Source organism: Flavobacterium noncentrifugens, from assembly GCF_900100375.1.
GTDB classification, from domain to species: Bacteria; Bacteroidota; Bacteroidia; order Flavobacteriales; family Flavobacteriaceae; genus Flavobacterium; species Flavobacterium noncentrifugens.
Window position 1 is genome coordinate 450,565 of record NZ_FNEZ01000003.1, and the last position, 113,697, is coordinate 564,261.

General features: G+C 41.3%; 104 protein-coding genes, 1 tRNA gene and 1 rRNA gene (1 of these 106 only partly in view). 57 read left to right on the forward strand and 49 right to left on the reverse strand.

Annotation, left to right across the window (positions count from 1 at the left end; genetic code table 11):
• A protein-coding gene (locus BLS32_RS11580; protein ID WP_091395781.1) for a DUF1456 family protein crosses the window boundary here: on the forward strand, positions 1 to 78 show its 3' end. 357 nt of this gene lie to the left of the window's left edge; the window shows 78 of its 435 coding nt (coding positions 358-435); its start codon lies beyond the left edge, outside the window; it ends in the stop codon at positions 76 to 78.
• 45 nt (positions 79 to 123) lie between these two features.
• Here BLS32_RS11580 and BLS32_RS11585 read toward each other — a convergent pair whose 3' ends face one another.
• Positions 124 to 1,470, reverse strand: coding sequence for a glycosyltransferase family 39 protein (locus BLS32_RS11585; protein ID WP_091395784.1), 1,347 nt, complete (start codon positions 1,468 to 1,470; stop codon positions 124 to 126).
• A gap of 133 nt (positions 1,471 to 1,603) precedes the next feature.
• On the opposite strand from BLS32_RS11585, the gene BLS32_RS11590 reads away from it, so the two are divergent.
• The 4 genes from BLS32_RS11590 (at position 1,604) to BLS32_RS11605 (ending at position 3,785) form a co-directional block, all read left to right on the forward strand.
• The gene (locus BLS32_RS11590) at positions 1,604 to 2,047 is read left to right on the forward strand and encodes a VOC family protein (protein WP_091395786.1); all 444 of its coding nucleotides are present in this window, start codon (positions 1,604 to 1,606) and stop codon (positions 2,045 to 2,047) included.
• An 88-nt stretch (positions 2,048 to 2,135) separates the two neighbouring features.
• Positions 2,136 to 2,549 carry a VOC family protein gene (locus BLS32_RS11595; RefSeq protein ID WP_091395789.1) on the forward strand — a complete coding sequence of 138 codons (414 nt, stop codon included), beginning with the start codon at positions 2,136 to 2,138 and terminating at the stop codon, positions 2,547 to 2,549.
• 79 nt (positions 2,550 to 2,628) lie between these two features.
• Positions 2,629 to 3,309, forward strand: a complete 681-nt coding sequence (locus BLS32_RS11600) for an SGNH/GDSL hydrolase family protein (RefSeq protein ID WP_091395792.1) — start codon at positions 2,629 to 2,631, stop codon at positions 3,307 to 3,309.
• Positions 3,310 to 3,311: 2 nt separating this feature from the next.
• Positions 3,312 to 3,785 carry an OsmC family protein gene (locus BLS32_RS11605; protein WP_091395795.1) on the forward strand — a complete coding sequence of 158 codons (474 nt, stop codon included), beginning with the start codon at positions 3,312 to 3,314 and terminating at the stop codon, positions 3,783 to 3,785.
• A gap of 154 nt (positions 3,786 to 3,939) precedes the next feature.
• Here BLS32_RS11605 and sucC read toward each other — a convergent pair whose 3' ends face one another.
• Entirely contained in the window at positions 3,940 to 5,133 is a 1,194-nt protein-coding gene (gene sucC / locus BLS32_RS11610) for an ADP-forming succinate--CoA ligase subunit beta (RefSeq protein ID WP_091395798.1), read from the reverse strand.
• Positions 5,134 to 5,490: 357 nt separating this feature from the next.
• Between sucC and lysA the strand changes: the two genes are divergently transcribed.
• Positions 5,491 to 6,696 carry a diaminopimelate decarboxylase gene (gene lysA / locus BLS32_RS11615; RefSeq protein WP_091395801.1) on the forward strand — a complete coding sequence of 402 codons (1,206 nt, stop codon included), beginning with the start codon at positions 5,491 to 5,493 and terminating at the stop codon, positions 6,694 to 6,696.
• Between the two features lie 4 nt (positions 6,697 to 6,700).
• Here the strand turns inward: lysA and BLS32_RS11620 are convergent, their stop codons facing one another.
• Complete coding sequence (locus BLS32_RS11620; RefSeq protein WP_091395805.1) at positions 6,701 to 8,092, reverse strand: hypothetical protein; 1,392 nt, start codon at positions 8,090 to 8,092, stop codon at positions 6,701 to 6,703.
• Between the two features lie 3 nt (positions 8,093 to 8,095).
• Positions 8,096 to 8,566, reverse strand: coding sequence for a T9SS type A sorting domain-containing protein (locus BLS32_RS11625; protein ID WP_091395807.1), 471 nt, complete (start codon positions 8,564 to 8,566; stop codon positions 8,096 to 8,098).
• Between the two features lie 159 nt (positions 8,567 to 8,725).
• Here BLS32_RS11625 and BLS32_RS11630 point away from each other — a divergent pair, with 159 nt between their 5' ends.
• Positions 8,726 to 10,144: an alkaline phosphatase gene (locus BLS32_RS11630; protein ID WP_091395809.1), complete on the forward strand. Its 1,419-nt coding sequence runs from the start codon at positions 8,726 to 8,728 to the stop codon at positions 10,142 to 10,144.
• 129 nt (positions 10,145 to 10,273) lie between these two features.
• Here BLS32_RS11630 and BLS32_RS11635 read toward each other — a convergent pair whose 3' ends face one another.
• The 14 genes from BLS32_RS11635 to guaA all read right to left on the reverse strand — a co-directional run bounded on the left by BLS32_RS11635 (position 10,274) and on the right by guaA (position 33,428).
• Entirely contained in the window at positions 10,274 to 12,151 is a 1,878-nt protein-coding gene (locus tag BLS32_RS11635) for an OmpA family protein (RefSeq protein WP_091395812.1), read from the reverse strand.
• A gap of 11 nt (positions 12,152 to 12,162) precedes the next feature.
• Positions 12,163 to 13,110 (reverse strand): PorP/SprF family type IX secretion system membrane protein, encoded by a 948-nt coding sequence (locus BLS32_RS11640; protein ID WP_091395814.1) that lies wholly within the window; start codon positions 13,108 to 13,110, stop codon positions 12,163 to 12,165.
• Between the two features lie 5 nt (positions 13,111 to 13,115).
• Positions 13,116 to 19,508, reverse strand: a complete 6,393-nt coding sequence (locus BLS32_RS11645) for a T9SS type B sorting domain-containing protein (protein ID WP_170227563.1) — start codon at positions 19,506 to 19,508, stop codon at positions 13,116 to 13,118.
• A 381-nt stretch (positions 19,509 to 19,889) separates the two neighbouring features.
• Positions 19,890 to 20,315 carry a hypothetical protein gene (locus tag BLS32_RS11650; protein WP_091395820.1) on the reverse strand — a complete coding sequence of 142 codons (426 nt, stop codon included), beginning with the start codon at positions 20,313 to 20,315 and terminating at the stop codon, positions 19,890 to 19,892.
• A 17-nt stretch (positions 20,316 to 20,332) separates the two neighbouring features.
• Positions 20,333 to 21,277, reverse strand: a complete 945-nt coding sequence (locus BLS32_RS11655) for an NAD(P)H-dependent flavin oxidoreductase (RefSeq protein ID WP_091395823.1) — start codon at positions 21,275 to 21,277, stop codon at positions 20,333 to 20,335.
• 3 nt (positions 21,278 to 21,280) lie between these two features.
• On the reverse strand, positions 21,281 to 22,897 hold the full coding sequence (locus BLS32_RS11660) for a S8 family serine peptidase (protein ID WP_091395827.1): 1,617 nt from the start codon (positions 22,895 to 22,897) through the stop codon (positions 21,281 to 21,283).
• Between the two features lie 25 nt (positions 22,898 to 22,922).
• Positions 22,923 to 24,110, reverse strand: coding sequence for a tRNA 2-thiouridine(34) synthase MnmA (mnmA, locus tag BLS32_RS11665; RefSeq protein ID WP_091395830.1), 1,188 nt, complete (start codon positions 24,108 to 24,110; stop codon positions 22,923 to 22,925).
• 256 nt (positions 24,111 to 24,366) lie between these two features.
• Positions 24,367 to 25,086: a toxin-antitoxin system YwqK family antitoxin gene (locus tag BLS32_RS11670; RefSeq protein WP_091395832.1), complete on the reverse strand. Its 720-nt coding sequence runs from the start codon at positions 25,084 to 25,086 to the stop codon at positions 24,367 to 24,369.
• A gap of 107 nt (positions 25,087 to 25,193) precedes the next feature.
• Positions 25,194 to 27,098 carry a membrane protein insertase YidC gene (gene yidC / locus BLS32_RS11675; protein WP_091395835.1) on the reverse strand — a complete coding sequence of 635 codons (1,905 nt, stop codon included), beginning with the start codon at positions 27,096 to 27,098 and terminating at the stop codon, positions 25,194 to 25,196.
• Between the two features lie 36 nt (positions 27,099 to 27,134).
• A complete protein-coding gene (locus tag BLS32_RS11680) occupies positions 27,135 to 28,748 on the reverse strand; it encodes a CTP synthase (RefSeq protein ID WP_091396139.1) in 1,614 nt (537 codons plus the stop codon).
• A 159-nt stretch (positions 28,749 to 28,907) separates the two neighbouring features.
• The gene (locus BLS32_RS11685) at positions 28,908 to 29,141 is read right to left on the reverse strand and encodes a DUF3820 family protein (RefSeq protein WP_091395837.1); all 234 of its coding nucleotides are present in this window, start codon (positions 29,139 to 29,141) and stop codon (positions 28,908 to 28,910) included.
• A gap of 82 nt (positions 29,142 to 29,223) precedes the next feature.
• Positions 29,224 to 31,251, reverse strand: a complete 2,028-nt coding sequence (locus tag BLS32_RS11690) for a PBP1 and LysM peptidoglycan-binding domain-containing protein (RefSeq protein WP_091395839.1) — start codon at positions 31,249 to 31,251, stop codon at positions 29,224 to 29,226.
• 38 nt (positions 31,252 to 31,289) lie between these two features.
• Positions 31,290 to 31,880, reverse strand: coding sequence for a LysM peptidoglycan-binding domain-containing protein (locus BLS32_RS11695; RefSeq protein WP_091395842.1), 591 nt, complete (start codon positions 31,878 to 31,880; stop codon positions 31,290 to 31,292).
• 18 nt (positions 31,881 to 31,898) lie between these two features.
• Positions 31,899 to 33,428, reverse strand: coding sequence for a glutamine-hydrolyzing GMP synthase (gene guaA / locus BLS32_RS11700; RefSeq protein ID WP_091395845.1), 1,530 nt, complete (start codon positions 33,426 to 33,428; stop codon positions 31,899 to 31,901).
• A gap of 214 nt (positions 33,429 to 33,642) precedes the next feature.
• Between guaA and BLS32_RS11705 the strand changes: the two genes are divergently transcribed.
• The 8 genes from BLS32_RS11705 (at position 33,643) to BLS32_RS11740 (ending at position 40,277) form a co-directional block, all read left to right on the forward strand.
• On the forward strand, positions 33,643 to 34,509 hold the full coding sequence (locus BLS32_RS11705) for an alpha/beta hydrolase (protein WP_091396142.1): 867 nt from the start codon (positions 33,643 to 33,645) through the stop codon (positions 34,507 to 34,509).
• Between the two features lie 143 nt (positions 34,510 to 34,652).
• Entirely contained in the window at positions 34,653 to 35,375 is a 723-nt protein-coding gene (locus BLS32_RS11710; protein WP_091395848.1) for a MotA/TolQ/ExbB proton channel family protein, read from the forward strand.
• Complete coding sequence (locus tag BLS32_RS11715; protein WP_091395851.1) at positions 35,365 to 35,757, forward strand: ExbD/TolR family protein; 393 nt, start codon at positions 35,365 to 35,367, stop codon at positions 35,755 to 35,757. The genes BLS32_RS11710 and BLS32_RS11715 overlap by 11 nt, the downstream gene beginning before the upstream one ends.
• A gap of 6 nt (positions 35,758 to 35,763) precedes the next feature.
• A complete protein-coding gene (crcB, locus tag BLS32_RS11720) occupies positions 35,764 to 36,135 on the forward strand; it encodes a fluoride efflux transporter CrcB (protein WP_091395854.1) in 372 nt (123 codons plus the stop codon).
• A 51-nt stretch (positions 36,136 to 36,186) separates the two neighbouring features.
• Positions 36,187 to 37,191: a DHH family phosphoesterase gene (locus tag BLS32_RS11725; RefSeq protein ID WP_091395857.1), complete on the forward strand. Its 1,005-nt coding sequence runs from the start codon at positions 36,187 to 36,189 to the stop codon at positions 37,189 to 37,191.
• Positions 37,192 to 37,197: 6 nt separating this feature from the next.
• Complete coding sequence (gene gldI, locus BLS32_RS11730; RefSeq protein ID WP_091395859.1) at positions 37,198 to 37,761, forward strand: gliding motility-associated peptidyl-prolyl isomerase GldI; 564 nt, start codon at positions 37,198 to 37,200, stop codon at positions 37,759 to 37,761.
• A gap of 6 nt (positions 37,762 to 37,767) precedes the next feature.
• Complete coding sequence (locus BLS32_RS11735) at positions 37,768 to 38,886, forward strand: peptidylprolyl isomerase (RefSeq protein WP_091395862.1); 1,119 nt, start codon at positions 37,768 to 37,770, stop codon at positions 38,884 to 38,886.
• A gap of 137 nt (positions 38,887 to 39,023) precedes the next feature.
• Positions 39,024 to 40,277 (forward strand): peptidylprolyl isomerase, encoded by a 1,254-nt coding sequence (locus BLS32_RS11740; RefSeq protein WP_091395865.1) that lies wholly within the window; start codon positions 39,024 to 39,026, stop codon positions 40,275 to 40,277.
• Positions 40,278 to 40,329: 52 nt separating this feature from the next.
• Here the strand turns inward: BLS32_RS11740 and BLS32_RS11745 are convergent, their stop codons facing one another.
• Complete coding sequence (locus BLS32_RS11745) at positions 40,330 to 40,761, reverse strand: hypothetical protein (RefSeq protein ID WP_091396144.1); 432 nt, start codon at positions 40,759 to 40,761, stop codon at positions 40,330 to 40,332.
• Positions 40,762 to 40,912: 151 nt separating this feature from the next.
• Between BLS32_RS11745 and BLS32_RS11750 the strand changes: the two genes are divergently transcribed.
• Entirely contained in the window at positions 40,913 to 43,891 is a 2,979-nt protein-coding gene (locus tag BLS32_RS11750) for a beta strand repeat-containing protein (RefSeq protein ID WP_091395867.1), read from the forward strand.
• A gap of 54 nt (positions 43,892 to 43,945) precedes the next feature.
• On the opposite strand, the gene BLS32_RS11755 is transcribed toward BLS32_RS11750, so the two are convergent.
• Positions 43,946 to 44,539 (reverse strand): GNAT family N-acetyltransferase, encoded by a 594-nt coding sequence (locus tag BLS32_RS11755; RefSeq protein ID WP_217639570.1) that lies wholly within the window; start codon positions 44,537 to 44,539, stop codon positions 43,946 to 43,948.
• A gap of 7 nt (positions 44,540 to 44,546) precedes the next feature.
• The gene (locus BLS32_RS11760) at positions 44,547 to 45,725 is read right to left on the reverse strand and encodes an AIR synthase related protein (protein ID WP_091395871.1); all 1,179 of its coding nucleotides are present in this window, start codon (positions 45,723 to 45,725) and stop codon (positions 44,547 to 44,549) included.
• A 273-nt stretch (positions 45,726 to 45,998) separates the two neighbouring features.
• Between BLS32_RS11760 and BLS32_RS11770 the strand changes: the two genes are divergently transcribed.
• Both BLS32_RS11770 and BLS32_RS11775 read left to right on the forward strand, forming a co-directional pair.
• On the forward strand, positions 45,999 to 47,051 hold the full coding sequence (locus BLS32_RS11770; RefSeq protein WP_091395877.1) for an alkaline phosphatase D family protein: 1,053 nt from the start codon (positions 45,999 to 46,001) through the stop codon (positions 47,049 to 47,051).
• 3 nt (positions 47,052 to 47,054) lie between these two features.
• Complete coding sequence (locus BLS32_RS11775) at positions 47,055 to 47,624, forward strand: YdeI/OmpD-associated family protein (protein WP_091395880.1); 570 nt, start codon at positions 47,055 to 47,057, stop codon at positions 47,622 to 47,624.
• A 124-nt stretch (positions 47,625 to 47,748) separates the two neighbouring features.
• Here the strand turns inward: BLS32_RS11775 and BLS32_RS11780 are convergent, their stop codons facing one another.
• The 3 genes from BLS32_RS11780 to BLS32_RS11790 form a co-directional block, all read right to left on the reverse strand.
• Complete coding sequence (locus BLS32_RS11780) at positions 47,749 to 48,534, reverse strand: OmpA family protein (protein WP_091395883.1); 786 nt, start codon at positions 48,532 to 48,534, stop codon at positions 47,749 to 47,751.
• A gap of 10 nt (positions 48,535 to 48,544) precedes the next feature.
• Entirely contained in the window at positions 48,545 to 49,420 is an 876-nt protein-coding gene (locus BLS32_RS11785; protein ID WP_091395885.1) for an OmpA family protein, read from the reverse strand.
• 96 nt (positions 49,421 to 49,516) lie between these two features.
• On the reverse strand, positions 49,517 to 51,706 hold the full coding sequence (locus BLS32_RS11790) for a glutamine synthetase III family protein (protein ID WP_091395888.1): 2,190 nt from the start codon (positions 51,704 to 51,706) through the stop codon (positions 49,517 to 49,519).
• Between the two features lie 201 nt (positions 51,707 to 51,907).
• Between BLS32_RS11790 and BLS32_RS11795 the strand changes: the two genes are divergently transcribed.
• The 3 genes from BLS32_RS11795 to BLS32_RS11805 all read left to right on the forward strand — a co-directional run bounded on the left by BLS32_RS11795 (position 51,908) and on the right by BLS32_RS11805 (position 56,436).
• On the forward strand, positions 51,908 to 52,855 hold the full coding sequence (locus tag BLS32_RS11795) for a TerC family protein (RefSeq protein ID WP_091395891.1): 948 nt from the start codon (positions 51,908 to 51,910) through the stop codon (positions 52,853 to 52,855).
• A 163-nt stretch (positions 52,856 to 53,018) separates the two neighbouring features.
• Positions 53,019 to 54,032, forward strand: a complete 1,014-nt coding sequence (locus BLS32_RS11800) for a glycoside hydrolase family 130 protein (protein ID WP_091395893.1) — start codon at positions 53,019 to 53,021, stop codon at positions 54,030 to 54,032.
• A 19-nt stretch (positions 54,033 to 54,051) separates the two neighbouring features.
• On the forward strand, positions 54,052 to 56,436 hold the full coding sequence (locus BLS32_RS11805) for a glycosyltransferase (RefSeq protein ID WP_245699425.1): 2,385 nt from the start codon (positions 54,052 to 54,054) through the stop codon (positions 56,434 to 56,436).
• A 56-nt stretch (positions 56,437 to 56,492) separates the two neighbouring features.
• Here BLS32_RS11805 and BLS32_RS11810 read toward each other — a convergent pair whose 3' ends face one another.
• Positions 56,493 to 57,014: a hypothetical protein gene (locus BLS32_RS11810; protein ID WP_139171760.1), complete on the reverse strand. Its 522-nt coding sequence runs from the start codon at positions 57,012 to 57,014 to the stop codon at positions 56,493 to 56,495.
• A gap of 108 nt (positions 57,015 to 57,122) precedes the next feature.
• Here BLS32_RS11810 and BLS32_RS11815 point away from each other — a divergent pair, with 108 nt between their 5' ends.
• The 9 genes from BLS32_RS11815 (at position 57,123) to BLS32_RS11855 (ending at position 61,603) form a co-directional block, all read left to right on the forward strand.
• Positions 57,123 to 57,680, forward strand: a complete 558-nt coding sequence (locus BLS32_RS11815; protein ID WP_091396149.1) for a DUF1543 domain-containing protein — start codon at positions 57,123 to 57,125, stop codon at positions 57,678 to 57,680.
• A gap of 80 nt (positions 57,681 to 57,760) precedes the next feature.
• Positions 57,761 to 58,246 carry a low affinity iron permease family protein gene (locus BLS32_RS11820; RefSeq protein ID WP_091395898.1) on the forward strand — a complete coding sequence of 162 codons (486 nt, stop codon included), beginning with the start codon at positions 57,761 to 57,763 and terminating at the stop codon, positions 58,244 to 58,246.
• A 106-nt stretch (positions 58,247 to 58,352) separates the two neighbouring features.
• On the forward strand, positions 58,353 to 58,943 hold the full coding sequence (locus BLS32_RS11825) for a TetR/AcrR family transcriptional regulator (protein WP_091395901.1): 591 nt from the start codon (positions 58,353 to 58,355) through the stop codon (positions 58,941 to 58,943).
• Positions 58,944 to 58,946: 3 nt separating this feature from the next.
• Complete coding sequence (locus tag BLS32_RS11830) at positions 58,947 to 59,174, forward strand: hypothetical protein (protein WP_091395904.1); 228 nt, start codon at positions 58,947 to 58,949, stop codon at positions 59,172 to 59,174.
• 21 nt (positions 59,175 to 59,195) lie between these two features.
• Positions 59,196 to 60,452 (forward strand): MFS transporter, encoded by a 1,257-nt coding sequence (locus BLS32_RS11835; RefSeq protein ID WP_091395907.1) that lies wholly within the window; start codon positions 59,196 to 59,198, stop codon positions 60,450 to 60,452.
• 37 nt (positions 60,453 to 60,489) lie between these two features.
• Positions 60,490 to 60,639 carry a hypothetical protein gene (locus BLS32_RS18510; RefSeq protein ID WP_091395910.1) on the forward strand — a complete coding sequence of 50 codons (150 nt, stop codon included), beginning with the start codon at positions 60,490 to 60,492 and terminating at the stop codon, positions 60,637 to 60,639.
• A gap of 11 nt (positions 60,640 to 60,650) precedes the next feature.
• A complete protein-coding gene (locus tag BLS32_RS11845; protein WP_091395912.1) occupies positions 60,651 to 60,878 on the forward strand; it encodes a hypothetical protein in 228 nt (75 codons plus the stop codon).
• Between the two features lie 10 nt (positions 60,879 to 60,888).
• The gene (locus tag BLS32_RS11850) at positions 60,889 to 61,263 is read left to right on the forward strand and encodes a YchJ family protein (protein ID WP_091395915.1); all 375 of its coding nucleotides are present in this window, start codon (positions 60,889 to 60,891) and stop codon (positions 61,261 to 61,263) included.
• Positions 61,264 to 61,354: 91 nt separating this feature from the next.
• Positions 61,355 to 61,603: a hypothetical protein gene (locus BLS32_RS11855; protein ID WP_091395918.1), complete on the forward strand. Its 249-nt coding sequence runs from the start codon at positions 61,355 to 61,357 to the stop codon at positions 61,601 to 61,603.
• A 61-nt stretch (positions 61,604 to 61,664) separates the two neighbouring features.
• On the opposite strand, the gene BLS32_RS11860 is transcribed toward BLS32_RS11855, so the two are convergent.
• From BLS32_RS11860 to BLS32_RS11870, 3 genes are all read right to left on the reverse strand, one after another.
• Positions 61,665 to 61,874 carry a hypothetical protein gene (locus BLS32_RS11860; RefSeq protein ID WP_091395921.1) on the reverse strand — a complete coding sequence of 70 codons (210 nt, stop codon included), beginning with the start codon at positions 61,872 to 61,874 and terminating at the stop codon, positions 61,665 to 61,667.
• A 91-nt stretch (positions 61,875 to 61,965) separates the two neighbouring features.
• Positions 61,966 to 63,165: a sensor histidine kinase gene (locus BLS32_RS11865; RefSeq protein WP_091395924.1), complete on the reverse strand. Its 1,200-nt coding sequence runs from the start codon at positions 63,163 to 63,165 to the stop codon at positions 61,966 to 61,968.
• Between the two features lie 77 nt (positions 63,166 to 63,242).
• A complete protein-coding gene (locus BLS32_RS11870; protein ID WP_217639566.1) occupies positions 63,243 to 65,681 on the reverse strand; it encodes an AsmA family protein in 2,439 nt (812 codons plus the stop codon).
• Positions 65,682 to 65,828: 147 nt separating this feature from the next.
• On the opposite strand from BLS32_RS11870, the gene BLS32_RS11875 reads away from it, so the two are divergent.
• From BLS32_RS11875 to BLS32_RS11885, 3 genes are all read left to right on the forward strand, one after another.
• Positions 65,829 to 66,557 carry an endonuclease gene (locus tag BLS32_RS11875; RefSeq protein WP_091395927.1) on the forward strand — a complete coding sequence of 243 codons (729 nt, stop codon included), beginning with the start codon at positions 65,829 to 65,831 and terminating at the stop codon, positions 66,555 to 66,557.
• On the forward strand, positions 66,554 to 67,279 hold the full coding sequence (locus tag BLS32_RS11880; protein ID WP_091395929.1) for a DUF72 domain-containing protein: 726 nt from the start codon (positions 66,554 to 66,556) through the stop codon (positions 67,277 to 67,279). The genes BLS32_RS11875 and BLS32_RS11880 overlap by 4 nt, the downstream gene beginning before the upstream one ends.
• A 70-nt stretch (positions 67,280 to 67,349) precedes the next feature.
• On the forward strand, positions 67,350 to 68,366 hold the full coding sequence (locus BLS32_RS11885; RefSeq protein ID WP_091395932.1) for an LLM class flavin-dependent oxidoreductase: 1,017 nt from the start codon (positions 67,350 to 67,352) through the stop codon (positions 68,364 to 68,366).
• 35 nt (positions 68,367 to 68,401) lie between these two features.
• Here the strand turns inward: BLS32_RS11885 and BLS32_RS11890 are convergent.
• A tRNA-Val gene (locus tag BLS32_RS11890) sits at positions 68,402 to 68,476 on the reverse strand.
• A gap of 124 nt (positions 68,477 to 68,600) precedes the next feature.
• Between BLS32_RS11890 and BLS32_RS11895 the strand changes: the two genes are divergently transcribed.
• The 5 genes from BLS32_RS11895 to BLS32_RS11915 all read left to right on the forward strand — a co-directional run bounded on the left by BLS32_RS11895 (position 68,601) and on the right by BLS32_RS11915 (position 75,217).
• The gene (locus tag BLS32_RS11895; protein ID WP_217639567.1) at positions 68,601 to 70,064 is read left to right on the forward strand and encodes an alpha/beta hydrolase-fold protein; all 1,464 of its coding nucleotides are present in this window, start codon (positions 68,601 to 68,603) and stop codon (positions 70,062 to 70,064) included.
• Between the two features lie 52 nt (positions 70,065 to 70,116).
• Positions 70,117 to 70,491, forward strand: coding sequence for a response regulator (locus tag BLS32_RS11900; RefSeq protein ID WP_091395937.1), 375 nt, complete (start codon positions 70,117 to 70,119; stop codon positions 70,489 to 70,491).
• 2 nt (positions 70,492 to 70,493) lie between these two features.
• Complete coding sequence (locus tag BLS32_RS11905; protein WP_091395939.1) at positions 70,494 to 73,661, forward strand: PAS domain-containing protein; 3,168 nt, start codon at positions 70,494 to 70,496, stop codon at positions 73,659 to 73,661.
• Between the two features lie 517 nt (positions 73,662 to 74,178).
• Positions 74,179 to 74,748: an NUMOD4 domain-containing protein gene (locus BLS32_RS11910; protein ID WP_091396155.1), complete on the forward strand. Its 570-nt coding sequence runs from the start codon at positions 74,179 to 74,181 to the stop codon at positions 74,746 to 74,748.
• A gap of 61 nt (positions 74,749 to 74,809) precedes the next feature.
• Positions 74,810 to 75,217, forward strand: coding sequence for a hypothetical protein (locus BLS32_RS11915; RefSeq protein ID WP_091395942.1), 408 nt, complete (start codon positions 74,810 to 74,812; stop codon positions 75,215 to 75,217).
• Here the strand turns inward: BLS32_RS11915 and BLS32_RS11920 are convergent.
• The gene (locus BLS32_RS11920; protein WP_091395944.1) at positions 75,214 to 75,882 is read right to left on the reverse strand and encodes an NAD-dependent epimerase/dehydratase family protein; all 669 of its coding nucleotides are present in this window, start codon (positions 75,880 to 75,882) and stop codon (positions 75,214 to 75,216) included. The two genes, BLS32_RS11915 and BLS32_RS11920, sit on opposite strands and share 4 nt — an antisense overlap.
• Positions 75,883 to 76,038: 156 nt before the next feature.
• On the opposite strand from BLS32_RS11920, the gene BLS32_RS11925 reads away from it, so the two are divergent.
• Complete coding sequence (locus BLS32_RS11925) at positions 76,039 to 76,587, forward strand: type 1 glutamine amidotransferase domain-containing protein (RefSeq protein ID WP_091395946.1); 549 nt, start codon at positions 76,039 to 76,041, stop codon at positions 76,585 to 76,587.
• A gap of 67 nt (positions 76,588 to 76,654) precedes the next feature.
• Here BLS32_RS11925 and BLS32_RS11930 read toward each other — a convergent pair whose 3' ends face one another.
• Positions 76,655 to 77,254 carry an FMN-dependent NADH-azoreductase gene (locus tag BLS32_RS11930; protein WP_091395948.1) on the reverse strand — a complete coding sequence of 200 codons (600 nt, stop codon included), beginning with the start codon at positions 77,252 to 77,254 and terminating at the stop codon, positions 76,655 to 76,657.
• 107 nt (positions 77,255 to 77,361) lie between these two features.
• On the opposite strand from BLS32_RS11930, the gene BLS32_RS11935 reads away from it, so the two are divergent.
• A complete protein-coding gene (locus BLS32_RS11935; protein WP_091395951.1) occupies positions 77,362 to 77,709 on the forward strand; it encodes a winged helix-turn-helix transcriptional regulator in 348 nt (115 codons plus the stop codon).
• A 53-nt stretch (positions 77,710 to 77,762) separates the two neighbouring features.
• Here BLS32_RS11935 and BLS32_RS11940 read toward each other — a convergent pair whose 3' ends face one another.
• Entirely contained in the window at positions 77,763 to 79,046 is a 1,284-nt protein-coding gene (locus BLS32_RS11940; protein ID WP_091395953.1) for a PQQ-dependent sugar dehydrogenase, read from the reverse strand.
• 123 nt (positions 79,047 to 79,169) lie between these two features.
• Between BLS32_RS11940 and BLS32_RS11945 the strand changes: the two genes are divergently transcribed.
• Positions 79,170 to 79,730 carry a 2'-5' RNA ligase family protein gene (locus BLS32_RS11945; protein ID WP_091395955.1) on the forward strand — a complete coding sequence of 187 codons (561 nt, stop codon included), beginning with the start codon at positions 79,170 to 79,172 and terminating at the stop codon, positions 79,728 to 79,730.
• Between the two features lie 45 nt (positions 79,731 to 79,775).
• On the opposite strand, the gene BLS32_RS11950 is transcribed toward BLS32_RS11945, so the two are convergent.
• Both BLS32_RS11950 and BLS32_RS11955 read right to left on the reverse strand, forming a co-directional pair.
• Positions 79,776 to 83,204 (reverse strand): methylmalonyl-CoA mutase family protein, encoded by a 3,429-nt coding sequence (locus BLS32_RS11950; protein WP_091395958.1) that lies wholly within the window; start codon positions 83,202 to 83,204, stop codon positions 79,776 to 79,778.
• A 309-nt stretch (positions 83,205 to 83,513) separates the two neighbouring features.
• On the reverse strand, positions 83,514 to 84,998 hold the full coding sequence (locus BLS32_RS11955) for a catalase (RefSeq protein ID WP_091395961.1): 1,485 nt from the start codon (positions 84,996 to 84,998) through the stop codon (positions 83,514 to 83,516).
• A gap of 117 nt (positions 84,999 to 85,115) precedes the next feature.
• On the opposite strand from BLS32_RS11955, the gene BLS32_RS11960 reads away from it, so the two are divergent.
• The 8 genes from BLS32_RS11960 (at position 85,116) to BLS32_RS18515 (ending at position 92,037) form a co-directional block, all read left to right on the forward strand.
• Positions 85,116 to 85,853 (forward strand): DUF4197 domain-containing protein, encoded by a 738-nt coding sequence (locus tag BLS32_RS11960; RefSeq protein WP_091395963.1) that lies wholly within the window; start codon positions 85,116 to 85,118, stop codon positions 85,851 to 85,853.
• 1 nt (position 85,854) lies between these two features.
• On the forward strand, positions 85,855 to 86,568 hold the full coding sequence (locus tag BLS32_RS11965; RefSeq protein ID WP_091395966.1) for a DUF4197 domain-containing protein: 714 nt from the start codon (positions 85,855 to 85,857) through the stop codon (positions 86,566 to 86,568).
• Between the two features lie 254 nt (positions 86,569 to 86,822).
• Positions 86,823 to 88,160, forward strand: a complete 1,338-nt coding sequence (locus BLS32_RS11970; protein ID WP_091396158.1) for an HTTM domain-containing protein — start codon at positions 86,823 to 86,825, stop codon at positions 88,158 to 88,160.
• A 113-nt stretch (positions 88,161 to 88,273) separates the two neighbouring features.
• A complete protein-coding gene (locus BLS32_RS11975) occupies positions 88,274 to 88,705 on the forward strand; it encodes a thioredoxin family protein (RefSeq protein ID WP_091395969.1) in 432 nt (143 codons plus the stop codon).
• Positions 88,702 to 89,688, forward strand: coding sequence for an FAD:protein FMN transferase (locus tag BLS32_RS11980; RefSeq protein WP_091395972.1), 987 nt, complete (start codon positions 88,702 to 88,704; stop codon positions 89,686 to 89,688). The genes BLS32_RS11975 and BLS32_RS11980 overlap by 4 nt, the downstream gene beginning before the upstream one ends.
• A complete protein-coding gene (locus BLS32_RS11985; protein WP_091395975.1) occupies positions 89,685 to 89,891 on the forward strand; it encodes a DUF4266 domain-containing protein in 207 nt (68 codons plus the stop codon). Before BLS32_RS11980 ends, BLS32_RS11985 begins: the two co-directional genes overlap by 4 nt.
• A 22-nt stretch (positions 89,892 to 89,913) precedes the next feature.
• A complete protein-coding gene (locus BLS32_RS11990) occupies positions 89,914 to 91,380 on the forward strand; it encodes a DUF3570 domain-containing protein (RefSeq protein ID WP_245699426.1) in 1,467 nt (488 codons plus the stop codon).
• A 15-nt stretch (positions 91,381 to 91,395) separates the two neighbouring features.
• On the forward strand, positions 91,396 to 92,037 hold the full coding sequence (locus BLS32_RS18515) for a hypothetical protein (RefSeq protein ID WP_170227564.1): 642 nt from the start codon (positions 91,396 to 91,398) through the stop codon (positions 92,035 to 92,037).
• A 47-nt stretch (positions 92,038 to 92,084) separates the two neighbouring features.
• Here BLS32_RS18515 and BLS32_RS12000 read toward each other — a convergent pair whose 3' ends face one another.
• Positions 92,085 to 92,885 (reverse strand): ABC transporter substrate-binding protein, encoded by an 801-nt coding sequence (locus tag BLS32_RS12000; RefSeq protein ID WP_091395980.1) that lies wholly within the window; start codon positions 92,883 to 92,885, stop codon positions 92,085 to 92,087.
• An 80-nt stretch (positions 92,886 to 92,965) separates the two neighbouring features.
• Here BLS32_RS12000 and BLS32_RS12005 point away from each other — a divergent pair, with 80 nt between their 5' ends.
• Positions 92,966 to 94,048, forward strand: coding sequence for a lipase family protein (locus BLS32_RS12005; RefSeq protein WP_091395982.1), 1,083 nt, complete (start codon positions 92,966 to 92,968; stop codon positions 94,046 to 94,048).
• Here the strand turns inward: BLS32_RS12005 and pyrF are convergent.
• Positions 94,045 to 94,860, reverse strand: coding sequence for an orotidine-5'-phosphate decarboxylase (pyrF, locus tag BLS32_RS12010; protein WP_091395984.1), 816 nt, complete (start codon positions 94,858 to 94,860; stop codon positions 94,045 to 94,047). The two genes, BLS32_RS12005 and pyrF, sit on opposite strands and share 4 nt — an antisense overlap.
• 376 nt (positions 94,861 to 95,236) lie before the next feature.
• Positions 95,237 to 96,313: a peptide chain release factor 1 gene (gene prfA, locus BLS32_RS12015; protein WP_091395986.1), complete on the reverse strand. Its 1,077-nt coding sequence runs from the start codon at positions 96,311 to 96,313 to the stop codon at positions 95,237 to 95,239.
• A 115-nt stretch (positions 96,314 to 96,428) separates the two neighbouring features.
• On the opposite strand from prfA, the gene BLS32_RS12020 reads away from it, so the two are divergent.
• Positions 96,429 to 96,914, forward strand: coding sequence for a DUF6265 family protein (locus tag BLS32_RS12020; protein ID WP_091395989.1), 486 nt, complete (start codon positions 96,429 to 96,431; stop codon positions 96,912 to 96,914).
• Between the two features lie 264 nt (positions 96,915 to 97,178).
• Complete coding sequence (locus tag BLS32_RS12025; protein WP_091395991.1) at positions 97,179 to 97,724, forward strand: ExbD/TolR family protein; 546 nt, start codon at positions 97,179 to 97,181, stop codon at positions 97,722 to 97,724.
• A gap of 54 nt (positions 97,725 to 97,778) precedes the next feature.
• Here the strand turns inward: BLS32_RS12025 and BLS32_RS12030 are convergent, their stop codons facing one another.
• Both BLS32_RS12030 and BLS32_RS12035 read right to left on the reverse strand, forming a co-directional pair.
• A complete protein-coding gene (locus tag BLS32_RS12030; RefSeq protein ID WP_091395993.1) occupies positions 97,779 to 99,242 on the reverse strand; it encodes an aminoacyl-histidine dipeptidase in 1,464 nt (487 codons plus the stop codon).
• A 96-nt stretch (positions 99,243 to 99,338) separates the two neighbouring features.
• A complete protein-coding gene (locus BLS32_RS12035) occupies positions 99,339 to 99,596 on the reverse strand; it encodes a (2Fe-2S) ferredoxin domain-containing protein (RefSeq protein WP_091395996.1) in 258 nt (85 codons plus the stop codon).
• A 236-nt stretch (positions 99,597 to 99,832) separates the two neighbouring features.
• Here BLS32_RS12035 and BLS32_RS12040 point away from each other — a divergent pair, with 236 nt between their 5' ends.
• On the forward strand, positions 99,833 to 100,909 hold the full coding sequence (locus tag BLS32_RS12040) for a DUF3810 domain-containing protein (protein ID WP_091395997.1): 1,077 nt from the start codon (positions 99,833 to 99,835) through the stop codon (positions 100,907 to 100,909).
• Positions 100,910 to 100,969: 60 nt separating this feature from the next.
• Complete coding sequence (locus tag BLS32_RS12045) at positions 100,970 to 101,644, forward strand: hypothetical protein (protein ID WP_091396000.1); 675 nt, start codon at positions 100,970 to 100,972, stop codon at positions 101,642 to 101,644.
• Positions 101,645 to 101,710: 66 nt separating this feature from the next.
• On the opposite strand, the gene BLS32_RS12050 is transcribed toward BLS32_RS12045, so the two are convergent.
• A complete protein-coding gene (locus BLS32_RS12050; RefSeq protein WP_091396003.1) occupies positions 101,711 to 103,015 on the reverse strand; it encodes an NAD(P)/FAD-dependent oxidoreductase in 1,305 nt (434 codons plus the stop codon).
• 398 nt (positions 103,016 to 103,413) lie between these two features.
• On the opposite strand from BLS32_RS12050, the gene BLS32_RS12055 reads away from it, so the two are divergent.
• The gene (locus BLS32_RS12055) at positions 103,414 to 103,908 is read left to right on the forward strand and encodes an RNA polymerase sigma factor (RefSeq protein WP_091396005.1); all 495 of its coding nucleotides are present in this window, start codon (positions 103,414 to 103,416) and stop codon (positions 103,906 to 103,908) included.
• Positions 103,909 to 103,914: 6 nt separating this feature from the next.
• Positions 103,915 to 104,553 (forward strand): hypothetical protein, encoded by a 639-nt coding sequence (locus BLS32_RS12060; protein ID WP_091396008.1) that lies wholly within the window; start codon positions 103,915 to 103,917, stop codon positions 104,551 to 104,553.
• 83 nt (positions 104,554 to 104,636) lie between these two features.
• Here BLS32_RS12060 and BLS32_RS12065 read toward each other — a convergent pair whose 3' ends face one another.
• On the reverse strand, positions 104,637 to 105,440 hold the full coding sequence (locus tag BLS32_RS12065) for a lysophospholipid acyltransferase family protein (protein ID WP_091396012.1): 804 nt from the start codon (positions 105,438 to 105,440) through the stop codon (positions 104,637 to 104,639).
• Positions 105,441 to 105,486: 46 nt separating this feature from the next.
• Positions 105,487 to 106,125: an NUDIX hydrolase gene (locus tag BLS32_RS12070; protein ID WP_091396015.1), complete on the reverse strand. Its 639-nt coding sequence runs from the start codon at positions 106,123 to 106,125 to the stop codon at positions 105,487 to 105,489.
• Between the two features lie 65 nt (positions 106,126 to 106,190).
• Between BLS32_RS12070 and BLS32_RS12075 the strand changes: the two genes are divergently transcribed.
• A complete protein-coding gene (locus BLS32_RS12075) occupies positions 106,191 to 106,625 on the forward strand; it encodes a DUF4268 domain-containing protein (protein WP_091396018.1) in 435 nt (144 codons plus the stop codon).
• A 13-nt stretch (positions 106,626 to 106,638) separates the two neighbouring features.
• On the opposite strand, the gene BLS32_RS12080 is transcribed toward BLS32_RS12075, so the two are convergent.
• The 7 genes from BLS32_RS12080 to rrf form a co-directional block, all read right to left on the reverse strand.
• On the reverse strand, positions 106,639 to 107,187 hold the full coding sequence (locus BLS32_RS12080) for a hypothetical protein (protein ID WP_091396021.1): 549 nt from the start codon (positions 107,185 to 107,187) through the stop codon (positions 106,639 to 106,641).
• A gap of 25 nt (positions 107,188 to 107,212) precedes the next feature.
• A complete protein-coding gene (locus BLS32_RS12085) occupies positions 107,213 to 107,563 on the reverse strand; it encodes a leucine-rich repeat domain-containing protein (RefSeq protein WP_091396024.1) in 351 nt (116 codons plus the stop codon).
• A gap of 11 nt (positions 107,564 to 107,574) precedes the next feature.
• Positions 107,575 to 107,802 (reverse strand): hypothetical protein, encoded by a 228-nt coding sequence (locus tag BLS32_RS12090; protein ID WP_091396027.1) that lies wholly within the window; start codon positions 107,800 to 107,802, stop codon positions 107,575 to 107,577.
• 40 nt (positions 107,803 to 107,842) lie between these two features.
• Entirely contained in the window at positions 107,843 to 109,531 is a 1,689-nt protein-coding gene (locus BLS32_RS12095; protein ID WP_170227565.1) for a Kelch repeat-containing protein, read from the reverse strand.
• Positions 109,532 to 109,937: 406 nt separating this feature from the next.
• Positions 109,938 to 111,167, reverse strand: a complete 1,230-nt coding sequence (locus BLS32_RS18755) for a UvrD-helicase domain-containing protein (RefSeq protein WP_091396033.1) — start codon at positions 111,165 to 111,167, stop codon at positions 109,938 to 109,940.
• On the reverse strand, positions 111,100 to 112,611 hold the full coding sequence (locus BLS32_RS18760) for a UvrD-helicase domain-containing protein (RefSeq protein ID WP_091396037.1): 1,512 nt from the start codon (positions 112,609 to 112,611) through the stop codon (positions 111,100 to 111,102). Before BLS32_RS18760 ends, BLS32_RS18755 begins: the two co-directional genes overlap by 68 nt.
• Positions 112,612 to 113,478: 867 nt before the next feature.
• Positions 113,479 to 113,587: ribosomal RNA gene (rrf, locus tag BLS32_RS12115) — 5S ribosomal RNA — on the reverse strand.
• Positions 113,588 to 113,697: the final 110 nt, after the last annotated feature.

A 113,697-nucleotide genomic window follows, 5' to 3' on the forward strand; every position in this document is an offset into this window, starting at 1 on the left:
CAAGCGCCAAAAAAACCGGCACCAAAAATAGAAGTTGTCGAGCGAGTGAAATTCAACAACGGCAAAAACAAGAAATAAAAAATCCCGGCAATTGTCCGGGATTTTTTATAGTATCAAAATTGTTCAGGATTTAAAAAATAAACCCGAAAACTTATCGGTATACTTTCGGATGAATGCCAAGCGGTACAATCCTGCCGCACTCATAATGTACAGCGCTGCTTTCGTTGGAAAAATGTATCTCGGCTCCATGTAAATGAGTCCGTGGAAAATCAGCAAAGCAACAATAACACCCCAGAATACCCAGTAATTGATCAGGTTTTTCTGTTTGAAAAGAAAAATCGCAGCACCTATCATGATTAAAATATTGACCAGGTTAATGATCAGGATAAAGATGTAGAAACCCGTTGCCCCTTGTAGCGGGCCCATTTTGAACTTTTCAGGTCGCAGGCTGTTGATGTAGTACAAATGCCCATATACGCACTTTATGACAAATTGCCTGGCCAGCAAAAAAGGATGCTGCAGTGCATCATTAATAAGAAAATCCCTATATACTTCGTTATGCGAACGGCCTGTTGCCTTTGATTCTGCAGACAAATCGCGCGCGCTCTGAATCCAGTCCTGGTAATCTTTGCTATCCGACCTGATGTCGTTCTCCCAATACCTGATATCGGTTGGTTCGTTCCTGAACTGAAACCTTCCCTGATGCGCCACATAATAAAAATAATACTGTTGGTCAACGTCGGTTTTATTAGCGGTAATCGCTTTCGACATTTCCAAAACCCCAAAAGCAATCAGCCCGGTACAAAAAAAAGATACCAGCATTTGCTTTCCGTATTTTGCGAAAAATGCTTTGTTGCGAAACCACGCATAAAAAACGATCACTACGCCCAAAAGCAGAATCAACATCGCGTTTGGCCTGTTTAGGATCAGGAAGCCCATTCCTGCAATAAGCCACAACCAGCCGCTTTTTGATTCGGGTTTGTAAAACGCAACCGACCATCCGTACAACAGCATCGCCAGGGAGAAAAAAGCCGGCGGCTCGCCACTGATCCCGAGCGAGTAATAGCAATGCATCGGAAAGATAAAAAACAACAGCATGCTCAGCACGGCGATCTCCTTTGAAAAAAAAGCTGTAGCCGCCCTAAAAATAAGCAGCATGCTCAACGTAATGACGATCGAGGTAAAAATCACGCCGTAATTCCAAAGCTGGTCGTCGGTTGCATCCGAAGGTGCGAAAAGATAAACGGCTGCATAAAAAAATACCGGGCCGGGCGCTTTTGAAATCATGACTTCTTTATAAGGCATGTCACCTTTTAAATACAGCGCGAGGTTTTTCCCTTCTATATGAAATGTTGCATCTCCAAAAGGCTTTACTTTAAATGGCAGATTGGCTACTGCAAACATTAGCAAAGACGAAATCACTACAATAAAAAGGTCGATTCTTTTAAATGAGAGTGTGGTGGTATTCATAGGTCGGCGGGTGAAATTTGCCGCTAAAATAATCAAAATATAATGAACGCTGTTTTGCTTTTTATTTATATTTGACGGTCAAAACAATGCTTCAACTACAAATACACTTATTCCAAACTTCAAAAACAAAAATATGGCTACAATCAATCCTTACCTGACTTTTAACGGAAATTGCGAAAAAGCATTTCTTTTTTACCAATCGGTTTTCGGTGGCGAAATTCCGTATATGGGCCGTTTTATCGACATGCCGCCTATGGATGGTAAAACGATTAATCCTGAAGATGCCGAAAAGATCATGCATGTGAACCTTCCGATCAGCAAAGAAACGACACTTTATGGTAGCGATGCCACAACAGAATTCGGTGGAACCGTCACTGCCGGAAATAATTTTTCGATTACGGTAAATGTAGAAAGCAAGGAAGAAGCGGATAAAATTTTCAACGGACTTTCGGCTGGTGCCAATGTAAATATGCCGCTACACCAGTCTTTTTGGGGCGCTTATTTCGGAATGCTGACCGATCAGTTCGGAATCAACTGGATGGTAAATTATGACGCACCGGGAGAACATTTGTCGTAATCACCCACGAAAATTGTTTTCGTTACACTTCTAAATCCTGATCATTTGGGTTAACTTTATCACATACAAATCATTAAAAAATAAGATTATGATAAAGCAACTCTGGATTAATTTGCCTGTAAAAAATGTCAGTGCATCGAAAGTATTTTTTACCAAACTCGGATTCACATTCAATTCCGGGCACGGCGATTCTGAAACTTCTGCCTGCCTGATCATTGACGAAAAGAAAACCGCCATCATGCTTTTTGAAGAAAGCCAATTAAAGGAATTTCTGATGAATGCCGTGACCGACACCAAAACCAGCAACGAAGTCATGATTTCTTTTAGCGCGGAAAGCAAAGAGCAAATTGATGAAATGGCCAAGAAAGCCGAAGATGCCGGTGCGAGCGTATTCTCAAAACCAGCCGACATACAGGGCTGGATGTACGGATTTGCTTTCGCAGATCTCGATGGCCACCGCTGGAACATGCTGTATATGGACATGGCGAAAATGCCGAAATAATTAATAATGAACAATTGACAATGCTATTACGGCAATCTGCATCATTATCAATTATCCATTGTCAATTAATACATTTCTTATGAAAATAAAAATAGCCCTCACTGCTTTCCTGTTGATTATGGCAAAAAACGCAACTGCTCAAGATTGGGCAAACCTGAATCGTTTTAAAAACGAAAACACTGAATTGGCAGCTAAAGGCGTTGTGAAAAAAGGCGTCGTATTCATGGGTAACTCGATTACGGAAGGCTGGCTCAAAGCCGATCCTGATTTTTTCAGGTCAAATGCATACGTCAATCGCGGCATCGGCGGACAAACTACTCCGCAAATGCTGTTGCGCTTTCGCGCTGATGTGATCAATCTAAAACCCACAGCAGTCGTCATTTTAGCGGGAACGAATGATATTGCCGGGAATACCGGGCCATCAACGCTCGAAATGATCACGGACAATATCGCCTCTATGGCAGAACTGGCTCAGGCCAATGGCATCAAAGTCATTTTATGTGCCGTGCTTCCCGCATTCAATTATCCGTGGAAACCCGGCCTTGAACCTGCACAAAAAATTGTCAGTTTAAATGAGATGATCAAAAGTTACGCAAAGCAACATCGTCTGCAATACATCGATTATCATTCGGCGATGAAAGACGAACGCAACGGACTCAAAAAAGAATTATCAGAAGACGGCGTACATCCGAACAAAACCGGATATGGCATCATGAAACCATTGGCTGAAAAAGCGATCGCAGCAACACTCAAGCAATAATTATGTCGGCACATTCTTATTCTTTAGAGATGAAATGGACGGGAAACCTCGGAACCGGAACTTCTCATTACCGCGCATACGAACGCAACCATACGATTTCATTCGAAAACAAACCCGATCTTCAGGCTTCTGCCGATCCTACTTTTCGCGGCGACCCGACAAAATACAATCCCGAAGAATTGCTGCTCGCAGCGTTATCCGGCTGCCACATGATGAGTTTTCTGCATGTTTGTGTGAATGCAGGCGTGATTGTGACCGCGTATGAAGACCACGCCACCGGATCGATGACTGTAAATCCTGACGGAAGCGGGCATTTCACAGAAGTCATTTTGAATCCGCGTGTAACGGTCGCCGAAGAATCAATGCGGCAAAATCTTGATAAATTGCATTCCAAAGCGAACAAACTCTGCTTCATTGCAAATTCCTGTAATTTTCCAATATTGCACAAGGCAACATCCAAAACAGAAACAATATAAAACAAAAAAATCCCGGTCGCTAAACCGGGATTTTTTACTCAATAAGTATCAGAAATAATTTTGAACACTATAACCAATACATTTTTATATTTTAATGAATTCGATAAGTTTCCACAACGAATGTCATTATTAATTATTCATTGTCAATTGTTAATTAACTCAAAGCTGCCTTCACCTGATCTGCCGCTTCCTGAAATTGTGTTGCAGATAAAATCGGCATTCCAGAGTTGTCGATCAGTTCTTTTGCAATTTCGGCATTCGTTCCCTGCAAACGAACGATGATCGGCACTTTAATGGCGTCGCCCATGTTTTTATAAGCATCAACAACACCTTGGGCCACTCTGTCGCAACGAACGATTCCTCCAAAAATATTGATCAGGATCGCTTTTACATTCGGGTCTTTCAAAATGATGCGGAAAGCCAGTTCCACACGTTTGGCATCAGCAGTTCCTCCTACGTCCAGGAAGTTTGCCGGCTCAAAACCTGCATATTTGATCAAATCCATCGTCGCCATCGCAAGTCCGGCACCGTTTACCATACAACCTACCGTTCCGTCAAGATCCACATAATTCAAACCAGCCGCTTTCGCTTCTACTTCAATTGGATTTTCTTCACGGATGTCGCGCATTTCTGCATATTTCGGGTGTCTGTACAAAGCGTTGTCATCCAAATTTACTTTGGCATCCACGGCGATAATTTTGTTGTCAGACGTCTTCAAAACCGGGTTGATCTCAAACATCGAAGCATCGCAACCAACGTAAGCATTGTACAAAGCCGGAACGAAAGCCGTCATTTCTTTAAACGCAGCGCCCGAAAGCCCTAAGTTAAAAGCAATTCTTCTTACCTGGAAAGCCTGCAAACCTGCGGCAGGATCGATTTCTTCCGTAAAGATTAAATGAGGTGTGTGCTCAGCAACTTCCTCGATATCCATTCCACCTTCAGTAGAATACATGATCATGTTGCGTCCTTTTCCACGGTTCAGTAAAACCGACATATAAAATTCAGATGTTTCGCTTTCCCCAGGATAATAAACATCCTCAGCAACCAAAACTTTGTGTACTTTTTTACCTTCAGCCGAAGTTTGTGGCGTGATCAACTGCATTCCAATGATCTGTTCTGCAATTTCTTCAACCTGTTGCAGGTTTTTCGCAAGCTTTACACCGCCGCCTTTTCCGCGTCCTCCGGCGTGAACCTGTGCTTTGATCACATGCCATCCTGTTCCGGTTTCAGCTGTTAATTGTTTAGCAGCAGCAACCGCTTCCTGTGGATTATTTGCCACATAGCCGCGCTGTACTTTTACGCCATAACTGGCCAATATCTCTTTTCCCTGGTATTCGTGTATATCCATAATGAAGTATTTGACTTTTTAAAAGTGCCACAAAAGTAACGAATTCGGATTAATCCATAAAGAGAAAATCGCATTAATTTCAGGCAAGTATTTTGATTTTTCAGGAGCTGGTTCCTGCTGTCTGCTGTATCTTTTGTTCCATTGCATTCCACAAAAGGATGCCGCTTCCATCAGGGCTATGGCATCATGTTTCAAAATGGAATTTGATCTAACGACAATATTTAAACTTCAACCTGGAAATTATTAAATATTCAATCTCCTTTAAAAATTTTGTCAAATCGATATAAATCACAAATTCTTATGAATTGTTTTGGAAGTGCGCCTTTCGAATAATAGTTTTGTGTAAAATCTTAAAAAATGCAACCCAAAGAATTAGTCCAGTTAGCAGAGCAGTTTGGCAGTCCTTTATACGTTTACGACGCCGACAAAATCAAATTCCAGTACAACCGTTTAACAAGCGCTTTCTCAAAGGTGAAGCAACTGCGCGTGAATTATGCGGTCAAGGCATTGTCGAATGTAGCGGTTCTGCAATTGCTAAAATCAATGGGCTCGGGTTTGGACACGGTTTCGATCCAGGAAGTCCAGCTTGGCTTGCACGCAGGTTTTCCACTTGAAAAAATCATTTATACACCAAACGGAGTGTCTTTTGAAGAAATTGAAGAAGTCGCCACACTCGGCGTTCAGATCAATATTGACAACCTTTCGGTACTCGAGCATTTCGGCACCAAACACCCGAAAGTGCCGGTTTGCATCCGCATCAATCCGCACGTCATGGCAGGTGGGAATACGAATATTTCTGTTGGCCACATCGACAGCAAATTCGGGATTTCGATCCATCAGTTGCCGCATCTGCTCCGGATTGTTGAAAATACAGGCATGCACATCAACGGCATCCACATGCATACAGGTTCTGATATTCTGGATATTGAAGTCTTTTTATACGCAGCAGAAATCCTTTTCGACACCGCAAAACATTTCAAAGAACTGGATTTTCTGGATTTTGGAAGCGGATTTAAAGTACCCTACAAAAAAGACGACATCGAAACCGACATTGAAGAACTCGGTAAAAAACTTTCTAAACGTTTTAATGCGTTTGAAAAAGAATACGGCCGCGAACTCACATTGGCCTTTGAGCCCGGAAAATTCCTCGTCAGCGAATCCGGATTTTTCCTTGCAAAAGTCAATGTTGTGAAGCAAACGACCTCAACCGTTTTTGCCGGGATCGACAGCGGTTTCAACCATTTGATCCGCCCCATGTTTTACGGTTCGCAGCACCATATAGAAAATATTTCGAACCCAAAGGGTAAAGAACGTTTTTACTCGGTTGTAGGTTATATCTGTGAAACCGATACCTTTGCAAACAACCGCAAAATTGCCGAAATAAAAGAAGGTGATTTGTTGTGTTTCAGGAACGCCGGTGCGTATTGTTTTTCGATGGCGTCAAATTACAATTCGCGTTACAAACCCGCAGAAGTGCTGTGGATTGACGGAAAAGGCATACTCATCCGCGAACGCGAAACGTTTGAAGATTTATTGAAGAATCAGGTAATGATAGAATTGTGATTGTTTAATCTGTCCAAATTGTATTTCCGTTATTGATCAAAGTTTGCTTGTCAATAATTCCCTGGCCTGTAGGCGGTGCTGGTGTACTTTGGGTAATAGACAAACGATTCCCTGAAGTTACCTGAAGGTGTAACATCTTGTCTAGCAAATAATTCACCTGCGAACTTGGAAAAAGATTGCCATAGACATCTATGTTATTTACAGTGTTAAGATACCCTGTATAAAGAGGAATTGACAGATTGGTCAAACTGATATTCCCTACAATAAAAAAAGAGCTTACACTTTTAAATTTAGGAAAATTAATTAATGTGAGTACACTGTTACTATCTATGGACAGCTGTCCTGAGATTTCAAACTCTGGTAAATTTAAGTTTTGCAATCCGGTGTCGGATATCCTGAAACTACCACAATTTTTGAAAGCCTGGAGTGACAAAGTGACAAGATTTGGGCTTCCTAATATATCAAAATTTCCAATATCTCTCACTACAGGCATTTCAATGAATACCAAAGATGCGTTATATGAAATGGAAACAGTGCCGTTTCCTGAAGCCAATCCGTAAACTGCTTGCTCGTAAACCGGCATCGAAACTGATTGTAAGGAGTTATTGGTCCTGATGGAAATTGTCGAAGAGGTTTTCAGTGACGGAAACGTGAGATGCTGCAAGGACCCATTATTCATTAAGATTGTAGTATCATATACTTTTTGCAAAGCATCAAAGTTTAAAGTATTCAACGATGCATTTCCTGAAATTTCAATGTCTTTGTAAACAAATTTCAATTGTCCTAAATTTAGAGTATTTAATGCCCCATTGTTAATTACTTTTAGCGTAAGTAAGTTATCTATCGTACTCAAATCCAACGTGGTCAATTCAGTCGTATTCAAAACATAAATATTTTCTGTATTTGGGCCAAATTCTTTTGACAATCGTTCCCTCGCCTGCGTGTCAGTAATGTCTCCTGTAAGGTAAATTGTAGACTTTCCTTGTGGCTTACTATTTTCTGCATACAGCGCAAATGGTACACTCAACAACTCGCTTGTTCCCGCGATTGAATAATTTGAACCGCCATTCGGATCGGTTTCTGTCTTTACGAAAAAGGGAGCATTTGCCCAATTGATCGCATTAAATGCGCCGGTTTGAGGAGATCCGCCTCCAATTTCAATTGACATCAATCCATTGACATTCGTAGTAACCAGATGCGTTTCTGCATATACGACCGCACCCGAAACCGATCCACTAAGGATACTGATGCGCACGCCAACAGGCACGTTTGCCACTAAGCTTCCCGACGCATTTCTGACAACTGCCTGATAGCTCATTTTTTGTGGTGCTTGTGCAAAGGCATTGGCAAATGCGAAAAACATCAGTACTAAAGCGAGCTTAAAGATTTTTTTCATGCGTTATTTTTTTAGGATTTTAAAAGTTTTTATGGTGCTTTTCTGATCTGAAATGGCCAGCAGGTAAATTCCCGGCTGTAAATTTTCCATTGGAACAGCTGTTTGCAAACTGTTTATTATGGATTTTTTAATAATGATCCGACCATTGATATCATACAATTCGAATTGTAAATCTTCTCTTAGAGATGCCATTTCAATCTGCAATTGACCGGCGGTCGGATTTGGATATGCGGTGATTGCAATCGCAGCAGGAACAAAATCTTCAAATCCCAAAACCATAATTTCAAAAGGCTGCTGCAATCCTTCGATAATGTTTTTATCCGAGCTGTCCAATTGATGGTAGCCGATCTGCCCGATCGAATAAGCCACTGACCCGCTCCCGCCAACAGCATTTCCACCAGCAGCGACAACATTTTCCTGTGCTTGGATCACAATTGAAACAAATGAAAGCAATATTGATAGTTTGTATTTCATGCGCTTAAAATTAATCAAAATCCGTGTAAATGAAAGTTTTAAAGCACCAAAGAAAAAATAAAACTAAATCTTGTTAGGCATTTTAAAATAATAAACTCTTAACACATTTCCTTCGGATGTTTTTTATCTTTGAATTCCTTTTAAAAACTTAAATTTCAAATGAACAGAAGAAAGTTTTTCCGCAACGGCTCACTCGCAGCCCTTGGTTCAGCCCTCATCAACCCTTTAGACGTTTTTGGAAAATCGCAGGATTTTGATCTGTCTGGCAGAAATAAAAAAGCCAAGAACATCATTTTCCTCGTCAGCGACGGCATGAGCACCGGAACATTGAATATGGCCGATTTGTTCCTGAACCGAAAATTCGGAAAAGGCAGCAACTGGATCCAATTGTATAAAGACAACCGCGTCTCGCGTGCTTTGATGGACACGGCTTCTGCAAGCTCGATCGTCACCGATTCGTCGGCAGGAAGCTCTTCGTGGGGCGGCGGCGTTCGTGTTCCGAATGGTTCGCTGAACGTTGGTGCCAACGGAGAAACGTATCTTCCGATTCTGCAAAAATTTAAAAAAGCCGGAAAAATGGCGGGTTGCGTGACGACCGTTCCGATCACACATGCCACTCCGGCCGGATTCTGCGTCAACAGCAAAAGCCGAAACAGCCAGGAAGACATCGCGGCGCAATACCTCGATTTGGGTTTTGACATCATGATGGGCGGCGGAAACCAGTATTTTGCTTCGGATAAACGAAAAGACAAAAAAGACATGTATGCGGCCTATGCTTCTAAAGGCTATCAGGTAGTGAAAACGCGCGCAGAAATGATGGCAGCATCATTGGACAAACCTGTGATTGGTGTTTTTGCAGACGATGCTTTGCCGTATTATGTGGACAGAAACAACGATGCAGATTTAAAAAACAGCGTGCCTTCTCTTGCCGAAATGGCACAGAAAGCGATCGATCGGATGAAAAACAACCCCAAAGGATTTGTCCTTCAAATTGAAAGCGGAAAAGTCGACTGGGCGGCGCATGCAAATGACATCGGCGGATTGATCAACGACCAGATCGAGTTTGACGAAGCTATTAAAATCGCGATTGAATTTGCCGAAAAAGACAAAGAGACTTTGGTCATCATCACTACCGATCACGGAAACGCAAATCCGGGCATCATTTATGGAAAAGAGGCGAATGCGAATTTCGACAGCATCCAGAAATACACCAGAACAAACGAATGGATTTTAAATGCGATTCACGCCGATTCGTCGGTGGCACAGGTTCGTGAAATTATTGATGCTGCGAACGGCGGAACGATTTCAGAAGATGATGCAAGAGCGGTATTGTCCTATTATGACGGATTGCACAAAGAAGATGGCGGCTTGTACAATTACAAAAAACTGCCGTTTAAAGCATTTTCAGAGATGCAGAAAAAATCAAACTCAGTAGGCTGGATCAGCATGGACCATTCGGCTGATTATGTCGAATTGGCGATGTTTGGCCCAGGAAGTGAATTGTTGAAGCCTTTTGTAAAGAATACAGATTTGCATTACCTGATGTTGCAGGCTGCGGAAGTGGAGAATAAGTTTTGAGTTTTTTGAGTTCCAAAGTAGCAAAGTGAAATAAAAAAAAGCGTCCAACATACATTGAACGCTTTTTTTTATACATGATCTGAAAAACTTTATAACTCTGCTACTTTGCTACTTTGCTACTTCGCAACTCTATTTCAAAATAATGAATTCACAACGCCTGTTGATCGAATGCTCCTGCTCTGTACACGGTTTGGCATCACCACATTTGATTAGCGGCATTTCCTCGCCATAGCCTTTGGATTGCAGTCTTTTGCGTTGGATGCCGTTTTTAACAAGATAATCCAGTGTGGCGGCAGCCCTTTTATTGGACAAAATCATGTTGTACATATTCGATGCTCTCGAATCGGTATGCGCGCCAAGTTCGACTTCCATTTCAGGGTATTTTTTCAGCAGGTCTAGCAATACATTTAAAACGCTGGCGGCTTCGGGTTTGATATCCCATTTATTCAAATCGAAATAGATGTTTTCGAGGACGATTTGTACTTTTCCATCTTGTCGTCTGGTGATGATTTCTTCGGCATCGTCATAACATTCCATGAAGAGTTCGATCGTGTAACGCATTTTTCCGTCTTCATTCGTTGTAAATTCCTCGCTATGCGGAATGTAGAAATCGCGTGCCGCTTCGATGCGGTATTTCTTGTTTGGTTCGGTGTTAAAGGTATAATCGGCTGTGGCGCCAACAATCATCTGCCCTACAAGTTTGTCGTTTTCATCATATAAAGTAACCTGTGTTCCCGGCAGTAAAGCCTGTGTATTCTTATCTTTCACATCACCTTCAACGATGTATCGGTCTTCGTTTTCTTTGCGTGTAAAACTATACAGGTTATCGCCTCCTTTTCGGTTGGAGGCCAAATAACCGGTGTTCTTTTTTTCATCAACAACATACCCAAAATCGTCCATGTTGCTGTTGATCGTTTCACCAAGATTCAACGGTTTGGCAAAAACACCGCTGTAGGATTTGCTCATGAAAATATCAAGTCCGCCCATGCCTTGATGGCCGTCGGAAGCGAAATATAAAATCGTTCCGTCATCAGAAATAAAAGGGAATTGCTCGCGATGAATCGTATTGATCGTATTGCCCATGTTTTGCGGCGTTCCGAAAGTTCCGTCTTCATTCACATCCACAACATAAATATCAAATGACCCGATAGAACCGGGCATATCACTTGAAAAATACAGTTTTTTTCCGTCTTTGCTCAAAACCGGATGCTCTGTAGAATAAGTGTCGCTGCTGAAAGGAACAACGCTTACATTTTCCCATTTGCCATCTTTGAATTCGGCTTTAAAAATCTTGACACTGGCAAATTTGTCTTCTCCTACCGCAACTTTTTTATCACCTGTACGGTTAAAATACATGATCTTTCCGTCGCTGCTAAACGTCGCATTGCTTTCGTGTGTTTTGGTATTGATTTCTTTCGGAAATGGCTCGACTTTGACCAATTGCCCTTTGCTGTCGACTTCACCGCTGAACAAATCCAGATATGGCCTGTCGTTCCATCCATAAGCTTTGCTTTCACCATTCCGCAACGATGCAAATGCCACTTTATCTCCGTAAAATGAAATCCCGAAATCGCCATTTGAAGTATTTTTCGCCATCGGCTGGATGACATAATTATAAGGCACATTCGTATTTAAATTGGCTATGAATTTCACCGTGTTAACATTGTATTTCAAATACTGCCCCATGTAATCATCCGCCTTAGCGTAATCTGCGATGCCTAATAGTGCATGTGCATAACGGAAATACACTTCGGGTTTCAGGCTGTCTTTATACGTCAGGAACAGTTTTCCGTACACGCGCGTCGCGTCGATCATCTGCGAATTGTTGTAATAGGAATCGCCCAGGTTTTGCAGCACATTCTGGTTTTCCTTGACTTCTTCATACATTTTTGCCGCAGCGACATATTCCCTTTTTTCGAACAATGAATTCGCCTTTTTTTCACTGGCTTTCTGTCCGGACGCGACTCCGAAACAAAATATAAACAAGAGGTAAAAGCAATGTTTCATTTTCGTTTGTATTAAAAGAACCTTGGCGATTTGTCGTAGCCTTTTGATTTTAATCCTGAGAAATCAATATCGAACAGTAAAAATATTTCGTGTGTTCCGGAGTTGTATTTTCCGAGGTTTGACAGCGTATAATCGTAAGCGTATCCAATCCTTAAGCTTGGCGTTACATAAATATTGACCAATCCGCTGACAGAATCATCAAAACGATACCCAATCCCGCCTTCAATAAAATTATTGACCAGTACGTTTGCCGTAAGATCGAGCGCAATCGGAGCACCCGAAACGCCTTTGGCCATGAATGCCGGTTTGAATTTTAAGTTCGGATTCAGGTCGAATACATAACCTGCGGTCAGGAAATAATGCACATCTTCAACGCCGGTGGTCTGCAAGCCGTCTTTGCGGTCGAGGTGTTTTGTTTTCAACAGATTTGGTGCCGACAATCCGATGTAATAATGGTCGCTGAAGAAATACGTTCCAACGCCTACATTCGGAAAAGTCTTTGAAATATTCTGTGCGAATGCCGGATCGGCCGTTTCATCGGTATATTTAAATCCGCTGAAATCGGTGTTGAAAAGCGTTACGCCGCCTTTTAATCCGAAAGATATTTTTGTAGTTGGCGAAACCGGAACGACATACGCAAAATCGGCATAAATATTATTTTCATTGACGACATCCCCGATCGCATCGTTGACGAATGAAAGTCCGGCCTCAACCCTTTTCGCAATCGGCATGTGCGCGAAAACAGTCGCCGTTTTTGGCGCACCGACTGCTCCAACCCATTGCGTTCGGTACAAACCACCAACATTTAAAATGCCTTCATTGTCTGTTGCATAGCCAGGGTTGATCACGCTCATATTGTACATATAATGCGTAAACTGCGGATCCTGCTGTGCTTTTACCGATGAAAACAGTAAAAAGGCAGCGATAAAAAGTAAATATTTGGGATCTATTTTTTTCATTTCACTTATCTGCTTAAATAGATTCTGCCTTGTTTCGGATTCTTAATGCCGTCATTGAATTCGAGTATGTAAAAATACACTCCCGGCGGCAATGTTTTATCACCCATTTTCAGGCCGCCTTCGTTCGACGTTCCATCCCAATTTGGCGTATTTTTATTGCCTTTATATAATATATTTCCGTAGCGGTTGTAAATTTCGAGTTTAAAATTCGGATACAATTCAAACAACGCATTGATCACAAACTGGTCGTTGATGCCGTCGCCATTTGGAGAGAATCCGTCCGGGATAATCAAATCGTCACATTTGGTGAGATCTACTTCCACACGCAAACGCACGCTGCTTTCACAGCCAGAAGCCGTGTTGGAGGACGCATAATAAATGCCTCCGTTTACAAGCAGATCAGTATCGTTGTAAGCGGTTCCGTTCTCGGCAGCATTGTACCAGATTACCGGGTCCGGGCTTGAAATGTTCGCTGACAGATCGGCAACCGTCGGATTGTCTCTTAAACAGAATTCACCGCCGTCGCTGATGATGGTTGGCGTACCAGCCTCAGAAATCGTAAAAATTAAAGGATTAAAAGCAGTTCCTGTCGCGCCACACAATCCGTTGACAGAAGTCAGTTGAGCAATAATTAAAGTTTGCGTTCCGGGATTTGCAAATTCAGTTGCCGGAATCGTAAAACTTCCCGAACCGGATACAATAGTTACAGATACCGTTCCAGCTGATGCGTTTGCCCCTGACAATTGATAATTGATATTATAAACGCCATCTGCAAGTCCGGATGCGTTGGTAATAAATACTTCGTTGGAGAAATTCGCGCACGAAGCAGCTGCTGTTGCGGTTGCTCCGGTTGTATTCGGAACCGGGAATATTTGAAAAGAAGCGGTCGCATTTTCAGTCGCATTGCTGCAACCGGTAAGGCTGTTAATTCCTGAAATTGTCAAAGCATAAATACCAGCAGTCGGAAAAAATGAAGCCGGAAGCGTAAAACTTCCTACACCGCCGAGAATGTTTACTGCAGAAGTTACGGCGGTTGGCGGCGTTGCCGTTGGGAGGCTGATGTTGAAAATATAACTTCCGTCTGCCAGGCCCGTAGCGTTTGAAATGGCAACGGTTGTACTGCTTCCGAGGCATACATTGGCAATACTGAGATTTGTATTTTCAAGATTCGAAATTGGGAGTATCCTGAAATCTGCTGAAACATTGGTTAGTGCCATTACACAGGTTGTTGTGATATTTCCGATATTTGTAAATGCAATGGTGGTAAGCCCTAAATTCGGAATGTCGGCAGCGTTGATCACAAAAGTTCCCGTTCCTGAGGCTATGGTGATATTGATTGCTTCTTCGGCTAAAATATTTGTCCCTGATAAAATATAAGTCAATACATAGTCTGCGTCAGGCAATCCATTAAAAGTCACGATTGCATCGGATCCCGCACAAACCGGCATATTCACGGTAATATTTGCAGAAGTCAAGACCGGATTTGCCCTGACGGTGAAATTCACGATTTCAGAATCCGTTCCACAGGCATTTGTAATCTGGTATGTGAAAGTATAATTACCCGGAATCAGTGTATTCAGATTAACGATATTGTTCACGACAAGTCCGGCAGTATCAACCCAGTCGCCTCCTGTTTGGTAACTTCTGATCAAATTGAACAAATCGAGTGTACCCGATGCATTACAGAAATTTTGTGGCAAACCGATAAAAGCTCCCGCATCTGGAACTGAGCTAACAATCACCCTGACAACTGCCCTATCCGATTCACATGGAGAAACGCCACCTGTAACAGTATAAGTAAATTCATAAGTTCCTGCGCCAATGGTTGCATTGAAAATATTGCTGACTACATTACCGGTCGCATTGTTTGTCCAGATTCCACCCGCATCCTGAGTGCCATTCAATCCTGAAAATAAATTTACCGCATTGTTGGTGATACAGGCATTGATCAGAAGCGGCGCATTGAGTCCGCCTGCATTTGGCGAACGTGTGACATTGACGGTAACTGTTGCCGAATCCCTTTGGCAAAGCTCGCTTCCAACGGTATACGTATAAATTCCAGGCGCATCAATTTGCGGATTAAAAATACCTGAATTGCTTGCAAGTGTTGGTGTCCAGATGCCTCCGGTTTGTGGTGTTCCGTTTAAGAATGTGAATAAATCCACAGCGGGAAAATTGCTGCACAAAGCTGGTGCTATGCCTGGTTCTCCTGCATCCGGAATCGGGTTGATGGTTACCGTCACTGTTGCCGTATCATCGTCGCATGGTTGGCTCCCCGCGAAAGTATAAGTGTATATTCCGGCAGCATCTACAGCAGGATTGAAAACACCGGTTCCGCTGGCAAGTGCCGGTGACCAGGTTCCGCCAATTTGCGGTGTACCGTTTAAGTTTAAAAACAAATCCGCCGGAGCGCTATTGACACAGAAAGCGGCATTTCCGGGCAAACCTGCATCGGGACCTGGTGTAATTGAAATCGCCACCTGAGCTTGATCGTTCGGACATGGAAAAGTTCCTAAAACCGTATATGTGTAAATCTGAGCCACATCAACAGCAGGATTAAAAAAGCCAGTTCCGCTTGATAAAGCAGGCGACCAGGTTCCACCGGTTTGGGCATCCGGACCCAAAAGTACAAACAAATCGACTGGATCCTGATTCGAACAAAGTGTACGAATGACATCATTCCCGGCATTCGCCTGTGGTTTGATCGTAACGTTTACAATCGCTACAGCATTCGGGCAAGGTGCCGTTCCAAGTACAATGTATTGGTATTGTCCGGCCGGATCAATCGCAGGATTGAATATCCCGGTGCCACTTGCAAGCGCAGGCAGCCAGCTTCCACCGGTTTGTGCCGCAGTTCCTAAAAGCGAGAATAAATTAATCGGGTTGCTGTTGCTGCACATTTCAATACTCGTACTGTTTCCGGCAATTGGAGGCTGGGAAACCGTAATGGTTCTTGTTTCTGATAATGTCTGGCTGCAATTTAACGGAGCCGGCAGGGCGACATTGGTCAGAATAAAAGTGGTGTTCTCTGTATAACTTCCATCAATAAAATAGATTCCGGAAGCATTTAATGTTACCGTATGGGAGGTGCCATTTTGTGTATAAGTTACAATCGCGCCGGGTGTTCCGCTAATGGTTGCCCTTACGCTGCTTCCTGCACAAATTGATCCTGTCGGAATGAATAATGAAGCAGTCGGCAACGGAATTACATTTAAATCTGCAGGAATATTTAAAACATTAATACATGACGGCGTTCCTGTTGTAGTAACACTAATCAAAACGAAATGTACGGCTGTGGTAAAAGTTCCCGGAATATTAAAAATCCCGGAAGCATTTAAAGTCACTGTTTCTACTATGCTGTTTTGCGAATAAGTCACGATAGCATTTGGCGTTCCTGTGATCCTGACCGTTGCCGTTCCGCCGGAGCAAATCGTCGCTGGATCAATCACGATCGATGCAATTGGCAATGGAATAACCGTCAGATCTGCATTGCCAAAAATAGGCTGATTGCAACCTGGAGAACCTGTCGTGGCAGCACTTACCAATTCAAACCTAGTTGAAACCGTATATGGAATGGTGGTTGATCCATGACCTTCTCCGTCAAGCGGAATGGTCAGCGTATTGCCATTGGCAGTATAAGTAATTATGGCGTTTGGCGTACCGTTAAAAGTCAACGTCGCATTTTCATTGGCACAAATTACTAAAGGCAAAACAGACATCGTTGCTGTTGGCAAAGGCAATACCGTGATTGTAATTCTTTGCGTTAAAAGCTGTATGCAAACCGGAGTTGGAGGCGTTGAAATGCTTACAAGTACAAACTCGGTATCTTCTGTGTACGCTGCAGTTGGAACCGTATAAGTTCCGGTTGGGCTAAGCGTAATGGTGCGTGTGCTTCCGTTAACCGTATAAACGACCGTAGCATTTGGCGTTCCGGTAATGGTTACGGTTACATTTTGCCCTGAACAAATGGTATCTGCTGTTGCAGAAATACTCGCGGTTGGCAGCGGAATAACAGTTATCGTTGCAGACAATCCGGTTACCGGCTGTGAACATCCTGGACTGCCTGATGTAGTTACACTTATTGGAATGAATACCGTTGTGATTGCAAATGCCTGTGTAATCTCTGCAAAACCTGATGCATTTATTGTAATGGTATGGGAAACCCCATTTTCAGTATAGGTGACAATTGCTCCGGGCGTTCCGGTGATTCTGACCGTAGCTGTTGTTCCTGCGCAAATAGGGCTGGCGTCTGGGACGATACTAGTTACTGTTGGCAATGGCACCACATTCAATATCACGTGCTGGTCAATATTATTGGTGCAAAATGGAGCTAATGTAGAAGTGACGCTGACCACTATAAATTCAGTTTGGACCGTATAATTTGCAGCTGGCAATTGGTACACGCCATTTCCGTCCAGCCTGATGGTATGTGAAATTCCATTTTCGGTGTAAACTACATCGGCATTTGGCGTGCCTGTAATGTGTACAACCGAAGTTCCACCGGCACAAATGGTGTCTGCACTTAAAGAAATCGCCGCCGTTGGCAGTGTGCGTACATTAATATTTACCTGACGCCCGGTTAAAAGCTGTGTACAAGCCGGCAGTCCCGCTGTTGTCACACTGACAAGTACAAATACTGTATTTTCTGTATAAGACGCCGGCGGAACAATGTAAATTCCAGCGGCATTCAGCACTATCGTGCGCGAACTTCCGTTTATGGTGTAAACTACTGTTGCATTTGGTGTTCCGGTAATGGTTACAATGGCATTGCTTCCGAGGCAAATATCTGCAGCAACTACCGAAATATTTGCTATTGGGGGCGGAATCACAGTAACCGTAGCATTTTGCCCTATGATGGGTTGTGTACACGATGGCGGCCCAGCACTTGTTACACTTACAATAGCATAAGTGGTTGTGATTGTCGGATTGATATCAATAAATGCCGTTCCTGATGCATTTAAAACAATGGTGCGAATCGTCCCGTTTTCAGTATAAGTAACCGTTGCTCCGGGAGTTCCCGTAAATGTTACCTTTGTACTCCCGGCAGAACAAATCAATGGAATGCTGATCGAAACCGTAGCAGTCGGTAAAGGAAGTACATTGATTGTAAATGACTGTGTTAATATCTGGCTGCAGCTTGGCGTTCCCGTTGTTGCTACGCTGACCAATTTAATTTCAGTCACTGTTGTGTAAGTTCCAGGAATTGTTATTGATCCGCTGGCAGGAATTGTGACCATTCTGATCACGCCACCTACCGTATAAGTCACAATGGCATTTGGCGTTCCTGTGATAATAATATTTGAGTTTTCACCCGAGCAGATGTTCAGGTTCGAAATACTAAGAGCCGCCACCGGCAAAGGCAGGATGTTGATGGTAACCGTCGAAGTTACAGTCGGGCATACGCCAGAAGTAACAGTATAAGTAAAAACATACGGACTTCCAGCAGTGGTTAATGAGGCAATATTTACGGTTCCGAGATGTCCGTTTGTTGTAGCCAATGGGCCAGTCCATGTTCCAATCGTATGCGGAGTTCCGCCAAGCAGGTTAAACAAATTGAACGGTGGCGTTGACGGAACATCCGAAATACAAAGATTTCTCTGCCCATTTATCCCTGCATTATTTGGCTGTGTAAAAGCCACTGAAACACCAAGCCTGGTGGCACTTTCGCAAAGGTCATCCGAAGTAGCAGCGTAATAGGTTTGCCCTTCGATTAAAAGCGTTGTCGGACTTAATTCTACTCCCGAACTCGGACTCAAATACCAACGGATGTTACTCCCATTGGCAGTAAGATTGGCTACAGTCGGCGGCGGTTGAGCACAAAATTGCTGTGCCGTGTTTCCTGTTGGCGCAGGTAAAATCCTGACCAATACCAAAACAGAGCGCCTCGATGTTTCACAACCCGTAACCGGATTGATCTGGCTGGCATAATAAAGCGTATTATCGGTTAAAACCGTGGCCGGACTCAATGGCGAACCTCCGGTAGCAGCTGCATACCAACGTACCATATTCCCCACAACCTGTATGTCTGCAATCGTAGAACGGGCGCAAAATCCCTGTGTTCTTGGCTGCACGACAGGCGCAGAAACCACGCTGACGACAACTCTTTGGCGAATGCCGCAAGTTCCCGTATTGTCATCTGCAAAGTAATCTTCGCCATCAATGAGCGCAATCGAGTTTGACAAGGCCGTTGTTGAAGTGGCCGTATCATACCAAACGATACCGCTACCGTTATTGGTCGCAACAAGGCTCGCAATGGTCGGATAAGGGTTGTCACAGAAAGATTGTGTGGGATTTGAAACCGTTGGGCACTGCGCATGCGAAAATGTCAGGCACAGAAGAAAAGCCAGACAAAAAAAAGAGTGAAATATATTTTTTTTACTAAGAGTAATAATTCTCATACGCATCCCGAATTGACCAATTTAGAAATTTACAATCCCAACATCGTTAGGCATTTACAATAAAATTTCGACGTCATTTGCAACGATAATATTAACCAAATTAAATATGTTAATTTTTATGTTAACTTAATATTATGAACAAAATCATTAACAATTTTCAGCATTGCTATTTTGGGAAGAAAACATAAAAATCTGCAAATCAAACCTTAGAACCATAGATCACGAAAGTAGGGGTAACATGAAATACAAATGCACGGAAAATTGCTTTTTCGTGCAGTAAAAATAAAGAATTTTCTTCTAAAACAGTAGAAATTACAGGCAATTATTTATATCGGCAGGGCTTTGCTTTTTATGTGTGTGTATTAAACCCTAAAGCACAGCTTATTTCATATTTTTATCGACGTAATTGATAATGTTATAAACTACGATCACATCTTTCTGGTTGATGTAGAACTGCTTTCGGTTGTCCTGTTTTTTTCTGGTAATGATCGAGATTGTAAACGGAACGCCATTGTCATCTTTACAGCTAAACGGATAAATCAGATCATCGTCATTTTCAGTCTTGTCCTGATATTCCACAATATCATACAATTGCACTTCCTGCGAATATATGACAATCCTATTCTTATTGGTATCTAGTGAAATGACCATCGAACTGGGCTGCAATTCAGACCATTTTCCCCAATTTCCTTTTGCATCTTTTTCCAGTACGCTAAAGCCTGTAGTAAGAAATTTGTATGATTGAGAATATCCTTGCTGCAGGCCAAAAACCATCAGGAAAAGGAAAAACAATGTTCTAAGTTTCATATATGATGCGGTTTTAATTATATTTTGATGTTTGAAAGTTCGTTTTGGGCCAATTTAAATTCAGATATCACCGTATCGATAATTTCCTTAACGGATTTTACGTCATTGATTAATCCAGAAATTTGCCCGATCTCAAGTTCCCCTTCGATCAGATCACCTTCGAACATGCCGCGTTTGGCCCTTGCCCTTCCGAGCAAAATTTTCAGATCATCTGCCGACGGCGATTTCGTATACAATTCGATAATATCGTGGTAGAATTTATTTTTGATCAAACGCACCGGCGCAAGTTCTTTTAAGGTCACATGTGTCTCGCCTTCCTGCAAATCAACGATCGCCTGCTTGAAAGTATCGTGTGCCGAAGATTCTTCTGATGCTGCAAAACGACTGCCCATTTGCACGCCGTCTGCACCTAAAGCCATTGCTGCGAGCATGCCGCGCCCGGTTGCAATTCCGCCTGCGGCAATCAACGGAATGCTGATTTTTTCGCGAACCATCGGAATCAGCGTTAGTGTTGTCGTTTCTTCGCGCCCGTTGTGTCCGCCGGCTTCAAATCCTTCAGCAACAACAGCATCTACTCCGGCTTCCTGCGCTTTCAGGGCAAATTTGGAACTGCTCACAACATGAACGACCGTGATGCCGTTTTCTTTCAGATAAGCCGTCCACGTTTTCGGGTTTCCAGCTGAAGTAAAGACGATTTTTACGCTTTCTTCGACAATGATCCTCATAATCTCCTCGATGTTCGGATACAGCATTGGCACATTCACGCCGAAAGGCTTAGCAGTGGCATTTTTGCATTTTCGGATGTGGTCGCGCAACACTTCGGGATACATAGATCCGGCTCCGATAAGTCCCAAACCGCCGGCATTGCTGACCGCGCTTGCCAGTTTGTAGCCGCTGTTCCAGATCATTCCGCCCTGCACGATCGGATATTGGATATTAAAAAGCTGGGTGATTTTATTCATGAATTATTTCCTGATCAGTTTTCCTTTTTGAGTCGTTCCGTTGGATTCAATCTGGTATAAATAAATCCCGGATTTTAAATTTTCAACCCCTATTTCAGAAGATTGTGAAGTGATGTTTTTTTGTAAGATTTCCTGTCCCAAGGTGTTGTACAAGGTGATTTTTACGTTATCAAAACCCAACGGAAATGCAATACTTATCACACTTGCTACCGGATTCGGATAAACCAAAAATTGCCCTTCTGCAAATGACTGAATACCTAAGGTACTTTGCAAAGCGTCATAAAAATCCGGAATTCCGTATCCAATCTGATCGTTCGGACTGTTGTAAATACTAGCCGATTCTTTAACCAACTGCATGATTTCTTCATTGGTTTTTCCAGGCAATGCCTGCCACAAACTCGCAATCATTCCGGCCATAATCGGTCCTGAAAATGAAGTTCCGCTCGCTGTAGTAATATTCCCTGCAAGATTTGAAAGTACCGAAGCCTGGCCTTGAGCCGAAACATCAGGCTTTACCCGTCCGTCAGATGATGGGCCATACGAACTAAATGAAGCATAATTTCCCTGTGCATTTACCGCACCAATGGCAAGCGCATGCAAAGCATCTGCAGGCGTTGTGATGTAATGCCAAGGTTTGCTGCCTTCATTTCCTGCCGAAACCACGCAAATCATTCCGCGGCTGTATGCAATATCAAGTCCGCGTGCGATAAACGTAGTGGTTCCGTTCATATCGGCATACGTATGGCTGTAAGCGGTATTGTCAAAAACTGAATATCCCAGTGAGGTCGTAATAATATCAACACCCAAACGGTCTGCTTCTTCAGCGGCTTCTACCCAAAGCGATTCCTCAAGTGGGCCTTCATTATTGCCGTCTTCAGTGATAAACAAATAATAAGAAGCATCGGGTGCCGTTCCTACAAGCTGGCCTTCTACATAACCGCCCATTGTAGAAAGCACCATCGTTCCGTGGCTTAAACCAGCGTAGAAATTTTCATTTCTGTTGACATAATCGTATCCGCCAAGAATCTGGTTGTTGTCACGTAATCTGGCAAATGGAGCGACGGTGTTCACTGCCGGAAATCCGCCGTCCATCACGGCAATAATTTTTCCGGATCCGGTATAATTTTGCTGGTGCAACTGCACACCGTTGAGCATTTGGATCTGGTTTAACGAATTTCCGTAGTTAAAATCAGAAGCCGTTTCCATTGTTTTATTGACTTTATTGATGGTTTGCAGGGTGCGGTTTTTGGATGGTCCGTTGAGCGTTTTATCTGCAAAATCAACTTTTGTAACAAATGATAATGCCGCTAGTGCATTAATTTGGGATTGCGTTCCGCGGATGTGCAGCGCGTTCAGCCATTTGGATTTGGCCATGACCGAAATGCCGTCGGCTGCTTCAATCTGGTCGATGTAAGTTTGATAAACCGGGACATCTTTAAAGTCCAATGCGATATTTTGCGTGGCACGCCGATCCAATGACCTTTGTGTAAGCATCGTCAGCGGATTGTTTAAATATTGTTGGGAATCGGGTTTCGCATTTAAGTAAACCCACGCATCTTCGACTTGTGCAAATGTTGCGAATTGGATAAAAAACAGTGCAAGAAACGCAAGCTTTTTCATAATGAATAATTTACAGATTGTAAATCTATGAAATTACGCCCGAACCAACTAATTCATCATTCAAATACCAGGCAACAAATTGTCCTTCGGTAATGGCAGATTGCGGATTTTCAAATGCGACATACATGCCGTTTTCAAATTGGTGCAAAGTGGCTTTTTGCAATTCCTGGCGGTAACGGATTCTGGCCATGACTTTCATGGTTTCACCGCTTTTCAAAGTCATATCTGTACGAATCCAATGTACTTCAGACTTTTCTACAAACAATGCTTTTTTAAACAATCCCGGATGGCTGCTGCCTTGCCCGGTATAAATCGTATTGGTTTCGACATCGGTGGCAATGACAAATAGCGCTTCAGGTGTGCCGCCAACGTTTAATCCTTTTCGTTGCCCAACAGTAAAATAATGCGCGCCCTGGTGTTTCCCGACTTGTTTTCCCATTTCTGGCTTGTAGCCAATCGCCGACGCTTCAAAAGCCAAAGCTTCTTCGACAGAATCGTACGTTGGTTTCTCAGAATGGTAGATTTCCTGGGTTGAATTGATCTCGAAAATGAGGCCATCTTTGGGTTGCAATTTTTGCTGTAAAAATTCGGGCAGACGCACTTTCCCGATGAAACACAAGCCTTGCGAATCTTTTTTATCTGCAGTGACCAGTTCCATTTCTGCGGCAATCGCGCGCACTTCAGGCTTGGTCAGTTCGCCAATTGGGAACAAGGATTTTTCAAGTTGTTGCTGTGACAGTTGGCAAAGAAAATACGATTGGTCTTTGTTATTATCGCTTCCAGAAAGCAATTGGTAAACGGTTTTCCCGTCAACTTCAGTTTCTCCTTTGCGGCAATAATGTCCGGTTGCAACGTAATCGGCTCCGAGGCTTAGCGCAATTTTCATGAACACATCAAACTTGATCTCGCGGTTGCACAACACATCTGGATTTGGCGTTCTGCCTTTTTCATATTCGGCAAACATGTAATCTACAATCTTCTCTTTGTATTGTTCGCTGAGATCGACCGTTTGAAATGGAATCCCGAGTTTTTCTGCTACCAAAAGTGCATCATTGCTGTCTTCGAGCCACGGACATTCGTTTGAAATGGTGACCGAATCATCATGCCAGTTTTTCATAAAAAGCCCGATCACTTCGTAGCCCTGCTGCTGTAATAAATAAGCGGCAACACTCGAATCCACTCCGCCGGAAAGCCCTACGACAACACGTTTCATTTGGTATAATTTAAAGATTTAATTATTGAAAAGATTTAAAAAAATTTCAATGTGCAAAGGTATTATTTATTTTTCAGGTGAAAGTTAATGCAGTGGTAATTTTAAAGGTCGGATTTTAGAAGGATTTCGATTTTAGAAAACTGCCCTAGCCCTGATTGCTTCGCCAGTTCGCTTCGCTCGGGTGAAGCGGAAATCCTTTTTGAGTTTTTTCACCGAAAAAAGATTGCAGCGGATAGCAGGATTAGCTCCTAAAAAATTACATTTTCGGCTCGACTTTAGGTTTGTTTGGTTTTTTTCTGCCTTTGACCTTGTCCATATTGTCTTTGCTGACGAGTTTTCCTTCTTCGTAGAATTCCCATTTTCCGGTCTTTTTGCCATTGGTATAATTGCCTTTGGCGACTACATTTCCTAGCGGATCTTTATAAATTGCAGGGCCGTCAAACTGGCCGTTTTTATAATTTGATTGCTCTAAAATAATGCCTTTCTCGGTTATTTTTTTGTACGGACCGTTTTTAATTCCGTTGGTATAATTTGATTCTTCTGCGATATTTGCGCTTCTGTAAAAAACGGTGCGTTTGCCACTGAGTTTGCCGTTTTTATAATTTTCAATCGTCATGACCTGCGGCAGATCTTCGTGGTAATATTTCCATTCGCCTTCGGGCAGTTTGTTTACTTCCTTGCCTTCGCTGACTTTGTTGTTTTTCTGGTTGTAAAAAATCGTGTAGGCCGAATTGTCTTTGGAATTGAACTCACGCGTCGCAATCACCGATTTGGCTTTCGTATCATCGAAAAACTTAAACGTTCCGGTTTCTTTTCCGTGGTCGAATGTGCCTTCGTAGCGCGGCCTTTTCGATTCGGCATAAACCCCGCGCCACAATCCGTGCTTCAATCCTTTTTCGTCAGTTTTGTTGGTATCGGTTTGGGCGAATGCTGAAAAACTGGTAATCAGGGCAATTAAAATTCCGAAGTATTTCATGGATTTTTGTTTTTACTATAACCGTTTTTTGTGCGATTTATTTTGGCAAAATTACATATTAGTTGTGTTCAAAAAAAAAGCTCCTTTTAAATCAGGAGCTTTTGTTCTTATTTTTTAGGCATTTTGGCTTTTTGGGCTTCGGCCTGTTCCATCATTTCCTGCATTTTTTTCTGGAACTTGCTTTGCGTTTTTGGCTTCAGCTTGTTTTCCTGGATTTGTGCGTGGATTTTCTTTTCATCCACAACATAACGTTTGATGACAATCATAATTCCAATCGTAATTAAATTCGAAATGAAATTGTATAAACTCAGTCCGGAACCATAATTGTTGAAGAAAAACAACATCATTAGCGGTGAAATATAAATCATGATTTTCATGATCTTGCCCATATCCGGCATGCCTTCCTGTTGTGGAGCCGCCATTTGCTGGTCGCCTGTTGTCATTTTCATGTAAAAGAAAATCGCGATGGCTGCCAAAATTGGGAACAAACTGATGTGGTTTCCGTAGAACGGAATGTAGAACGGCAATTTTACCACCGCATCAAATGACGACAAATCATCTGCCCAAAGGAAGCCTTTTTGCCTCAGTTCGATTGCCGATGGGAAAAACTGGAACGACGCATACATAAACGGAATCTGGATCAAAGCCGGAATACAGCCTGCCATTGGATTCACGCCGGCTTTGTTGTAAAGCTTCATCGTTTCCTGCTGTTTTTTCATCGGGTCTTTGCTGAACTTTTCGTTCACTTCATTGATCTCCGGACGCAACACTTTCATCTTCGCCTGGGATAAGAATGATTTATACGTAATCGGCGACATGGCAATTTTGATGATGATCGTGAAGATGATGATCGCGATTCCGTAAGCGATGAACGAACTTAAAAATCCGAATAAAGGCACAAAAACGAATTTATTGATCCATCCGAAAATGCCCCAACCCAGCGGCACAATTCTGTCGATATTGCGGTCGTATTTCTTTAAGATCTTATAATCTGCCGGCCCGTAATACCAGTTCATTTTGTAATCAATCTCGCCATTTGTGAAGTCCAGCGGAACTTTAGCATTGAACTGTTTCGTAAATGTCGTATCGATTTTTTCGTCATTTACAAGGTTTTTCGAATGTAAGGTTACTTTGTCAAATGCTTTATGCGTCAATAAAATCGATGCGAAAAAGTGCTGCTTAAAAGCGATATACGTAACTTTATCTGCGGTTTCGGTTTTTTCTTTACTCAATCCGAGGTCGCTGTCTTTGCCGTCTTCATATTCGTATCTTAAATCTACATAACGGTTTTCATAGCTTACGCTCGGCTCGTTTCTGTAGGCTTTCAGATCCCAGTCCATTTCAAGCGGTTTCGAAGTATTTAAAACCTGGCTTAAATCCTGTGAACGCACGTCGAAATCGAGCATGTAATCGTTAGGCTTGAGCGTATATCGGTACTCTAAAAACTGGTTTACACCTGCTTTTAAACGCATCGTCAACACCTGATTTCCGGCAACTGTTGTCAGCGTTGGCTCAAAATACATATTTTTTGTATCAAGCGTGCGGTTGTCACGCGTTTGAAGTTTGATGTTCAGGTTTGCGTTGTTATTTTTGATCAGTTCGACCCATTCGCCCGAAGTTTTCTTGATGCGTTTGAAATCTTTCAGTTTGGCCTCAACAATATAACCGCCTTTATTGGAGATTTTAAGGCTGATCAGTTTATTTTCGATTGTCGTGAAATCGCTTTTCGCCGATGGAAGTGTTGCAGAATAAGCAAATCCGCCCAAAGTGCCTTGTAAGGCTTTGAGTTTTACAGAATCATTGGCGATGTCTTCGATTTTCGCAACCGTCAGCTCTTTGGCTGAAGCCGCATTGTCTGCCTTCGCTTCGCTGATTTTTAGTTGTTCTTTCTTGGCTTTTTCGAGGGCGATTTCTTTTTCAGACGGCTGGTTCTGGTACATGATCCAGATCAGGATTCCGAAAATTAAGATAAATCCGATAATCGAATTCAGGTCAAACTTTTTTTGTTCCATTGTCATTTTTGGGCTGCTTTCGCTTTCCGTTGTTAATTATTTCTTTTTTGACTGTACGGTCGCCGCCACAAAGCTCACGAAAAGCGGGTGCGGATTAGCAACGGTACTTTTATATTCGGGATGGTATTGCACACCGATGAAAAACGGATGGTTTTCCAGTTCGACGATCTCTACCAAACCGGTATCCGGATTGGTTCCGGAAGCTTTTAAACCGGCCGCTTCGAGTTGTTCCAGGTAATCTCCGTTGAACTCGTAACGGTGGCGGTGGCGCTCTAAAATTGAGGTTTGCCCATAAATTTCAGAAGCTAATGTATTTTCTTTAATGTCACATTTCCAGGCACCTAAACGCATCGTCCCGCCTTTGTCTGTGATTACTTTTTGCTCTTCCATTAAGTCGATGACCGCGTGTGCAGTTCCGGCATTCATTTCGGTCGAATTGGCATCTTTCAATCCCAAAACATTTCTTGAATATTCGATCACCGACATCTGCATGCCAAGGCAAATCCCAAAAAATGGAATGTTGTTTTCGCGTGCAAAACGAATCGCTTCGATTTTCCCTTCAATGCCGCGTTCTCCGAATCCTGGCGCCACTAAAATTCCGTCAAGGTCAAAAAGTTTGGCTTTTACATTATCCGAATCGATATATTCTGAATGTACAGAAACCACATTGACTTTCGTTTCATTTGCCGCTCCGGCGTGAATGAATGCTTCAAGGATCGATTTATACGAATCCTGCAATTCGACATATTTCCCGATCAGGCCGATGTTTACGACATGTTTTGGGTTTTTCAAATGCTGCAAAAAGATGTTCCAGTTTTTTAGATCCGGAGATGATTTTTTTGGCAGGTTTAATTTTTTCAATGCAACCACATCCAAACCTTCTTCAAGCATTAAATTCGGCACTTCATAAATCGTTGACGCATCGATCGACTGGATCACGGCTTCGCGTTTTACGTTGCAGAACAAGGCCAATTTATTGCGCAGTTCATCTGACAATTCGTGTTCGGTTCGGCACACTAAAATATCAGCTTTAATTCCGCTTTCCATCAACGTTTTAACCGAATGCTGTGTCGGTTTCGTTTTCAATTCTCCGGCTGCAGCCAAAAACGGCACGAGCGTTAAATGCACAACAATCCCGTTGCTTTCGCCGAGTTCCCAAACCAGCTGGCGAACTGATTCTATGTAAGGTAACGATTCGATATCGCCGACGGTTCCGCCAATTTCTGTGATCACGATGTCGTAATCGCCGGTATTGCCGAGCTGCTGCATGCGTTCTTTGATCTCATTGGTAATATGCGGCACGACCTGCACCGTTTTTCCAAGAAACTCGCCTCTTCGTTCTTTTTCAATCACCGAAAGGTAAACCCTTCCGGTCGTAACATTATTCGCCTGAGACGTTGGAACATTCAGGAATCTTTCATAATGGCCTAAATCCAAATCGGTTTCAGCGCCATCATCGGTTACGTAACATTCGCCGTGTTCGTACGGATTTAATGTTCCGGGATCGACGTTAATGTATGGGTCGAATTTCTGGATCGTCGTCCTGTAACCCCTGGCTTGTAATAATTTTGCCAATGACGCCGCGATTATCCCTTTTCCAAGAGAAGATGTCACACCGCCTGTAACAAAAATATATTTTGTCTGATTCATTTTGTTGTTGTTTGTTGTGTTGTTGTAGTTGCGTAAAAAACGTGGCAAAAATACGATTATTAATTGATAATGGATAATGGATAATGGACAATTATAGCATTGATCCGAAAAAACAAAATCACGCATAAAATTTCATTCGCCAATTGGCCCGTTTTCCAATTAAATCGGTTTCGGATATTGCTTTTTGATGTTTCGGATGAGTTCCTCAAGCCCGTTTAATTTAAGTTCATAAACGAGTTGCAGCTGCTGGCCGAGTTGGCCTTTAGGAAAACCTTTGTTGCTGTACCAAACGACATAATATTCGGGCAGGTCGATCAAATGCCAGCCTTCGTATTTACCGAAGGGCATTTTGGTATGCGCGAGTTTGATGAGGAGTTTTTGCTGGTCGTCCATGGTTTTAGTCAAAAGTTGGAAAGTCGGAAGTCATCCCGCAAATGCAAAGACTTTCGACATTTAGACTTTAGGTTGAAGTATTTTAATTCACTTGTTTTACAGACAGATCGTCCTGGTATTCTAAGATATAAATCCCTTTGTTTACGTAACCTGACGAATCTTTTTTAGCATATTCGAATTTACTTTCAACCTGTTCGGTTTTGTCTTCGGTCACTGAAGTTTCAAAGCTTTTTCCCTGTGACAAACGCAACATCGTATCGAAAGTAATATCAAATCCGCGTGTGGCGTACTGGCTTGGGAAAATCTTATTTTGCTTTTTGTAGTTATTTTCAAAAACAGTCGCTTCAGGAGAATTGTTTTCTCTTGTAAATGACGGATACAACATTTTCAAAATAGTTAATCTTTTAAGTGAAATCTCTTCAAAATCGAGTGTTTCGTTTGGTTCGATGATCGCCAATTGGATTTGAAAATCTGACATTGCGGCAAGCAAAGCATTGGTTGTACTCAGGATCATTCCGGTTTTTTCTGTATCCAAAATCACATAATTTATGTGGTCTTTGACCATTAACGATTTCATATTGTCGACATCCACAGCACCGACTTCGGTAATATTTACGAATTTTGAACCCGGATAATTTTTACTGATGAATTCTTTATTAGCGATTTTTTTCGGATCGCTAACAATGATGATGTTTCCGTTTTTCGACTTCATAAATTCGAACATCGCTGCTTTGGAACAATCCAACGGTGGCATCGCCTGGTATAAATTCGAATAAGGTTTTCCGATTTCTTTTGACAATGGAGAAATCACAGGCACATTGTTTTTCCCGACCAATTCGGCTACTTTTTCGATGTATTGCTGGTAAAATGGCCCGATGATCGCGTCGGCATTTGCAAGATTATTATTTTGTACCAATGCAGCGACATTCGATGATGTTTTGCTTTCTTCCGAATCGAGGATTTTCACGTCAATGTTAAGTCCGAGTGCTTTCGCAGAATCGATCGCCACCAAAGCACCCGAATAAAAATCGAGCGTCATATTAAGGAAGGCATCTTTTTTAAGTCGCATGCCAATTGTTTTCAAAGTGTCGCCCTGGATTTTTGTCGCATTGAACGGCAACATCAAAACCAATTGTTTTTTGTCCTGTACTTTTACAGATTTGGATAAATCGGCAACTTTTGCGTTTGGAGCACTTGAAGCATTTTTTTCAACAGGCTGCACCACAACCGAACCTTTTCCCGGAACTTTTAAGATCATCCCGGTTTTTACGCCTTCTTTTAAAGTCGGATTCAGTATCATCAATTCTTCTTCGGTAATGTCGAAAGTTTTGGCCAGGCTGAAAAGCGTTTCTTTCGGCTTCACTTCATAATTTGCAAATCCGCTGAAAGTTGTTTTTTTGACGGTTTCCGTTTTTGTAGTTTCAGGTTGTGAAACTTCATGCACAACAGGTTTTGGCTTTTCAACTGCAACATTAGAAGTTGCTTTTGGAGCCGTTCCTGAAATGAGCAATTTATATCCGACAGGCAAATTAGAAACGATTTCGGGATTTTTCTTTTCGAGTTCTGCAATGCTGATCTTGTATTTTTTGGCAATGCCGAATTTGGTTTCTTTCGGTTCCACAACATGATACGTATTTTTATCAGATGCCGGAGTTGGGGCTGTTTTCGTCTCAACAACGGTTGCTTTTACTGGAGCTTTGACTTCGGGAACTGTTGCCGGGGCAGATGAACTACCAGGAATTTTAACGGTTTGCCCTACTTTTAATCCGTCTTTTACAATGTCGGGATTGAGTTTTTTGAGTTCATCAACATCGACGTTATAAGTACGTGAAATGCTGTACAAAGTTTCTTTTGCTGCAGCCGTATGTGTTTTTCCCGAAACCGCAGTTTTTGAAGTAGCCGACGGAATCAAGATCACATCGTTTTCTTTAATGCCGCTTTGCGAATCAGGATTGAGTTTGTAAATATCAAAAGGCGTGACCTTATATTTTGTAGCGATTTGCGTAATCGTTTCCCCTTTTGCAACGGTATGCTTCACATAAGCCTGTGCAGATGCGATCGAAGTTAGCGAAAAAAAGAAAATGCAAAAAGTAAGAATCAGACGGTTCATTGTAATTTGTTTAGCAATATTGGCCTGCAAATGTAACGCTATTTTTTGTTTTTTGTTTTGGATGTGGACGCAATTTCATTGGCCGGAACGACATCTGACCCGATTGAAGATTCATTTTCACCAAGCACTCTTGTAGATGGAATTTTGATGACCTGCCCGATTTTGAGACCTTTAGTATTTAGTACATCATTGCTCATTTTGATTTCGGCAATAGAAATGCCATATTTTCTCGACAAACCAGATAGCGTTTCACCCGATTGGACGGTATGCTCCGTTTGGTTGTCGCGATCAATAACCGTCACACCAGTGGGCTGCTGTTGCTGGTTTTCATTTTCAGCAACAGCAGTTTCCGTCTGTGGTTCTTCTATGATTTGTTGTGCTTTTGTATTGTCTTTTATGGGCACGGGAATTTGCAACACCATGCCTTCGCTGATGCCGTTGACCGCAAATTTGTTGAGGCGGTAAATTTCCGTTGGATTGGCTAAATATTTCTTTGAGATCATCCGGACTGTTTCTCCGAGTTGTACCTGATGGCTTACTATGGTGACCGGAACCTCTTTATTTTTGGCTTGGCCCATACCGATCTGAAACACACAAACTACAAACAAAAACAGTACAATTCTTCTCATACTCCGAAATTTTTTAAGTTACTCCCATTCTATTGTCGCTGGTGGTTTTGAACTAATATCATAAACCACGCGGTTGACGCCTTTGACCTTATTGATAATGTCATTGGACACTTTCATTAAGAAATCGTATGGAAGATGCACCCAGTCAGCGGTCATTCCGTCGGTAGATTCAACGGCACGAAGCGCAACTACTTTTTCATAAGTACGCTCGTCGCCCATCACGCCTACACTGTTTACAGGCAGCAAAATAGCACCGGCCTGCCACACTTTGTCATACAATCCCCAGGATTTCAATCCGTCTATAAAAACGGCATCAACGTCCTGCAATATACGAACTTTTTCCAAAGTGATATCACCTAATATTCTGATACTCAATCCCGGACCTGGAAACGGGTGCCTGCCCAGCAATTCCGGGTCGATTCCCAGAGTTGCGCCTACCCTGCGAACTTCATCTTTGAACAACATCCGCAACGGTTCAACGATTTTTAGCTTCATAAAATCAGGTAAACCGCCCACATTATGATGCGATTTTATAGTTGCAGATGGTCCTTTTACAGATATCGATTCGATGACATCCGGATAAATCGTTCCCTGAGCAAGCCATTTTACATTTTCGAGCTGGTGTGCTTCATCATCAAACACTTCAATAAACGCTTTACCGATGGCTTTCCTTTTTTGTTCAGGATCGGATATGCCTTCTAGCGCCGCCATGAATTTATCGGTGGCGTCGACGCCTTTCACGTTTAAGCCCATGTCTTTATATTGGTGCAAAACGCTTTCAAACTCGTTTTTGCGCAACAATCCATTATTAACAAAAATGCAATATAAATTTTTGCCAATCGCCTGATGCAGCAAAACCGCGGCTACCGTTGAATCGACACCGCCCGAAAGTCCGAGGACGACTTTATCATTTTGTAATTTCTCTTTTAATTCGGCTACTTGCTCTTCAACAAAAGCATTTGGCGTGAAATTCTGTGGTACTTCAGCGATTTTCACCAGGAAATTTTCGAGGATTTGCTTGCCATCTGTCGAATGATATACTTCAGGGTGAAACTGGATCGCATACGTGGGTTCGCCTTCAATTTTATAAGCTGCATTTTCAACGTCGTGCGTGCTTGCGAGCCTGATTCCGTTTGCCGGAAGCGACTTGATCGTATCACTGTGCGACATCCAGACCTGGGAATTTTCGGCTACGCCAAAGAAAAAATCTTCTTCGTTTTTGACATACGATAAATTCGCACGGCCATATTCGCGGGTATTTGATGGAGCGACTTCACCGCCGCTGAAATGCGCGAGGTATTGCGCGCCGTAACACACTGCGAGCAAAGGCAATTTTCCGCGGATTTCCGATAGATCCGGATGCGGCGCGTCATCGGCACGGACCGAAAACGGGCTTCCGGAAAGGATTACGGCTTTATAACTTGATAAATCACCCGGAACGTGATTGTAAGGAAAGATTTCGCAGAAAATGTTGAGTTCGCGAACCCTTCGCGCAATAAGTTGTGTGTATTGCGATCCGAAGTCTAAAATAAGTACGTTGTGTTGCATCTGTAAAGTTTATAAACTTTTAAAAGTGTTGTTTGTGAGTTAGTTGCTTTTTTTATCCCGAAAAATAAAAGTGCAAATGTACAATTAAATGAGGAAAACCGAATGTAAAATTTATCATCCGTACCCGAAAACAATCTGCTTCGACATTGTGTATGGCGGTTTTAAAATTAAAAACAATTCTTGTTACCTTTACGAGCCATCAAAAGTCCATATTATGAAAAAAATCCAATTCCTGCTCCTTATTTTATTCTCGTTTTTTACAACTATTTCTTATGCCGCAAAAGTCGACACCTTGGATATTGCAAGTTCCACCATGGGAAAAACGTATAAAGCCGCAGTTGTTCTTCCCGAATCCTACGCGAAAAACAAAAAAAATTACCCAGTCATGTATTTGCTACACGGTGCTTACGGGCATTTCAGGGATTGGCTTTCGAGCACACCCGATAAAGAAACAGTGAAGAATTTAGCCGACAAATACAACCTGATCATTGTCATGCCAGAAGGCGAAACCTTTAGTTTTTACATTGACAGCCCCGTAAATAAAGGCAGCCAGTTTGAAACATATATCACTCAGGATGTCATTGGAAAAATAGATAAAACGTATCGCACCGTTGCCAATAAAAATGGCCGGGTGATCACTGGGCTTTCGATGGGCGGACATGGCGCTTTGTATCTATCGGCTAAGCATCCCGAATTATTTTGTGCAGCCGGAAGCATGAGCGGCGCGGTTGATATGGGAAGCATCCGAAATCCTGAATCGGCAGAACGCGTGAACAAATTGCTCGAACCTGTTTTCGGAACTACACCTGCTTCTCAGGAAGTTTTAGATTCAAATTCCGTGTTAAGAATGGTCGACAAAATTAAAAGCAATGGATTGCCCTTAATTATTGATTGCGGTGTAGATGATTTTCTGATCGAACCAAACCGCGAATTGCACCGAAGATTGGTTTATGCCAAAGTGCCGCACGATTACACCGAACGTCCGGGCGCGCATACCTGGGAATATTGGCAAAATTCAGTAGCATACCATATTTTGTTTTTTTCTAAAATTTTACAGAATAATGGCGTAGCGGTCAAATAAAAACCGTCGTTTCATACTTAATGAAACAATCTGCCGTTATCCACAGTATTGAAAAATCTATGTTCATAAAAAAAACTTTTAAATCTCAGGCTCTTTAAAAAATTGCGCATTTTTGTAAACTGACTTAATAAACGACAATACCTATGACCTTTTTGAATTTTGCATTACAGGCCGCTCCGGTTACCGACACGATCGCAAATGCTGCCGCCGCAGCCGCAACTACAGAAGTCAGCGTGACTGAAAACGTTTCTTATCTTGACTTTATCCTCAAGGGCGGAGTTATGATTTACCCACTGATCGTATTGCTTTTCTTTTGCATCTATGTGATTATCGAACGTTATTTATCAATTAAAAAAGCCACCAAAATGGACAGCAACATGGTCAATGATGTGAAGATCCAATTGCGTGCCGGCCGACTCGACAATGCGATCATGCTTGCCGGACGTGAAAATACCGCCGCCGGAAATATCTTAAAAAGCGGTGTATCAATCATTGGAAGACCAATCAGCGAAATCGAATCGGTGATGGAAAAAACGACCGATGTTGAAGTCGCACAAATGGAAAAAGGCCTTGGTTATCTGGGTTTGATTTCTGGTATTGCACCGATTTTGGGATTCATCGGAACCATTTCCGGGGTAATCAAAATTTTCCATACGATTTCAAACACAGGAAATCTGAATATCCAGACGATTTCAGGCGGTTTATACGAGAAAATGATCAGTAGCGGCGCCGGATTGGTTGTGGGCGTGATCGCTTACTGCGCCTACCATTTATTTAATATGCTGATTGACAATTTCGCTTTGAAAGTGCAGAAACAATCATTGGAAATCATCCACGTAATTCAAGATCCGCAAAATGGCAATTAGAAAAAACAGGCGCTTCCATCCCGAAATCCCGACGTCGTCACTCAGCGACATCATGTTCTTTTTGTTTTTGTTTTTTCTGATTATCTCGACTTTGGCCAATCCTAACGTGATCAAACTGACATTGCCGAAGGCGCAGACGAACGAAACCACAAACAAAGACCACATCAGCATTTCGGTTACCGAAGACAAGAAATATTACCTTAATAAAGAGGAAGTTCCGTTTGACCAACTCGAACAGGCTTTATATGACAAAACGACTGCCGCCAATGACAAAACCGTTGTGGTGCGCGTTCCTGCTGATAATAAAGTTCAGGATTTAGTCGATTTGATGCAAATGGGCGTGAAATTAAAGCTGAATTTTGTGATCGCAACTTCAAAATAGTTTAAGATGGTAAAAACCGTACTTTTAGTCACGCTCGGCGGCGGAATCGGAAGTGCTTTTCGCTATCTGACTACGGTTTTTGTCAATAAATATTATGCGTCAGCATTTCCACTGGCGACTTTCATAATCAACATTCTCGGCTGCTTTTTAATTGGTTTGCTAATGGGATTCTTCCAGAAAAATAACCTGCCCGATTCCAATTTGAAATGGCTGCTCGTTACCGGATTTTGTGGCGGCTATACTACTTTTTCCGCGTTCGGATTTGAAAATATTTCACTCCTGCAAAGCAATAACGGTGTAACAGCGATGCTTTACATCTGCACAAGCGTTATAACCGGCTTATTAGCAGTCTGGGGCGGACTCATTTTAGTGCGCTAAGAACTTGTTAAATTGTTCCCAGTTTCCCAAAAAAATGTAACTTCGCGTCCTATGACGAATGACGATATTCTGGCAATTAAGGAATTGCTTTCCACACCGAAGAAAATAGCGATAATCCCGCACCGCAGCCCAGACGGCGACGCCATGGGTTCTACACTTGCACTCTATCATTTTTTACTGAAAATGAACCAGTTACCAACAGTTGTCGCACCGAATGAGTTTCCTGGATTTTTAACCTGGATGCCCGGTTCTGAGAAGGTTTTAATTTTTGAAAAAGACCGCGCCAACAGTACGAAAGTGCTTCAGGAAGCAGAAATTGTTTTCGTATTGGATTTCAATGCGTTCCACCGTACGGGCGAAATGGAGCATGTTTTGAACAAGCTTACGACGATTTTTATCATGATCGACCATCATGAAAAACCTGATACTTTTGCAAAATACACGTATTCCGATACCGGATTTGGATCAACCTGCGAGATGATTTACAATTTCATCTGCCTGTTGGGCGAAAAATCGTTGATCGACCAAAAAATCGCAACCTGCATTTACACGGGAATTTTAACCGATTCTGGTTCGTTCCGATTTCCAAAAACAACAGGAACGACGCACCGGATCATTGCCGATTTGATCGATCTTGGTGTAAAAAATACTGAAATCCCAACTTTATTATTCGACAACAATTCATACGAAAGCCTGCAATTGCTCGGGCAAGCACTTCAAAACATGAAAGTCGTACCAGAATTGCATACGGCTTACATCGCGCTTTCCCAACAGGAACTCGACAAATACCATTATGTAAAAGGCGATACTGAAGGCATTGTCAATTACGGCCTTACGATCAAAGGCATTCACTTTGCCGCGATTTTCATCGAACATACAGATGAAAGAATTATTAAGATCTCATTCCGTTCCCAAGGCGGTTTTGACGTCAATAAATTTGCCCGAGAATATTTTAGCGGTGGCGGACATATCAACGCAGCAGGCGGTAAATCGAATCTTTCACTCGAGGAAACGGTTAAAAAATTCGAAAAAATCATCCACGAAATCACAATATAACCTACTATGAAACATTTCAAAAATTTATTAATATTGCTGCCTGCGCTTGCCATTGTGGCTTGTTCGCAGCAACAGGCACGCGAACCGATGTCGCAATCTTCGGGGACTTTTATGAAAGAATCTGTCGAGCGCAATAAAAAACTCATCGCCGGCGAAGAAGGGAAAATCGATTCGATCATTAAAAGCGAACCCAATTCAAAATACATCGCTTCGAATAAAGGCTATTGGTACAAATATGAAAATAAGATTACGAGCGATACACTGCGTCCAAAAAAAGGCGATGTAGCCAATTTCAATTACGAAGTGAAAGACCTGAACGGAAATGTGATTTATTCTGAATTGGAGCTTCGACCGCAAACCTATCATGTTGATAAAGAGCAAAAAATTATCATCGGACTGCGCCACGGAATCAAATTAATGCATAAGAATGAAGCGGTAACTTTTCTTTTTCCGTCGCATTTGGCGTATGGATATCACGGCGACAATAGAAGAATCGGGCACAACGAACCGTTGATTGTCACAGTGACCTTAACCGATTTCAAACCTGAAAACAAACTAACCACAGACTAATTTAAAATGAAAAGAAGCTTTTTTCTATTGTTGCTGACTTTTGCAACATTGATTTCCTGCAAGGAAGAACACAGCAATTTGCCCGACGGCTTATATGCTGAAATTGAAACCAACAAAGGCAATATCATTACCCAATTGGAATTTGAAAAAACACCGATTACCGTAGCCAATTTTGTTAGCCTTGCCGAAGGAAAAAACACATTTGTAAACGCGGAATATAAAGGCAAACCCTTTTTCGACGGACTCAAATGGCACCGCGTGATCAAGGATTTTATGATTCAGGGTGGCGATCCTTTAGGCAACGGATCGGGCGATACCGGTTATAAATTCAAAGATGAATTCACTGATTTAAAACATGACAAACCTGGCGTAATGTCAATGGCAAACGGCGGGCCAGGAACAAACAGCAGCCAGTTTTTTATTACGCATGTTCCAACACCGTGGCTTGATGGAAAGCACACGATTTTCGGTCATGTTGTTGAAGGAATGGATATCGTAAATAATATCGAACAGAATGACGGCATTCTTTCTGTAAAAATCATCCGCAAAGGTGATGCTGCGAAAAAATTCGACGCTGTAAAAATCTTTACCGATTTCTTTAAAAATGAAGCTGAAGCCCAAAAGAAACAGGCGATCACCGATGGGGAAAATAAAGCAAAATATGACGCCCAATATAAAGTTGTAAAAGAGCAAAGAGTGGCGTCAATTGCCGAATTACGCAAAACTGCAACCAAAACAAAAAGCGGGCTTGCCTATAAAATCATCAAAAAAGGAAGCGGTAAAAAACCGGCAGCCGGTGCACCAATTTACATTCATTATGCTGGTTTCCTTGAAGATGGAAGTTTGTTTGACACCAGTATCGAAAGTGTTGCCAAGATATTTGGGAAATTCGACCAAAGAAGAGCCGATGCACAGCAATACCTGCCAATTCCGTGGCAAGCTGGCAAAAAAGACGGCATGATCCCCGGATTTATCGAAGGCATCGAACAATTATCTTATGGCGATAAAGCGATCATATTCATCCCTTCGAATTTGGCTTATGGCGCTCAGGGCGCAGGTGGCGTAATTCCGCCAAATGCAAATATTGTATTTGAGATTGAGCTTTTTGAAAATCAAAACAATTAATAATTTCATGGATTGGTTTTAATCGAAATAGCCAAATTTATTAATTATTCATTATTAACTATTAATTAAAATATGGGGACTAAACCTGAAAATCCCTGCAATTGCGAAGTGAGTAAGGAGTTTTTTAATCAAAAAAAATGAAAATTAAAGTTATCGCTTTATTGTTTTTGGGAATGATGTCTGGATTTGCCCAAACGACCAAAAAACCGGCTTCTAAGAAAGTAGCGCCTATAGTCGGAACTAAAAAAGCAACGCCAAACACAGCGGCTTCAAATGAAGGTATTTTTGCAGAATTTGAAACTTCAAAAGGGAAAATTACCGTACAATTGGAATACAAAAAAGCACCGGTAACGGTTGGAAACTTTATCTCTTTGGCCGAAGGCACGAATACTTTTGTAAGCGATGCAAAGTTTAAGGGAAAACCTTTTTACGACGGATTGAAATTCCACCGTGTCATTAAAGATTTCATGATACAAGGCGGCGATCCGGCTGGAAATGGTTCTGGCGGACCGGGCTATGGCTTTAAAGACGAAATTGTCCCGGAATTTACATTTGATAAAGGCGGGATTTTGGCTATGGCCAATTCAGGCCCGGCTACAAACGGAAGTCAGTTTTTCATCACCCATAAAGACACACCTTGGTTGAATGGAAAACACACGATCTTTGGTTATGTGACTTCAGGTATGGACGTGGTGAATGCAATTGCTCAGGATGACGTCATCAAAAAACTTACAATCGTAAGAAAAGGTGCCGATGCGAAAAAATTCGACGCTGCAAAAACCTTTACCGATTATTACGCCAACAAAGCTGACGACGATAAAAAGCAACAAGCGGTTCAGGCTGAAGCCAGAAAAAAACAGGAAGAAGCTGCCGCTGAAGCCAAAAGGGTTTATGACGAGAAATATGCACCGGTAAAAGCAGACAAACTAAAATATCTAAACGGCTTGAAAGCGACTGCAACCACGGCCCCATCAGGATTGCAATACAAAGTCCTGAAACCAGGAAACGGAAAGAAAGCGGTTGACGGAACAAATTTCTATGTCCATTATGCCGGTTATCTTGAAGACGGAACTTTGTTTGACAGCAGCTATGAAGAAGTGGCAAAAGCCTATGGAAAATATGACGCAAACCGCGCGGCACAAAATGGATACCAGCCGTTTCCTTTCCAGGCAGGCAAAAAAGACGGCCTGATCCCTGGATTTCTTGAAGGCTTGAGCGACATGACTTTCGGTGAGAAAAAAGTATTGTTCATTCCGGCTGCATTGGGTTATGGAGAACGTGGCGCTGGTGGCGTCATTCCACCGAACGCAAACATCATTTTCGAAGTGGAAATGTTTGAAGCTTTGCCAACGCCTCCGGTTGGAGGACCAACATCTGACAAGAAAAAATAATAAAATCCATAATATACAAAAGGGCTAATTTTCGTTAGCCCTTTTTTATTGTTTAAAACTTCCAGTCGAGTTCGTCTTTGCTATTGATCACAGCGCCGAGTTCTACTTTAATGATCTGCCCGAATTCTGATTGCAGAATAATCCAGTTTGCTTCATTGAAATGGTTTTCAGTCATGTCGAAATCTTCCTGTTCCCATGTTTTAAAACCTTTCGAAATCAATACTTCTTTGATTTCAGAAGGCTTGGCGCCGATGATTTTCTGATCCAGCAAAACCAGATCGGGATTTGATGAAATCAGATAACCGAGTTTAAAATCTTCATCTTCATAAAAAGTCAGGCGCAATTTATCCTGATTGTATACGTAAATCACATTCTGGTCGTCGTCTTTAAAATTTTTATCAGGTTTGCCGAAAATACCTTCGACATCTTTTTGCTTCATGCCGAAAATGAGTGGGCCAATGCCGAATTGTGGATTTATCTTCATCTTTTTTTTTCCAAAGTTAGAAATTATATGGCTAATGTACTTTTGCCTTAAAACTTTATTTAAGTTTTTATTAACACCAAAAATAAAAACCAAGATCAGGATTTGAGCGTAACCATAAGTATATAAATCTATTAACCAACAATTTTTCACTATGAAACAACCAATTACTCTTACAAAAATTGTGTTGATTTTATTCCTCACAACAGGAATTTCAATGCAGGCACAAATCGTTTTTACCGGTGCTGATGATGGCTCAGCAGGCTCATTACGAAATCAGGTTGCCGCTGCAAGTGCCGGTTCCATTATCATCATTTCACCTTTAGTGACGACTATTACACTTGCCAACGGTGAAATTGCAATTGACAAATCTCTTGTCATTACAGGAAACGGTATTCTTAACACTACAATCAACGGTACGGCAAACGGACGGATTTTCAATGTTACCAACGGAAATGTGGTATTCAATGATTTGGAACTTACCAATGGAACTGCAGAAAATGGAGGTGCTATTTATGTTGCAAATGCGACTCTCGGAATCAACAACTCGAAAATCACCAATTCGATTGCCAATGGAACTTCCGGAAGCGGCGGCGGAATTTATGTCGGATCTGGCGCCAATCTTACTGTTTTTAACACTACTATTTCCGGAAATCGGGCCAATCGCGCGGGTGGCGGAATCGAAACAGTAGCCGGAACCACGCTCACACTCACCAATGTTACTCTTGAATCAAATAATGCCGGCCTTCCGCCTGCTGTAGCGTCCCCGGGGAATGGTGGCGGATTGCATATTACCGGTGCCGCAACGGCAACCATCAACGGTGGTAATGTGCGGTTGAATATGGCGGCGGCTGAGGGCGGCGGATTGTGGAACGGAACCGGAACGATGACCATTGATGGGACTACAATCTCACAAAATACGGCATCAGGCGTAGCAGCTGATAATGGCGGTGGCGGGATTTACAATCTGAATGGCGGAACAGTAAATATTTCAAATGCTACGATTTCTTCTAACATTGCTAACGGTACTTCCGGAAGTGGCGGCGGAATTCTGAATGATGTAGGATCAACATTGGTTGTAACCGATTCACAAATCACTGGAAATACGTCAAACCGGGCTGGTGGCGGAATTGAAAATAATGCCGGAAATGTGACTTTAACCAATGTCAGTTTAAACGAAAATACCACTTTTACCTCACCAGGAAATGGCGGTGGATTGCACGTTACTGCTGCCGGAACTACGACAGTAAACGGCGGAACTGTAAATGCAAACAATGCTGGAGCGGAAGGTGGCGGTTTATGGAATGGAACCGGAACTATGACCATTGACGGAACGACAATTAACGCAAACAGGGCAACTGGCGCTTTAGCAGATCAGGGCGGTGGCGGAATTTACAATTTGAATGCCGGAACCTTGATCGTACGCAATGCAACCATCAGCAATAACATTGCAAACGGAACTTTGGGAAGCGGTGGCGGAATTTTAAATGATGTTGGATCACAACTTACAGTGACCAATTCTTCCATTACCGGAAATATTGCGGTTCGCGCCGGAGCTGGAATCGAAGACAATTCGGGCACAAGCACGATTATTTTGACAGATGTGAACCTCAACAACAATTCGGTAACTGGCCCTCCTGGAAATGGCGGTGGGCTGCACATCACTGGTGGTGGAAGCGCAACCATTACACGCGGAACAGTTAGCAACAATACTGCGGCACTTGAAGGTGGTGGTTTGTGGAACGGATCCGGAACGATGACCGTTACCAATACCACAATTAACGCCAACATTTCACAAGGAGCAGCTGCCGACGACGGTGGCGCAGGAATTTTTAATACTGCCGGAATATTAAACGTTACGAATACAATTATCACAAATAATATCGCAAATGGATTAAGCGGAAGCGGCGGTGGAATTTTTAGCCTTGCCGGAACCGTAACCATTATGGATTCAGAACTGCGCTCGAATTCGGCAAACCGTGCTGGTGGCGCAATTGAAGTCGTTGCCGGAACACTTGCGATCACAAATTCAAGCCTGACCTTTAACGATGTGGATGGCGGAGCAGGAAATCCTAATCCAGGAAATGGCGGCGCACTTCATATTACAGGCGTGACTACCGCAAACATTTCGGGTTCATTTGTATCTGAAAATCTGGCAAGACGAGAAGGCGGCGGATTGTGGAACCAAACCGGCAGCACAATGACTGTTAGCAATACTTCTGTAAATTCAAATAAAGCCAGCGGACCAGACGCAACCCACGGCGGCGGCGGAATTTTTAATAACGGCGGAACTTTAATGCTAAACAATTCTACTATTGCAAATAACAAATCCCTTGGCGCTTCTGGAAATGGAGGCGGAATCCATATAAAAACCGGATTAGCAACAGTATTACTCACGACTGTTTCGGGAAATACTGCTGCAAACAGCGGCGGAGGAATCTTTAACAATGCAGAATTGTCTGTAAATGCTGCAACCATTGCAAATAATACCGCAGCTACAGGAGGCGGAATTTCCAATACAAGCGTAGTTGTTCCTAATCTTAAAAACTCGATTGTTGCAACCAATACAGCTGCTTTAGGTGCCGATTTATCAAACACTTTAGGCATTTACATTTCAAATGGATACAACCTTATCGGAAGTGACAATACCAATGTATTTGTTTCCGGAACCGGAGATGTCGAAGGCAGCAATCCGCTCTTAGCGCCTTTAACAGATAATGGCGGTTCAACTTTAACACACGCATTGCTGGCGGGAAGTCCGGCTTTGAACGCGGGAAATCCAACCGATTTATTTAATGATCAAACCGGAAATGCTGTATTTGGCGGAAGACGCGACATTGGTGCTTTTGAAGTCCAGTCGGTACTTGCAGCAGAAAACTTTGCATTTAAAAATTCAATGAAAAGCATCATTTATCCAAATCCGGCAACGAGCGGAAAAGTAAACATTAAGCTTACCTCGGATTTTGGAAATGCAAACGGTAGAATCGTAGAGATCGGAACCGGAAAAATCGTTCAGCAATTCGTTGCAGAAAATACAACAGAAGTAAATACTTCAGCATTGTCAAGCGGCATGTACATCATTCATCTTACAGGCGATAATATCACAGAATCGCATAAGTTGATAATCAATTAAGAAAGTGTTTTTTGTTTAGAATAAAAAGCTCTTGTATTTTATGCAGGAGCTTTTTTAATGCAGTTTGCTTTTCAGATTTTCCTTTACAGAATCAATCCATTCGCTTTTTAAAATACTAAGAACAATGCTGTCCCTTCTGACATCACTTTCAAAAGTCGGCATGTTGCTTCTTAAAATTCCGTCGACTTTGCAACCGATGCTTTTCATCGCAGCAACACTTTTTGCATTGTTTGCATCAGCGCGAAATTCCACACGCTCCATTCCGAGTATTTCAAAGGCAAATTCCAGCAGCAAATATTTGCAATGTTTGTTCAAGCTGGTTCCCTGAAAATTTTTTCCATACCAGGTATAACCCAATTGCAGTGTTTTAAATGCAAAATTAATGTCGTAAAAACGCGTGCTTCCGGCGTAATGATTCGTTTTTTTATCGAAAACAATAAATGGGAATTCCGTTTTGTTTTCTTTTGCTTTCAGCGCAATGTCGATATAGTTTTCAAGATTTTCTTTTCCGTTAGCGCGAACCAATGAATAAAACCAGGTATCGGGCTCATTTATTGAAAAATACAGCAAGTGATCAACATCTGATTTTTCCAGTGGTCGAAGCAAAACACGCCCGTCTTCAAGAATTTGATTTGGATTGATTTCCATCATCAGACTAATATTCGAAAGTTCCGTATTCGCTTGCAATCGTCAACTTTTTTGAATCCGAAGCTTCTACCCGACCGACAATCTGCGCGGCAACGCCAAACGATTCTGAAATCGAGATAATATTTTTCGCCACATTTTCAGGAACATACAATTCCATTCGGTGCCCGCAGTTAAAAACCTGGTACATTTCCTTCCAGTCGGTTTTCGATTGCTTCTGGATCAGCTTAAACAAAGGCGGAACCGGAAATAAATTGTCTTTAATTACGTGAACGGCATCCACAAAATGCAATACTTTTGTCTGCGCGCCACCGCTGCAATGCACCATGCCGTGAATGTCTTCCGAATTGTATTTTTCGAGTATTTTTTTGATGATCGGCGCATAAGTCCGTGTTGGCGAAAGCACCAGTTTCCCCGCATCGATTGGCGAATTTTCAACCGAATCTGTCAATTTCACCTGTCCTGAATAAATCAGATCTTCCGGAACATGCGAATCAAAACTCTCAGGATATTTATCCGCCAGATATTTTCCAAAAACATCGTGCCGCGCCGAAGTCAGTCCGTTGCTTCCCATGCCGCCATTATACGATTGCTCATAATTCGCCTGGCCAAAAGAAGCCAAACCAACAATTACATCACCCGGACGAATATTCGCATTGTCAATCACATCGCTGCGTTTCATGCGCGCCGTCACCGTCGAATCGACAATGATTGTACGCACCAAATCGCCCACATCTGCAGTTTCGCCGCCCGTGGAATGAATTGTTATGCCGAAGGTTTTGAGTTCTGCAATCAATTCTTCGCTTCCGTTGATAATCGCTGAGATCACTTCACCCGGAATCAGGTTTTTATTTCTTCCAATGGTCGATGACAGCAAAATATTATCGGTCGCGCCCACGCAAAGCAAATCGTCAATATTCATGATCAATGCGTCTTGGGCAATGCCTTTCCACACCGAAATATCGCCGGTTTCCTTCCAGTACAGGTACGCCAAAGACGATTTCGTTCCCGCGCCGTCGGCATGCATGATCAGGCAATAATTGTCATCTCCGGTTAAATAATCGGGAACAATTTTGCAGAAAGCCTTTGAAAACAAACCTTTATCGATGTTTTTAATCGCGTTGTGCACATCTTCTTTCGACGCCGAAACGCCGCGCTGCGCATACCTTTTTGAAGTATCTGAACTCATGTTGTTGTGTTGTAGTTGTCGCGCAAAGATAGCTAGAAATTTACGATTTCAGATTTTGGATTTGTGATTTATAGCTGTGATTTCCGAATTTATTTTAGAAGCTGTTCCGGCTATTCGCTGCAATCTTTTACTTCGTAAACTCCGCAAAAGGATTTCCGCTGCTATCCGGGCTAGGGCATTTATATTCAAAAAATATTTTTCAAAACCGGAACATTTTGAAATCATGTAAAACCAAAATCCTAAAAATTTGTACATTTATAAAAAACGCCATCCATGCAAAAAAATATACTTTTAATTGCGGTGCTGCTGCTGTTTCAAATGACACATGCACAAAACCAAAGCAAAAAAACAATATCCAAAATCGCATTCGGATCTTGTGCCGAACAGGACAAACCGCTTCCCGTTTTCGATCTCGTGGTCAAACACAAACCCGACCTGTTCATTTTCCTGGGCGACAACATATACGCCGATACAGAAGACGAAAAGGAATTCGAAAGAAAATATGCACAGTTAGCAGCGAAACCAAGCTTTCAAAACCTCAGCAAAAATGTTCCTGTGATCGCAACCTGGGACGACCACGATTTTGGCGACAACGATGCAGGAAAAGAATACAAAAAGAAAAAAGAATCAAAGCAGTTTTTTCTGGACTTCTTTCATGAGCCGCAGGATTCAGAACGCCGGAAACGCGATGGCATTTACACATCGTACATTTATGGAACCAACGGCAAAAAAGTCCAGATCATCTTATTGGACACCAGGTATTTCCGTGACAAAATGCAAAAATACATGGGCGAGGTCGGGGAAGATAAACGCTATTTCTACAAACTCGATTATGCGCCAAGCATTGGCAATCCTGAATTTCTTGGTGAAGCACAATGGCAATGGCTCGAAAAAGAACTGCAAAAAGACGCCGATCTTCGGATCATTGGCAGCAGCGTGCAATTCGGACATGAATTTAACGGTTACGAATCCTGGACGAATTTCCCGAAAGAACAGCAGCGCATGTTTGATTTGATTCAGAAAACAAAAGCCAATGGCATTTTTTTCATCAGCGGCGACGTGCATTATGCCGAGATCTCAAAACGAGAAATTCCAGATTTATATCCGATTTACGATTTTACTTCAAGCGGTTTGTCATCCAAATGGAAATTTGCAACGCCAAACCAATTCCGCATTGAAGGCCCGGTCATGGAAAATCATTTCGGGTTATTGACCATCGACTGGACAAAAAAAGATCCGGCCGTAAAAATGGAAATCTGGGATGTCAGCGACAATCCCCGTTTTGAATATACGGTCAAAAAAAGCGATATTAGCTTCAAAAAATAATTTATGGAAGCTGCATTTTTCCCCGATCAGAACGATTTTAGGAAATGGCTCGAAAAAAACCACCAGTCAGAAACAGAATTGCTCGTTGGTTTTTATAAAGTCGGAAGCAAAAAACCTTCAATGACCTGGTCGGAATCGGTCGATCAGGCTTTGTGTTTCGGCTGGATCGATGGCGTGCGCAGATCGCGCGATGCAGAAAGTTATACGATTAGGTTTACTCCGAGAAAAAAAGACAGCATCTGGAGCGGCATCAATATTAAAAAAGTAGAATCGCTTACCAAATCGGGACTGATGCAACCGGCAGGAATTGCTGCTTTTGAAAAACGCCAAGAGTCAAAATCCAGGATTTACGCTTTTGAACAGGACAAAATGGAATTTTCAGCAGCATTCAAAAACCAATTTAAAGCCAATAAAAAAGCATGGGATTTCTTTCATTCGCAAGCGCCATCTTATATTAAAACGGCTCTTCATGTAGTGATGAGTCCAAAGAACGAAGTGACGAGAAAAAAATGGCTTGATCAATTGATCAGCGATAGTGAAAACGGGAAAAGGCTCGGTCGGTTAAGCCGGTAATTAAAAATTGCGGCAATTAGAAAACGACATGCTTTGCGCTGATTTCAGTACTTAGAAAAGGTGATTTTTCATCTTTTTTTGTTTATTATCTAATTTTCTCATTGACGCATTTTCTAATCAAAAATCATTTACTTAAAATCATCACCTCGACACGACGATTTTCATCCTGCTCCTGCTCGTTTTTTTCAGGAATCGGATGGATTGGTTTAGTGACACCAAAACCTTTAAATGCCAATCGGTTCTTACTGATCTTTTGCGATACCAGATAATTGTAAACCGCACGCGCACGCGATACCGAAAGGTTGTTGATGTCGCCGCTGAGTTGGCAGCAAATGTGCCCCTGGATTTCAATTCGCAAATTCGGGTTCTCTTGTAAAGCACATAGCAATTCGTATAGATTATTCTGCGATTCGGGAACGATGCGAGACGACATATTGTAGAAATTGATCTTTTCGAGTTTGATCTTGTCGCCTGATTTTGAAGTTTTTATTTTGTCCTGCAAACCGATTGTTGCTGGATTGGGAACAACAATTTCTTTCTTCAATTCATAAACAACCAAAACTTTCCTGTTTTCAGCCTGGATTTTTGATTGTTTAAAATCTTCACCAAAACCGCGGACTTCAAAATTGTCTTTAACTGCAATTTCGCGATGCTTTAAAAAGTCGGAAACTGTGCGGACGCGTTTCATGGAAAGCGTATCGTTGTAAAGATTCGTTCCTTTAGAGTCGCAAAATCCGTAAATTTTGGTGACCTCCATATTTTTATGTGTGGAACTCCAAACTGTCAGTTGAGTTGTTGCTGCTTCATTCAAATCAAATTTATTAAAATCAAAAAAAACTTCGAGTTTTTCCTGAGCGAAAGCCGTTGCCGCATTTAAAAAAACCAACAGCAACATCATTTTGATTTTCATGGGGATTAACTTAATTTTCTACGATAAAAATTTCGACACGGCGGTTTGCAGCGCGTTCTGATTCGTCTTTTTCAGGCAATGGAAAAATGGGTTCGCTGCTTCCGAAACCTTTGTAGGAAAGGCGGCTTTTGTCAATTTTGTTGATGATCAAAAAGTTGTAAATTGCTTTGGCGCGTTGTGTCGATAAATCGGTTCGATCAATAGGCATGCAGCATAAATGTCCTTGGATCTGAATTTTTAAATTTGGATTTCTTCGCAAAACAGTCAGCAGTTCATACAATTTTCCGCGAGATTCATTCACGATTGCAAAGGTGTTGATGACAAAATTCAGGTTGTCGATTTTGAGCTTCTCACCTACTTTGGCATCGGCAATTTTGCGCATAAATTCGACGTCAAGCTTGTATGCTGTAGTGGTTCCATTTGGGTTTTCGATCGAAACTTCATTCGGATAACTTACGATCGGTTTTTCTTCAACTGCCTTTTTGATCCCGAGGATTTCATCTTCACGCGGAATGTCTTTGGCTTCAATATAAAAAATGGAAACTTTCCGGTTTTCGGCTTTATTTTTTGACAGATTGTGCAACTCCCCGAAGCTTCTGGTTTTAAAATCTTCCCGGATTTTTACTTTTCCTTTGATTTGTAAAAATACGAAACTGACTCTTTTCTGCGCCAGCGTATCATTAAATCCTGTAGATCCGTCTTCATCAGTGTAACCGTTTATAGCAACAATCTTTACATCTGAATGCATTTTGATCCAATCCTGGAATTTGTCACTTTCAAGTTTTTTAAGATCTGATTTGTTGCTGTCGAAAAAGACTGAAAATTGCTCTTGCGAAAAAACGGTACAACATACGAACAGGAAAAATATGGAAGTCAGGAATTTCATTTCGGGGTTTTAAATACAACGAAAGTTACGCAAAAAAAAAGTATAAAAAAACCGGCAGGATTTAAAATCTGCCGGTTGATATTTATTGGAAATTGATTATCGTGTAAACAACAATTCCCTGTACTTAGTCAATGTCCAAGTTTCATCGTCCACCAAAAGCTCTAGTTTATCGCAGTGCTCGCGGATTTCTTCAAAATGCGGTTTAACATCGTCGCAATAAGCTTCGGCCATTTCCTGAGCGTCTGTAATAACGTTTGCCGTTTTTCTGGCTTCGGTCATTGCTTCTACTTTTCTGTTGATGCCTTCAATGTGTGACGAAATTTCTTTGATCAGAACGATTTGCTCTTTTGCGATGTTTTCAAAATCGGAACCGAAAATTTCTTTCAGTCCGCGTACGTTTTCAATCAGTGTATTTTGGTAACGGATCGCTGTCGGAATGACATGGTTTCTTGCGATATCGCCTAGAACACGGCCTTCGATCTGGATTTTTTTCGTGTATTCTTCGAGCTCGATTTCGTAACGCGCCTCTACCTCAACATGATTCATCACGTTCATTTCCTTGAACAAATCCAAAGCTTGCTGCGATACTTTTGCTTTTAGAGCCAATGGCGTTGTTTTGAAGTTGCTCAATCCGCGTTTTGCAGCTTCCTGTTCCCAGGCTTCACTGTATCCGTCGCCTTCAAACAAGATATTTTTGGTTTGCTTAATGTATTCTCTCAGGACGTTGAAAATCGCTTCGTCTTTTTTGAGGCCTTTTTCGTCAATTAACGCATCAACTTCTTTTTTGAAATCTTTCAATTGTTTCGCTACGATCGTGTTTAAAGTCGTCATCGCATTCGCACAGTTTGCAGATGAACCTACGGCACGGAATTCAAATTTATTTCCGGTGAACGCGAATGGTGAAGTCCTGTTTCTGTCGGTATTGTCCAATAAAACATCTGGGATTTTCCCGACAACGTTTAATTTAAGATCGGTTTTTTCTTCAGGAGATAATTTTCCGGTAGAAACACCTTCGAGTTCGGCTAAAACTTTCGTCAATTGCTGCCCGATGAAAACCGAGATAATTGCCGGTGGCGCTTCATTGGCACCAAGCCTATGGTCGTTGCTAGCCGTTGCAATCGCCGCACGCAATAACGATTCATAAGTATCAACCGCTTTGATCGTATTGATGAAAAACGACAGGAATTGCAGGTTGCTCATTGGCGTTTTTCCCGGGCTCAACAAATTCACTCCAGTGTCAGTTGCCAACGACCAGTTGTTGTGTTTTCCTGAACCGTTTACGCCTTTGAAAGGTTTTTCGTGGAATAAAACTTTGAAGTCATGGCGTTCTGCCACTTTTTGCATCACATCCATTAATAAGGAGTTGTGGTCGACGGCAAGGTTGGTTTCTTCGAAAATCGGGGCCAACTCGAATTGGTTTGGCGCGACTTCGTTATGGCGTGTTTTTACCGGAATTCCGAGATACATACACTCTTGTTCCAATTCACGCATGTAGTTTAACGCTCTTGTTGGGATCGATCCGAAATAATGGTCGTCCAATTGCTGTCCTTTTGCAGAAGTATGTCCGAGCAATGTTCTTCCGGTCATGATAATATCGGGACGGGAATTCGCCAAAGCCATATCCACAAGGAAATATTCCTGTTCCCAACCCAAAGTTGCGGTTACTTTTTTAACGTTTTTATCGAAATATTTGCAAACATCTGTCGCCGCTTCATCCACAGCGTTCAATGCGCGCAATAGTGGTGTTTTATAATCTAAAGCTTCACCCGTATAAGAGATGAAAACCGTTGGAATGCATAAAGTCGTTCCGAATATAAATGCCGGGGAAGTTGGATCCCAAGCGGTATAACCACGTGCTTCGAAGGTATTTCTTATGCCACCGTTCGGGAAAGACGACGCATCTGGTTCTTGTTGCACCAATTGGCCGCCGCCGAATTTTTCTACAGGATCGCTTCCGTCGTAAGACGTTTCAAAAAATGCATCATGCTTCTCGGCAGTTGTTCCTGTTAAAGGCTGAAACCAGTGCGTGTAATGGGTTACGCCTTTCGACAATGCCCATTCTTTCATGCCCATTGCGATGTAATCGGCTAATTTTCTGTCAATTTTTGTTCCGTGCTGGACTGCATCTTTCACGCCTTTGTGTGCATCTGAAGTCAGAAACTGCTTCATTGCTTTATCATTGAACACGTTAGCGCCGAAAATATTCGACTTTCTGTCGGCTTCTTCAAATTTAGATGGCCTTCTGTTTGATGCTTCTTTCAAAGCCTGAAAACGTAATGTTGACATAAAATTTAATTTTAAAAAGTTGAACCCTTATTAATTTGCTGCAAATATATGAATTATTATAAAAATAAAAAGTTAACCCCTAAAATTTTACGGGTTAGCCAAAATTAAAATGTAAAACAGATAATTTCGCAATAGTTTTGTATGGGATGACAGAAATTATTTTGCAAAAAGTATCTTTGTAAGGATCAAAAAGTTTTTGCTATGATGGTATGGATTTGTTTTTTAGCTGCAGTGATGGTGTTTCTTGCACTCGATTTAGGTGTATTCAATAAAACGCCGCACATCATTAGCACAAAAGAAGCCAGTAAATGGACGGCAATCTGGGTAGCCATGTCGTTTTTATTTGCAGGTGTGATCCATTGGTTGTATGGCAGCAGCTTTGTAGAAAACCCGACAGGATTGAAACCCATGGGAGCGGTTGTAAAATACATTACCGGTTATCTGATCGAGCTTTCTTTGAGTATTGACAACATTTTTGTTATTGCGATTATCTTTTCATCTTTTAGGATTCCACAAAAATACCAGCATCGGGTCTTGTTTTGGGGAATTATCGGGGCGATTGTTTTTCGTGGATTAATGATTTATTTCGGAGTGATGCTGATCAATAAATTTGCATGGACGACTTATTTATTCGGTGCTTTTTTAATTTTTACAGCCGGAAAAATGCTATTCCAGAAAGATGACGCCGAATTTGAACCGAAAAAATCCTGGATCTACCGCAGCCTCGGAAAAATCATACCGATTACACATCATACCGAAGGCGAACATTTTTTCCTGAAAGAAAACGGAAAAAATTATGCGACCCCGCTTTTTGTCGCTTTAATTGTGATTGAATTTATGGATGTGCTGTTTGCAATGGACAGCGTTCCGGCAATTTTAGCAATCACTTCCGATCCGTTTTTGGTGTTTAGTTCGAATATCTTCGCAATTTTAGGGCTACGGTCGATGTATTTTTTTCTGGCGAATATGCTCCAGAAATTCAGTTATCTGGAATACAGCCTGATGGCGATTCTTTCATTCGTCGGAATCAAAATGATTGTCCACGAATATCTTGAAGTTCCCGAATGGGCTTCATTGGCTTTCATTGTCGTTTCTCTCGGGATCGGGATTTTGGTCTCACTACAAAAATCCAAAAATCAATCTGAATAAATTCGATCAATCGCGTTTTTGACACTCCAAATTTTAAGAAAAAATCTGTTAAAACACTGCCATTTAACACTTAAAATCATAATCATACAACGTAATGTAGAGATTGTGTAATGGGATTTCGCAGTCTTTTAAAGAATTTTACGGTCAACATAAATCGGATGTTATGGTAGCTGTAAACAAACACGGAATTGTTCTCGAAAAAAGAAATCTTGACTTTGAGATTGAAGGCGTTTTAAACCCGGCGGTCATCCTTGAAGATGGCCAAATTCACATGTATTACCGTGCTGTCGCGAAAGGAAACCGTTCCACGATCGGTTATTGCAGGTTTGATGCCAATGATCCGCTGACAGTCGTCGAAAGATACGACCAGCCGCTAGTTGATTCTGAATACGAATATGAATCACACGGCGTAGAAGATCCACGGATCGTGAAAATCGACGACGTATATTACATCTCATACTGCGCTTATGATGGAACAAATGCCTTCGGAGCAGTTGCTACTTCAACAGACGGAAAAAAATTCAGTAAACGCGGCATAATCGTTCCGCAGGTTCGCGGTGATAAATTTCGCGAATGGCTGCACTTCAACGGAAACATCAACCTGAAATATTACAGGCTGAACATGGATAACAATTATGTTTGGGATAAAAATGTGATTTTTTTTCCAAGGCGGATTTTCGGACAGCTGTTTTTCCTACACCGCATCAAACCCGGAATCCAGATCGCCTGCGCAAATAAGCTCAGCGAATTTAATAATGATTTCTGGAAAGATTACATTCAGAACATTGAAGACTATATCGTGCTAGACCCGAAATTCGAACACGAACTGAGTTACATCGGAAACGGTGCGCCGCCAATCGAAACAGATAAAGGCTGGCTGATCATTTACCACGGCGTTCACGACACTGTAAGCGGATATATGTACACTGCCTGTGCGGCACTTCTGGATCTGGAAAATCCCGGAAAAGAGATTGCCCGATTGCCTTATGCGCTCTTTAAACCCGAAGAAGACTGGGAATTGCAAGGTTATGTAAACAATGTTTGTTTCCCAAGCGGAACGGCTTTGATTAACGACACTTTATACATCTATTATGGCGCTGCCGACGAACGGATTGCATGCGCATCGGTCAGTATCTCAGAATTGCTCGAAGAATTGCTCAACAACATAACAATATAAAATTGCAACAATACAACTAATGAAACAGACTATGAAAAATGATAACATCCTCAGAAATAACGGAACGCCGCCTGGTTTTCTTCCTTTTATGAACAATAATTTCTTTAACGAGCAAAAAAAACCTCTAAAAGTTCCTGTGGATGAAAACATGCTGCCAGAAATCTTGTTCATCACGACTTTTCCGCCGCGCGAATGCGGTATTGCGACTTATTCGCAGGATCTGATCAATGCGTTGAACAAACAATTTGTTTATTCGTTTAATATCGAAATCTGCGCTGTAGAAAACAATAGTGAAAGGCATACTTACGGCAAGGATGTGAAATACAAACTCAATACTTCTGAGCCAAAATCGTATATTAAAATGGCTGAGAAAATCAATGCCGACGACAATATCAAAGTTGTTCTGATTCAGCATGAATTTGGCCTATTTGCAGAAACGGTTGATGAATTCAACGATTTCGTTTCACGGATCAAAAAACCGCTGGGCATTGTTTTCCACACTGTGTTGCCAAGGCCAGACGAAGTATTTAAACAAAAAGTACAGCATTTACTGGATTATGCCGATGGGATTATCGTGATGACGCACGGCGCAGGAGAAATCCTCGAACGCGATTACCGTGTTGACAGTTCGAAAATCAATGTAATTGCACATGGAACGCACCTGGTTCCGCATTTGGATAAAAATGTTTTGAAAGAAAAATACGGATTGCAAGGCAGGAGAGTGCTTTCTACTTTTGGTTTGCTGAGTTCTGGAAAAAGCATCGAAACGACTTTAGAGGCTTTGCCTGGAATTGTAAAAACCACGCCTGAAGTGATTTTTTTGATCATCGGAAAAACACATCCAACCGTTGCATTGCAGGAAGGCGAAAAATACCGCGAGGAATTGCAGCGCAAGATCGTCGAGCTGAACATTCAGGACAACGTAAAGTTTGTAAACAAATATTTGCCTTTGGACGAACTTTTAGAATACCTGCAATTGACAGATATTTATTTGTTTACTTCAAAAGACCCGAATCAGGCGGTAAGCGGCACTTTTTCGTATGCTTTAAGCTGCGGATGTCCTGTAGTTTCTACTCCGATCCCGCACGCCAAAGAAGTTTTATCGGGTGAAAGCGGAATCCTATTTGATTTTGGGGATTCCAAACAATTGAAAGAAGCCGTAAACAAATTGTTGTTTGATGAGGAATTGCGACTCAATATCATTTCAAACGGATTGCATAAAATTACGTGTACGGCCTGGGAAAATTCAGCTGTGGCACATGCGAAATTCCTTCAGAAAATTGCAAGGAATAAATTCGAACTCCACTATCGCAACCCGGATATCAATTTAGATCACATCAAAAAAATGACTACCGATTTCGGGATGCTGCAGTTTGCAAAGATCAACGTTCCCGATATCAATTCAGGCTACACGATCGATGACAATGCGCGCGCGATGATCGCCTTATGCCAGCATTACAAAATGACGCGTGAGGAAGACGATTTGCTTTACATTAAAATATACCTTGATTTTATCGCTTATTGCGAACGCCCGAAAGATCTGTTTTTGAATTATGTGGATTACAATAACAATTTCACAACCCAAAATGCCGAGGTAAACCTGGCAGATTCCACAGGACGCGCGATCTGGGCATTGGGCTACCTGATTTCATTGGCACACATTTTACCGTATGAAATCGTTTCAAAAGCGGAAAAGGTTTTTGACAGGGCTGTGCAATGTGCGACTAAAGTGCATTCGCCACGAGCCATGTCGTTTATCATTAAAGGTTTGTATTATTACAACCGTTCGGTGGAAAATGACAATACGTCTGAAATCACAAAAATGCTTGCCGATCGTTTGGTTCAGATGTACAAACATGAATCATCTCCAGATTGGTTATGGTTTGAAAGTTACCTGACGTATGCCAACAGCATTTTGCCCGAAGCTTTATTGTGTGCCTATACCATCACCGATGACACAACTTATAAAGCGATCGCTAAAGAATCATTCGACTTTTTAATGGCGAAAACTTTTTCAGACTCAGAAATTAAAGTCATTACGAATCAAGGCTGGTGTCAGAAAGGTGAAGAAAATTCCGGTTTTGGAGAGCAGCCGATTGATGTGGCTTATACGATTATTACGCTCAGGAAATTCCACGATGTCTTTAAAGAAAAATCTTATTTGGATAAAATGGAAACGGCTTTCAACTGGTTCTTAGGAAACAACCATTTGCAACAGATTATTTACAATCCATGTACTGGCGGCTGTTTTGACGGATTGGAAGAAAAGAACGTCAATTTAAATCAAGGTGCAGAATCGACTGTAAGTTATTTAATGGCAAGATTGATGAGCTACCGTTATTTTGGAAATGAGACCAACAGTTACCATAGAAGGAAAAACAAACCGGTAAAGGTTTTGCATTAAAGCATAAAAAAAGGGAATCGATTTGATTCCCTTTTTTTATGCTTTAATTTTTTAAACTATTTTGTACTTGTTGAAGTAACTCTCTTAAAGCTGCTATCTGATAATTTTAGCATTTGTACCACATCATTATATTTCGTACTTGTCATTTTATTTGCCAGATCACCTGGCACAATAACGACCCTAAAAACCTGATCTTGTGTATAAGCAGGAGTTAAAACAGAATCATTTGACTGGTCAAGATAAATACTGATATCACTTCGCGTGAAATCAAAATTGTATTCTAATTCTCCGCTTAGGAAATAATACGTTTTTGGTATCGATTCCCAGATATCAGCACCACCGGTCGTACTGCCTTTAAGCCTGTAAGCCAAAACCATGTCTCCTTCGTAAATTTGTGGAAACTGGTATACAATTCCATAGAAATCTGTTCCATCATTAACAAAATCTACGTTAGTTATTTCATATACATCTGCTACCAAAGCAGTTCCTTGTTCTCCCTGCGGCCCTGCATCGCCTTCACAGCTTTGGGTCAATGCCATTCCGGCAACAGCAGTCAGTAGTAAAAATATCTTTTTCATAATTTTAATTTTTAATTGTTTATAAATGTATCCCAAAAATTAAACCAAAAAAAGTATTTTACGGTAATTTTAGTAAATTTAAGGAAGATTACAATTAATGATTATTTTATGGATGTCAAGCTTTTCATGGCCATCATTGGCTGCAAACCCGACGGAAGATTTACAGAGCAGCACGATGTTTTTTTCGGGGCTGCAAATTCAATGAAAGAACTTATTCCACAAATGAAAGCATTCTGGCCCGAAGCCAAAGGAAAAATCCATATTGATTCGTGGCGTGAAGTGACTGCTGTCGATGGTTATAAAATCGAAGTGGTTCCTAAGGATGATTCGATCAGCAATCCCGAACGCCTTTTTTTCATTAATCTCGGCGGTTACAAACCCGATGAATTTGAGGAATACCATTATAAAGTGCTTGCCATCGGCGAAAGCCTGGCCGAAGCCTCAAAAAAATCCAAACAAACTTCGTTTTTCAAGCATTGGGGATTTAAAGGCGCGAATGCACACATTGATGACAAATATGGCATTGATGTCGATGACGCGTACAATGTTTCCGATATTTTAAAGCCAACATTTCAAGAACAATTCAGCCTTCGGATCACAAAACCACAAAACATCACTGAAGATGTGCTTCACATTGGCTATTACCGACTCGAGAAACTGCCCTAAACCTGATAACAATCGTATCTTTATTAACTTATAGCTATCCGATGAAGATGTCTGATGGATAGCAAAAATTCAAAACAATCATGAAAAAAAATTCTGGTAAAGGCAAGAAAAAAAATTCGTTTGACGCCCTAGCAACTGCTGCTGCAAAAGCAACAGGAAGTACAACAGCTTTTACACTTGCCACATTAACTGTTGTAGTCTGGGCGGTAACAGGGCCAGTTTTCAACTATTCTGAAACCTGGCAGCTCGTGATTAATACTGGAACCACGATCATTACTTTCCTGATGGTTTTCCTGATTCAAAAGGCACAGAATAAAGATTCACTTGCCATCCAACTCAAATTAAATGAGCTTGTTGCGTCGCATGAACTCGCCAGCAACAGGCTTGTTGACATTGAAGACATGACAGAACAGGAAATGGAAGTCATCAAAAAATATTATGTGCATTTAAGCAAACTGGCGCAAAAAGAAGAAAGCCTGCAATGCTCGCATTCTATCGAAGAAGCAGAAGAACTGCACCACATCAAAGCCAAACTCAAAAAAGAACGCGATCAGTTGCCCTCATAAATTCAGATTTAAAATTAATCCCTGTATCGTTCGGGGATTTTTTATAAATTTTATATAAATAAGCGAACATTCATTTATAATTTATACATTTGCAAAAAAAATTAATATGCGTACCAGAAACGCCGATAAAGAAAAATTGGTCATTGAAAAAGCGATCGAACTCATTGTAAGCGACGGATTTGAAGGTTTTAGCATGAACAAGCTTGCGCGATTGTGCAACATTTCGGTCGCGACTTTATACATCTATTACCAGCATAAAGATGATCTGATAACGAAAATCGGGTCTGAAATTGGCACTGCTTTTTTTGCACATACATTGAAGGATTTTTCTGCCGATATGCCTTTTCCGCAAGGTTTGAGGAAACAATGGGAAAACCGGATTTCTTTTTCATTACAGCATCCTAAAATTGTAGCTTGCTTTGAAATCATCCGCCATTCGCCTCACGGAGAACAGATTTTGCAGACAGCTGTGAGCCCGTTTAAACAAATCATGGCCGATTTTTTCACCAATGCTGTTGATAATAAAGAATTGCAACCACTGCCTATCGAAGTATTCTGGAGTGTAGCATACGGCCCGCTTTACAGTTTACTGCGTTTCCACAGCGAAGGCAAAAGCATGGGCGGCAAACCATTTTCACTAACCGATGACTATACGAATCAAGCGCTTGAATTGGTGTTGAAAGCATTAAAGCCATAAATCATGGAAACGAATTTAAACCACATTTTGGTTTTCAAAACCAATATTGACCAACTTTCCACCGATTGTGCCTTGTCAGAATCGTTGGGCAAACAAACCGGAATTTCACAATGGAGTATCGATCATGAAGATTGTGACCGCGTGCTTCGCATTGTTTCGAAAACTTTATCAAACCACGACATCATTTCACTCATCAACGCACATGGATTTGAGTGTGCCGAATTACCATAACATCAAACAAAAGTCAAAAAAATGGACACTCAAAAAATAGAAATCCCACCATTTACACCGCATCAAAAATTCATTATCGCGATATTGGCATTGTTGCAATTTACCGTCATCCTGGATTTCATGGTCATTTCGCCACTTGGTGATATTTTAATGAAAACACTGGACATGAGTACGGCCAACTTCGGAATGGTCGTTTCTGCTTATGCATTTAGCGCCGGGATTTCAGGTTTGCTGGCTGCAGGTTTTGCTGATAGATTTGACCGTAAAAAACTGCTGATCTTCTTCTACACCGGATTTATCATCGGAACTTTATGCTGCGCTTTTTCTCCAAATTATCAGATGCTACTCGCGTCAAGGATCGTCACCGGATTTTTTGGCGGCGTCATCGGATCTGTTTCATTGGCCATCGTAACCGATTTATTTGCGGTAAATCAACGTGGCCGTGTCATGGGATTTATCCAGATGGCATTTGCTTCAAGCCAGATCTTAGGAATACCGATCGGTATTTATTTTGCAAATCTTTGGGGCTGGCATTCGGCTTTCTTAATGATCGTCTTGCTGGCATCGGTAATCCTAATTGCCGTGATCTTTAAAATGCAGCCTGTGAATAAACATCTGGAAATACAATCGGATAAAAGTCCGTTCCTGCATTTGTGGCATACTTTGAGCAATAAAAATTACCAGATCGGATTTACGGCAATCGCCTTTTTATCGGTCGGCGGATTTATGCTGCAACCGTTTGGAAGCGCATACCTGGTCAACAACATCCACATCAGCCACGCACAATTGCCAATGGTATTTTTCTTTACCGGCGTTTCGGTTTTGATCATCATGCCGCTCATCGGGAAACTCAGCGACCGCATCAATAAATTCAAGCTTTTTACAATCGGATCGGTTATTTCGATCGTGATGATTCTGATTTACACCAATTTGCCTGTCGTACCATTATGGGAAGTTGTCGCGCTAAATATGATCCTTTTTATGGGAATTATGAGCCGAATGGTTCCGGCAACGACTCTAAATACGAGTATTCCGGAAGTGAAAGACCGCGGTGCCTACATGGCAATCACGTCTTCGATGCAACAGATTGCAGGCGGAATTGCGGCAATTTGTGCTGGATACATCGTGCATCAGCAAACAAAAACGAGTCCGCTCGAAAATTATGGATTGCTCGGCATCATCATTTCATGCGTGACTTTAACAACAGTTTTCCTGATTTACCGCGTAAGCAAAATGGTGCAGCGAAAAGCCGATACTATTAAAATTCCTGCGGAATAAAATCGTAATTTTACGGCTGATTGACATCCAATAAATCATGGGCAGAAATAACGAAAGAAACATCAAAAAGCACAATGACAAACTGCATAAAGCGCAGGATAAGGCGAAGCAGGCAGACATTTTGCGCAAAGAAAAACTAGCTGAGATCATCAAAAAATTCAACGAGAAAAATTCCGAAAACAGTTAAATAATCAAGTTATGGAAGAATTAAAATTCAGTTCATTGCAGTACGAAGTCCAACAGGTTATCGACTTAATGGCTGCCGGAAATTTTGGCGGTGCGAATGACAGGCTCATCGAAGCCAGCGACATTCTTGACGAATTGCTGGATTTTTCAGAAGCCGATGAAGACCTGATCGAAATCAGCCGTTACCAGGTTTTGCTGAACCAGCTGCAGCAGAAAATCAACATCGGACTTGGAAAATAATTACTGAAAAATGTCAGATGAAAAATGTTACTGCTGTTCTGAAAAGCTATTTTCAGATTGTTGCGAACCTTTTATCCTTAGAAAGCAATTTGCGCCTACTGCCGAAGCATTAATGCGTTCGAGATATTCGGCATACGCAACCCATCATGCCGATTATCTGGTAGAAACAACTGCTGCTGCAACACGAAAACTCCACAAAAAATCAGATATTTTAAATTGGGCGAAAAGCAATCAATGGGTAAAGCTCGAAATCATTAATTCATCCGAAAATATTATAGAATTCAAAGCGCATTATATTGACAACCAGTTTAAGGCACACATTCATCACGAACGGTCAAAGTTCATAAGAGCGGACAACCACTGGTTTTACAGCGATTTTGAATAGCACAAGACAATCGTATAAATTTTTACCGGCGTTCTGTAACATTCATATAGGCATTCAGGGTTAAATTTACTTAACCCAAAATACTACGAATATGAAAACTTTCAATGCTTTTGATGAAGCCAAATTGGCTGCCGCAAATTTTGACGATAATATTTCTTCCCTTGACGACCAGCTTTTAAATATCTACTGGGAAAAAAAAGAACTTGAAGAGTTTCTTCCGAAAATTGGAACATACGCTACCGCAAAAGAAGTCGTAGCCATTACACTGGCGCAATTGGCTATGATGGAAAAGCATATTGTTTCCATCTTACACAAAATGTCTAAACCACAAGGCAATTAATTATAAACAAAAAAAACTACAACAATATTTGCTGTAGTTTTTTTATAATGCCTAAGGAAGCTTAAGGCATTTTTTTAGTTCCTGTTCCTGCGGTATCTACAGGAGCGGTTCCAGTCGTATCAACTGTTGCCGGCATTGCGGTTACAGTCGTATCGGCAGTTGTGCTGGTTTCAGTTTCCGTAACTGTTGGTTCTGCGTTCTTACAGGAAACCATTGTGGTCGCTATAACAGCAAACAACAATACCAGGCCAGATCTCATTAATTTCGTCATGATTCTATGTGTTTTGGATTAGTAATCTTATAAAGATAAGCAATTGATTTTCAAACAGCTTACAAAATTTACACAATTTTTTTGTAATATTTTACGGATGATTTACAGGAAAGAAAACGGTAAAAACCGCGCCTTTCCCCGGATTTCCATCAGCGGCGATCAAACCGTTGTGGTATTGCATGATTTTCTTGCAGATCGCAAGGCCAACACCGGTTCCGCTATATTCTTTTTTACCCTGCAGCCTTTGAAACACTTCGAAAATCTTGTCTTTATATTTTGCTTCAAAACCAATTCCGTTGTCTGTGACAACAATTTTATGGTATTTCCGGTTTTCGATTTGTGACAATTCGTATGAAACAGAGACCTCAGGAGCAATACCTTCCTTACTGTATTTGATCGCATTGATGATAATGTTTGAAAACAACTGTTCCAAAAGCGGCGGAATTCCATGAATCACTGGCAAATAATCAAATTTAAATTTGACGTTTTTAGTTTCAGAAATATCTTCGATTGCCGTAAATACTTGTCTGAGGATCAAATTCAGGTCGGTTTCCTTCATTTTTAAATTCTCAGAATCCATTCCGGAATAAGCAAGCAGGTCATTGATCAGGTTTTGCATGCGCTCTGCCGTTTTGCCGATATTTTCAAAATAACCTTGCGATGCTTCTTTAAGGTTTCCCGATTCCAGTTCGAGAATGCGGCCCGTAAAAATCCGGATTTTCCGAAGCGGTTCCTGCAAATCATGCGATGCAATGTAATTGAACGAAGCCAATTCCTCGTTCTGCGATTGCAACTTGCTGTTTTTCTGCTCCAGCAACGCTTCCTTTTTTTCGAGCAATGCATTCACTTTTTCAAGATGCAAAGCCGATTCTTTTTCAGATGTAATATTTTTGGAAGTCACAGTAACCGAATCGCCTACTTTTTCTATAGCCGCAGCCAACCAGATCGTTTGCCCATTTTCAAATACAGAAATTTCATACGTTTCGGAAATTCCGGTAGCAATCACATGAACCATCTTTTTAAAAATCCCGTTTTCAAAAATTCCTGGATAAACCTCGCGGCAGGTTTTATGGATGACATTTTCTACTTTTTTCCCGAAATTTCCCGGAACTTCAGCATTGGTAAATACGATCCTGAAATCGGTTATTGTCCCAGAATCACTTCGGATGGCCGCATAATTGGCAATTCCGTAATAGGTCGAATTGAGAATCGCAGCAAGCAGTGCCTTTGACGCATTGAGTTCGTCAGTAAGCGCTTCGATTTTGCTTTGTTCAGAAATGTTTCCAGCCATGATAGATCAAGCAATTAAGGTTGCCTAAATTTATAAAAAATACGCAATACCATATCGCCCTTGGTGTTAAAATAGCATTAATCCTGTTTTTGCTTCCGCCCGAGGCTGACTTTTACTTTTCCGTCATCGCCGTCGGCAGCGATCAATCGAAGCATAATGCCACGGTTTCTGCGTTTCGCAAGCTCATCGGCATCGGTAATGTCTTTGTCTTTTTTTGGATTCCGAAGCGGAACGGTGACGTAAATATTCGTTCCTTTTCCGAAAGAATACACGCCTTCGACATCCATATTTAAAATGCTCGAATTGATCTGCATCGGGCTGATCGTCACTTTTTCACCCGAAATATCAAAATCGCCTTTCAGGTTGTAAAACGAAATCGTATCAAAATCGCGAAACGGAAACGCAAATTTCCCAATGCTTTTTATAGGCGAAAACTGCAGCAATTTTACTTTTTTCAATCCAAAATCTACTTTCCCAATCATTGACTTTGGAACAACGCCGCCCTGATCGGTAATTTTTCCTGAAATGTTTGTGTTTGCCGACAAATATCCATTCAGGTTTTTTGCCTGCAACGACTGCAGCCCGAAATTATCAAACGCATAAAAAAACTTGCTGATATTCACATTTGTAACGACCGCATTCATTTGAAACGGATTGATTTTTCCTTGTTGCGATAACGTTCCGCTGAGCTTTAAATTTCCATCGGCATGGCGCAAACCTGCATTTTTCAATTGGATACCCGAATCATTCAAAAACAATGAAGCCGTAACATTAGTCGCATAAAACCGGTCATAAAAAAGCTTGTCTACGTTCATCGTCATATTCACATTAATGTTGTCAAACAGCTTGTTCAGGTCTTCGGTGAAATTGGCGCGCGTACTTTTTTTCTTTACAGATTTGACTTTTTTCCGCGTACTTACAAATCCCATAAATTCACCCAAATGCAATTGCGGACTTTTAACTTTCCAGTCAACCACAATTTTTTCTGGTGCAGTATAATACAAATTCAGAAAATTCCGGATACTGCCTTCCATATTGACGATGCTTTTTCCGCTTCGCAAGTGAATGTTGCTGATCGATAAATCTTCATCCTTAAAATTCAAAATCACTGAAATGTCATTAAAATCAAGGTTTCTCGGCGCATATTTTACATCGGCATTCTTAATTTGGATTGTGCCTTCCAGCTTGGGTTTTGCAAGTTCATAGTTCACAATATCGGCTTCATAATTGACTTTTACAACCGCTGTTCCTTTCGAAAATCCGAGCAAGTCTTTATCAATAATATTATTGAGTTTCCCGATTTCAAACTCCGATGAAAAATCACCGACGGCAATCGGCTTGTCGAAATTCAGGATGAGAGTCTGCTGCATCAAAATCGGCATTCCGGCATAATCGCCTTTAAAATTGAAAATCTTTACAGCCGAATTTGCATCGTCAAAACCTTTATCGGCAATATTATGATTCGTAAACTCGCCGTCAAAACTGCAATTGTCGATCATGCCGCCCGAAGTCGTCAACATGTTGTCACGGATTTTTGCCTTCACGTGAATCAACGGATCGCCAAAATCATTAAAATCGCCAACAATGTCGCAAGTCACAAAAATCGGTTCTTTTAAATCGAATAAATCGAGGCGCGAACTGATATTTGGCGCCAATAATCTGGATGCATTTTTCCACAAAATCTTTTCATTTTTGATATGGATTTCAAAATCTGCCGATTTTTCCAATTGGAATCCGGCCGAAACCACAAAATCCTCACCTCCTATTTCAAGCTGGTTCGGCAAAACTGCAATCGAATCTTTCGTATAAACGATATCAAATTTCCCTTCAACGATTTTGTCTTTCAAAAAACTGCCACGATCGGTACTGAAAGCCATGCTTTTCACCAGTGTATTCAGATTCAGTTTCGCATTAAATCCTTCAGGAGTATAATCGAGATCGCCGTCAAGGTCATCAATATTAAAATGGAATAATTTCTTCTTGCTCTGGTTGTCAATCGCAAAATCTACATGATCAAGACTAAATTTTTTGAGTTCGGGCAAAGCGCCGCTTTCTCCGTTTTTTTTGGTTCCCGATTTCTTAAAAACATTGCTGTTGCTGTAACCGTTTTTATCGGTAAAAAGATCGACTGACGCATTTTTAATATCGATTTTCTTGATTTCGATAGTTCCATGCAGCAGTGCCAATGCATTTACGGCAATGTAAAAATCTTCGGCCTGCAAAAAAGTATGCTTGTGTTTTTCATAAAGGCTGTCGCGGATGGTTACATTTTTCAGGTTTAACGACAACCGCGGCAAACTCCGCAAAAACGCGGGTTCCATATCTCCAATCGTTAAACTGCCGTTGATGTTTTTATTTAGCTCCGTGGTAAGCGACTGCAACATTTCCTTTTTATGTGCATTAATGTACCACGCCATTCCGGCATAAGCGGCAAATATCAGCACGATCAATATTCCGAAAACCTGCAAGATGCGGCGGATGACTTTTCGTATTCTGGATGTTTTTTCTGGGATCATTTCAGGATTATCTGTTCCTAAGTTACGCAGAAGATTTTAAAATGGATGAAACTTTTCCCATTTCGGCAAATCATGCAACCCATGTTAAAAATCATATAATCTTTTGAAAGCATTATTGCAGAATTTTATATTTCTAATTTTCGCATTATGCCAGAAGGACCAACGATTGTCATTCTCAAAGAAGAAGTTGCAAAGTTCGACGGAAAAGAAGTCATTGCTGTGACGGGAAATACCAAAATCGACCTCGACAGATTGCTGCATCAAAAGGCAACATTCAAAAGTTGGGGCAAACATTTCCTGATTTGCTTTGACGGATTTACGGTGCGCATTCACTTTTTATTGTTCGGAAGTTATCTGATCGATGAAACGAAATCGGCACAAATCCGGCTGGGTTTAACGTTTCCAAACGGACAATTAAATATGTATGCCTGCGGCGTAAAAATCCTCGAAGGCGACATCAACGACCATTATCACTGGAGCGAAGATGTGATGAATGAGGATTGGAATCCAAAAAAGGCAAAAGCGAAGCTCAAGGAAGTTCCAAACAAACTGGCTTGCGATGCGTTGCTCGAACAGGATATTTTTTCAGGCGTGGGCAACATCATCAAAAATGAAGTGCTGTATCGGATTTTTGTGCATCCAAAATCGGAAATCGGGGAAATCCCAGCCAAAAAAATAACCGAAATGATTGACGAAGCCAAAAATTACAGTTTCGATTTCCTCAGATGGAAAAAGCAAAACGAACTCAAAAAGCACTGGTTAGCCCATACGAAAAAAACTTGCAAACGCTGTGATCTTCCAATAATCAAAGAATATACAGGCATTAAAAAAAGACGCAGCTTTTACTGTGAAAACTGCCAGATTTTATACCAATGAAAAACGAAAATATCCATATCGGTTTATCGGCATTCAACAATACGTACTGGAAAAATATTTTTTATCCGGCCGATATTCCGCGTACCAAATGGTTTGATTTCTATGCAACAAAATTTAAAACTTACGAACTCAACGGTACGTTTTATAAAGCGCCAACAGTCAAAAGCCTCAAAGCCTGGCATGATAAAGTTCATGCAGATTTTTCGTTTTCGGTCAAAGCACCCAAACTCATTACACATTTTAAAAAATTCAACAATTGCGAGACGGAGATTTCCGATTTTTACAGCATTTGCCGCGAAGGTTTAAAAGAAAAACTGGCCTGCATTTTATTTCAATTGCCGCCGTCTTTTGATTACAGTCCGGAAAAACTCAAGCTCATTATCAATTCATTGGATCCGACTTTTAAAAATGTTGTGGAATTTCGAAATGCAAGCTGGTGGAAACCCGAAGTTTTTGAAGCTTTTGCAGCGAATAACATTACGTTTTGCAGCGTCAGTTACGACAAATTGCCATCCGATTTAATCGAAACAAATGCAATCGGTTATATTAGATTGCATGGCGTTCCGAAATTATTTTATTCGGAATATTCAGCAGATGAACTTCAGGAACTGCAAAACAAAATCCTTCAAAAAATCGGCTGGAAAGAAGTGTTCGTTTACTTCAACAATACGGCAAGTGAAGCCGGGATTTTAAATGCGCTTTTGATGAAAGCAATCCAATAACCAACTATGAAATCACGGCATTCAAACCTCAACTTCTTTTCGTAAATTCGTAGTCATTAAAAAAATCACTATGGAAATCGGAATAGACAGTTTTGCTGCGGCCAATAATGACGGCTCGGCAAACAATAATATGCATGCGCTGAATGAATTGCTTGAACGCATCGAACACGCCGACAAATCAGGTTTGGATGTTTTCGGAATTGGGGAACACCACAGAAAAGAATTCCTCGATTCGGCGCCAACAATGATTCTTGCAGCAGCTGCTTCAAGGACGAAAAGAATCAAGCTTTCGAGCGCGGTCACGGTTTTAAGCGCCGCCGATCCGGTTCGGGTGTTTCAGAATTTTGCGACATTAGACCTGATTTCACAGGGACGCGCAGAAATGGTCGTTGGACGAGGTTCTTTTACCGAAGCTTTTCCGCTTTTCGGATTGAATTTGCGCGATTATGATGCGTTATTTTCAGAAAAAATCGGATTGCTTTTAAATATCCGTGACAACGAATTTGTAAACTGGTCGGGAAAATTTCGCCCGGCATTGCAAAATCAACCCATTTACCCGAGGCCTTTGCAGGAAAAATTACCAATATGGATTGGCGTTGGCGGCACACCCGAATCATTTGTACGCGCCGGTACACTTGGATTGCCGCTGATGGTTGCCGTGATTGGTGGCGAAACACACCGCTTTCGCCCATTGGTCGATTTGTATCGCGAAGCTGGTGAAAAAGCCGGGCATGCGCCTGAAAAATTACAAGTCGGATTGCATTCACTGGGTTATGTGGCCGAAACCCGTGAAGAAGCTGTTGAAGATTTTTATCCCGGTTATGCCGAAATTTTCACTCGAATCGGCCGCGAGCGTGGCTGGCCGCCGGTAACACGCCAGCATTTTGACTCGCAAAATGGCCCGAAAGGCGCTTATTTGGTTGGAAATCCTGAAGAAGTTGCTGAGAAACTCATCCGACATAGCGAATCATTAGGTGGCATTTCAAGATTTACTTTTCAGATGGACAACGCCAAGTTATCGCATGCGCAACTGATGAAATCCATTGAGCTTATTGGCAAGAAAGTGATGCCGTTGGTCAATTCGTAAAAAACAAAACCCTGTACATTACAGGGTTTTAATTGTGGGCGATACTGGGTTCGAACCAGTGACCCCTACCTTGTCGAGGTAGTACTCTGAACCAGCTGAGCTAATCGCCCGAGTGGTGCAAATTTATCATTTGAGTTTGGATTTTCAAATAAATACTTTCTTTTTATGAAAGATAAATCCAGATTTTAAAACTCTGTTTCCTTTTTATACCTTAGAGCAATCAAAATGAATCACATGAGAACAATCTTTACTCTTTTTATCGCAAGCTGCTTTTTATCAGCCTACAGCCAGAAAATTAATGTTAGTTATACTGCAGATGCATCGGCGGCACCATTCACAGGAAAAGTATTTTTATACCTGTCAAAAGACAATAAAAACCCGAAAGACAATTACGTCGGACTAGTTACATTTCCGTGTTATTCGATAGACGTCAAAAACATCAAACCCGGAGAAAGTGTACAGTTTGATGATAAAGCGGTTTCTTATCCCGTTGCGCTATCAGACCTTGAACGGGGCAAATATTACATTCAGGCAGTTTGGGACAGAAATCTCGGCGGGCGTTCGATAAGTGAAAGTGCAGGAAATATCTACAACGAAGCCACGCAATTGGAATTTACTAAAGATTTCAATAAAACATTTGCGATCAGCTGCAGCAAAATCAATGCGGATGAAGTTTTTAAAGACACGAAATTTGTAAAGGAAATGAAAGCACCATCGGCATTGCTGTCTGGGTTTTACAAGCGCACAGTTTCCGTAAACGCGGCAGTTTTATTGCCTGAAGCCTATTATTCACAACCCAATAGAAAATTTCCCGTATTGTATAAAGTAAGCGGCTTTGGAGGCGATTACCATCATTTTTCAGGGAATGAAAACATCAAAAGCCAGCCAATCGATACGACAGCCTGCATTCAGGTGTACCTTGATGGAAGCTGCCCGCTAGGACACTCTGTATATGCCAACAGCGACAACAACGGACCCTGGGGTGATGCGCTGGTAAAGGAATTTATTCCGGCAATTGAAAAAAACTACCGCAGCAATGGCGCACGTTTGTTAACCGGACACAGCAGTGGCGGCTGGACAGTTTTGTGGTTGCAGACCCAATATCCTGATACATTTGCGGGCTGTTGGTCGAGTTCGCCCGATCCGGTAGATTTCAGGAATTTCCAACAGGTCAATTTGTATGAAGACACGAATATTTTTTATGACAAGGAAGACAAATTGCGATCGGTGGCAACGGTTGCTGGCTATTTTCAATGGGCTTCAATGAAAACCATTTATCAGATGGAAAACGTGATTTATCGCGGCGAGCAAATCCATTCATTCGACGCTGTTTTTAGTGTCCGTCAGGCGGATGGAAGCCCGCGCCGGTTGTGCAACTCGCAAACCGGAATCATCGACCGCGAAACGGTGGAACATTGGAAAAAATATGACATTTCGCTAAACCTTCGGACAAATTGGGACAAATTAAAACCTTCTCTTGACGGAAAAATCCGCATATCTATAGGCGATCAGGACAATTTCCTGCTGAATCACGCCGTGCATTTGTTGGATGACGAAATGAAAAAGAAAAATGCAAATCTGGTATTTCAATATTATCCAGGCGATCATTTTACCGTTTCCACACCGGAATATATGAAAGCCGGAAACCAGTTTTTGCAACAGGCTTACGTAAATTTCCTAAAAAAGCAAAAGCCTTAAAATAATTCCACAAAGCTTTTAAAATTCGATTCGATTTTTTTATTTTTACTACATGAAGTATAGAGATATCCTATTGATTGATGATGAAGATGATTGCGAGATCTTTTTATTTGCCATACAAAAAGTGTACGGCGAAAGAAACTACACCACGCGAAACCACGCTGCAAAGGCATTGCAACAACTCGAAATGCAGCAATTGCAGCCCGACCTGATCTTCCTTGACCTCAATATGCCTGTAATGAACGGTGTGCAATTCCTGTCGGAAATCAAAAAAAATGCCCGCCTTAAAGAAATTCCTGTAATCATACTGACTACTTCGTCACAGCCCGAACTCATGGAGCAAACCAAAGCTTTGGGCGCACATGACTTTGTCACCAAGCCCAGCGATTTCTCCGATTTTGTAAAGATATTTGAATCAATATTGTAGTTTTGAAAAAGGACATCCATACAAAACCATCGGAATTTTCGCTCAGTTATTCTGACATGGCTTCGCTGATCGATGACGGCCCGGCAATCTTCTGGACTTGCGATCGCGACGGCAGCTGCACCTGGCTCAACAAAAAATGGTTTGATTATACGGGGCAAAATGAAGCCGATGCCTTAGGTTTTGGATGGACACTTGCCATACATGAAGATGACCGGGAACCGGCTGCAAAAATTTTCATTGAGGCCAATGAAAAACAGCAGCCTTTTGACCTAATTTACAGGCTGCGTGACAAAACCGGAAATTACCAATGGTTCATCGACAAAGGAACACCGCGTTTTTCCGATGGAAATTACATAGGTATGGCCGGTACTGTCGTGAGCATCCACAACCAGAAAACAGCCGTTGACGAAAGCCTCCATAAACTGCGGACAATCGTGGAAAGCGCACCTTTTCCGATAGGTGTTTATATTGGGAAAGACATGATCATCGAACTCGCCAACCAATCGATACTCGATGTTTTTGGCAAAGGCAGCGATGTCATCGGCAAAAGCTATAAAAAAATCCTGCCTGAGCTTACCAACCAAAAAATATTCGAGCAACTCGATCAGGTTTATGACACCGGAATTCCATTTCATGCCGAAAACCAATACCTTGACCTTATCGCAGAAGATGGTTCTGTAAAACCTTACTATTTCAATTACAGCTTTACGCCGTTATTTGATTCTGACGGAAAAGTCTACGGCATTATGAATACCGCAGCCGTTGTCACGGATTTAAATGTCGCCAAGAAAAACATTGAAGAAAGCGAGGCGCGTTTCCGATCCCTGATCGAAGAAGCACCTGTAGCTACTTGTCTTTTTGCTGGCCGGGATATGGTGGTTGAAGTCGCAAATGAAAAAATGCTGAGCTTTTGGGGTAAAGGAAATACCGTTTTCGGAAAACCTTTCGCCCAAGCCGTTCCCGAACTAAAAGGGCAGTCGTTTCTCGATATTCTCGACGAAGTCTACACTTCCGGGAAAACTTATGAGTCAACTGAAGCGCCTTGTGAACTAATCGTTGACGGCATTCCCGGAATTTATTATTTTGATTTTACATACAAACCGTTGCGCAATTCCGCTGGTGAAGTATATGCCATCATGGACATGGCCGTAGATGTCACCGACAGGGTTGTTGCCAAACAGCGCGTTGACAAATTCCAAAAGCAACTCCTCGCCTCCTTTGAAGAAGCACCTGTAGGAATTGCGATCATCAAAAAAGAGCATCTCGAATTTACAATGGCCAATCCGTTCTACGGTGAATTGGTAGGCAGAACGCCTGAACAAGTAATTGGAAAGCCATTGCTTGAAGCTTTGCCTGAGCTTGCAGGCCAAGGGTTTGACCAAATTTTGTACGAAGTTCTCGACAGCGGAAATCCGTTCATAGCCGATGAAGTTTCGGCAGAATTATTCAGAAACGGCAAACTCGAAACCATATATGTCGATTTGGTATACCAACCCCAATTCAATGATGACGGCACGACTTATGGCGTATTTGTCGTTGCCACAAATGTCACCCAGCAAGTCACTTCGCGAAAGAAAGTAGAAGCCAGCGAAGCCAAGTTGCGTTCGGTGATTGCCAATGCACCGGCCGGAATCGGATTGTTTGTTGGCCGCGACCTCATCGTAGAGTTGCCCAATAAAATGTTTATCGACATCGTAGGAAAAGGGCCTGATATTTCAGGAAAACCGCTGCGTGAAGTCATGCCCGAGCTTTTGACTGAAGGCCAGCCTTTCCTCAAAATCCTCGACGATGTGTTTACTACCGGGACCATGTTCCAAAGCGACGGCGCACAAGTTAAGATCGTCCAAAATGGGATCATGACCTACAATTATTACAACATTACCTATTCGCCTTTATTTGATGAAAATGGCGAAGTATATGCGATTCTGGACATAGCAATCGATGTGACTGATACCGTAAAAGCCAAACAAAAATCTGAAGAAGCCGAAGCCACCTTACGCGGTGCGGTAGAACTTGCAGGACTGTCTACATGGAGCTTCGACATTAAGAACAATATTTTCAGCTATTCGCAAAGATTTATTGACTGGCTGGGCTTTTCAGCAGATTCCAAACACATTTTAGAAGCCTATAATCCTGTTCCTGAAGCATACAGGCAACAAGTCATCGATGCCATTCAGGAAGCCGTAAAACCAGACGGTTCTGGAAATTATACCAATGAGCATCCGATCATCAACTACCAAACCGCAGAACGACGCATCATTCATGCACAAGCACAGGTATTTTACGATGCCAACGGCCAGCCCGAAATTCTTCGCGGCACCGCACAGGATGTTACCAAAGAACGCATCCTGCAGCAACAGCTCGAATACGAGGTCAGGAAAAGAACAGAGGAACTGCAGGAAGCCAATGCCGGACTGGGACAAGCCAACAACAGCCTTCAAAAGAACAATGCCGAACTCGCACAATTTGCCTACATTGCTTCCCATGACCTTCAGGAGCCGATAAGAAAGATCAACATTTTTGCTAAAATGCTCGAAGACAGTCTTGGCGAAACCAACATTCAGACCAAAAACTACCTTAACAAAATCAATGTCTCTGCCGTCAGGATGATGAATTTGATACGCGACATCCTCGCCTATTCACAACTTGGCAAAGAAAATGATGCTTTTACGGCGGTCGACCTGAATGAAATTGCACATGGCGCGCTGACTGATTTTGACCTGATCATCGAACAAAAAAATGCCAACGTCCATTTCAATGAATTACCCGTAATTGAAGCGATTCCGCTACAGATGTCGCAGCTCTTCGGAAACCTGATTTCGAATTCCTTAAAATACAGCCGTGACGATGTTGCGCCCGATATCAGCATCACCGCATCGGCCTTATCTGAAAACGAAGCGGTAGAACACGGCATTTACGAAGCCGGACTGTACTATAAAATCGAGTTCAAAGACAACGGCATCGGATTCCGTCAGGAACATGCCGAACAGATTTTCAACATTTTCCAAAGGCTGCATGGCAAAACAGAATATGTGGGCACCGGCATCGGGCTAGCGATCTGCAAAAAGATCATGCAAAACCACCACGGTAACATTTATGCCATTGCTGAAAAAGGAAAGGGCGCGGCTTTTGTCGTGTTGCTTCCGGTAAAACAATCGCATAAATTATAGCAACAGCAGGCAAAAAAGATATCATCCCTTTTAATTTTTAAAGCCAAATACTTTTTATTTGGGCATCGCCTGCGGCACGGGCTGTCCGCTTTATCTTTATACGGTTCCGCTGTGCTGCACCATATAAAGGATGCCGCTGCCATCCCTGATGCAGCCACTCCGTAACCAACACCAATCATCAAGCAAAACCGCTTCAGAAAAGTTTTCTTACAGTTTGATCATTTGTTCATTTAAGGTAATTTCTCCCGAAAATAGCCCTTTTCATTAAAGCTATTTTTTTAATCGGACAACAGGAAACCGTGCGTATAAAGGAATCCGGATTGCATTGGCCTAAACTCTTCCCCGCACTTTTTCCTGGGCTTAAACATTCTTATTACTATTCTTACATCCGACTATCCCTAATTATTTGGCACTTTACTTAAGATTTGACTTTTTTTTACAATTTCTTTTTTTTGAGAGAATCATTTTATTAACTTTGGAACACCAAGGAAAATACCACACTCCTAAAACAAGACATATGCTGCGATTTAAAACCTCTGAAACTTTCAGGGAAATCGTCATTGATGCACCTTTAAAGATGCGTTATGCGGTTTCCAATTATGGAAGGCTAATCAGCTATACCCAGACTTTTGAAGATGGCCGTGAGCTATCTGGCGGACGGGCAGATGGTTACCGGACATTACACTACAAAATCCGCGACGGCGAGAGCGAGAAAAAGAAAAACAAGTACATTTTTTTATATCGGGCGGTTGCCGAATTCTTCATCCCGAAGACTTCTGACGAGCAGGTATATGTACTGCACCTCGACCGCAAGCGCGACAACGACCATATTTCTAACCTGCGATGGGCAACCCGCGCCGAAATGCTTGAACACAGCCGAACAAGCCCTTATGTCATTGCTGCGAAAACCCGCAAGGTATTGGGCAACGGCAAACTCACTTCTACACAGGTGATCAGGCTTAAAAAAAGGCTGCAGGACCCAAAGCGAAAAACGAGGCTCAGGATACTCGCAAAAGAATTTGGCATCAGCGAAATGCAATTGAGAAGAATCAAAACAGGCGAAAACTGGGGCCATATTGTTGTGTAAGCATTCTTTTATACGCTAAATATTTAGTATCTTAGTCAGATCAAGCTTAATATTTTGACCTATGGCTATTACTTTACAAATCCTCTGGCTCTTTATATTGGCATTGCCAATTGCGTGTGTGGCATGGACTGTTACGCATGAAGAAGTATTTCGGGAGCCAAGGGAATATTGCGCCAGGCGTTGCAAGGACGGAAAAACGCTTCCCGAAAGAAAGTTTTTTTACCTGTTTACATGCGAGTATTGTTTCAGTCATTATGTAACGGTGGCTTTTTTATTCCTAACCGATTTTCATTTGCTATTAAACGATTGGCGCGGTTATGTCATTGCAGGATTTGCATTGGTATGGATTGCCAACACTTATATGAGTCTGATGGCTTTCATCCGCCAGGACATCAAAAAGGAAAAAACCGAAATTGCATTGCTCGAAAAAGAAGCCGAAACCGTACAGAAAGATCTCGAAAAGTATTAACTTTTTGCAAGCGCAATAATGTCTTGGCCTTCAAGAATATTTTTTGGATCACCCACTGTCACCGATTTGATCATCGCCTGGCCCAATTCTTCAAGCGTACAAAATCCCGATGGATACAAGGCGCGCCCAATCGGGAAAAACCAGTTGATGTATTTGTAAAACGAATGCGTATGTTTCAATCCTTTGGTAGGCTTGATAAATCCGGGACGGAAAGCGTATACTTTTTTAAACGGCAATTTCATCAGGTCATTTTCTGTTTTGCCTTTGACACGCGCCCAATGCTGGGAACTTTTTTCCGAACTGTCTGTTCCTGCCCCTGAAATATAATCAAATGTCATCTCCGGATTTTGTTTACAAAGTGTTTTAGCGGCATGCATCGTCAGTTCATAAGTGAATGTATCATAATCTTCTTTGCTCACGCCAATAGATGAAATCCCGAGGCAAAAGAAACAGGCATTATAACCTGCAAGCTGGCTTTCAATTGGCGACAGGTCAAAAAAATCTGCGTGGATGATTTCTTTTAGTTTGGGATGTGACACGCCGCCAGGCTTTCTGTTGATTACCAAAACTGCTGCTACAGCATCACTCCGCAGGCATTCATGCATCACACCTTCTCCTACCATTCCTGTGCTTCCTGTGACGATTACTTTTATTTTATCAGACATTTGATGTTGGATTTATGTCTTCAAATTACAAAAAATAATTGGAAGCTACTGTGTCCTATTAACAAATATTACGACAACTTTAATAGCATTTTGGCAACACTTCGAACATCAGATCGCTAACTTTAGGGTAAACAACAACTATCAAAATTTAAAGTCATGAGCAAGAGAATCGCCATTTTGGCCACCAACGGATTTGAGGAAAGCGAATTGAAATCGCCAAAAGAATATTTAGAACAACAAGGCTGGACGGCAGACATTGTAAGCCCCGAACAAGGAACCATCCGTTCATGGGCAGAAAAAGACTGGGGTCCGGATTATACCGTAAATACTACACTTGACCAGGCAAACCCTTCCGATTATGATGCTCTGGTCTTGCCGGGCGGCGTCATAAATCCTGACAAATTGCGTACAGATGAACGTGCATTGGAATTTGTAAAAGCTTTTTTTACTGATGGAAAACCAGTTGCCGCGATTTGCCACGGGCCACAAACGCTAATTAGTGCGGGCGTGGTTGATGGTCGCGCGATGACTTCCTATCCATCAATCAAACAAGACCTTATCAATGCCGGAGCACAATGGCTCGACCGGGAAGTCGTAACAGACAACGGTTTGGTCACAAGCCGCTCGCCGAAAGATTTGCCAGCATTTAATAAAAAAATGGTCGAAGAAATCAACGAGGGAAAACACCAGCCGGAAGTACAATAATAAAAATTTAATTCATAAAAAAAGCGGAACCATACTGGCTCCGCTTTTGTATTTTATGGAAAAAAGCTTATACAGTAATGCTATCAATGCCTTTTTCAAGTGCATTTTCAGCCAAATCAGGAATTGCCGTGCCTTCGACGCGATAGGTTTCTACATCGGTAATCCCAAGAAATCCAAGTACGCTTTTGAGGTATGGGCTGGCAAAATCGTAGGCCTGCATTGGACCTTCTGAAAATACTGCGCCCGAAGCCAAAGCGACATACACTTTCTTATTTTTGAGCAAACCTTCTGCGCCACTAGCCGAATAATTAAACGTTTTTCCAGCCCTTGCGATGTGGTCAACCCATGCTTTTAGTGCAGATGGAATTCCGAAATTATAAACCGGGACACCCACTACAATGACATCGGCCCATTTTAAATCGGCGATAGCTTCCTCAGAAGCGCGAGCCGTTTCTTTATTATCAGATGTTTGCTGGTCTTCAGGGGTAAAAAATGAAGCAAGATGTGATGCCGAAAGGTGCGGCAGAATGCTGTCGTTCAAATTGGTTGTCCTGACTATACTTCCAGGATTTGCCGTTTCGATTTTTTCAATGATCGCATTGCCGAGTTTGATGCTAAATGAAGCGTCGCCACGCGGACTTGAAATAATGTGCAATATGTTTTTCATCACTTTTAATTTTGAATTGAAATGTAAAATTAGCTACATTTGCTAATCAAAAGTTAGTAGTTTACAAAAGGTTAGTAGTTACCTATAAGTAAGCCAATAAATTAATTATGGAAGAAAAATGCACGAATGTCTGTCAAAATCATCTTACAGCAGTAGGCGATGCGCTTTATGTGATTGGCGGAAAATGGAAACTCAGAATTATCATCGCCCTGAAAGATGGCCACAACCGTTTCAATGATCTGCAACGCACGATCACGGGCATTTCTGCAAAAGTGCTTTCTACCGAGCTGAAGGATCTTGAAATGAACGGTTTCGTAAAGCGCACTGTACATACCGGAACGCCGGTTATCGTAGAATATGAACTCACCGGATATAGCGATACGCTACACGAAGTGTTGAGCGCACTAGGCAATTGGGGTACGATGCACCGTGAAAAGATCAGGGCAGAAAGGTAATTTGTCCTTCATTTAAAACATAAAAAAACCGGAGCCGTTACAGCCCCGGTTTTTTATTTAGAGTAAGAAATTTGCCAGATGTTATTGGTTTTGTCATCGGTCAGTAACAGAGATCCGTCAGGCAATTGTATGACACCAACCGGGCGGCCATGGACTTCATTTTTATTGGCATCGACCACAAATCCAGTAAGGAAATCTTCGGCTTTACCACTTGGTTTTCCGTCCTTAAAAGGCACAAATACGACTTTGTAACCTGAAATAGGGTCGCGGTTCCAAGAGCCGTGCTGGGCAATGAATGCGCCATTTTTATATTTGTCGGGAAATGATTTTCCAGTGTAGAATGCCAACCCAAGCGAAGCAGTATGTGACCCAAGGTCGACTTCGGGAACAATGGTTTTTTTAACCAGATTTGGATTTTGAGGCTTTACGCGCGGATCGATATTTTGTCCCCAATAACTGTAAGGCCAACCATAAAATCCGCCTTGTTTGACAGATGTAAGATAATCCGGAACCAGGTTATTGCCGAGTTCATCACGCTCATTGACTGCCGTCCATAATGTTTTAGTTTCCGGCGCCCAATCCATCCCTACAGGATTTCTAAGTCCGGATGCGTAAATTTTAAGTCCGCTTCCATCAGGATTAACTTCGAGTATATCGGCGCGGTTGATTTCATTGTCAAAACCTTCTTCGGCTACATTAGTTCCTGATCCAACTGCAATATAAATTTTAGAATTGTCAGCATTTGCAATTAGATTTCGCGACCAGTGCCTGTTGTGTTTTCCTGCAGGAAGATCAAGCAGCTTCTCGCCTTTTCCTTCAAGTTTTGTTTGCCCTTTCTTGTAAGGGAAACGCAGCAATGCATCGGTATTTGCCACATAAAACCAATCGCCTATGACCAGCATTCCAAATGGTTGGTTGAGTCCGTTGTCTTTTGTGGCGAATGTTTCTCGGACATCTGGTTTTCCATCGTTGTTGGTATCGCGCAATAGCGTAATCACATCCGCGCTGTGGCTGAGTTCGTTAGATCTTCCTGCTCCGATAATTGCAGCTCCAACCTGTTTTGGGATGCTGTAATTGGAGTTGGATTGAGCGACGAGCACATCGCCGTTTGTTATGGCATACATCCAGCGCGGGTTGTCGAAGCCATCGGCATATTTGGTAACGGTAAAACCTTGGGGCGCTTTTGGTGTTTCGCCATCTTTCCATCCGATGACATTTGAATAATTGGTTACCGATTTTGTGGCGTAAGGTGCGGGAAGTTGTTTTTTTGCAGATTTCTGGGCGTTTATCCCGATGGAAAAAATCAGGAAAGTAACTATTAAAATATTGGTTTTCATAGCTGTGTGTTTTTGTTATCCTATTAAAGTTACGATTCAGTAAAATAAAATCCAGCCGTTTTAATATAATTTTAGGAAAACAAAAAATCCGGAATTTGTATCTTCAATATTCAATTTCGAACTATGGCAAAACAACACAAAAAGAATCGCGTTTACAACCAGACATCTTTATTTGGCCCGCTGTATGCATATCTTGTGGTGTTGTCACCTCCACAAAAAGTCAGGGAAGATATTGCAACTTTCAAAAAAGAGTTAAATGATATTGCTTCGATTGGCGACCGGAATTTGCAATCGATCGGACACATTACCTTGACGGATCGCTTAACGGACGATGCTGATTTTGCAGAAACTGTGAGGAAATTGATTCAAGGTCATAAAAAATTTTCTGTCCGATTAAACGGAATTGGCATTTTCGACCATCAGCCAAAAAAAACTTTATTCTTAAAAATTGAAGGTCCAAATCCGATCATTGTATTGATGAATTCCTTAAAATCAGTTTCAAAATCGCCACATTTAAGTCTTGCTAAAACCCTGCCGCCTGAAAATTTCGAAAAATGGGCGAATTATCTCGACGAATTTGAATATGAAGCCGAATGGATTTGTGGAGAAGTTGTCGTACTCAAAAAATTAATGTCGGAAAAACATTTGGGGTTTAACGATAAAATCATAATTCCGCTTAAATAAAAAAAGCCTCTCTTTCGAAAGGCTTTTGATATAAAATAAATGCAATTACATATTTCTTCTGTATTGCCCGCCCACTTCAAACAGCGCCGAAGTGATTTGCCCCAGCGAACAAACTTTCGTCGCTTCCATCAGTTTTTCAAAAATATTCTGGTTACTGATCGCCGCTTCCTGGATCGCATTGAGTTGTTCGTCTTCTTTTCCGGCGTGCGTTTTATGCAATTCTTCGAGCATTTCGATCTGGTATTGCTTTTCTTCTTCGGTCGCACGGATGACTTCCAATGGCACTACTGTTGGCGAACCTTTCGAACTTAAAAAAGTATTTACTCCAATGATCGGGAAATCGCCATTGTGTTTCAACGTTTCATAATACAGACTTTCTTCCTGGATTTTTGAGCGTTGGTACATGGTTTCCATCGCACCGAGAACGCCGCCTCTTTCAGTAATTCTGTCGAATTCCTGCAATACAGCATCTTCGACCAAATCGGTCAATTCTTCAATGATGAACGAGCCTTGGATCGGGTTTTCGTTTTTTGCCAGTCCGAGTTCCTTGTTGATAATGAGTTGGATTGCCATCGCACGGCGCACCGATTCTTCCGTTGGCGTTGTAATCGCTTCATCATACGCATTCGTATGCAGGGAATTGCAATTGTCGTAGATCGCATACAAAGCCTGCAAGGTCGTACGGATGTCGTTAAAGTCAATTTCCTGCGCATGCAGCGAACGTCCCGATGTTTGAATGTGGTATTTCAACATCTGCGCGCGCTCATTCGCACCGTATTTGTTTTTTAGGGCTTTCGCCCAGATTTTACGCGCCACACGGCCGATTACGGCATATTCCGGATCAATTCCGTTGGAGAAAAAGAACGAAAGGTTTGGCCCGAAATCATTGATGTCCATACCACGGCTCAGGTAATATTCCACGTAAGTGAAACCGTTGGAAAGCGTAAATGCGAGTTGCGTAATCGGATTCGCGCCGGCTTCAGCAATGTGATAACCCGAAATCGAAACCGAATAAAAGTTCCTGACATTTTGCGTGATGAAATATTCCTGTACGTCGCCCATCAGTCGGAGTGCAAATTCCGTTGAGAAAATACAGGTATTCTGCGCCTGGTCTTCTTTTAAAATATCGGCCTGAACGGTTCCGCGCACCTGCGACAACGTCCTGATTTTTATCTGGTTATATACTTCCGGAGTTAAAACCTCATCACCTGTTACGCCAAGCAGCATCAATCCCAAACCGTTATTTCCGGCTGGCAGATCGCCTTGGTATTTTGGGCGGATTGTTCCTTTTAGCTTGTATATTTCGTTGATTTTTTCTTCAATTTCAACCTGCAGATTGTTTTCACGGATGTACAATTCGCATTGCTGGTCGATTGCAGCATTCATGAAAAATCCAAGCAACATCGGCGCCGGGCCGTTGATCGTCATCGAAACCGAAGTCAGCGGATGCACCAGATCAAATCCTGAATACAGTTTTTTCGCATCATCCAAACAGCAGATTGAAACACCGGCATTTCCGATCTTTCCATAAATATCAGGACGAATGTGCGGATCATTTCCGTATAATGTCACACTGTCAAAAGCAGTTGACAACCGTTTTGCAGGCAATCCGGCGCTAACATAATGAAAACGTTTATTCGTTCTTTCCGGGCCGCCTTCTCCGGCAAACATCCTTGACGGGTCTTCGCCTTCGCGCTTAAACGGATACAATCCCGAAGCAAACGGAAATTCTCCCGGTACATTTTCCTGCAAACACCAACGCAAAATATCGCCCCAAGCTTCGTATTTCGGAAGCGACACTTTTGGGATTTGGGAATGTGATAATGATTCGGTATGCGTTGCAATTTTAATTTCCTTGTCACGGACTTTAAAGCTGTACACCGGATTTTTGTATTTGTTGACTTTGTCGTTCCAGGTCAGAATAATTTCCCAGTTGTACGGATCGAGATCCATTTTAACGCGGTCGAATTCCTTGCCTAATAAACTTAAAAATTGCTTTGTCGTTTCGTCATTTGATTCTAAAACCGCTTCGTCAATTCCGGCTTTAGTAATGGTTGGAAGTTTTCCGCCAACACTTTCGATGGTTTTAAAAATTCCGTATAATTTTTGCGCGACTTGTTGTTGCGTTAAAGCGGTCGCATCATATTTCCTGTTGTTTTCTGAGATTTCAGACAAATACCGCGTTCTGTGTGGCGGAATCACGAAGATTTTCTCGCTCATTTCACGCGTAATATGAAAATCAGATTTTAAATCTGAATCTGTTTTTTCGTGCACTTTATCCATGATCGCTTTGTAAAGCGTGTTCATTCCCGGATCATTGAACTGCGATGCAATTGTTCCGTAAACAGGCAAAGTATCCAAATCGGCATCCCAAAGCTGGTGGTTTCGCTGGTATTGTTTTTTGACATCGCGCAACGCATCAAGCGAGCCGCGTTTGTCGAATTTATTGATCGCAACCAAATCGGCGAAGTCAAGCATGTCGATTTTTTCGAGTTGGGTTGCTGCCCCGAATTCGGGTGTCATAACATATAATGAAACATCGGAATGATCCATGATTTCGGTATCCGATTGCCCGATTCCGGAAGTTTCAAGGATAATAATATCATAATTTGCTGCCTTTAAAACCTGAATCGCTTCGGCTACATATTTGGATAAAGCCAGATTGGATTGGCGTGTGGCCAATGAACGCATGTAAACGCGTGGATTATTGATCGCATTCATGCGGATTCTATCACCCAGTAAAGCACCGCCGGTTTTTCTTTTCGATGGATCGACAGAAATGAGCCCGATGGTTTTTTCAGGGAAATCAATGAGAAATCTTCGAACGAGTTCATCAACCAATGAGGATTTTCCCGCGCCGCCGGTTCCGGTAATTCCGAGAACTGGCGTTTTAGAATTTTGGTTTTGAATGTGGATTTTGTCTAAAGTGTCTTTTGCAACTTCCGGGAAATTTTCAGCAGATGAAATCACCCTTGCAATTGCCGTCGGATTTTTCTCAGCCAAATGGTTGATTTCTCCATTTAAAACATCCCCAACCGGATAATCCGAACGTTTGACTAAATCATTGATCATGCCTTGCAAGCCCAAAGCACGACCATCGTCTGGTGAATAAATGCGTTCGATGCCGTATTCGTGCAATTCTGAAATTTCAGATGGCAAAATGACGCCGCCGCCGCCGCCGAATATTTTAATGTGTCCGGCTCCTTTTTCTTTGAGCAAGTCATGCATGTATTTGAAATATTCATTGTGCCCGCCTTGGTAAGAAGTCATTGCAATGGCATTCGCATCTTCCTGAATGGCAGTATTTACTACTTCTTCGACGCTGCGGTCGTGGCCGAGATGAATCACTTCAACACCGGTCGACTGGATGATGCGGCGCATGATGTTGATCGCGGCATCGTGGCCGTCGAAAAGCGAAGCGGCAGTAACAATTCTTACTTTATTTACAGGAATATATGGTTTTGCTTGTTCCATTTTGTGTTTTGTGACGAATTTAGGTCGGCAATTTACGAAATTCTTAAAAATTTGATGTTTGTTTTCTTGTAAAATTTGGGTAGACTTAATTTGGCTTGAATGGAACGCAGATCACGCGGATCACGCGGATTTACACCGATTGAAAACAACTGCATTAGCCCCGATTGAAGCGGCATCCTTTTGTGGAGCACAGCGGAACAAAAGATAGAGCGAAAAGCGGGAAACAGCTCCTAATAAAAAAGCCCACTTTCGTGAGCTTCTTATCTTGCTTCATGCTTCTTGCAGCGAAGCGGTCTTACTTCTATAAATCTATTTCCTAAAACTTGCCGGATCAATCTGAACGCCCAAGCCTTGCGCAACACCCATTCCAAGATTCATGTCGGCGCGGAACCAATGGCACAACTGGCGGTTGACGATTTCTTCTTTTTTCGGGCCGTCGATGCCACTCATCGCGCCAACAATGTTGCTAATCGTGTTTTGCTGCAGGTGCGGCTCCATCAAACGAAACAGGTTTCCGGGTTGCGAATAATGGTCGTCTTCGCCTTTCTCGTTGCGGTCAAACCAGCCGGCAACGGTACTGTCGAGTTCGAGCGACGGTTCTTTATAACGTTCATCCACCACAATATCATCGAAACTGTTAGGGAAATAATTGGGTTTGCTACCGCCGTTTCCATCAACGCGCATCTGGCCGTCGCGCTGGTAATTGTTGGTGGCAAATGGGCAGCGGTTTACTGGGATTTGTTCGTAATTTCCGCCCAGACGGTAACGCTGCGCATCGGGATATGACAGGATTCTTCCCTGCAGCATTTTATCTGGCGAATAGCCGATTCCATCCACGACGTGCGCCGGGGCAAACGCCGCCTGTTCGATATCCTGGAAATAATTGTCTGGGTTTTTGTTGAGTTCTATGGTTCCAACATCGATAAGCGGATAGTCGCCGTGCGGCCAAACCTTCGTTAAATCGAACGGATTGATGTGGTACGTTTTGGATTCGGCTTCGGTCATGACCTGGATTTTCATGTGCCATTTCGGGAAATCTCCGGCTTCGATGTTTTCGAGCAAATCGCGCTGGGCAAAATCCATATCGACCGATTTCATCTGCGCGGCTTCGTCATTCGTGAAATTTTTGATGCCTTGTGCCGTTAAAAAGTGAAATTTGACGTAATGCCTTTGATTTGCCGAATTGATCATCGACAAGGTGTGACTGCTAAAACCGTGCATGTGCCGGTATCCGTAAGGCGTTCCGCGGTCTGACATTAAAATCAAAACCTGATGTAAACTTTCAGGATTTAATGACCAGAAATCCCACATCATTGTTGGCGATTTCATATTCGTGTGCGGATCACGCTTTTGCGTATGGATGAAATCCCCGAATTTTTTAGGGTCTTTGATGAAAAATACCGGTGTGTTGTTTCCAACGAGATCCCAGTTTCCGTCTTCGGTGTAGAATTTTAAAGCAAAACCACGCGGATCGCGTTCGGTATCGGCGGAGCCTTTTTCGCCTCCGACCGTGGAGAAACGCAGCAACATTTTGGTTTCTTTCCCAACGTGGCTGAAGATTTTTGCTTTGGTATATTTTGAGATATCGTGCGTAACCGTGAACGTTCCGAAAGCACCCGAGCCTTTTGCGTGAACGACGCGTTCGGGAATCCTTTCGCGGTTGAAATGCGCCATTTTTTCGTGCAGGATAAAATCCTCGAGTAAGATTGGGCCGCGCGGGCCGGCCGTTTGCGAATTTTCATTCTCGGCATACGGCTTTCCTGATGCTGTTGTTAGTTTGTTGTGATTGCTCATGATTTTGTGATTTCTTGTTACTATCAAATGTAAACATTAACATTTTATAAACAAAATCGATAGTTTTGATATTTTAATAGTCTGACGCTATTTGCTATCTTTGGCAAAAAATCAAACATGAAAAAATACCTTTTATTGGCATTGCTTGTTCCGTTCTTAGGAAATGCCCAATTGAAAAAGCTTGTCAAAAAAGCCAAAAAGACTGTTGCGACAGCAACTACCACTTCCTCTTCATCTGCGACAAGCAGCCTTGACATCAGCGCGGCATTAAAAGAAGCACTCAACAACGGCATTACCAAAGAAGTTTCAAAACTCACTGCTACCGACGGTTTTTATAAAAATGAAGCGGTGAAAATCTTGATGCCGGAAGAATTGCAAAGAGTTGACAAAACCCTTCGCGCGATGGGCATGTCGAGCCTTGCCGATGAAGGTGTGAAGTCGTTGAACCGTGCTGCAGAAAGTGCGGTGAAAGAAGCGACCCCGATTTTTGTGGCATCGATTAAAAACATGAGAATAACCGATGCGAAAAATATTTTAATGGGTAGCGACAATGCGGCAACGACTTATCTGCAAAGCTCGACTTCGACTGCTTTGTATGCGAAATTCAATCCAGTAGTAAAGGAGTCGATCGGGCAAGTGGGCGCCGACCAGATCTGGACAACGATAATCACAAAATACAATGCATTGCCTTTGGTTTCAAAAGTGAATCCGGACATCGTGGATTATGTGACCAATAAAGCACTTGACGGTGTTTTTAAAATGATCGCTGTGGAAGAAAAAGACATCCGCGGGAATTTATCGGCACGAACTTCTAATTTGCTGAAAAGCGTTTTTGCATTACAGGATAAAAAATAAGATGAAAAAAGTATTGATTTTAGGTTTGTCGTTTTTGCTTTTTAGCTGTGCCGAATTGCAGCAGGTGGCGAGCCAGTATCCGCAAATTGGAACGGTTGGCGTCGGAAATGCCGACATTGCTGCCGGACTCAAAGAAGCGTTGAATAACGGAATTTCCAAACAGGTTTCCAAACTTACAGCTACCGATGGATTTTTTAAAAATGAAGCCGTAAAGATTTTGCTTCCCTCAGACTTGCAGAAAGTCGATAAAACGCTGCGCGATCTTGGCATGTCGAGTCTGGCGGATGAAGGTTTAAAAGTGCTGAACCGCGCGGCTGAAAATGCCGTCAAAGAAGCGACGCCGATTTTTGTCGGTGCGGTAAAAAACATGACTTTCACCGATGCGCGGAATATTCTGCTGGGAAATGATACGTCGGCAACGGCTTATCTGCAAAGCTCTACATCGACTGCTTTGTATTCTAAATTCAATCCGGTGGTTAAAAGTTCGCTTGGAAAAGTCGGCGCTGATAAGGTCTGGGCAAATATCATTACAAAATACAACGCAATTCCATTGGTCAAAAAAGTCAACCCAGATTTGAATGATTACGTCACACAGCAAGCGATGAACGGCGTTTTTAAAATGGTTGCCGTTGAAGAAAAGGACATCCGTAATAATTTTGCCGCGCGTACTTCCGATTTGTTGAAAAGGGTATTTGCTTTGCAGGACAATAAATAGCTAAATTTAGCAATCAATAACACATATATAACAAAGGCTTAACACTGAACTGTAGCATAATATGCGACCTTTGTAGAATAATAAAGGGTTTTTATTATTTTGGTTTAGAGTTAGTTAGAAAAGATTGCCGGTATTCGTCCTGAATGCCGGCATTTTTGCTTTAAGTCAAATCTGTTTTCTTCATTCCATAAAAATCAATTCTTTGGCTTATAAATCCTGAAAAAACTTTTAGTTTTGCTGCGTAATTTATAATGATGCCAAATAAGAAATTCTTTATTTTTGAGTCAGATGCCTGCAAACGGTTTTTATTTTCGCCTGTTGACATAGCGCCTTTGGCATTGTTCAGAATCTTTTTTGGGATTTTACTCGCGTGGCATTGTTTTGAAGCGATTTTTTCAGGCTGGGTTTTAATAAACCTGATCAAACCCAAGTTTACTTTTTCACACATTGGGATGGATTGGCTACAGCCATTGCCCGGAAACGGCATGTATTATTATTTCGGGATCATGGGAATCACTGCGATTTTTGTGGCCATCGGATTGTTTTACAGATGGAGTCTGGCATTGTTTACGATCCTGTGGGCAGGTTTTTATTTCATGCAGAAAACGATGTACAACAACCATTATTATTTGTTGATGCTTATTGGGATCATCATGTTTTTACTGCCAGCGAATAGAAATTATTCTTTGGATGCTAAGATTTTTCCTAAGATAAAAACGAATTACATTCCGGCCTGGTGCATTAATGTGATGATTTTCCAGATCGGCATTGTGTATTTTTTTGCTGCAATGGCCAAATTATATCCGGGCTGGCTTGACGGATCATACATCCAAATCATGCTGCACAAGCAAACGCTTCCTTTCTGGAAGGGATTTTACCAACAACGGTGGCTGCATTATTTGCTTGCTTATTCGGGATTCTTATTTGATTTGCTAATCGTTCCGTTATTGCTTTGGAACAGGACGCGCATGTATGCTTTCGTTGCGGCAATTTTGTTCCATACGTTTAACAGTATTCATTTGAACATCGGGATTTTTCCTTTTTTTGCGTTGTCATTCAGTGTGTTCTTTTTCCCGGCAAGCACGATCCGGAAAATTTTCTTCAGAAATGTGATTCCGCAAAAAGAGGAACTGATCGTTTACGGGAAGAACACGCTTAAATGGTTTTTCATTCCGTATTTCATCCTTCAGCTGGCACTTCCGGTTCGACACTTTTTTATCAAAGGCGATGTGCTGTGGTCAGAAGAAGGACATCGCTTAAGTTGGCGCATGATGCTTAGAAGCCGCACCGGTTATATCAAGTTCATCATCCGTGACAATGAAACTGGAAAAAGAAAAGTGTATAAACTAAGTAAAATCCTAACCAAACGGCAAATCAAATCGATGAAATCAAGGCCTGATATGATCTGGCAAACGGCACAAAAAATCAACGAAAAATATGCCCAAAAAGGCAAAAAAATCAGCATTTTCATCGACTGTAAAGTGTCTTTAAACCATCAGCCTAAAAAAGTTTTGATCAATCCCAATGTAGATTTCGCTAAAGCCGAATGGAATTATTTTTCCCATAACGACTGGATTTTGTTACGCGACTAATCGTATATTGGACTATTAAAATCTTCTTAAAAAAAATTATTTTTTGCTTTAATACATAAGAATTAATTACTACTATTGCACATTATTTATATTTAGTATAAATAAGTATAATTATGAAGATTCTTATCCTACTTTTATTGACCGCATGCAGTTATGGACAAACCTGGACAACCGATTTTGACCAGGCGAAAAAAGATGCAGCAAACGAAAACAAAAACATTCTTTTGGTTTTTTCAGGTTCCGATTGGTGTGCGCCGTGCATCAAACTCGAACAAACCATCTGGAATTCTGAAGCCTTTAAAACCGATGCACAAAAAAGCTGGATTCTGGTCAAAGCCGATTTTCCTAAGAAAAAAACACACCGACTTTCAGACGCCCTTCAAAAACAAAATGACGGTTTAGCAGCATCATACAACAACGATGGCAATTTTCCGCTTGTTGTATTGCTCGATAAATTCGGAAAAGTCCTTGGGAAAACAGGCTACAAAAACATACAGCCGGAAGCGTATCTAAGCTTTTTGCATGCCATGGAAACCAAAATATGAAACAAGTATTTTTCTTACTTTGCTTCCTCGCTGCTTTTTCGGCGCAATCACAAATCATCCAAAAAAGGGTTGTAAAACTCATGGGATCGCGGTTTGACCTGACGGTCGTTGCCAAAGACAAACCGACTGCTGAAGCACATATCGACACGGCTGTGATTGAAATTACACGCATCGAAAACTTAATTTCCGACTGGATTCCGGAAACACAAGTCTCTCAAATTAATCGCAATGCTGGAATCGCTCCTGTAAAAGTCGATCTTGAATTGCTCGAACTCACCCAAAGAGCCATACATTTTTCAGAACTTACTGACGGCGCTTTTGACATCAGTTTTGCTGCCGCAGATAAGATCTGGAAATTCGACGGCAGCATGACTACACTTCCAACTGAAGAAGCCATTCGGGAATCTGTAAAAAAAATCGGATACAAGAATATTATTATCGATGTCCAGAATTCCACCATTTTCCTGAAACTCCCCGGAATGAAAATCGGATTTGGATCAATCGGAAAAGGTTATGCCGCTGATAAAACCAAAGCGCTTTTAATGTCTAAAGGCGTGATTGCCGGGATAATCAATGCTTCTGGCGACATGAATACGTGGGGGAAACAACCCGATGGCAAAGACTGGACGATCGGGATTACAAATCCGTTAAACAAGGACAAGGTTTTTGCGGTGTTTCCGATTTCGGGAACTGCGGTCGTAACTTCGGGCAATTATGAAAAGTTTGTGGTATTGAACAACAAACGGTACGCACATATTATCGATCCGAGAACGGGCTGGCCGGCTTCGGGAATTGCAAGCGTGACAATATTTGCAGAAAGCGCGGAAATGGCAAACGGACTTTCAACAGCGATTGTTGTTCTCGGCAAAGATGCCGGACTGGATCTTGTAAACCAGCTTCCGTTCGTGAACGCCGTCATTGTTGACGATGCCGGAAAAAAATTCTATTCGAAAAATACAGATATTAAAAGATTCAAAAAATGAGAACCTGTCTTTGTTTATTTATTCTGATCTTTTTGGAAGGATGCAATTCCGTTAAGGAATACCAAAAGCAGGCGATCAATGATCCCGGCATGAAGCTTTCTGCGCATTCAACTGAAAGATATGAAACCAATTTCCAGGTATACCGCGAAGGTGCATCGGGTGCGAATGGAGGAAAAACAGGCGGAGGCTGTGGCTGCAATTAACATGAGGAAAATTACCATTCTTATGGCATTTTTATTTGCATCATTTGCCAATGCCCAGCAGGACAGCACCGTTGTGTACAAAAAACGTGTACTCGAAAGTGCCGAAATCGAATTCCTGGGAAGTTATTACAAACAGGACGGAAGCCATTCTGCTGTTGGCGGCGGTATCGGAACGGAAAAATTAACCGACCTAACTTCAAACATCATTCTTTCTGTACCGATGGGCGATGATGGCGTTTTGACTATTGATGCCGGATTTTCAGCTTATACTTCGGCTTCATCAAGCAACATTAACCCGTTTGTCAGTGACGGAACGATTACGGGAATCAACAATGGCGGCAATACGACAGGCGCATCTAAAAAATTGTGGGGCGAAAGCAATTCAAAAGACAGCGATAAAGCCATTGCCGAAAATGCTGCCGGCCCTTACGGAACACCGTGGATAGAATCGACAGGAGCTTCCAGAAAAGATGTGCTCACAGCCGTAAGTTTAAATTACAGCCACAGTTCAGACGACCGCAACCAGATTTGGAGCGCCAGTTTAAGTGCATCGAAAGAATACGATTACCAATCATTTGGTGTCGGACTTGGATATGCGCGTTTGTTCAATAATAAAAATACCGAACTCAACATAAAAGCCAGCGCTTACCTTGACAAATGGATGCCGATTTATCCGACAGAACTGCATGAGTATTCGCTTTACGGACTCAATTTCCAGAACAACAGTTATTTTAATGGCGTGACGATCGTTGATCAATATGGTGCGACGACAAAAAATTACCTTCCAAAAGCGTTTCATGAATTTGAAAACAAAAAACGGAATTCGTATGCTGTTTCACTGGGCTTGTCGCAGATCCTGACTAAAAAACTGCAATTCTCCATTTTCATGGATGTGTTGTACCAGGAAGGTTTGCTTTCGACGCCTTACCACAGGATTTATTTTGCCGATAAAGCGAATTATTATATTGGAAAGCCGCGTTACATTCCGATTTATACCACGCCAGAAAATGTCGGTTTGTTCCAATTGGCCGACGATACGGAAAAACTTCCGGACACGCGTTTTAAAATTCCGTTTGGCGCAAGGCTGAATTATTACATCAACGAGCGCTTTGTCATTCGAACTTATTACCGCTATTATGCCGACGATTGGGGATTGGAAGCGCATACGGCCAACATCGAAATTCCGTATAAAATCTCAGACCGGTTTACGATTTTCCCGATGTACCGTTTTTACACCCAGCAAGCAGTCCGCTATTATGCAGGCTATGAAAAGCATTATTCTTTCGAAAGATTTTATACTTCTGATTATGACCTGGCTTCGTTTGACAGCCATCAATACGGATTCGGGCTGAGTTATTCGGACATTCTTACGAGAGCGAAAATCTTAAAATTCGGACTCAAAAACATCGACTTCCGATACAACCGATACGAACGAAGCGACAACCTTAAAGCCGATATTTTTACCATCGGAATCAAATTTGTACAATAACCTTAATTATATACTATGAACAAAATGTACCCTTTCAATTTTTCAAACGGTAAAAATAAAGCAATGGTCTTCGTGGCTATGTTCGCCATGATCGTTGCCATTTTCAGCTGTAATAAAAGTGACGATACTATTGTTGCGAATAATGCGACTCCGGATTCGATCATCGGAACCTGGAAACTGGTTGAAGAATACAGAAATGACCAATTGGTTACTTTGAACGACTGCAGCCTTCAGGAAAATTATATTTTTGGCTCTGACCAGTTTACACACGAAATTTATGGCATGTCGGGCAAAACATTAGACAATACGCTAAACCAAAAAGGCGGTGACGACGATGACGATGACAGCGCTTCTGATGATAGTGATGATGAAGGTGACGACGAAAGCGACGACAACGGTTCTGATGAAGGTTCTGACGAAGGAACGGATGAAGGTACAGACGATGACGGCGGAAATACCGGCGGCGTTTGTGCACTTAGCCAAACGGTGATCGGATATTGGCTGAACGCAAATGGCGTGTACAGCTTCAATGCTAACAATACGACCGAATCAAAAACAATTCATTTCACCGATGCTGCCAACAAATTCTATTTCGAAGTCAGCGAAACTGCAAATGGAACGACGGTAACCAGAAAATATGTGTTTCAAAGACAATAGTTTTTACCCCTTAAAAGAAAAATGCTGCAAATCCTGCAGCATTTTTTTTATCCGATCCTTTCGTGCAGTTTTTTAAAATAGGCAAATGCTTTTAAGATGCGGCTCCCATACCATGAAAACATTTCGCCATCGACGAAGACCGTTTTGGCATGATGGGTAAACCTTCCAATCTCAAATGCATCTTCCTCTTTGAAAGGAAAAGGTTCTGAGGAAAGGAAAACCAGATCGGGATCGCCTTCGATCCGCATTTTTTTAAGTTCGATTTCAGGATAACGGCCTTTGTCGTCGTAAATGTTTTTGAAATGGTTCAGCTTTAGCATTTCGTTGATGAAATTGTCGGAACCGGCGACCATATAAGGGTTTTTCCAGATGAAGTAGGTAGCTTTTTGAGTCGGTTTTTCAGCAACAAATGTTTTAAAATCGGTGTAGGCAAAATTGATTTTATCGATCCATTTCTGCGCTTCTGTTCTGTGCTTAAATATTTTTCCAAAGTCGGAAATCATCTGGATGTTGTCTTCAAAAGTAATGACATTCGTTACCCAAACCGGGCATATTTTTCGCAATTCTTCAACGATTTCGAGTGTATTTTCTTCTTTATTTGCAATGATCAAATCGGGTTGCAGCAATTTTATCTTTTCATAATGGACTTTTTTCGTGCCGCCAATGATTTTTTTGACTGATTTCAGATGGTACGGATGCACGCAGAATTTAGTGATTCCGATAATATGTTCTTCAAGCCCGAGGTCACACAACAATTCAGTCTGCGACGGTACTAATGAAACCACACGTTTCGGAACTGATTGAATATCAAATCCATTTCCAAGCTGATCTGTAAAATTCGTATGCATTAAATGTAATTAATTTGTTAAAATTCTGTAAGGCGAAAGTACGAAATTGACTTATCTTTAATTTCGAAACTGGAATTCTTATGCTAAAAAAAGTTACATTGCTGCTCATTTTTCTCTTGGCCACGCCAACATTTTCCCAAAAACTAAAACCCGGATTTGACAAACAGGAATATATCGAATTGCTCGAGGCTTTCTCACGCTGGGGCGACAGCGTTTTTTACAAAGGAATTCCCGAAAGTAAAATCTATAAAACCAAATACCGATCTGAAGAAATGGGTTTGCTAAACCAATGGGAATTGTATGAAGCGCCCGGACATTCGGTGATTTGCATCCGCGGAACGACTAAAGACCAAATGAGTTGGTTTGCCAATTTTTACGCAGCCATGATTCCTGCACAGGGCAAATTGCAATTGAATGACAGCACAGCCTTTGATTATCATTTTGCCGACGATCCAAAAGCGGCAGTGCACGTGGGCTGGACACTTTCTACTTGTTTTTTAATGCGTGACATCTTGCCAAAAGTACAGCAGCAATATGAAAAAGGCGTTCGGGATTTTATTGTTTTCGGGCACAGCCAGGGCGCGGCGATCAGTTATTTTGTAACGGCACAATTAAAATATTACCAGCAAACGGGCGTGTTGCCGAAAGACATCCAATTTAAAACCTATTGCAGTGCGGCGCCAAAACCGGGAAATTTATATTTCGCTTATGATTATGAAGCGTCTACGCAGATTGGCTGGTCATATAGTGTGGTAAACGCGTCAGATTGGGTTCCGGAAGTTCCGGTTTCGATTCAGCAGGTAAATGATTTCAACACCACAAATCCGTTTAAAGATGCGAAGAAAAAGTTTAAAAAAATGCCTTTTCCGCAACGTGAATTTATGGGTTTCATGCATTCACAATTGACGAAATACAATCGGAAAGCGGTAAAACGCTACCAGTTTTTTCTCGGGAAGATTGTTTCAAAAATGATTGTGAAGAAACTGCCGGGATTTAAAAATCCGGAATATTACGATTCAAATTATTACGTTCGAACCGGAAATATGATCATTTTAAAACCCGATGAAGCGTATTTTGCGGCATTTCCTGATAACGATGAAACGCTGTTTGTGCACCACAATTTGCTGCCATATTTAACATTGGCACAGAAGCTTCCCAATTAATTTTCTAAAATAACTTGCATTTCCTGTTGGATTTTAAGTGCTTCTTCTCTTGCTTTTTCTGCGAAATTCTCTTCCGCTGAAGCGTAAATAATACCGCGCGAAGAATTGATCAGCAAACCGATGTTTTCAGACAGGCCGTATTTACAGACTTCAGATAAACTTCCGCCCTGTGCGCCAACGCCGGGAACAAGCAGGAAACTGTTTGGAATTATTTTCCGGATTTCGGTGAAATACTCTGCTTTCGTTGCGCCAACGACATACATCAGGTTTTCGGAATTTTTCCAGTTTTTGGATGTTTCGATAACCGTTTTGTACAATTCTTTTCCATCAATATTCAAAGTCTGAAAGTCGAAAGCGCCTTCATTTGATGTTAGCGCGAGCATGATCGTATGCTTGTTTTCAAAAGCTAAAAACGGTTCAACCGAATCTTTCCCCATGTAAGGCGCAACGGTAACCGAATCGAAATTCAGATCTTCGAAAAAAGCTTTCGCATACATCGATGACGTGTTTCCGATGTCACCGCGTTTGGCATCTGCAATCGTGAAAATTTCAGGATGTTTCTCGTTGATGTAATTGATGGTTTTTTCTAAAGACTGCCAGCCTTTGATTCCGTACGCTTCGTAAAAAGCGGTGTTGGGTTTGTAGGAAACCACAAGATCGTGTGTCGCATCGATAATGGCTTTGTTGAATTCGAAGATCGGGTCTTCGGTTTCGAGTAAATGTTTTGGAATTTTATTTAAATCGACATCGAGGCCGATGCAGAGGAATGATTTTTTTTTGTGGATTTGTTGCGTGAGTTGTTGTGTGGTCATGGATTTGCTGAGTTGTTGTGGCAAAGTTAATAAGTTTAAAAGTTAAAGCCACGAATAACACGAATTTTCACAAATCATTCTTTGCCAATTATTAGATAAAATTCTAATTTTTGATAAATGCCCTAGCCCCGATTACTTCACTGACTTTTATTTTAATCGGAGTTCAGTGAATGCTGTGCATTTGCAGCGGAAATCCTTCTTGCGTAATGAAATGGAGCGAAAAGATTCCAGTATAAAGCGGGATACAGCTCCTAAAAAAAATTAAGTTATTGAACCCTTAAGGCATTAAAGTACATTAAAACAATTCTTAAATAAAAAAATGCCAACTAAAAGCTGGCATCTTGATTTTATTCTTCGTTCGTCATTCGACTTTTGATTAAAAAACCTCGCTGGCTTCTTTCAATTTTTCTGTATTGCTGACCAATTGCAGCTCATCAACTATTTTATGGATGTCGCCGTTCATAATGTTTCCAAGGTCGTAAAGCGTTAAACCAATGCGGTGATCGGTGACGCGGCCTTGTGCATAATTGTAAGTCCGGATTTTTGCAGAACGGTCGCCAGAACTCACTTGAGACGAACGTTTAACGGCGTCTTCAGCGTCTTTTTTAGCCAATTCCTGCTCGTACAAACGCGAACGCAAAACGGTAAAAGCCTTATCTTTATTTTTATGCTGCGATTTTTCGTCCTGGCATTGCGCGACCAAACCGGTTGGAATGTGCGTCAAACGCACCGCCGACTTTGTTGTATTTACCGATTGTCCGCCTGGCCCCGATGAACAGAAAAAGTCAACACGAACATCGTTCATATCGATTTGTACGTCAAATTCCTCAGCTTCCGGCAGCACCATTACGGTTGCGGCAGAAGTGTGTACGCGGCCTTGTGTTTCTGTTTGTGGCACCCGTTGTACGCGGTGCACGCCAGCTTCGAATTTCAAAGTGCCGTAAACATCTTCGCCGGTTACTTCAAAAATTACCTCTTTGAATCCGCCCGAAGTGCCTTCGTTCATATCGACCACTGAAGTTCTCCAGCCTTTTGTTTCGCAATATTTGGTGTACATTCGGAACAAATCTCCTGCGAAAATACTGGCTTCGTCGCCACCGGTTCCGGCGCGGATCTCGACCATGACGTTTTTAGCGTCTTCGGCATCTTTTGGGATCAGCATGAATTTGATCTCATCTTCCAATTCCGGCAATCTTTGCTTGGCTTCCTCGAGCTGCATTTTTGCCATTTCGACCATTTCGGCATCGCTGCCATCAGAAATGATCTCGTTGGCTTCCTCGATGTTGCCCATTATCGTCACATATTCGTCACGCTTTTCGGCAAGCGCTTTCAAATCTTTATATTCTTTATTCAACTGTACATAGCGTTTCTGGTCGGCGATCACATCCGGCTGGATGATCAAATCCGAAATCTCGTCGAAACGCTGTTTTACGATCTGAAGTCTGTCTAACATTTTTTACTCCTTTTTAGGCCTGCAAATTTACAAAAAATTGTTTACAGTCGGTAACGTCTCGTTTACAGTATTTTTGTTAATTTTGCGAACGTTAAAACGTATAAAATTCACTCCAATGAAAAAAATTATTTTTGCAGTTGTTATACTTTCTTCTGTAATTTTCACCTCTTGTAAAAAAGAAGATGAGAAAGGACCGCTGGAAATCGACAAAGCCAAATGGCTGGCCGGAGAATGGCAGAATAAATCCAAAGATGGTGTACTAACAGAAAGCTGGGAGCGCGTGAATGACAGCGTTTTTCACGCCGTTTGTTATTTTGTTCACGGAAAAGACACGCTGCACAATGAAAAAATCAGCCTGTTGCAATCGGACAATTCAATCATTTACAGCCCGACAGTGAAAGGCGAAAATGGAAACAAGCCGGTGCCTTTTAAAATGACGAGCGTCAATGCAAATGAATTGGTTTTTGAAAACCCGAAGCATGATTATCCGCAAAAGATCGTTTATACAAAAATTACAGCAGACAGTTTGGTTACCAAAATTTCGGGAATGGTTCAGGGAAAACCGTATTCTGAAACGTATCCGATGAAAAAAGTGGATTAAATTACTTTCTGAAATATTTTGAAAACGCGCTTTTATAGTGTGTTTTTTTATTTGAAGCTAATCCGGCTGTCCGCTATATCTTTTATTCCGCTTCGCTACACAAAAGGATGCCGCTCCCATCCGGGCTAAATCCAAACCGGCAACATTTTGGTTTTTAACAAATTGCACAATATCAGAAAGGCAATCGGCGTTTGAATTTTAAGAAGCTTTTGTGAAAATTGTTTTCCGCTGCATTCTTAAAAACCAACCAAAAACCAATTTATTATGGCCGAATTAAACAACGATGCACCAAGCGGCGATTTAAAAAAAATCCGGAGCCGCAAATCCAATTCAAAAGTAGATTTAACTGCAATGGTCGATCTTGCTTTTTTGCTCATCACTTTTTTCATGCTCACCACCACGCTGAGCAAATCACATGCGATGGAACTTTCGATGCCCGATTCAAAAGGCACGCCGTCACCAGTTGATGAAAACCGCACCCTTACCATTCTCGTTGGCAACCACAACAAAACCAAATGCTTTATGGGGAAGCAATCTGGAAATTCAAAAGAAATTGTTTTGGGCACACGTGATCTGCGGCGGGAACTCACCGCCAGAAAAAAAGAAGTGCTCGCCTACTCGACTGCAAAAGGAAAACCGGAACGCGGTTTAATCGTATTGATCAAACCTGATAAAAATTCAAGCTACGGAAACCTTGTTGACATTCTCGATGAAATGGCAATTTCTGAAGTACAGACTTATGCCATTACAGATATTGAGAAAAATGAAAGTGAACTTTTAAAAAAAGACGGTTCTGGACGAAAAATTTAGACAAAAGAAAACCCTCAACATTGAGGGTTTTTATTTTTATAAGCAAGGTTGTATTTATTTTTTTTCCGGAATATTCTCTAAAATCTCCAATACGAATTTCCAGAATTTTTGTGACGATTTGATGCTTGCACGTTCGTCAGGTGAATGTGCGCCGTGAATCGTCGGGCCGAAAGAAATCATATCCATATCGGGATAATTCGTTCCGAGGATTCCGCATTCTAATCCGGCGTGGCAGGCAACAACTTTTGGTTTTTCGTTGTTTTGCTTTTCGTATATTTTTTCGAGAATTGTTAGGATTTCCGAATTCACGTTTGGCGTCCAGCCAGGATAACTTCCAGACAAATTGACTTCACATCCAAACAATTCAAACGCCGAACGCAAGGCATTCGCCAAGTCATATTTTGAAGTTTCAACTGAAGAACGCGTCAAACAGCCAATTGACAATTCGCCGTCTTTTACAATGACACGCGCAATATTATTAGACGTTTCGACCAGATCCGCCATATCAGCGCTCATTCTATACACGCCGTTGTGCGCCGCATAAATTCCGCGGATCAAACCTTCCTGAACGCCCAAATCCATCACTTTCTTTGGCAGATCGATTTTGGTTATTTCAATGGTCAGATTGGGTTCGGTCGTTTGGAATTCGGTTTTGATGTCGCCGATGATTTCCTGCATGTCAAAAACATAGGCTTCGTCATACATTTCGGCAATGATCACATTGGCGACACTTTCTCGCGGAATCGCATTTCGCAAACTTCCACCGTTTATCTCTACGATCTGCAATCCGAAATTCTCGAATGCATCGAATAACAAACGGTTCATGATCTTATTGGCGTTGCCCAAACCTTTATGAATGTCCATTCCGGAATGCCCACCGTTTAAGCCTTTTACTGTGATTTGATAACCCACAGAACCTTCGGGCGTTTCTTCTTCGTGGTAACTTCTGGTGGCGGTGACGTCGATTCCACCGGCACAACCAATGTCAATTTCGTCGTCTTCTTCGGTATCTAAATTCAGTAAAATCTCACCTTGTAAAATGCCTCCTTTTAAGTTTAAAGCGCCCGTCATTCCGGTTTCTTCATCAATTGTAAAAAGTGCTTCAATCGCCGGATGTGCAATGTTGGTCGATTCCAAAACCGCCATGATCATCGCGACTCCAAGGCCGTTATCCGCGCCAAGCGTCGTTCCTTTTGCACGAACCCAATCACCGTCGACATACATATCGATGCCTTGTTTGTCAAAATCAAAATCGGTGTCGTTGTTTTTTTGGTGCACCATATCGAGATGGCCCTGCATGACGATTGGCTTGCGGTTTTCCATTCCTTTTGTGGCTGGTTTTCTGATGATCACATTTCGAATGTCGTCTTCAAAAGTTTCGAGTCCGAGGCTTTCGCCGAAGTTTTTCATGAATTCGATCACGCGTTCTTCTTTTTTTGACGGACGTGGTACGGCATTCAGATCCGCAAATTTATTCCAGAGTGCTTTTGGTTCAAGGTTTCTTATTTCCTGGCTCATTTGATAAGTTTAAAAGTTACTGAGTAGCTGAGTTCTTAAGTTTTCAGCGGAACAAAGTTACAAAGTTTAAACGGTCAATTGTTGCATGATCGGAAATTATGCGATGTGTTTTTCGAAGAGTTTTTTTGCGTCTTTTTTAGAAATGTTCCCGACGCATTCTTTTTTGTGGATGCAGATTACCGGCGCTTGCTTGCACATGCCCTGGCAGTCCATTTTCTGGATAGCGACTTGATGTTTTAGTCCGGCTTCTTCTACCAGATCTTTGAAACATTCCTTGACTTCGCTGTTGTATTTGCAGCATTTTTTTCCGTCGCAGAGGTAAATGATTTTTTCTGGTTTTTTTGATTTGCCCATAGTGAAAAAGTAACATGCAAATTTAGTTTTTAATTCTTATTTATTCTAAATAGCCGGTTAGATTTTGAAAAAAATAATGAACATCCGCTACAATATTAAATATTTAGAAGAATTTTCTTAACCATTAAGGCATTAAGAAAATTAAGCTTGGCCTTAATAAACCTTAATTTCTTAATGGCTTAAATTATAGTGAAGCAAGCTGTTTGTTCTTATCTTTATACTTTCAAAATCTTCAAATGCTAAATAAAAAGAATATCCTTCCTGTTTTATTGCTGGTTCAAATTATCATTTTAAAAATTATTTCGTTTTTCCCGGAATGGATTGAGCGCATTTACAGCAATCGTTTCTATGTTTATATTTCTAATTTTTCAAGGATATTGTTTGGCTGGATTCCGTTTTCTGTAGGCGATTTGATTTATTTTATTGTTGGATTTTTTATTATCAGATGGATTTTCAGGAAGTTCAAAAACAGAAAATTGGATAAAAACCAAAACTGGAAAACCGTTTCGATGGAAATTTTGAGTTTTTTATCGGTATTTTATTTTTTGTTTCATTTGCTTTGGGCAACGAATTACCATCGCGTGCCATTGTTCGAAAAACTTCATATCCAGAAAGAATATTCAGATGCCGATCTATTGGATTTCACTAAAAAACTAATTGTCAAAACCAACGAAATCCACAGCAGAATTGTAAAGAACGACAGCCTGAAAGTTGTTTTTCCTTATGCACAGCAGCAGGTTTTTGCGGACAATATAAAAGGGTATTCTAATTTGTCAAAGCAATATTCTTTTTTCAAATATGAAAATAGCAGCATCAAAAAATCATTGATCAGCTTGCCGCTGACTTATATGGGATTTGCCGGATATTTAAATCCGTTTACAAATGAAGCGCAGGTAAACGATATGTTGCCAATGCCAAATTTCCCAACAACGGCCGCGCATGAAATGGCACACCAACTCGGTTATGCGTCGGAAAGCGAAGCAAATTTCATTGGCTATTTGGCTTCAATTAGAAATGACGATTTGTATTACCAATATTCCGGCTATTCATTCGCACTAAAATATTGCCTGAGAAACTGGAAGATCCGCGATGAAAAAGTATTGGAACAATTGCTGCCGACAATTCATCCCGGAATTTTAAAAAACTACGACGATTCCCAAAAATTCTGGGAGCAATATGAAACTTTCATTGAAACGGGATTCAAGATCTTCTATGACAATTTCCTCAAATTAAATCAGCAAAAAGACGGGCTGGACAGTTATAGCAAATTTGTAGACTTAATGGTGAATTACTATAAAACAGAAAAAGTTTAAGAATTTTAACAATACTTTTACAAAGCTTTCGTTATTTCAGAAACCAATTAAACTGTAATTATGAAACCAAAAATTTTTGGAATTGCAATACTATTTGCATTTTCAACAAGCGTTACTTCATGCAATGACAACGATGACGAAGTACAGATTCAGGAAGCAGCAACCCCTTTTTTTAATTTGAAGACCGGAAACAAGTGGGTTTACAAAAAATATCAAAATAGTGAAAGCGAGCCTACTGTTTTTACATTTTCAGGAATTACTGATAATGTAGAAATCGTTGGCGAAATTGTTGTGAACGGCCTGACATTTTCAAAAGTCCATCACACGCACAGAAGCATTCCGCAAGAAGCAGAATATGAATATTGGCGGGTAAATAATCTGGGACACCTCATTGTTCTCAATATAGAAGAAATTTCGCAAGACGTAACTGAAGAAATGGGCGCAACGTTTCATCCCGGAACAGATATCGCTTATCAAAGTACGATTACGAAGGATTTTTTCACCATTTATTACCATGTTACTCCTGAAATCAACCTGATAGTAGAAGGTAAAAACTATACGGTTTTGCCTTATAAAGGAGACATTACTCCTGCTGGAAGCCCAACAGGCACTGTAACAAAAACTGTAGAATACAATTTCCAAAAAGGAATTGGATTGGTTAAGGGCGTTGGTCATGTTGTAACTGGAAACTACAGTTGGGAAGACAGGCTCGTTTCTTATGATTTAGTAGAATAAGACATTTTTAAAAATAAAAAAAGGGTTGATTTTCTGTAGTAAAAATCAACCCTTTTTTTTTAAATATCAAATCTCATCAGTCGTAAAACTCGTAAAGCTTTTCTTTTTATAAGGCCGGATGATGAGTCTTCCTTCGCGGTCAAAGCGTACGTAATTGTAGGCCCAATTCAGGAAAACGACCATTTTGTTTTTGAATCCGATCAGGGAAATCAGGTGTACGAACATCCAGACAAACCACGCAAAAACGCCGTGAAAATGGTAATGTGGCAAATCGACTACGGCTTTGTTGCGCCCGATCGTGGCCATCGAACCTTTGTCGTTGTAATCAAACGGCTTCATTTTTTCGTTTCTGATCTTGCGGATGATATTTTCTCCAAGTAATTTTCCCTGCTGCATCGCCGGTTGCGCAAGCATCGGATGGCCGAGCGGATATTCTTTGGTTTCCATAAGCGCAATGTCGCCTATCGCAAAAATATTGTCGTAGCCCAAAACCTGGTTGAATTCGTTGACTCTAAAGCGTTCTACATTTTGCATTAATGATGAAGCCGCCAAACCTTCGATGGCATTTCCCATGACTCCGGCAGTCCAGATCACAGTTGCCGTGTCGAATGTTTGTGCCGAATTTGTGGTGATGATTCGTCCGTCGTAACCGGTGACGCGAATGTTTTTGTTGACTTTGACACCCAGGTGATTCAGGTATTTTTCGGCTGCGGCAGATGATTTTTCGCTCATCGTATTTAGGATCCGGTCGCCGCTCTGAATTAAATTGATCTGCATTTTAGAAACGTCGAGATCTGGATAATCTTTTTGAAGGATCGCGTTTTTCATTTCTGCGAGCGCTCCGGCGAGTTCGACTCCGGTTGGGCCGCCGCCTACAAGGCAAAAGTTGATGAGTGAATTTCTTTCGGATTCGTCGTTAAGCAAAAGTGCCTGTTCAAAATTTTCGAGAATCAAACTGCGGATGTTTAGCGATTGCGGAATGGTTTTCATCGACATGGAGTTGCGTTCGATTTCGGTGTTTCCGAAGAAATTTGTTTTGGAACCTGTGGCCATGACAAGATAGTCGTAGGACAATTCCCCGATGTCTGCGATAACGGTATTGTGCAATTTATCAATATGGTTGACACTTCCGAGGCGGAAATAGAAGTTTTTATATTCCTGGACCACTTTTCTAATAGGATAAGCGATCGAGCCTGCTTCGAGTCCGCCGGTCGCGACCTGGTATAGTAAAGGCTGGAATGTGTGGTAATTGTGTTTGTCAATCAGGACCACCTGAACCGGCTGATTTTTGAGCTTTTGTGCGAGCGCGATTCCGGCAAAGCCGCCGCCGATAATGATAATTCTGGGTAAATTGGTTTTTGGGATGTTCATTGATGTATAATGTCAAAACGTCGAATGCCGAACGATTGGATTGTGGATGTAAGTTACGGATATAAGTTGAAAGTCGAAAGTGGAAAGAATTGGATTGCGGATAAAATTTTGGCATCGAAAGTCGAATGACGCATAATTGCCGAACTGAAGATCAGGAAACAAAGTGGTTATCTTCTCCGCACGCCCGTTTGACTTTCGACTTACTACAGCACCTATGAAAACGACTCTTGTAATTTAGCCCCGATTGCAGCGGAAATCCTTTTTTTTCGGAGCGCAGCGGAGTAAAAAGATTGCAGCGGAAAGCGGGACGAAACACGAATTGGTAACCAGATCTTTGTGCTTCTTAAAAATAAAAGGTACTTTGTAACAAATTTCGCCCGGCGAACACTAACGCATGTATGGATCCTGAATTAGAGCAATTATTTGTGAAGCAACTCAAGGAAAACCAGAATATCATCCACAAGATTTGTAGGCTGTATACTTCTGGGGAGGACGCGCATAAGGATTTGTTTCAGGAGATTACGATTCAGCTTTGGAAGGCTTTTCCGAAGTTTCGGGGCGACAGCAAATTTTCTACATGGGCATACCGCGTGGCGTTGAATACAGCGATTACGTTGTATCGGAAAAGCACGCGATCAGTGCAGACTTCGTCGTTTGACACGACCAATCATTTTATCAAGCAGGAAGAATACAATTATGAGGAAGAAGAGCAGATTAAACTGATGTATGATGCGGTTTATCAGCTTAATGACATTGAAAAAGCATTGGTTTTTATGTACTTGGAAGATAAGGATTACCAGGAAATTTCGGAAACTTTAGGGATTAGCGAGGTGAATGCGCGGGTGAAAATGAACAGAATCAAGACAAAACTGAAAAAAATACTAAATCCTTAGGCGATTATGGAAGAGTTGGATTTATTGAAAAAAGACTGGAACAAAAGAAATTCTTTTGAGCAGGTTACGGAGCATGAGATTTACAAGATGCGGCATAAAACGTCGTCGTCTATTGTAAAATGGCTGTTGGCGATCAGCATTATTGAGTTTAGTTTCTGGATCTTGCTGACTTTGATATTGAATGATGAAAAATACCAGGTGAAATTGCACCGTTACGGGATTGAGGATTGTATGTTTTGGGTGAATGCGATAAATTATGCGGTTTTGGTGTTGTTCATTTTCTTTTTTTATAAGAATTACAGGACGATTTCAACGACCGATTCGACGCGGCAATTGATGGGAAATATTCTAAAAACCCGGAAAACCGTTCAGTATTATATCTGGTACAACCTTGGAATTGTAACAGTCAATATTATTCTTTCGATATTGATGCTGTTTTACCACAACGCTCAGATGCAATCGCTCATGGAAGACGCAACTGCAAAAGGCCACAAAGAAATTTTCATATTGATGTGCAGCGGAATTTCGCTGGTATTTATTGCCCTGATCATTGGAATTTTCTGGTTGTTTTACCGATTGTTGTATGGTATTTTACTGAAAAAATTATTTGTGAATTATAAGGAGTTGAAGAAGATCGATTTGTAGTTTGCCGATTTTATGAACGTTGTGTAATAAAAAAACGTCCGAAATTATCGGACGTTTTTTTATTACACATTTCTTTGAGAATCTTAATATTCCCACTTCCGAAGCGTGTTCAGCTTTTCCTGTTCTTCGCGTTCTTCTGCCGGGATGACTTTTAAAAATGATGGATGTTGTTCGATCGCATATTCTACTTTCTCTACAATTTGCTCAATCGTGTCGTTTTCGTAGTCGATTTCGAGTGGTTCTTTGATGATGAACGATTGTAAAATCCCTTTCTTTTTGAGGCGCAGCCCTTTTTTATCGAAAGAGCGCCGGAAGCCGTCGATAACGATGGGAACAACGATTGGTTTGTGTTGCTTGATGATGTGCGCGGTTCCTTTTCTGACGGGTTTAAACGATTTGGTCGTACCTTGCGGGAATGTAATTACCCAACCGTCTTCGAGTGCGATTTTGATATTTTCAGTATCGTTTGGATTCACTTCGCGCTGCACGTCCTGGCCTTTGGCGCGCCAGGTTCTTTCTACTGTAATCGCGCCGACATATGATAAAATTCGCGGAAGCAAACCTTCCTGCATCGTTTCCTTAGCGGCAACATAATAGATATTGAGTTTCGGCTGCCACAAATAACCGATGTTTTTGATGTTGTCTTCGCGCCCGCTTAAACTGGCATTAAATACATGAAACATCGCCACGACATCGGCAAAATAAGTCTGGTGGTTTGAAATGAAAAGAACATTTTTATCGGGTAAAGCGCGGATGATTTCCGAACCATCGATCTGCAATTGGTTAAACCCGTGATAGCGTCGGTGCGTGACGGCACCAAAAATACGGATCAGCCATTTTTTGATGAATAATATATGTCCAAAAGGATTTCTTTTGAATAATCCCATAATTTTAAAGTCGAAAATTTAATCGCAAACATACAAAAACTTAACTTTAAAATACGCTTTTTAAAACATCTTTGAGTTCGCTGAGCATCATCGCGGTTGCGCCCCAAACGTAATGATCACCGATTTTAAATGTAGGAACTTCAATAGATTCGGAATACGATGTTGGCATAGATTGCACAACAATTGTAGCTTCATCCAGAAAAACATCAAGCGGCAATTCGATGATTGCAGCCACTTCGCGTTCGCTTGGCGTAAAATACAATTCGGTTTCAGAATAGCCTAAAAATGGATAGACGAGGAAATTGCTTGGCGGAATGTACACGCGTGAAAACGGCTTGATGATTTCGATGCTTTCTTTATCGACTCCGATCTCTTCTTCAGTTTCGCGAAGTGCAGTATATTCGAAGGAAAAATCATCGGGTTCGACCTTGCCTCCGGGAAATGCGATTTGTGAAGAATGCACGCCTTTGTAGGAATTTCGGACAATTAAAACCAAATGGCTTTGGTTGTTTTTAGGGTAAACCAACATCATCACTGCAGCTTTTCGCAATTGCAACGTGTCGATTTTGAGGTTCTTGACGATTTCCATGCGTTCGGGCGGCGCCATTTTAAAATGCGAAGTTTCCCCTGGCAAGGATTGTGTTAGTATTTTTGGGATATATTCCCGAAATTTGTCAAAATCCATAAGCGATTTGGGTTTTATCCGATAAAGATAATCCAAATTTGCCACATACAAATTTCACCAATTTCATGTACAGCCGCGAAGAAACACAACGATTAAAGAGGGAATTCTGGGTCTCATTTGCCGAAAAATATTCGCGAAAATGGATTTTATACGATACTAAAATCAAGGATTTCTCATTCAAATTTTTCGTCGACAACCGCAAAGCGCAGGTTTTGATTGACATTGAACACCGAAATGACGAAAAAAGGCTTCAATACTTTGAAAAAATTGAAGCACTAAAAGGAATTCTGGAGGAGGAATTTGTAAAAGACCTGGTTTTCGAAAAAGAGTTTTACCTTGAAAACGGCAAGACCATCAGCCGCATCTGGGTCGAAAAATTAGACGTGAGTGTCAGCAATAGAAAATACTGGGATGAAATTTTCGATTTCTTCAACGAGAAAATGCACGCACTTGAAATGTTTTACCTTGAATATGACGCGTTTATTAAGGATATTGAATAGGTTTTGGATTCATTCAAAAATTATAATCACCATTGCCATTTTGCTTTAAATTCCTGGGCTTATAATCCGGGAACATTTTTGCATCTATGTAAAATGCCAACATGGCGACAAGCAGTGAAAAAAACATGCCGGTCAAAAGCACAGCATCCAGTTCCTTAGATTGTGTCAATGTCTGAAAAGCCCCAATCAACGCGAACCCTCCGCAAAACCTATAAATTGCAGCATTGTATTTTATAATTTCATAAATAAAGAACAGCGACAAAAGCGGAAACAGCAATACTAAAATACCGGCAGATTTATGCATCCTGGAAATCAGCCCGATCATTGCAATCAGATTCGCCAAAAACCCTAAAGAGAGCACCACGACCAAAATAGTATTCAGTATTTTGTAGCGTTTTTTATCTTCAGGTTTCGGAGTTCCCGTAATCAGGAGTGCAATCGCTTTTTTATCTAAATAACTTTCCGACAATCCGGCATATATTTCCTGATCGGTTTTGCCTTGGTCTCTGCCTCCTGTGATTATTTTTACGGCTGTTTTTTTGTCAAGCTCTTTTTTGCCCATAGTGCAGTTATTTGATACGCAATCGTTAATATACCTTCGTGCCTTTTAATGCGGTTTTTAGATCTTCGAAATCGGCAGTTTCATAAAACCGCGTGCCGTCAAGATGGAGCTGTTTCAGGTTTTTAGGAAACAATCCCGGATTTAAGCATTTGATTTTTGTATCTCTAAAACCTAAATATTTTAAATGATGCATCTTATAAAACCAATCCGGCACTTTATCAAACGGGCAGTCTTCGATCCGAAAGGTTTTTAGTTTATCGAGTTTGATAACAGACTCCGGAATAACATCAATATCAGATCCGCGAATCATCAGGCATTTTAATGTTTTCACATCAGTGATCCATTCTGGAAACACCTGCAGCGGAACATTCAGCAACGATAATATCTTTATTTTTTTAGCTGTCCGATTTCTTCAGGCAATACAAATTCGAGTAAGTTGTAAATTTTAGAATCGGCCTGAATATCCAGTTTTTCCAGATTGACAAATTTCAGGAAAATCCCTCCTTTTCCAATTAGGTTTTCATTAAGATTCATCAGCTGCAATTCCCTGCAATTTTCAGGTTTTAAGAGTGCTTCTTCGAAAGATGAAAACTTGGTCTTTTTAAAAAGGTACATTTTATTGTGGATTCAGATTAAATCAATGCCAATGAGCCGCTTATTTTTTCACGACTTTAATTGCAACTGTTTTCCCTGTATTGGTTTGGCCGGTTACCATATAGATTCCGGGATTCAGTTCAGACATCTCTATGCCCGAATTCAATTGTTTTACCTGTAGTTTTTTTCCATCCACAGTATAAACCGATACGTTTTGAATGTCGCCATTAAAATGCAAAATGTCATTTACCGGATTCGGATATGCTGTCAATGCCCCGGCCGCGTTGAATTCGTCAGAAATTAAAACTCCTAAACCAGCTGCCTGGGTGCTGTTGATAACCGTCGATGAAAATTCCGTTTTATTTCCCCCGAAAACATACAAACTGTTGTTGTGGACAGCTGCAGCATGGTGCCTTCTTTCGAGATAATCCAAAGCAGTCATGGTCGTAAACGAACTGTTGGCCGTATCAAAAGCGCCTAAAAATGACTGCTCATAATAATCTCCCGAAACAAAAACCTTCGTTCCGCTCGTAGCAACAGCATTTGCAGAAACAGGCTGCGGCAATTGCGTATCCATCTCAGACCAAGAATTCGCAGCAATGTCATAACGGCTGATGTAAGGTGACGTAAAAGACGAGTAAATGCGCACATTATCAATCTGATAGGTGGTCGTTGCTTCCGGTGCATAACCGCCAATATATTTATAGGCGATCCTGAAATTATCCGGATAATCTTCCAATGAGATCGCATCCGAACTTGTAAAATTTACCGCATAACCGCTTGTTGTTCCACTGGCAATCCGTGCCGGAAGCAGGAATTTTGTTGAAGTCTCAATATTTCCCGTCCAGTTTGTAATGATATATGCCTGTAAAGTTGCACCATTGTTGTATCCGTCTTTGGTATTGAAACTCAGGAAAGTATTGGTGGTTTCAGTCGTTGCCGTTTTTGAATATGGAGGTGAAATCAGCCATGAAATATTTAAAGATTCCTGATTAATGGCATTGCTGTCAAAGGCAGAAATCTGGGCGTATTTATTCGTACCAAAATATTTTCCCTGAAAGAATTTCGTACCCACTTCAACGACATTGATCCAATCTGCAAGTACCAGATTTCCTGTGGTTTCAACGGTTTGGAAATTTTCAGTATACGCATCCGATTCGCTGTACCCACCAAAGACATACAATCTATTGCCTACTGCTTTTCCTGTGGTTTCAATTGACCTGCTCATAGCTGCAAGCGGTGTCCATTCATTCGAAACGGTATTGTATTTATATAAGGCATTTGAATAAAGCGCATGGTCATCTGCCACATTTCCGCCAAAAAAGTAAATATCCGTTCCATAAACTGCCGAACCTGCTCCCGAAACCGGAAAAGGGTTTGCCGCGCCATAAGTGACATTCCCGGTGGCTGTATCAATGATTTCAAGCTGGTTATTGTTCCCGCTTCCCGTTTTCCCATTAAAAAGATACAATTTTCCGTTTGCGATTTCGGCATTGCCATAACGCTTGGGAACTGTTGGAACGCTGGTTTCAAAAGCCGACCAGGTGTCGGTATCAAATTGGTATTTTTCGATCTGCGCCGTATTGGCATTGGTCGCAGAAAAACCGTTTGCTATAAACTCATAAATTCCGTTTGTCGCTGCCGATGATCCGCTACGGGCAGTTGCCATATCGGCTTTGCTTGTAAAAGTCAGGCTTTGTGAAAAGGCAGAAGAAATCCCTGCGATAAAAAATAGTAGCGTAATTTTCATGAACATATTTAAGGGTTTGTTTGAGTGGTTTTGTTTGCAATAATTCCGGCCAACTTACAACTTTTACAACAATAAATGTTAAAATCATAAATAGTTTTTTAACTGATTTCCCATTTTATATTTAACGCCCACAGCAAAAGTCTGATTTTAAAAATAAAGTATTATATTTTTTTTTAATGGCGTGCCACCGTTGCATAACGATTCATCAAACCCAAAACACATAACGGCAACGCTGTCGGGCTGTACGCGGTGCGCGGCACCTTGCTTCCATCCCTCACGCGGCTACTATAAAATTCAGCATTTCAGTTATTCATCAAACCCATCCCAATATCCATCATCGTGAAAAAACAACTTCCGACAATGCAAAGCAAGCACAATTCGCTGGCGGTTAACGGTTCAGGCATTGTCATTGCAACTTTATCGTGTTTGTACATTTAGGATAATTTGTACAACCTAAAAAATTACCAAACCTTCCACTTCTTTTTGTCATGAAACCGCTTCTGCAGCTTGAGCAAAGTATTGTTTTCTCTAAGATTTCTATATTATTAAATGTTTGATTACAACCTGGATAATGTGAACAACCTAAAAATTGATTGTTATTAAATGAATTATGCCTAATTAGAAGTTGCCCTGTTTTACAATACGGGCAATTCGTTTTGCTTGGTTTTTCATCGGTTACTGTAAACAAAAAGGCGTTGTCTGTTATCAATTCTTCTGCAAATAAAGAAGCATTATTCGGAATAAGTAGCACAACCTCGTTTTTCGTTCTTGTTAGTGCCACATAGAATAATCTTCGTTCTTCTGCAAAACGATATTTTTCATCATCGCTGAGTAGTAGCGACAACATCGGATCATCAGTCATTTTGTTGGGAAATCCAAGTAAATGATTTTTTAGGTTTAACACAATTACATTGTCTGCTTCTAAACCTTTTGATTTGTGTACAGTTATGTATTTGATGTCAACGTCTTCAAAGCCTTTTATTTCTAATTTGTCACTACGCTCGTGATACTTTATTTTGCTGTTTGGCGTGAGCTTGATAAATTCATTTATGTCAAAACTATGACGGCCTAAAACTAAAATAGGCTTGTTCCCATTTTTGTCTATTAGCCCTTGAATTTCATTTATGAGCGCCTCTTCGGCATTGTCCTGTGAATAATAAACAAAATTAATTGGGTTTTCCAAATGTTTTTTTTTAGATTTTGGATTCTTTTGGATTTGTTTTTTGTTTTTCTGAATGTAATTAGAAGTAATATCAATAAGTGATTGGGAATTGCGATACGTTTGTTCAATAAACAATTGCTCGTATGTACCAACATATTTTTCAAAGTTGCTAAACAACGAAATGTCGCTGCCAGCGAAACGATAAATGGACTGCCAATCGTCTCCAACGCAAATCAGTCTTGCGCCTGATAACTCCCGAATTTCTTTGATTAAATTAAATCGTGAATATGAAATGTCCTGATATTCGTCAATGATAATATGCTGATAAGTGTATTGCGGTTTGTTTTCTTTTATGAGGTCAGTTGCCTGATTTATCATGTCGTTAAAATCTATTTCGCTTAGATCTTTAAGGGTATGGTCGTATTTTTTCAGAATTTGAAGCGCGAACTTTAAAAAAAATTTCTTGCCTTTCAAGCATAAACCCGTTATAGGCTTTATTTTTATCTGAAAATAAGGATGTTATTGAATCGTAGTTTAATTGTCTTGATTTGCTGAGGTTGATAAATGCTTCAATCAGTTTTGTAATTTCTTTTCCAAAATTTTTATCATTGTCCGTAACTTTTGTGTAGATACTTTTTGCATCTCTCGGCTGGAAAATTACGTTTTCGTTTTGCAACATTTCTTTTAGCTTGTCAAGCAAAACGTTATTGCGATTGTAATAGGAATATGTTTCTAAAAGTCTGGTATTGTGCATTTTGTGCACTTTTCTTTTTAACTCCATTTCCTCGACATATTCCTTCTCCTTAAATGACGTAAGCCATTTTGCACGATTGTTTTCGTCAACGCCAAAATGTTCTAAATAAATGTCGTAATCTTTTAGGTAAAAATCGGGGCGATACATTGTATTGCCGAAAGGATATGGTTTTTCATATAAGTATGCAATGCCATTCAAATACAAAAAATTGGCGATAATAAGTTCTTCAACACTTTTTACTTTTTCGCCTTGTATGGTGTCTAATGATGCTTTTGCTACTTTGTTTAACGGTTCAGGCTCGCATTTAGATTTTAAAGTCTGAAAATCGATACCTTTCTCAGTATCTAATTTCTCGCCAAGCGAATCATAACTTCCATATTCTTCCGGAATATTCATATAACACGCAACATACACGATGTACGCTTCTAACGCTTCTGCATCGTTAAAGATTTCTTTCTCTAAATATGCTTTGACAACGTTGCTTAATGTGTTTGCATTTGCAACGGCAGGAACGTTTGAATTGTATTTTTTTATGGTATCGTATCCAAGTTTATGGAAAGTGGTTGCTCGTGCGCCAAGTCCGATATTTTTTAGCATTTCATTTAATTCATCGACAGTTTTTTTAGTAAATGATAAAAGTAAAATGGATTCTGGTTTTATATTTTTTTTTTCAATTAGGTATTTTAATTTGCCAAGAATGGTTAAGGTTTTCCCCGAACCCGCACCAGCAATAATTAAGTTTGAATATTCGTCCGTTATTAATGCGGTTCGTTGTTGGTCGTCAAGTTTTTTACCTTCAATGTCGTCAAAATAGTGATTTAGTTTTTCTTTTTGAGATAGAACGTAGTTTTTGTTGTAGTTTATAATGTAGTTGTCAAAGTGTTGAAAGATGTCATTAAAATTTTTTACAATTTCTTCTTTTTTATAAAAATTAGATTTGTGTTTAAAGTATTGTCCAACAGTAGAAAACCGTGCTTTTATTTGATCGCGTTGAACCCAAGTAACATAGTCGTCAAATTTTTGTATCTCGTCGAAAAACGAAGAAATTTGTTGTAAATTAGTTAGGTAAGTCGTGTCGTTATATTTTTTATTTTCTACCAATTGTCGGTAAAACATTAGAATACTAATCATTATAGCAGCAATGATAATCAGAGTTAATATCATATTTACATCGTATATTTTTGAGGTTTGATCACGATTTATGACAGTCGTTCTTGCCCGTCCACTAACTCAAAACAAGCGCTATTCGTTTATAGGCAGTTATCCGTTCGGTTGAATGTGCTACTATTTATTTTCAATAATGCTTACTAGAGCTAGCTTTTGCTTTCAGTTCTAAATAAATACAATAGTGTTTTATGCTGTTTTTTATTGCCAATAACTTTACATCCAAAATATTTATTTTCAGTAATTATAAAATATTTGGTAACTTTCGAATGTTTCATATCGCTTAATTCTTTTAAACCTTTTCACCCCAAATCTTTAAAAAGTCAACAGCTTTGTTAGTTGGTTTACAGCATATAACCAAGTTGCTAAATGATTTTACAAAAAGTGCATATAGGATAAAACATGGCAACAATTATTTGATTTTTATAATTGCTAGATTCAATATCTTAATGCAACAAAGGTCAATTTTTAAGTTACTAATTTAACCTAAAAGTTTGATATTTAATGTTTTCCAATTTTAATTTCATCGTCTCATTTGAAAGTTTTGTATCCAAGTACTTTTCTAGGCCTGTTATTTGGTTGTTTTGAGCGTTTTTAAACTGATTACTATTTGTTCCACTGAAGTCTGTCGCTTCCCCGATCGCTTGGATTTCCAATCCGTGCGCCATCAACTGAAAAGCAAAAATATCCGTATCAAAAAGACAGGGAATATATAAAAACAAAAACCCCCGTTCGTTAGAACAGGGTTTTCAAAAGACCTGATGGTTTTAGCCCGAATTGAGCGAAGCTAAATGGGACGAATCGAAGGGCGAACACGTGGTTCCAATAAAAACAAAAAGCCTGTCTTTTCAGACAGGCTTCTCTAAAGAAAGGCGACGACATACTCTCCCACAAATTGCAGTACCATCTGCGCAGGCGGGCTTAACTTCTCTGTTCGGGATGGGAAGAGGTGAGCCCCGCCGCAATAACCACCTTAAGTCGTTAGTTGCTTTGGGCAACTTGTTTGCAGTTTTGCTTTTAAAAAAGCCAAATACAAACTAATATTATCAACACACTGGGATAAAGAAATTTTTTAATAAAGAAAGA

Excerpts from the sequence above, each read along its gene's own strand:
- BLS32_RS11585 (WP_091395784.1), bottom strand. The coding sequence starts at position 1,470 with ATGAATACCACCACACTCTCATTTAAAAGAATCGACCTTTTTATTGTA.
- BLS32_RS11590 (WP_091395786.1), top strand. The coding sequence starts at position 1,604 with ATGGCTACAATCAATCCTTACCTGACTTTTAACGGAAATTGCGAAAAA.
- BLS32_RS11595 (WP_091395789.1), top strand. The coding sequence starts at position 2,136 with ATGATAAAGCAACTCTGGATTAATTTGCCTGTAAAAAATGTCAGTGCA.
- BLS32_RS11600 (WP_091395792.1), top strand. The coding sequence starts at position 2,629 with ATGAAAATAAAAATAGCCCTCACTGCTTTCCTGTTGATTATGGCAAAA.
- BLS32_RS11605 (WP_091395795.1), top strand. The coding sequence starts at position 3,312 with ATGTCGGCACATTCTTATTCTTTAGAGATGAAATGGACGGGAAACCTC.
- sucC (WP_091395798.1), bottom strand. The coding sequence starts at position 5,133 with ATGGATATACACGAATACCAGGGAAAAGAGATATTGGCCAGTTATGGC.
- lysA (WP_091395801.1), top strand. The coding sequence starts at position 5,491 with ATGCAACCCAAAGAATTAGTCCAGTTAGCAGAGCAGTTTGGCAGTCCT.
- BLS32_RS11620 (WP_091395805.1), bottom strand. The coding sequence starts at position 8,092 with ATGAAAAAAATCTTTAAGCTCGCTTTAGTACTGATGTTTTTCGCATTT.
- BLS32_RS11625 (WP_091395807.1), bottom strand. The coding sequence starts at position 8,566 with ATGAAATACAAACTATCAATATTGCTTTCATTTGTTTCAATTGTGATC.
- BLS32_RS11630 (WP_091395809.1), top strand. The coding sequence starts at position 8,726 with ATGAACAGAAGAAAGTTTTTCCGCAACGGCTCACTCGCAGCCCTTGGT.
- BLS32_RS11635 (WP_091395812.1), bottom strand. The coding sequence starts at position 12,151 with ATGAAACATTGCTTTTACCTCTTGTTTATATTTTGTTTCGGAGTCGCG.
- BLS32_RS11640 (WP_091395814.1), bottom strand. The coding sequence starts at position 13,110 with ATGAAAAAAATAGATCCCAAATATTTACTTTTTATCGCTGCCTTTTTA.
- BLS32_RS11645 (WP_170227563.1), bottom strand. The coding sequence starts at position 19,508 with ATGAGAATTATTACTCTTAGTAAAAAAAATATATTTCACTCTTTTTTT.
- BLS32_RS11650 (WP_091395820.1), bottom strand. The coding sequence starts at position 20,315 with ATGAAACTTAGAACATTGTTTTTCCTTTTCCTGATGGTTTTTGGCCTG.
- BLS32_RS11655 (WP_091395823.1), bottom strand. The coding sequence starts at position 21,277 with ATGAATAAAATCACCCAGCTTTTTAATATCCAATATCCGATCGTGCAG.
- BLS32_RS11660 (WP_091395827.1), bottom strand. The coding sequence starts at position 22,897 with ATGAAAAAGCTTGCGTTTCTTGCACTGTTTTTTATCCAATTCGCAACA.
- mnmA (WP_091395830.1), bottom strand. The coding sequence starts at position 24,110 with ATGAAACGTGTTGTCGTAGGGCTTTCCGGCGGAGTGGATTCGAGTGTT.
- BLS32_RS11670 (WP_091395832.1), bottom strand. The coding sequence starts at position 25,086 with ATGAAATACTTCGGAATTTTAATTGCCCTGATTACCAGTTTTTCAGCA.
- yidC (WP_091395835.1), bottom strand. The coding sequence starts at position 27,098 with ATGGAACAAAAAAAGTTTGACCTGAATTCGATTATCGGATTTATCTTA.
- BLS32_RS11680 (WP_091396139.1), bottom strand. The coding sequence starts at position 28,748 with ATGAATCAGACAAAATATATTTTTGTTACAGGCGGTGTGACATCTTCT.
- BLS32_RS11685 (WP_091395837.1), bottom strand. The coding sequence starts at position 29,141 with ATGGACGACCAGCAAAAACTCCTCATCAAACTCGCGCATACCAAAATG.
- BLS32_RS11690 (WP_091395839.1), bottom strand. The coding sequence starts at position 31,251 with ATGAACCGTCTGATTCTTACTTTTTGCATTTTCTTTTTTTCGCTAACT.
- BLS32_RS11695 (WP_091395842.1), bottom strand. The coding sequence starts at position 31,880 with ATGAGAAGAATTGTACTGTTTTTGTTTGTAGTTTGTGTGTTTCAGATC.
- guaA (WP_091395845.1), bottom strand. The coding sequence starts at position 33,428 with ATGCAACACAACGTACTTATTTTAGACTTCGGATCGCAATACACACAA.
- BLS32_RS11705 (WP_091396142.1), top strand. The coding sequence starts at position 33,643 with ATGAAAAAAATCCAATTCCTGCTCCTTATTTTATTCTCGTTTTTTACA.
- BLS32_RS11710 (WP_091395848.1), top strand. The coding sequence starts at position 34,653 with ATGACCTTTTTGAATTTTGCATTACAGGCCGCTCCGGTTACCGACACG.
- BLS32_RS11715 (WP_091395851.1), top strand. The coding sequence starts at position 35,365 with ATGGCAATTAGAAAAAACAGGCGCTTCCATCCCGAAATCCCGACGTCG.
- crcB (WP_091395854.1), top strand. The coding sequence starts at position 35,764 with ATGGTAAAAACCGTACTTTTAGTCACGCTCGGCGGCGGAATCGGAAGT.
- BLS32_RS11725 (WP_091395857.1), top strand. The coding sequence starts at position 36,187 with ATGACGAATGACGATATTCTGGCAATTAAGGAATTGCTTTCCACACCG.
- gldI (WP_091395859.1), top strand. The coding sequence starts at position 37,198 with ATGAAACATTTCAAAAATTTATTAATATTGCTGCCTGCGCTTGCCATT.
- BLS32_RS11735 (WP_091395862.1), top strand. The coding sequence starts at position 37,768 with ATGAAAAGAAGCTTTTTTCTATTGTTGCTGACTTTTGCAACATTGATT.
- BLS32_RS11740 (WP_091395865.1), top strand. The coding sequence starts at position 39,024 with ATGAAAATTAAAGTTATCGCTTTATTGTTTTTGGGAATGATGTCTGGA.
- BLS32_RS11745 (WP_091396144.1), bottom strand. The coding sequence starts at position 40,761 with ATGAAGATAAATCCACAATTCGGCATTGGCCCACTCATTTTCGGCATG.
- BLS32_RS11750 (WP_091395867.1), top strand. The coding sequence starts at position 40,913 with ATGAAACAACCAATTACTCTTACAAAAATTGTGTTGATTTTATTCCTC.
- BLS32_RS11755 (WP_217639570.1), bottom strand. The coding sequence starts at position 44,539 with ATGGAAATCAATCCAAATCAAATTCTTGAAGACGGGCGTGTTTTGCTT.
- BLS32_RS11760 (WP_091395871.1), bottom strand. The coding sequence starts at position 45,725 with ATGAGTTCAGATACTTCAAAAAGGTATGCGCAGCGCGGCGTTTCGGCG.
- BLS32_RS11770 (WP_091395877.1), top strand. The coding sequence starts at position 45,999 with ATGCAAAAAAATATACTTTTAATTGCGGTGCTGCTGCTGTTTCAAATG.
- BLS32_RS11775 (WP_091395880.1), top strand. The coding sequence starts at position 47,055 with ATGGAAGCTGCATTTTTCCCCGATCAGAACGATTTTAGGAAATGGCTC.
- BLS32_RS11780 (WP_091395883.1), bottom strand. The coding sequence starts at position 48,534 with ATGAAAATCAAAATGATGTTGCTGTTGGTTTTTTTAAATGCGGCAACG.
- BLS32_RS11785 (WP_091395885.1), bottom strand. The coding sequence starts at position 49,420 with ATGAAATTCCTGACTTCCATATTTTTCCTGTTCGTATGTTGTACCGTT.
- BLS32_RS11790 (WP_091395888.1), bottom strand. The coding sequence starts at position 51,706 with ATGTCAACATTACGTTTTCAGGCTTTGAAAGAAGCATCAAACAGAAGG.
- BLS32_RS11795 (WP_091395891.1), top strand. The coding sequence starts at position 51,908 with ATGATGGTATGGATTTGTTTTTTAGCTGCAGTGATGGTGTTTCTTGCA.
- BLS32_RS11800 (WP_091395893.1), top strand. The coding sequence starts at position 53,019 with ATGGTAGCTGTAAACAAACACGGAATTGTTCTCGAAAAAAGAAATCTT.
- BLS32_RS11805 (WP_245699425.1), top strand. The coding sequence starts at position 54,052 with ATGAAACAGACTATGAAAAATGATAACATCCTCAGAAATAACGGAACG.
- BLS32_RS11810 (WP_139171760.1), bottom strand. The coding sequence starts at position 57,014 with ATGAAAAAGATATTTTTACTACTGACTGCTGTTGCCGGAATGGCATTG.
- BLS32_RS11815 (WP_091396149.1), top strand. The coding sequence starts at position 57,123 with ATGGATGTCAAGCTTTTCATGGCCATCATTGGCTGCAAACCCGACGGA.
- BLS32_RS11820 (WP_091395898.1), top strand. The coding sequence starts at position 57,761 with ATGAAAAAAAATTCTGGTAAAGGCAAGAAAAAAAATTCGTTTGACGCC.
- BLS32_RS11825 (WP_091395901.1), top strand. The coding sequence starts at position 58,353 with ATGCGTACCAGAAACGCCGATAAAGAAAAATTGGTCATTGAAAAAGCG.
- BLS32_RS11830 (WP_091395904.1), top strand. The coding sequence starts at position 58,947 with ATGGAAACGAATTTAAACCACATTTTGGTTTTCAAAACCAATATTGAC.
- BLS32_RS11835 (WP_091395907.1), top strand. The coding sequence starts at position 59,196 with ATGGACACTCAAAAAATAGAAATCCCACCATTTACACCGCATCAAAAA.
- BLS32_RS18510 (WP_091395910.1), top strand. The coding sequence starts at position 60,490 with ATGGGCAGAAATAACGAAAGAAACATCAAAAAGCACAATGACAAACTG.
- BLS32_RS11845 (WP_091395912.1), top strand. The coding sequence starts at position 60,651 with ATGGAAGAATTAAAATTCAGTTCATTGCAGTACGAAGTCCAACAGGTT.
- BLS32_RS11850 (WP_091395915.1), top strand. The coding sequence starts at position 60,889 with ATGTCAGATGAAAAATGTTACTGCTGTTCTGAAAAGCTATTTTCAGAT.
- BLS32_RS11855 (WP_091395918.1), top strand. The coding sequence starts at position 61,355 with ATGAAAACTTTCAATGCTTTTGATGAAGCCAAATTGGCTGCCGCAAAT.
- BLS32_RS11860 (WP_091395921.1), bottom strand. The coding sequence starts at position 61,874 with ATGACGAAATTAATGAGATCTGGCCTGGTATTGTTGTTTGCTGTTATA.
- BLS32_RS11865 (WP_091395924.1), bottom strand. The coding sequence starts at position 63,165 with ATGGCTGGAAACATTTCTGAACAAAGCAAAATCGAAGCGCTTACTGAC.
- BLS32_RS11870 (WP_217639566.1), bottom strand. The coding sequence starts at position 65,681 with ATGATCCCAGAAAAAACATCCAGAATACGAAAAGTCATCCGCCGCATC.
- BLS32_RS11875 (WP_091395927.1), top strand. The coding sequence starts at position 65,829 with ATGCCAGAAGGACCAACGATTGTCATTCTCAAAGAAGAAGTTGCAAAG.
- BLS32_RS11880 (WP_091395929.1), top strand. The coding sequence starts at position 66,554 with ATGAAAAACGAAAATATCCATATCGGTTTATCGGCATTCAACAATACG.
- BLS32_RS11885 (WP_091395932.1), top strand. The coding sequence starts at position 67,350 with ATGGAAATCGGAATAGACAGTTTTGCTGCGGCCAATAATGACGGCTCG.
- BLS32_RS11895 (WP_217639567.1), top strand. The coding sequence starts at position 68,601 with ATGAGAACAATCTTTACTCTTTTTATCGCAAGCTGCTTTTTATCAGCC.
- BLS32_RS11900 (WP_091395937.1), top strand. The coding sequence starts at position 70,117 with ATGAAGTATAGAGATATCCTATTGATTGATGATGAAGATGATTGCGAG.
- BLS32_RS11910 (WP_091396155.1), top strand. The coding sequence starts at position 74,179 with ATGCTGCGATTTAAAACCTCTGAAACTTTCAGGGAAATCGTCATTGAT.
- BLS32_RS11915 (WP_091395942.1), top strand. The coding sequence starts at position 74,810 with ATGGCTATTACTTTACAAATCCTCTGGCTCTTTATATTGGCATTGCCA.
- BLS32_RS11920 (WP_091395944.1), bottom strand. The coding sequence starts at position 75,882 with ATGTCTGATAAAATAAAAGTAATCGTCACAGGAAGCACAGGAATGGTA.
- BLS32_RS11925 (WP_091395946.1), top strand. The coding sequence starts at position 76,039 with ATGAGCAAGAGAATCGCCATTTTGGCCACCAACGGATTTGAGGAAAGC.
- BLS32_RS11930 (WP_091395948.1), bottom strand. The coding sequence starts at position 77,254 with ATGAAAAACATATTGCACATTATTTCAAGTCCGCGTGGCGACGCTTCA.
- BLS32_RS11935 (WP_091395951.1), top strand. The coding sequence starts at position 77,362 with ATGGAAGAAAAATGCACGAATGTCTGTCAAAATCATCTTACAGCAGTA.
- BLS32_RS11940 (WP_091395953.1), bottom strand. The coding sequence starts at position 79,046 with ATGAAAACCAATATTTTAATAGTTACTTTCCTGATTTTTTCCATCGGG.
- BLS32_RS11945 (WP_091395955.1), top strand. The coding sequence starts at position 79,170 with ATGGCAAAACAACACAAAAAGAATCGCGTTTACAACCAGACATCTTTA.
- BLS32_RS11950 (WP_091395958.1), bottom strand. The coding sequence starts at position 83,204 with ATGGAACAAGCAAAACCATATATTCCTGTAAATAAAGTAAGAATTGTT.
- BLS32_RS11955 (WP_091395961.1), bottom strand. The coding sequence starts at position 84,998 with ATGAGCAATCACAACAAACTAACAACAGCATCAGGAAAGCCGTATGCC.
- BLS32_RS11960 (WP_091395963.1), top strand. The coding sequence starts at position 85,116 with ATGAAAAAATACCTTTTATTGGCATTGCTTGTTCCGTTCTTAGGAAAT.
- BLS32_RS11965 (WP_091395966.1), top strand. The coding sequence starts at position 85,855 with ATGAAAAAAGTATTGATTTTAGGTTTGTCGTTTTTGCTTTTTAGCTGT.
- BLS32_RS11970 (WP_091396158.1), top strand. The coding sequence starts at position 86,823 with ATGCCAAATAAGAAATTCTTTATTTTTGAGTCAGATGCCTGCAAACGG.
- BLS32_RS11975 (WP_091395969.1), top strand. The coding sequence starts at position 88,274 with ATGAAGATTCTTATCCTACTTTTATTGACCGCATGCAGTTATGGACAA.
- BLS32_RS11980 (WP_091395972.1), top strand. The coding sequence starts at position 88,702 with ATGAAACAAGTATTTTTCTTACTTTGCTTCCTCGCTGCTTTTTCGGCG.
- BLS32_RS11985 (WP_091395975.1), top strand. The coding sequence starts at position 89,685 with ATGAGAACCTGTCTTTGTTTATTTATTCTGATCTTTTTGGAAGGATGC.
- BLS32_RS11990 (WP_245699426.1), top strand. The coding sequence starts at position 89,914 with ATGGCATTTTTATTTGCATCATTTGCCAATGCCCAGCAGGACAGCACC.
- BLS32_RS18515 (WP_170227564.1), top strand. The coding sequence starts at position 91,396 with ATGAACAAAATGTACCCTTTCAATTTTTCAAACGGTAAAAATAAAGCA.
- BLS32_RS12000 (WP_091395980.1), bottom strand. The coding sequence starts at position 92,885 with ATGCATACGAATTTTACAGATCAGCTTGGAAATGGATTTGATATTCAA.
- BLS32_RS12005 (WP_091395982.1), top strand. The coding sequence starts at position 92,966 with ATGCTAAAAAAAGTTACATTGCTGCTCATTTTTCTCTTGGCCACGCCA.
- pyrF (WP_091395984.1), bottom strand. The coding sequence starts at position 94,860 with ATGACCACACAACAACTCACGCAACAAATCCACAAAAAAAAATCATTC.
- prfA (WP_091395986.1), bottom strand. The coding sequence starts at position 96,313 with ATGTTAGACAGACTTCAGATCGTAAAACAGCGTTTCGACGAGATTTCG.
- BLS32_RS12020 (WP_091395989.1), top strand. The coding sequence starts at position 96,429 with ATGAAAAAAATTATTTTTGCAGTTGTTATACTTTCTTCTGTAATTTTC.
- BLS32_RS12025 (WP_091395991.1), top strand. The coding sequence starts at position 97,179 with ATGGCCGAATTAAACAACGATGCACCAAGCGGCGATTTAAAAAAAATC.
- BLS32_RS12030 (WP_091395993.1), bottom strand. The coding sequence starts at position 99,242 with ATGAGCCAGGAAATAAGAAACCTTGAACCAAAAGCACTCTGGAATAAA.
- BLS32_RS12035 (WP_091395996.1), bottom strand. The coding sequence starts at position 99,596 with ATGGGCAAATCAAAAAAACCAGAAAAAATCATTTACCTCTGCGACGGA.
- BLS32_RS12040 (WP_091395997.1), top strand. The coding sequence starts at position 99,833 with ATGCTAAATAAAAAGAATATCCTTCCTGTTTTATTGCTGGTTCAAATT.
- BLS32_RS12045 (WP_091396000.1), top strand. The coding sequence starts at position 100,970 with ATGAAACCAAAAATTTTTGGAATTGCAATACTATTTGCATTTTCAACA.
- BLS32_RS12050 (WP_091396003.1), bottom strand. The coding sequence starts at position 103,015 with ATGAACATCCCAAAAACCAATTTACCCAGAATTATCATTATCGGCGGC.
- BLS32_RS12055 (WP_091396005.1), top strand. The coding sequence starts at position 103,414 with ATGGATCCTGAATTAGAGCAATTATTTGTGAAGCAACTCAAGGAAAAC.
- BLS32_RS12060 (WP_091396008.1), top strand. The coding sequence starts at position 103,915 with ATGGAAGAGTTGGATTTATTGAAAAAAGACTGGAACAAAAGAAATTCT.
- BLS32_RS12065 (WP_091396012.1), bottom strand. The coding sequence starts at position 105,440 with ATGGGATTATTCAAAAGAAATCCTTTTGGACATATATTATTCATCAAA.
- BLS32_RS12070 (WP_091396015.1), bottom strand. The coding sequence starts at position 106,125 with ATGGATTTTGACAAATTTCGGGAATATATCCCAAAAATACTAACACAA.
- BLS32_RS12075 (WP_091396018.1), top strand. The coding sequence starts at position 106,191 with ATGTACAGCCGCGAAGAAACACAACGATTAAAGAGGGAATTCTGGGTC.
- BLS32_RS12080 (WP_091396021.1), bottom strand. The coding sequence starts at position 107,187 with ATGGGCAAAAAAGAGCTTGACAAAAAAACAGCCGTAAAAATAATCACA.
- BLS32_RS12090 (WP_091396027.1), bottom strand. The coding sequence starts at position 107,802 with ATGTACCTTTTTAAAAAGACCAAGTTTTCATCTTTCGAAGAAGCACTC.
- BLS32_RS12095 (WP_170227565.1), bottom strand. The coding sequence starts at position 109,531 with ATGAAAATTACGCTACTATTTTTTATCGCAGGGATTTCTTCTGCCTTT.
- BLS32_RS18760 (WP_091396037.1), bottom strand. The coding sequence starts at position 112,611 with ATGATATTAACTCTGATTATCATTGCTGCTATAATGATTAGTATTCTA.